The sequence below is a fragment of the Amycolatopsis anabasis genome, assembly GCF_009765355.1.
Lineage (GTDB): Bacteria > Actinomycetota > Actinomycetes > Mycobacteriales > Pseudonocardiaceae > Amycolatopsis > Amycolatopsis anabasis.
This window is the reverse complement of the sequence record NZ_VTHK01000019.1, coordinates 55,748-167,279: the sequence shown is the minus strand read 5'-3', so window position 1 is coordinate 167,279 and position 111,532 is coordinate 55,748. Positions and strand designations below refer to the sequence as shown.

Here is a 111,532-nt window from a genome sequence, read left to right as displayed (position 1 = left end):
TTCGTGATCGGGTAGTTCTTCTTGTCCGCCAGAACCTGTTTCTGGTGCTGGGCGATCGAACCCGTCCAGGACGCGTCGTCGCACACGATGCCCCACAGGGTCGCGACCGACGCCTGGCCCGGGTCGACTTCGGCGGACGCCGCGCGTCCGTACTCGGCGGCCGCGGCGCCGTCACCGCGTTTGATCGACTGCATCAGCTGTGCCAGCGGGGTGAAGTTCTTGTCCCCGTACAACGCGCCCCGGACCTGGCCGCGGAAGACGTTGCCGGTCAGCCCGTCGAGCGTTTTGGTGTCCAAAGTGGACGCGAGTGACAGGTAGGTCGCCCGCACCGCCTGCGGGGTGGAGCCCAGTTCGAAGGACGGATCGCGCTGGGCCGCCCATTTGGCGAAGTCCTCGAAACGTTCCTCGGTGGACGCGCCCCAGTGCCGCCACACGCTGCGCCACACGTTCCGCGGATCGACGACGCTGTCCAGGATGATCCGGTCGGAGCGTTCCGGGAACAGCGTGGTGAACACCCCGCCGAGGTAGGAACCGTAGGAGACCCCGAAGTACGAGATCTTCTGCTCGCCGAGCGCGGCCCGGATCCGGTCCATGTCCCGGGCGGTGTTGGCGGTCGTGATGTGCGGCAGCACCGATCCCGAGTGCTGCGCGCACTGCGCGGCGATCTGGCGCGCGAACGCGACGTTCTCGGTGATGTCCCCGTTCGGCGCCGGGTAGGGGATGACCTTGCCCGGATCCTGTTGCTGCGGGGTGAGTTCGCAGGTGACCGGCGAGCTGTGCCCGGTGCCGCGCGGATCGAACCCGATGAGGTCGTAGCTGTCGGTCACGCTGCGCGGCATGAGTTCGCCGAACCGCAGCGGCAGGTTGAGCCCCGGTCCGCCGGGGCCACCCGGGTTGAGCAGCAGGACGCCGCGCCGGGTCTTCGGATTGGTCGCCTTCAGCCGGGACACCGCGACTTCGAGCTTCGCGCCGTCCGGGTCGCGGTAGTCCAGCGGAACGGCGAGCTTCGTGCATTCCAGTGGAGCGGGCAGATTGTCCGGACACCCCTGCCACTGCGGCGCCGCCGCGGCCGGCTCCGCGGTGGCGAGCGTGGGCACGCTCGCCGCCGCGGCCGCGGTCAGCGCGCACAGGGTCAGGGACATCCCCGACCTCAGGCGTGCACGGGTGATTCTCAATCGCATATGCGCCTCCCCAGGCAGATCGTCGGCGATCGCCGCGAACCTCGCCGAGGCTAGGGGGCCGGAGCGGGCCGCGCATCGGCCTGGGGGACGATATGTCCCTGAGGGGTTCAGCTCAGGAGACTGGACTCTTCGCGGGTTTCCGCTTTGGCCTGTTCGGCCGCTTTGGCGCGCTTGCGCTTGACCAGGAAGAACACCAGCGCGGCGACGATGATCACGCCGAACAGGATCCAGCTGCCCTTGCCCACCAGGTCCTCGACCTTCTTGGCGGCCTCGCCGGCCGCCGCGCCGATGCCGATGTGCAGGGCGCACCACCCGGCCGCGCCGACGGTCACCGCGGGCAGGAACTTCCGGTAGGGCAACGAAGAAGTCCCTGCCGCGGCAGGGACCAGCGTGCGCAGCACCGGGACGAAGATCGCGATGAGCACCGCCCACGCACCCCGCCTGCGCAGCACGTCGGTGGCCTTGTCCCAGCCGTCGGCACCGTGCTTGCGCACCAGTTTCGTCTGCCGGAGCTTCGGTCCGAACTTCTTGCCGATGAGGTAGCCGATCGAATCGCCCGCGACCGCGCAGATCGTGGTGACCAGCCACATGAGCAGGAACTTCGGGACGCTGTTGGCCGTGGTGCCGAGGATGAACAGACCGGTTTCCCCGGGCGCGATGAAACCCAGACCCAGCGTGCATTCGCCGAGGACGAGCAGTCCGGCACCGGCGGTCACCCCCGCCGGGGGAAGGCTTTGCAGCCAGTCCAGGATGTCGGTCACCAAAGCCACGAGGAGCCCCCTGTCAGCCGATCGGCGGTATGTCCTTTTTCAACCTATCCGGACAGTAGCGATCGCGCCGTCGACTTTCGTCAGGGAGTTACCCGGACTTTGGTGTTCAGGGTCACTTCCGGGCCAGGAGTGCGCTGGCTTCCTGGGCGGCGGGCCCGGCTTCGGCCAGGTGCGCCAGGTTTTCCGGCAACTCCTCGCCCCGGTGCCGCTTGGTCTGCGCGTACAGCCGACCGGCGCGGTAGGACGAGCGCACGAGTGGTCCGGCCATGACCCCGGCGAAGCCCATCGCTTCGGCGGCCTTCGAATGCTCGACGAACTCCTCGGGTTTGACCCACCGGTCCACCGGGTGGTGCCGCGGTGAGGGCCGCAGGTACTGGGTGATCGTCAAGATCTCACAGCCCGCGTCCACCAGATCCCGCATCGCCGGAGCCACCTCGTCCGGGGTCTCGCCCATCCCCAGGATCAGGTTCGACTTCGTCACCAGCCCCGCCTCCCGCGCGGCGGTAATCACTTGCAGGGAGCGGGCGTAGCGGAACCCGGGGCGGATGCGCTTGAAGATCCTGGGCACGGTCTCCACATTGTGCGCCAGCACCTCCGGCCGCGATCCGAAAACCTCGGCCAACTGGCCGGGGTCGGCGTTGAAATCCGGGATCAACAACTCGACACCCGTGCCGGGGTTCAACGCGTGGATCTGCCGCACGGTCTCGGCGTAGAGCCAGGCACCACCGTCGTCGAGATCGTCGCGGGCGACCCCGGTCACCGTGGAGTAGCGCAGGCCCATCGCCCGCACGCTCTCGGCCACCTTCCGCGGCTCCTCGCGATCCAGGGCGGCGGGGCGGCCGGTGTCGATCTGGCAGAAGTCACAGCGGCGGGTGCACTGATCCCCGCCGATCAGGAAGGTCGCTTCGCGGTCTTCCCAGCACTCGTAGATGTTGGGACAGCCCGCCTCCTCGCACACCGTGTGCAGACCCTCCCGGCGCACCAAACCCTTCAGCTCGGTGAACTCCGGACCCATCCGCGCCCGCGTCCTGATCCACGACGGCTTCTTCTCGATCGGCGTCTGACTGTTGCGAACCTCAAGCCGCAACAACTTCCGACCCTCCGGGACAACACTCACGCCCCCAACCCTACGCCCGGATCACCGGGACGCAGGGTCACGCGGGGTCGGGGGTGACCCCGGTCAACTTCGCGGTGAGTTCCCACAGGCCGGAACCGGTTTCGTGGTCGAGCGCGCGGCCCAGCGGCCGGACGACCGCGGGGTGCCCGCGCAGGCCGCCCACACCGCCCGGTCCGATGTAGTCGCCGCCGTTGGCGCGGGGCGAGGTCGCCGCGTAGAGCTGCGGCAGGGCGCCCATCCGGACGTTCTGGGCGAGCAGCACCTCACCCGCCCGGTTGCCGAGTGCGATCACCTTGCTCAGCACCGGATTCGAGTAGGACCGGGCCATCGCCGAGCCCAGCCCGGTGGCGGTGTACCCCGGATGCGCGGCGACGCTGCGCACCGGCACGTTCGCCGCGCGCAGTCGCCGGTCCAGTTCGAGCGCGAACACCTGGTTCGCCAGCTTCGACTGCCCGTAGGCCGCGGCCGGGTTGTACCGGCGGCGCTCGAAGTTCGGATCGGCGAGGTCGAGCTGCGCGCCGCTCGCCGCCACGCTCGACACCGTCACCACGCGGGCGTCCGCGCCGCCGCGCAGCGCGGGCATGAGCAGCCAGGTCAGCGCGGCGTGCCCGAGGTGGTTGGTACCGAACTGCAGCTCGAAGCCGTCCTTGGTGACGCCCCGCGGGCTGGCCATCAGACCGGCGTTGTTGACCAGCACGTCCAGCGCGTTCCCGGTCAGTTCGCGCACCGAACCGGCCGCCTGGCGGACCGATTCGAGATCGGCCAGGTCCAGGCGGACCAGTTCGGGCTGGTGGTCCTTCGCGACCGCGGCGACCGAGCGCAACGCCTGCTCGCCGCGTTCCGCGGACCGGCAGCCGAGCAGGATCTTCGCGCCCTTACTGGCCAGCACCTGCGCGGTGCGCAGGCCCAGCCCGGAATTCGCGCCGGTGATCAGGACCGTGCGGCCGGTCTGGTCACCGATGTCGTCCTCGGTCCATTTCCCCGTCTGCGCAGCCATGCGCTCAGCTAACTACACCCGGACTGAGAGCGCTATCAGTCGCGTTACGCGCTCGGCGCGAGCATCCGCAGCAGGCTGCCGACCGGGCTGCGCCGCCGGGCCGGGCGCGCCGGGCCGTTGCGCAGCAGCGCGTCGAACGCGGCGCCGACCTTGGTGATCTCCTCGACCGGCTCGTGCGGTTCGGCGAGCCCCGCGGTGATCGCGAGCATGCGCTGCTCGGCCTCGCGCATCGAGCGCAGCGACGCGTACCGGTCCAGGTTCGCGTCCAGCACGGCGCGCAGCGTGTCGTGGTCCGCCGCGGCGGCGTGGCAGGCGCGGGTCACCGCGTCCACGTGGTCCTCGTTGTCTCCGGGAACGCCCTCGGCGTCCTCCGGGCCCGCCACTTCGGCGCGCAGGTAACCGCTGAGCAACTGGGTCCAGCGGTAGTGCAGCGCGAGCAGCAGGTCCTCTTCGCATGCAAAGGCCTGGGCGGCGCCGGGGACGTCGGCGAACGGCAGTTCGCCCCCGGGGTTCCGTGCCGCTTGGCGCAGGACGGCATCCATGACGTCTCGCCGTCGGTAGAAGTCGTTCCAGCTCATGGCCTGATTTCCCCTCCCGTGAGCCGGGCCATACCGCTGGTTTGCGGCATACTCCCGGTACGGACCTGACACGGCCAACATACCACGAGTATGGGGGAGCCTAAGTCGGCTAAGCTTGTGAGGGTGGTGACAATGAGGTCCAGGCGAGTCGACTATTCCGAGTCCACGCGTTCGGCGCTGGTGGACAGTGCGGTCGAACTGTTCACGAAGCGTGGTTATGCGGGTACTTCACTCGATGAGGTCGCCAAGCGGGCCCGGGTTACCAAAGGTGCGCTGTATCACCACTTCAGCGGGAAGCAGGCCCTGTTCGAGGCCGCTTTCGACGCGGTGGAAACCCAGGTATTCGACCGGCTCACGAAAATAATGGGTGGTCCGGGGACGCCGTGGGAGCGCGCGCTCACCGGTTTACGTACATTTATCAAAAGCTGCCTCGACCCCGCTTATCAGCGCATCGCGATTCACGAGGCGCCGGTGGTGATGGGCTGGGAACGCTGGCGAGAAGCCGAAGACCATTTCAGTTTCGGCTTGATCCGATCCAGCCTCGAGGCGTTGATCGAAGCCGGTGAGGTGGACGACGTCCCGGTCGAGATCACCTCCCGGATGCTCTACGGCGCGCTGTCCAGCGCGGCCGCCGCGATCGCGAGTTCGGCCGATCCGAAGAAGGTCGGTGCCGAGGTCGAGGCCGTGATCATCCAGCTGCTCAACCGCATCCGGTGCGCGGCGAGCTGATCTTCCGGCGACTAGGGTTGTCGGCGTGGACTTGAGGATCTTTACCGAGCCCCAGCAGGGGGCGAGCTACGACGACCTGCTCCGCGTGGCGAAGGCGACCGAGGATCTCGGCTACGACGCCTTCTTCCGCTCCGACCACTACCTGAAGATGGGGGACGGGTCCGGGCTGCCGGGCCCGACCGACGCGTGGATCACGCTCGCCGGGCTGGCCCGGGAGACCTCCCGGATCCGGCTCGGCACCCTGGTCACCGCCGCGACCTTCCGGCACCCGTCGGTGCTCGCGATCTCGGTGGCGCAGGTGGACCAGATGTCCGGCGGGCGGGTCGAGTTCGGCCTCGGCTCCGGCTGGTTCGACGGCGAGCACACCGCCTACGGCATCCCGCTGCCCGAGATCAAGGAACGGTTCGACCTCTACTCCGAGCAGCTGGAGGTCATCACCGGACTGTGGGAGACCCCGGAAGGGGAGACGTACTCGTTCAACGGCAAGCACTACCAGCTGGCGGACGCTCCCGCGTTGCCCAAACCCGCACAGCGCCCGCGGCCGCCGGTGATCATCGGCGGTGGCGGCAAGAAGCGCACCCCCGCGCTGGCCGCCCGGTTCGCGAACGAGTTCAACCTGCCGTTCGTGGACATCGCCACCGCCAAGGCCCAGTTCGACCGGGTGGACGCCGCGGCGCGCGAAGCGGGCCGGGACCCGGAGGAGATCACCAAGTCGAGTGCGCTGGTGGTCGCCGTCGGCCGGGATGACGCCGAGGTGGCTCGCCGGGCCGCGGCCATCGGCCGCGAGGTGCCGGAACTGCGGCAGAACGGGCTCGCCGGTTCCCCCGCCGAGGTGGTCGACACCATCGGCCGGTGGCGGGCGGAGACCGGGATCGGCCGCCTCTACCTCCAGGTGCTCGACCTCTCCGACCTCGACCACATCGAACTGATCGCCACCGAGGTCGCCCGCCAGCTCTGACCCCGCCGTGTCATGAGGGGACCCCTCCAGACAAAAAGTGTCTGGAGGGGTCCCCTCATGACACCGGGCTACCGGGCGCCGCGCGGGAGGGCGGTGCGCACCTCGTCGGGGGCCAGGGGGCGCAGGACCAGCGAGTAGTCGTAGTCCGCGTCGGCCCGGACCTGGTAACGCTGGCGCACCGGGTTCGGGGTGTCGCCGACCCCGGTGACGGCGTGATCGGCGTGCAGGGTCACCCAGCCGTCGTTCCGCTGCCGCTGGAACGGGTACGCCGCGCGGTCCAGGTCGTCGTACGGCGTGACGCTGACGTCCGCGGCGCCGGACACCAGGAGCCCGCCGGAGCGGCCGTCGGTCAGCAGGGCCCACCGGGTGTCGGTGTGGTTGCCGTAGTCCTGCGGCCGGTAGTAGTCGGCGTACTGCTCGTCGACCGTGCTCGACCAGACGCCGAGCGGGGTCGCGTCCTTGCGGTCGTTGTAGCTCTCCTGCGGGCCGCGGCCGTACCAGGCGAACCGGGAGAAGCTGTCCGGCAGCGCGAGGGAGACCCCGACGCGCGGCAGGTAGGGCAGCGAGCGAACGTCCCCCTTCGGGCGCACCTGGTGGCCGAGGCGGATCGTGCCCGCGGCGTCGATCCGGTAGGTCATCACCTGGTCGAACGCGGCGTTCGGCTTGTCCGGCGCGGCGACCGTGCTGGTCACCGTGACGGTCACCGCGCCCGGCCCGGCCGGTTCGGCGCGCACGTCGTGGACCGTGGTGGCCAGCCGGTCCAGGCCCGCCTTGCGCCAGTCCTCGCCCTCGGCGCGACCCCAGTCGTAGGTTTCGTTGCTGTTCGGCGCGCGCCACGCGGCCAGCTTCGGGCCGCCCTTGAGCAGTTCGGCGCCGCGGACGCGGAGCGAACTCAGCGTGCCGGACTTCTTGTCCAGGGTGTAGGTGAAGTCCTTGCCGGACAAGGTGATCGCGCCCGCGTCCTGCCGCAGGCCGAGGCGGGCGCCGCCGGGATCGGGCAGCGCGCCGCCGGGGACCCGGGTGCCGCCGAGCGGGAACTGGTCGCGCGCCAGCACGTGCCCGGCGGGCAGGTCCGGCGTTCCGGCCACGGTGACGGCCTCGACGGTCAGCCAGCGTTCCGCGTTGCCGGGATTGGCCGGGATGCGGGGCCGGAAGGTGCCGGTCGCGCCCGGGGCGACGGCGAGCGGTTGCCCGCCTTCGGACACGGTGCGGGCGCCTTGCACGACCTGCCAGCGCAGCCGGAGGTTGTCGGTGCCCGCGAACTGGCGCTCGTTGAACACGGTGAGCCCGCCGCCCGCGTAGCCGAACCGCAGCGGCTGGTGCGCCCAGGCCAGCTGCGCGGTTTCCGGTTGCAGGTACCGATCCGCGCCGATCAGACCGTCCACACCGGACAGACTCTCGCCGTAGGAGAGGTGGTCGCCGCGGTCGTCGATCCGGTCGAAGTCCAGGGCCAGCAGCGATTCCTGCTTCGGATCGGCGGCGAGCCGGTCCGGGGTGAGCGCGTGGTCGTAGATCCGCACGTCGTCGACGGCGCCGTGCGCCATGCGCCCGGTGTACTGGTCCTGCATGGTCTCCGGGTTGCGGCCCACGTTGACCGGGTACGAGGAGGCGTCGATCGGTCCGCTGAACGGGGTGCTGCCCACCTCCTCGCCGTCGAGGTACAGCCGCAGCGCCGAGCCGTCGTAGGTGCCGCTGACCCGGTGCCACTTCTCGTAGAAGTCCGCGGGCACCTGCGCCCGCACGGTCCGCCACGTTCCACTGTGGACGAAGAACTCCAGGGTGTTCTCGGTCTTCATCTTCAGCGCGTACTGGTGGTCGCCCTTGGCGATGACGGTGAAGTCACCGGTCCACGGCTTCGCCGGTTTGACCCACGCGTCCAGGGTCAGCCCGCGACCGGTCAGATCGAGCTTGCGGTCCCGGTACACCTCGACGAAGTCGTCCAGGCCGGAGAAGGACAGCGCCTTGCCGCGGTGCCCGTCGACGACCGCGGGCGCGCCGGTGAGATGCGCCTGGATGCCGTTCGGTGAGGCGTCCGGCGTGGTGCGCAGGCGCTGGCGGATGTTCTGCTCGGCCCAGTCCCAGATGAACCCGCCCTGCAGCACCGGATTGGCGCGGATGGTGTCCCAGAACTCGCGGAAGTTGCCGAGGCTGTTGCCCATCGCGTGCGCGTACTCGCCGAGGATCACCGGTTTCGCGGTGCTCTTCGCCTGTTGCGCGAGTTTCTCCGGGGACGGGTAGCGCGGGCCCCAGACGTCGGCGTAGGGCGCGTCCCCGTCGGGGGAGTTGGACTGGTGGTATACCGGGCGGGTCGTGTCGCGTTTCTTCACCCAGTCGGCCATCGCGTGGTGCGCGGCGCCCAGCCCGGCCTCGTTCCCGGTGTCCCACAGGAAAACGCTCGGGTGGTTCTTGTCCCGTTCGACCATCGCGACGAACCGCTCGAGGAAGGCGTCCCGCCATTCCGGCCGGTCGGCGAGGCAGTCCGCCGGGCAGGTCTCGTGGTTGTGCGTCTCGATGTCGACCTCGTCGTCGATCCACAGGCCGTGGGTGTCGGCGAGGTCGTAGAAGTACGGATCGGACGGGTAGTGCGAGGTGCGCACGGCGTTGACGTTGAGCCGTTTCATCAGCGCCACGTCCTGGTCCTGGCGCTGCCGCGGCACATGCCGGCCGTGGTCGGGATCGGTTTCGGCGCGGTTGACGCCCTTGAAGAGCACGCGCTTGCCGTTGACCAGGAGTTGCTTGTTCGCGATGGAGATCTCGCGGAAGCCGACCGCCTCGCTGGTGACGTGCGTGACCCGGCCGTCGGGTCCGGACAGGGACAGCACGAGCGTGTAGAGGTTCGGGGTCTCGTCGGTCCATTTCGCGGGGTTGCGCACCGGCGCGGTCAGGGCCAGTTCGCCGCCGCTGCCGCCGAGTTCGGTCGCGCCGCTGGTCTTCGCCACCTCGCGTCCGGCGGCGTCGCGCAGGCTGGCCGTCACCGTGTGCTTCCCGGCCGGGCCGTTTTCCTTGCGTGCCAAGGAAACGCGGGCGTTGAGCGCGGCGTCGGTGTAGGTGGCGTCCAGATCGGTGGTGACCGTGACGTCGCGCAGGTAGGTGTTCGGGGTCGAGTACAGCCACACCGAGCGGAAGATCCCCGCGTAGCGCCACTGGTCGTAGTCCTCGAGGTAGGAACCGGATCCCCAGCGGTGCACCTGGACGGCGATGCGGTTCTTGCCGGGGTGCAGCGCGGGGGAGATGTCGAATTCGGCGGGGGTGTAGCCGCCCTGGTCGTAGCCGGCGTACTTCCCGTTGACCCAGACGAAGTAGCCCGAGGTGACGCCTTCGAAGCGCAGGAAGGTGGCGCGCTGCTGCCAGTCGGCGGGCAGGTCGAAGGTGCGGACGTACGCGCCGGTCGGGTTGACGTCGCGCGGGGCCTTCGGCGGGTTGTCCGGCCAGACCTCGCTCGGGATGTTGCGGAACATCGGGTGGTCCAGGCCCGCGGTCTGCCAGGTGTGCGGTACGGACGTGCTGCGCCACCCGCTGACGTCGTAGTCCTCGCCGTAGAAGCCCGCGGGGACGTCCTGCGGGCGGTCCGCCATGGCGATCTTCCAGTCGCCGTCCAGGCCGAGCGTGTACGGAGTGCGCTCGCCGCGCTGGGCCGCCGCGGTTTCGTCGGCGTAGGGACGCAACTCGGCGTGCGGCGGCTGCTGGCCCTCGCCGGTCATCCGCGGGTTGTCCAGGTACGCGTATGCGTCGGGAGCCGCGGGATCCGCGGCGGCGACCGGTACGCCGAGCATCGCGGCAATCAACACTACGGGTGCGAGAACCTGCAACCAACGCATCACGAACCTCCACGTTCGCACAAAGTCGAACAACATCAGACAGCAGAGGACGTGAATTGGTCAATACGCCATTGGCTGTATCGTCACGGGGGGCCGAGCCCCCGGACCCCCACGGTGCGAGCTCCTCGTCCTGACGAGCGCTGGGCGCCGAAAGTGGCCGCACTTTCGGGCGTCCGGGGTCAGTTCTGCAGGGCGAAGGTGACACCGGGGGCGGCCGGGGCCTGCGGACGGGGCAGCCAGCGGCCGTCGCTCACCGGCAGGTCGCCTTCGAGCGCGGCGAGGACCGCGTCCCGCGCCGGCGGCAACGCCTCCTCGACGGTGACCTCCCGGCCCAGTTCGAAGGACAGCGAGGTGACGCCCGCGTCCCGGATCCCGCACGGCACGATCTTGTCGAACGCCGCGAGATCGGCGTTGCAGTTGAGTTCGAACCCGTGCATGGTCACCCCGCGCTGCACCCGGATGCCGATCGCCGCGATCTTGCGTTCCGGTCCGCGGTCGTCGGCCGGGATCCACACGCCGCTGCGCCCCTCGACGCGTCCGGTGTGCACGCCGAACCGGTCGCACACCGAGATCAGCGCCTCCTCGAGGCGGCGGACGTAGTGCACCACGTCGATCGGATCGGCCAGTTTGACGATCGGGTACCCGACCAGCTGGCCCGGCCCGTGCCAGGTGATCTTCCCGCCGCGGTCGACGTCGATCACCGGCGTGCCGTCGACCGGCCGGTCGCCCGGTTCGGTGCGCTTGCCCGCAGTGTACACCGAGGGGTGCTCCAGCAGCAGCATGGTGTCCGGGCCCGCGCCGTCGGCGCGTGCGGTCACGTGCTGCCGCTGCAGTTCCCAGGCTTCGAGGTAGTCGATCGTGCCGATTTCCCGGACGTCGACCGGATCGGTGGCGGCACGGCAGGAACGGGCGGATGCACTCACGAATGCGAGGCTACGCCGCCGCGCCGGTCGCCGACACCGGTGGGCAGCAGGCGGGTCAGCACCGCCGTGAGCAGGCCCACACCGGCGACCGCGAGCACCGCGCCGACCGTGTCGGTGAGCCAGTGGACGCCGAGCACCAGCCGGCTGGCCGCGCACAGCACGACGGCCACCGCGGCGATCGCGATCGCGCGGCGAACCAGCCGGGCCGCCAGGTAGGCGCACAGCAGGACCGCGGCGAAACCGGTGCTCGCGACGGACACCACATGCCCGCTCGGGTAGGCGAGGTCCGGGTATTCGCGGGGCCGGTCGCGCAGGAAGACCGGTTTGAACGCGATGCTGGTCGCCCGGCACAGCGCCAGCACCAGTGCCACCCGCAGGAACACCCCGGCGCCGGTCCGGTCACCCCGGTAGAACGACAGGCCCGCGGCGACCAGCAGCGCCACGCCGAAGACGATCGGCAGCACGGGGCCGAGCACGTCGCTCACCACCGCCGCGATGTCGCCGGGCGGGTGCCGCCACTGGCCCCGCAGCGACTCGGCGATCGTCAGGTCCACGCCGAGCGGATGGCTCCGGACCAGGAGGCCGAGCACGACGAACGCGGCGGTCAGGGCGACCCCGGCTGCGGCCCAGCGCAGGCTCGCAGCGTTCACAGCACCGCCGCGAGCGCGGAGTCGAGGTCCCGGTGCTCGAACTCGAATCCCGCCGCCTCCAGCGCGTTGGGCACCGCGCGCTGACCGAACAGCGCCATCTCCTCGGCCGCCTGCCCGAGCACGGTCTTCAGCGCGATCCCGGGCACCCACCACGGCGCCGGGCGGTGCAGGGCCCGGCCGAGGGCCGCGGTGAACTCGGCGTTCGGCACCGGCTGCGGTCCGGCCAGGTTCACCGGGCCGGAGACGGCGTCCCGCTCCAGCGCGAACCGGATCGCGGACACCTCGTCGGTGATGCTGATCCACGGCATGAACTGGCGGCCGTCGCCGAGCCGGCCGCCGAGGGCGAGCTGGAACAGCGGTTTGAGGGTGCCGAGCAGCCCGCCCGCGCCGGAGAGCACGAGCCCGGTGCGCAGGCAGACGACCCGGGCCCCGGCGTCGCGCGCGGGTGCGGTCGCGCGTTCCCACGCCTCGCACAGCCCGGCCAGGAAACCGGCGCCCCGGGGCGCCGATTCGTCGACGCGGCGGTCGCCGGTGTCGCCGTAGTAGCCCACGGCCGAGGCGTTGAGCAGAACGGGAATCCCGCGTTCGGCGACCTCCTCGGCGAGCACCTCGGTGGGTTCGACGCGGCTGTCGGTCAGCACCTGCTTGCGGGCGGCGCTCCACCGGGCCGGGAACAGCGGCGCCCCGCACAGGTTGACCACCGCGTCCACGCCGTCGAAGGCGCCCTCGCCGATGCGGCCCGCCGGCGGGTCCCAGCGGTGTTCGTCGGGTTTCCGGGTTTCGCGGCGGACGAGCCTGCGCACCTCGTGCCCCGCGTCGCGCAGCCGTGCCGTCAGGGCGCCGCCGATCAGCCCGCTCGCGCCCGCCATGAGAACCCGCATGCGTCGATCGTCGCCTACCCGGGTTCCGCCCGCACGCCCGACCCACCCGCCGGATTCCGAAAAAGCAAGGGACCTTCGCTGCCCCAGAACGTGAGCGAGGGACCTTTACTACCGTTGAACCGTAGTAAAGGTCCCTCGCTCCGGGTTCAGACCCGGAAACTCAGAGGCCGAGCTCGTCCTCGAAGTTGCCCTCTTCCAGCCGCTGCTTGATCGTGGTGACGAACCGGCCGGCGTCGGCGCCGTCGATCAGGCGGTGGTCGTAGGTCAGCGGCAGGAACGCCATCGACCGGACCGCGATGGTGTCGTTGCCGTCGGCGTCCGTGATCACCACCGGGCGCTTGACGACCGCGCCGGTGCCGAGCATCCCGGACTGCGGCTGCACGATGATCGGCGTGTCGAACAGCGCGCCGTTGCTGCCGATGTTGGTGATCGTGAAGGTGCCGCCGGTCAGCTCGTCCGGCTTGATCTGGCTGCTGCGCGCCCGCGCCGCGAGGTCGGCGATCCGGTGCGCCAGTCCGGCCAGGCTCAGCTCACCCGCGTCGTGGATGACCACGGAGAGCAGGCCCTTCTCGGTGTCCACCGCGATCCCGAGGTGCACGGCGCCGTGATAGGTGATCTCCTTGGTTTCCTCGTTGTACGAGGCGTTGACGTTCGGGTGCTGCTTGAGCGCCTCCACGGTCGCCTTCGCGAAGAACGGCAGGAACGTGAGGTTCACGCCCTCCCGCTCCTTGAAGGCGGCCTTCGCCCGCTGCCGCAGCCGCGCGACCTTGGTGACGTCGACCTCGTGCACCTGCGTCAGCTGCGCCGAGACCTGCAGCGACTCCTTGGTCTTCTGCGCGGTGATCTGGCGGATCCGGTTGGCCTTCTGCACGGTCCCGCGCAGGGCCGCGATGTCCGGGGACACGGCGGCGCGCGCCGGGGCCGCGGCCGGAGCACTCGGCTGGGCGGCGGCCGGAGCGGGCGCGGCGGGCGCCTGCTTCTGCTTGGCCTCCACCGCGGCGAGCACGTCCTGCTTGCGGATCCGCCCGCCGACCCCGCTGCCGTTGAGGGTGGCGAGGTCGATGTCGTGCTCCTGGGCCAGCTTGCGCACCAGCGGGGTCACGTACGGCGCGCCGTTCGCGGAGTCCGAAGTGGACGGAGCAGCCGCCGCGGGCGCGGGCTGGGGTTCCGGCTTCGGTTCGGGCCGCGGCTCGGGCTTGGGCTCCGGCTTCGGTTCCGGCGCCTGCTGCACCGGCTCGGGCTTCGGCTCCGGCTTCGGCTCGGGCTTCGGCTGCGCGGGAGCGGCGGAACCGGAGCCGACGATCGCCAGCGTGCCGCCGACCTCGACGGTCTCGTCCTCCTGCGCCCGGATCTCCAGCACGGTGCCGGCCACCGGCGACGGGACCTCGGTGTCCACCTTGTCGGTCGAGATCTCCAGCAGCGGCTCGTCCACCTCGACGCTGTCGCCGACCTGCTTGAGCCAGCGGGTCACGGTGCCCTCGGTGACGCTCTCGCCGAGCTCCGGCAGCGTCACCGGGGTGCCCTCGGCCGAACCGCCCGACGGGGCAGCGGCCTGCGCCGGTTCCGGCTCGGGCTGGGACTCGGGCTCCGGCTGCGCGGCGGGCTGTTCCGGAGCGGGCTGTTCCTGCGCGGCGGGCTGCTGCTCCTGCGCGGGCGCGGCCGCCTCGCCGCCGCCCGAACCGTCGTCGATCAGGGCGAGCGTGCCGCCGACCTCGACGGTCTCGTCCTCCTGCGCCACGATCTTCTGGACCGTGCCGGCTACCGGCGACGGGACCTCGGTGTCCACCTTGTCCGTGGAGATCTCCAGTAGCGGCTCATCCACCGCGACACTGTCACCCTCCTGCTTCAACCATCGGGTGACGGTGCCCTCCGTGACGCTCTCACCGAGCTCCGGCAATGTGACGGAGTAGGCCATCGTTCGCTGACTCCCTAAGTGTGTCTGGTGTGGTCTGGTTCAGCCGGTGTCGTCAGCTGTGCACGTGCAGTGGCTTGCCGGCGAGGGCAAGGTGTGCTTCGCCGAGGGCCTCGGTCTGGGTCGGGTGCGCGTGGATGAGCGGGGCCACATCCTCCGGGAACGCTTCCCAGTTGTAGATCAACTGTGCTTCGCCGATCAACTCGCCGACTCGGTCGCCGACCAGGTGCAGGCCGACCACCGGGCCGTCCGGCGCCTTGATCAGCTTGACCGCACCGGAAGTCTTGAGAATCTGGCTCTTGCCGTTGCCGCCGAGGTCGTAGGTGAACGTCGTGACGTCCGAACCGTACTTCTCCTTGGCCGCCGCTTCGGTGAGCCCGACGGAGGCGACCTCCGGGTGCGAGTAGGTGACGCGCGGGATCCCGGCCTCGTCGATCGCGCGCGGGCTGAGCCCGGCGATCTCCTCGGCGACGAAGATGCCCTGCGCGAAGCCGCGGTGCGCGAGCTGCAGCCCGGGCACGATGTCGCCGACCGCGTACACGTTCGGCAGGTTGGTGCGCAGCCGGTCGTCGGTGAGCACGAAACCGCGCTCCATGTTCACCCCGGCCTCCTCGTAGCCGTGGCCCGCGGAGTTCGGTCCGCGCCCGACGGCCACCAGCAGCAGATCGGCCTCGAGCGTCTCGCCGGACTCCAGGGAGACGGTCACGCCGTTGTCGTCCTGCTTGGCGCCGGTGAACTTCACCCCGGTCTTGAAGGCGATCTTGCGGCGGCGGAACGCGCGCTCGAGCTGTTTGGACGCGAACTCGTCCTCGTTGGGCACCAGTCGCGGCAGCGCCTCGACGATGGTGACCTCGGCGCCGAAGGAGGCCCAGACGCTGGCGAACTCCACCCCGATCACGCCGCCGCCGAGGACGACGACCTTCTCCGGGATGTAGTCCAGCGACAGCGCCTGCTCGCTGGCGATGATCCGCCCGCCGAGCTCCAGGCCGGGCAGCGTCTTCGAGTACGAGCCGGTGGCCAGCAGCACGTTCTTGCCGGTGTACTTGGTGCCCTCGACGTCCACCGTGGTCCCGCCGGCGAACGTGCCGGTGCCCTCGACCAGGTTGACCTTGTGGGCCTTGGCCAGGCCCTGCAGTCCCTTGTAGAGCCGGGCGATGATCGAGTCCTTGTACTTGTTCACTCCGGCGATGTCGACCCCGTCGAACGTGGTCTTGACCCCGAACTGCTCGCTGTCGCGAGCCGAGTCGGCGACCTCCGCCGCGTGCAGCAGTGCCTTGGTCGGGATGCAGCCTCGGTGCAGGCAGGTCCCGCCCAACTTGTCCTTCTCGATCAGGGTGACGGAAAGGCCCAGCTCGGCCGCGCGGAACGCCGCGGCATAGCCGCCCGATCCGCCACCAAGGATCACAAGGTCGGCGGAGGTGTCGGTCACTTCAATAACTCCTCGGCAGGCAACATTGGTGGTGCTCGTGGGCCCGCGCGGCGCTGTTGCGCGCGCGGAACACACCTCATCTTGTCACTACGTCTGATGAGCTTGCGACTTAGCCGGGTGTGCGGCTACGCACGTGGGTCGCGCCCGGGATAATGATCGGGCGAAGCCAGCCAGAAGTGAGGTGGTCGAGGTGGGTCTCTTCGACTCGTTCCGCAGGAAGCACAAGGGGGGTGGCCGGCCCGGCACGCTGCGAAAAGCCTCCGACGAGGACACCAGGCATCTCGAGGAGTGGGCGGCCGCGCGACACGGGGTCGAGGCCTACGTCGAGCCGCGCACTACCGTCACCGAGACCACGGTGGTGCTCATCGCGCACGACGGCGAATGGACCCGCCGCCGGATCGCCAGCCTGGAGGCCGCGCAGCAGTTCGGCCGCAAGCGGTCGATTCCGGTCTACGAGGTGGCCAAGGTCGGTTACCCGAAGCGGATGCGCGAGTACACCGAGCGACTGAAACGCGGTAAGCAGGGCGGGTGACGCCCGGCGGAATGTGGGGGAGCGCGTGAGCCCGGCGACGGCGACGATCGACTTCGGCAGTTCGCACACGGTCGCCGTGGTTTCCGCACCCGGCACCCCGGCACGACTGGTCACCCTGGACGGTGAGCCGTGGATGCCGTCCGCGGTCTTCCTGGACCGGGACGGGCGCCTGGTGGCCGGGCGGGACGCGCTGCGGCTGGCCGAAGCCGAGCCCGCGCGGCTGGAGAGCCGCCCCAAGGCGCGCATCGACGAGCAGGAGGTGCTGCTCGGTGACACCGTGGTGCCGGTCGTCGCGTTGATCCGCGCGGTGCTGGCCGCCGCGGTCGAGGCCGCCCGGCAGCTGGTCGGCCCGGTGCAGCAGCTGGTCCTCACGCATCCGGCGGACTGGGGTTCGGCCCGGCTGGGCACGCTGCTCGCCGCCGCGCAGGGGCTCGCGCCCCGGACCAGCACGGTCGCGGAACCGGTCGGCGCCGCCGCCTGGTTCTCCGCACGTTCCCCGCTGGCGCCGGGGCAGCCCCTGGGTGTGCTGGACTTCGGCGGCGGGACCTGCGACGCGGCGGTGGTGCGGCGGGCCGAGAGCGGCGGCCTGGAGGTGCTGGCCACCGGCGGCCTTCCCGATCTCGGCGGGCAGGATCTCGATCAGCGACTGGTCGACCACCTGCGGGCCGCGGTGCCGGGGCTGTCCGAGTACCTGGGCGGCGGCGGGATTCCCGGCCGCGGCGGCGCGTCGCTGCGCGAACTCACCGCCTTCCGGACCGATGTGCGCCAGGCCAAGGAACTGCTGTCCCGGCATCCGCAGGCGGAGATCGTGCTGCCCGGTGAGCTGCCGGACGCGCTGGTCACCCGCGCCGAGTTCGACGGGCTCATCCGGCCCGATGTCCTGCGGGCCGCGGAACTGATCCGGGACGTGATCGGCTCGGCCGGAGCGGCCCCCGGCGCGATCCAGCTCGCGGGCGGGTCGGCGCGGATCCCGTTGCTCGCGCGGGCGGTCGGGGAGGTCACCGGGATCGCGGTCCGCCTGGACGACCAGCCGGAGGCGGTTGTCGCACTGGGCGCGCACCGCGTGGTGACCGAACCCGAACGCCGTCCCGCGCCACCTCCTTCGGCACCCCAGCCGGTCGCCGTCCGGCAACCCGCCTCGGGTCCGCAGCCGGTCGCGCGCCCGGCGCCGGTCTCCGGCCCGCAACCGATCCTCGCCACGGAGCCCCCGCCGCCCGGACGCCGCCGCGCGGCGGTCGCCACGCTGGCCGTCGGTGCGGTGGCCCTGGTCGCCGCAGTGGTCGCCGGGCTGGTGCTGTGGCCGGTCACCGTCGGCGGGCAGGCCGGGCCCACCAGCGAACGGCTCGCGCTGCCGCCCGCCGCCCCGGGCAACGAGCTGGTGACCCAGGGCCGCCCCACCGACGGCCTGGTGCCCGCGCAGGTCGGCGTGCCGACCGAGGTCGTCTACGGCGGTTTCGACGTCGACTTCGTGGTCAACGCGGTCACCGATCCGGCGACCGACAAGCTGAACTCGGTGGGCGCCAACTCCACCGGCGAGGACGGCCGCTGGGTCCTGCTGGACACCACGATCAAGGCCCGTTCCCCGGCGAAACCCCCGTACTTCACCAAGGACATCTTCCTCGTCGACGACCGCGGGCTGTTCATCCGGCCGCTCATCGACGCCAGCCTCCCGTCCGACTGTCCACTGCAGACACCCGCGACCCTGGAAGCCGGGCAGGAGGCGCGGCAGTGCTACGCGTTCCTGCTGTCCGCGGTCACCCCGGTCACCGCGGTCGCCATCGCGGGCAGCACGCAGGGGCATCCGGGCATGCGACAGCACGGGATCCTGGTCCCGGTCACCGGCGCGCGGGTCACCGGCGAACCGAAACCGGCGCCGACCCGGATCCCGCTGGGCACCGTGCGGATGGTCACCGTGGACGGGGTGCCGGTGCGCGTCGCCGTGGTCGACACGGTCCGGACGCCCAGCGCCTATTTCGACTACGAGCCGATCTCGTTGCCCGGCAGCACCGGCGTGCTGCTGCGCATGGTCGCCGAAACCGACGAGCCGGTGGATCTGACGCGCCTGCTCGGCGGCGTGCTGCTGCGCGACGACCGGCGGCAGTACCTCGCCGGGTCGCACTACTCGTCGGCGAACGGCTGCACGGCGGTGAAGGACGGCAATGGCCAGCCGGTGAAGAACAAGGGGCGGCTCACCCTGTGCCTGCTGTTCGCCCTGCCGACCGGGATGCCGCTGGGTTCGGTGCTCTGGTCGGGCACCGGGGACGGGAATCCCCACGTGTGGGGCCTGTAGGTGGCCATCCGCCTGGCCGTCGACTTCGGCACCACCAGCACGGTCGCGTTGTTCGCGTCGCCGGGCGTTGAACCGCGCCTGGTGACCGTGGACGGATCGCCGCGGCTGCCCTCGGCGGTCTTCGCGGGCGACCGGCTGGTCGTCGGGGCGGATGCCGTGCGGATGGGACGTGCCGATCCCGCCCGGCTGGTGCGCGCCCCAAAATCGCTCGCGGAGGAGGAGATCCGGCTCGGCGCGTTCTCGCTGCCGGTGACCGAGCTGGTCCGGGCCGTGCTGCGGCGGGTGGTGGACGAGGCCGCGCGCCAGGCCGGGGAGCCGGTGGCGGAACTGGTCCTGACTCATCCGGCGGACTGGGAACCGGTGCGGATCGGCCGGTTGCTGCGGGCCGCCGAAGGGTTGGCGCCCCGGGTGAGCACGGCCGTCGAACCAGTCGCCGCCGCGGCGAGTGCCGCGTTGCCGCCGGGGGAGAACCTGCTCGTGGTGGACTTCGGCGGCGGCACCTGCGATGTCGCGGTCGTGCGCGCGGCCCCCGGTGGCCTGACCGTCCTCGGCGCGGGCGGGTTGCCCCGCGGCGGTGACGATCTCGATCGCCGCCTCGCGGACTTCGCGCACCGCGGGGAACTGCCGCCCCGCGACCGCGCCGCCCTGCTCGACGCCGCCCGCTCGGCGAAGGAGTTGTTGTCCCGCTACGAAAAGGCGGAGATCGCGGTGCCCGGCGGCGAAACCGTGCCGGTCAGCCGCGCCGAATTCGAGCACCTGATCGCCGGGGAGAGCGAGGAAATCCTCGCCCTCGCCGATCGCGTCACCGCGGGCGTCCCGGTGCACCGGGCGCTCGTGGTCGGCGGTTCCAGCCGGATCCCGCTGCTGTCTCGCCGACTCGCCGAACGCGGCCGGGTGACCGCCGACCCGGAACCGGAAACCGCCGTCGCCCGCGGCGCCCTGCTGCTCGCGGCCGCTTCCCATGTGTCCACTGTGGATACACCTGGAGAGCCTCCCCGGCACCGGGCAGCGGTGGTCGCCGCGGCGGCGCTGCTGGCGGTCGTGCTGCTCGCGGTCGTGGCGCTGGTGGTGGTCCGGCCGGCGCGCCCGGTCGCCGGAGTGGCGTCGCCCGTGATCGCCCAGCTCGCGCCGACCAGTCGGGCCGACGAGGTTTCCCTGCCACCCAAGCTCCCGGGCGAACGGCAAGCCAATCCGAGCCCGTTGAACGTCCTCAGTGGACAGTTCGGCCAGACCGTGCGTTACGAGTACGGCCGCGACGGGATCACGCTCGAGGTGACGATGAAGCGCGCCGAGGTCACCACCACCCCGCCCGGACCGTACGGACCCGCCCCGGCCGGTTTCCGCTGGGTGCTCGCCGAAGCGGACCTGCACCACGTCGCGGGCCCGGCGCTGGAGGCCCCGCCGAAGTTCTTGTTCCGCCTCGCCGACGACCGCGGCCAGCTCTTCGACGCGTGGTCCTGCGGCCCGTCCCCGGAATGCGGCCAGGCGGAAGCCCCGGTGGACCGGATCGACCCGGGCGCACGCCTCCCCGGACGCGCGGTTTTCCTTGTCCCGCAAGCCACTCCGGTCACCGCGGTCCTCTTCGGCGGCATCGGTTCCCGCCCCGGCGCCAAACCGCCGGTGTCCGTCCCGGTCACCCTCCCCGCCACCGGTACGACCCCCGCGCCGCTGCGTCCGGTCGGCACCCTCGGCGGCCCCGCCGCGGACGCCCACGTCGGCACGGCGGCGACCGGAACCGCGGTACGCGCCCGCTTCGACCTGATCGAGCAAACCTCGGCATACCTGCCCGAAGGCGCCCCACCCCCGGGCACGCGCTACGTGATCCTGCGCGCCGCGATCACCGCGATCGGCTCGGGTTCGTTGCCCGCCACCGCCTTCAGCCACCTTTACCTGCGCGACGACCGCGGCCTCCCGATCACCGAGGCGAGCGGCTACGGCAAGGTGATCGACTGCCCGCCGCTGACCGAGGAAGCCGCGCCGGGCAAACCGATCTACGGCTGCGCGATCTTCGCGATCACCACGGCGGCCCAGGTCCGCGGCGCCACCTTCGGCTCCCTGGACACCCTGGACCTCACCACCTGGCCCACCTGGACCACAAACTGATTATGCCAACTCGCGAATAACTCTCTGTGCACCTTGTATGTACCCACTGTGCCCGCTAGCGTGGCGGACATGGAACTGAAACTGACAAGACTCGCGGGTGAATGCGAAGACCGACATTGTCCGACGGTTCATCTGTCGGACCGAGGAACCCTGGTCTTCCAAGGCTACGCTGTGCATTCCGCTGTCGGGCTGACACTGACACCGGGAGAGCGGGCAGTGGAGTTGCCGGTCTCCCTCGTGAAGGAGGCGTTGCGTGCTCTTGGATGATGATGAGTGGAACGCGTGTTTCGACGACTTCAAACGTTCCGCGTTTCGTATGGAACTCCAGCAGACTTACACAATCCCTCGGCATCAACCCGACTTCGATCGTTTCCGCAGGGGGGAGCCAAAGCCTGACAACCACAACTCAAAATGGCAAGAAGAAGTACGTGCTTGGGCTGCTGAGGGAAAGAGGCTGCAGCGAGCCAAGGTTGTACGCAGGCCCTTTGGTGAATACATGCGGTACCTGCTTTCCTGGGCAGTTCCGGGAAATGTCGAGGCAGGTGAAGATTACCGCATCATCGACGACACTGACAAAAGTCTGGAGGTGCCTGATCAGGACTTTTGGATGTTCGATGAAGAGAAGGTTGTTCACCTCAACTTCAGGCCGGATGGAACGCTTATCAGTCATGAGCTGATTGAGAACCCGGATATCGAGCGGTATTTGCAGTGGCGTGATATCGCGCTGGCGAAGGGGGTGCCGTTCCAAGACTGGGATGCTGGAGCCTGATCGGCAGGGTGACCGGCGCAAGGACCTGGCCCAGGCATTGCGAGAACTTCGCCGAACCGCTGGCCTCTCCGGTGAGAGGCTGGCAGTTCGTTGTGCCATGAGTCAGGGAAAGATCAGCCGCATCGAGACCGGCAAGGTGCTGCCGTCAGTCGTTGACGTCGAGCGAATACTCAAAGCGCTCGACGTCCCGCCAGGCGTAGCCGATGAACTAGTAGATCTGGCTAGGCGGGCAAACGTTGACTATCGGTCAGTGCGCGCGCTGGCGCGTGTCGGAGTGTGGCGTGGGCAGGACGAACTTCGGGCGCTCGATGAATCCTCCCGAACGGTCCGTCATTTCACCCCGGCTATACCAGCGGGATTGCTGCAGATACGCGACTACGCGCGACAGGTGTTTACGCCGACCATCAAGGGACGTCCGGCGCGAGATGTTGAGCGAGCGGTCGATGCCCGAATCGCTCGGCAGGAGATACTTGAAGATACATCTCGACGTTTCCTCTTTCTGCTGACCGAGCAAGCCGTGCGGTGGCGACGGGCCGCTTCCGATGTCATGGCGCGACAGATAGCTCATTTGGCGCAGGTTTCTGAGAAGCCGAGTGTGGAAGTCGCGGTAGTTCCGCAGTCGGTTGAGGTGCATGCTTCGCCCTTGAACTCGTTCGTTATCTTCGACGAGCGGCTTGTGGAAGTGGAGATGTTCTCGGGTTCTGTGGCGCTGCGCGATCCGCGGGATGTTTCGTATCATCTGAATATTTTTCATTATTTTCTGGATTCCGCTTTGACGGGTGCTCAAGCGGGCGAATTTCTTCGTTCAATTGCAGTGGAGTTCTCCGCGTAGTCGAGTTTATGTGCACTCGAGTCTGAGGCTCGATTCTGGCGGTTCGGCGACGCTAGATTTCGGTGTTATGAACGATATTACGAGTACTTGTGGCGACTGCAAAGGTAAGGGTTGTTCGAAATGTGATGGGACCGGCACGATCACTATTGTGGAGGATTGATCGGTGGAGCCGGTAATCGTGCCGGGCGGGATGCGGGAGACGTTTGTCGACTGCAAGGGGCGCGAGCATGTTGTCTTTCGGGTGCCGTATCCGAGCGAGGGGCCGGTTCTGGTCGCCGCGCGGAGTGGTGAGCGGGCGCTGGTCTACATGTACGCGCACTTCGTGTTCACCTGGGTCGAGGGGATGACCCAGGTGAACATCGCGCACGGCACCATCCAGGGCAACCGGATGCGGCTCTGGGACGGCATTCCGATCCGCGGCCGGTGGGATTCGGAGACGCTCGCGGGGTTCGGGCAGCGGTGGGTCCGCGAGCATCTCGCGAAGTTCGGTTAGCCGGTGACCAGGGCCAGGGTGAAACCGTCGTAACCCTTGACGCCGACGGTTTGCAGGGCGGTGGCGTCGACACGGGGTTCGGTGGCGATCAGGTCGTGGACTTCGCGCACGCCTCGGATCGCGGCGCTGGTGTTCGACGGATCGGCGACCGCGCCCGCGCGGACGACGTTGTCCACGACGATCACGCTGCCCGGCCGGGAATACTCGAGCGCCCAGCGGAAGTAGCCCGGGTTGTTCGGCTTGTCGGCGTCGATGAACGTGAGGTCGAACGGGCCGGACAGCCCGGGGAGAGTGTCCAGCGCCTGGCCCACCCGGATGTCCACGCGTTCGGAAACCCCCGCCTTTTCGAGGTTCTTCCGGGCGACTTCGGCGTGCTTCGGTTCGGCCTCCAAGGTCACCAGGCGGCCGTCGGCGGGCAGCGCGCGGGCGAGCCAGATCGTGCTGTACCCGCCGAGCGTGCCGATCTCCAGGATCGACTTCGCACCGACCATCCGCGCGAGGAGGTTGAGCAGCTTCCCCTGCGCCGGACTGACCGAGATCTCCGGCAGGCCCGCCTCGGTGCTGGCCGTGAGCACGCCCTCCAGGTCCGGCGCCTCGGGCAGCAGTCTGGTGGTGAAGTAGTCATCGACGGCGGTCCACCGCTGCCGGTCCGCGGTCCAGCGTTCGTTCATGAAGCCGAAGGTACTCGATCAACGGCGCCGGGATCAGGCGCTCTTCCGGACCGCTTTCGGGATGACCAGCGGGGTGCCGGTCTCCGGATCCGGCATCACCCGGCAGGGGAGTTCGAAGATCCGCTCGACGTTCTCGGCGGTGACCACTTCCTCCGGCGGCCCGCTGGCCACGATCTCGCCGCCCCGCATGGCGATCATGTGCGTGGCGTAGCGCGCCGCGTGGTTGAGGTCGTGCAGCACGGCGACCAGCGTCCGGCCCTCGGTCGCGTGCAGTTCGGCGCACAGGTCGAGAATGTCGATCTGGTGCGCGATGTCCAGATAGGTGGTCGGCTCGTCGAGCAGCAGGAGATCGGTCTCCTGCGCGAGTGCCATCGCCATCCACACCCGCTGCCGCTGGCCGCCGGACAGCTCGTCGACCAGGCGCTCGGCGAGATCCGCCACCCCGGTGGCGGCCATGGAACGTTCGACCACCGCCGCGTCCTCGCGGGACCACTGGCGCAGCAGCCGCTGGTGCGGGTACCGGCCGCGCGCGACGAGATCGGCGACCGTGATGCCGTCCGGCGCGATCGAGCTCTGCGGCAGCAGGCCCAGCCGCCGGGCCACCTGTTTCGCCGGCATCGAGGTGATCACCTCGCCGTCCAGGTACACCATGCCCTTGCGCGGTTTGAGCATGCGGGCCAGTGCGCGCAGCAGCGTGGTCTTCCCGCAGGCGTTCGGACCGACGATCACGGTGAACGACCGGTCCGGGATGGCCACCGCGAGGTCCTCGGCGACCGTCCGGCCGTCGTAGGCGAGGGTGAGCGCATCGGCGTGCAGACGGGTGGTGCTCGTTGCGGGCTCGGCGATCGTTTGTTCCACGCAGGTTAGGCTAACCTAGCGACCCTCGATCGGGTCCATTCGGCCGATAACGGATTCGCTGGCTTGCGTTCAGCCCTGCTCGCATCTTCCGGTCATGTCTGGGGCTGTGAGTCGATTCGACGGTATCGAGTTCGGTTTGGCGGCCTGCTCTCCCTGGATCTCGCCTGCCGGAGCACGACTGGCGCAATCAAGTGGGCCGCATCTCTTTTCAACATACATTACTGCCGGTATGTTGCTTGCAGATGGCAGAACGAGCAAGGGAGCACTCCGCCGTGGGTAACAAGACGTATGTCATCGGTGTGGGGATGACGAAGTTCGAGAAGCCGGGCAGCAAAGAGGACTGGGACTACCCGGCGATGGCCAAGGAATCCGGGACCAAGGCCCTGGCGGACGCCGGGATCTCCTACGACCAGGTGGAGCAGGCGTACGTCGGCTACGTCTACGGCGAGTCGACCTCTGGTCAGCGCGCGGTCTACGAGCTCGGGATGACCGGGATCCCGGTGGTCAACGTCAACAACAACTGCTCCACCGGGTCCACCGCGCTCTACCTCGCCACCCAGGCGGTCCGCAGCGGCACGGCCGACTGCGCGCTCGCGCTCGGTTTCGAGAAGATGCAGAAGGGTTCGCTCGGCTCCACCTACGAGGACCGCGAGCAGCCGATGATGCGGCACATCCTGGCCGAGGCGGAGCTCTTCGAGTTCACCGGCGCCCCGCCGGCGCCCTGGATGTTCGGCGCGGCGGGCCGCGAGCACATGCAGAAGTACGGCACCACCGCCGAGCAGTTCGCCAAGATCGGCGAGAAGAACCACCGGCACTCGGTGAACAACCCGTACGCGCAGTTCCAGGACGAGTACACCCTGCAGGACATCCTGGACTCCAAGGAGATCTACGCGCCGCTGACCAAGTTGCAGTGCTCGCCGACCTCGGACGGATCGGGTGCGGCGATCATCGCGAGCGAGCGGTTCGTGGAGCAGCACGGGCTGGCCGCGCAGGCGGTGGAGATCGTCGGCCAGGCCATGGTCACCGACTTCGCGAACACCTTCACCGACAACAGCGCGATCACCCTGGTCGGCGCGAAGATGAGCAAGGCCGCGGCGGAGAAGGTCTACCAGCAGGCCGAGCTGTCTCCGTCCGATGTGGACGTCATCGAACTGCACGACTGCTTCTCCACCAACGAACTCATCACCTACGAGGCGCTGGGCCTGTGCGCCGAGGGGGAGGGCGGCAAGCTGGTCGACGCCGGGGACACCACCTACGGCGGGCGCTGGGTGGTCAACCCGTCCGGCGGGCTGATCTCCAAGGGGCACCCGCTCGGCGCGACCGGGCTCGCGCAGTGCTCGGAACTGACCTGGCAGCTGCGCGGCCAGGCGGACAAGCGGCAGGTCGCGAACGCGAAGGTCGCGCTGCAGCACAACATCGGCCTCGGCGGCGCGGTCGTGATCACCGCCTACCGCCCGGCCGAACGCTGATTTCCATATCCGCAACGGCATTACCGAAAACAGGAGGACATCCAGATGGGTCAGATCAGCGCTTCGGTGGAACTCCCCGCCTCGCCCGAGAAGGTGTGGGCCGAGTTCTCCAACCCGAACAACTTCGAGAAGTGGCTGACCATCCACACCAAGTGGTCCGGCGAGGTGCCGTCGGAATTCGCCGTGGGCAGCAAGGTGACCGAGGTCGTCACCCTGATGGGCATGGCGAACAAGATCGAGTGGACGGTCGACAAGTACGACGCACCGAACAGCCTGTCCATCTCCGGCACCGGCATGGCCGGGGTGAAGGTCAAGTTCGACCTGTCGGTGCAGCCCTCGGACGCCGGTTCCACGGCCACCATCGACGCCGAGTTCACCGGCCAGATGATCGTCGGCGCGCTGGGCAAGGCCGTGGAGAAGGACGGCAAGAAGAACCTCGACCAGTCCCTGGCGAAGTTCGCCGAGCTGCTCGGCTGAGAGGGAGCGTTTACCCATGGCAGACTCCGACGGCCCGAAGTTCGACCCCAGCGGCGTCGACCAGTGGGCCGACGAAGGCACCTTTGAGGTCACCCGGGAACGGATCGTCGAGTACGCGAAGGCGACGAACGACCCGATCGAGCGGCACCTCGCCGGGGACATCGCGCCGCCGGTGTTCGCCATCGTGCCGGTGTTCGACTCGATGATCCCGGCGGCGCTGTCGGTGGCCCCGGTCGAGCTGATCCCCAAGCTGGTGCACGGCGAGCAGGACTTCCGGTTTCACCGGCCGATCCGGCCCGGCGACAAGCTGGTGTCGAAGTCGAAGCCGATCGGCTACGAGGGCCTGCCCAACGGCACCCGGGGCACGGTCTACATCGAATGCCGCGCCGAGGACGGCGAGCTGGTCAACGAGCAGTACGTGACCTTCTTCTTCCGCAAGTTCGACGCGGGGGAGAAGGTCGGCAAGCTCGGCCCCGGGCACGCGTTCGACGAATCGCTGCGGGCCAACGCCCCGGCGGCGAAGGTCGTGCAGCACGTGGACGACGACCAGACCTACCGGTACTCGCCGGCGGCCGGCGACCCGATGCCGATCCACCTCGACGAGGAGATGGCCAAGATGTCCGGCCTGCCCGGCATCATCGCGCACGGCCTGTGCACGATGGCCTTCACCTCGTGGGCGGTGCTGACCGAACTGGGCGATTCGCGGACCGAGCGGCTCAAGCGGCTCGCGGTGCGGTTCGCTAATCCGGTGCTGCCGGGACAGGACATCACCACGCGGATCTGGCGGGCGAACCAGGACGGTGGCGAGACGACCTACGCGTACGAGACGACCGTGGGCGAGGACGTGGTCGTCAAGGACGGCCTCGCGGTACTCGCGGACTAGGAAGGCGGAAGTAATGGGAGCTTTGGACGGGCGCGTCGCCATCATCACCGGCGCGGGCCGGGGGATCGGCCGGGAGCACGCGCTGTTGTTCGCCCGCGAGGGAGCCAGCGTGGTGGTCAACGACCTGGGCGGCGGCAACGACGGCAGCGGTTCGGACGCCGGGCCCGCGCAGGAGGTCGTCGACGAGATCAAGGCCGCGGGTGGCAAGGCCGTCGCCAACACGAGCAACGTCGCGGACTGGCAGGGCGCTTCGGAACTGGTGGACCAGGCCGTGTCCGAGTTCGGCGGGCTGGACGTGCTGGTGAACAACGCCGGGATCCTGCGGGACGGCTTCATCGCCGGGCTGGAGGAGCACCAGTGGGACGCGGTGATCGCGGTGCACCTCAAGGGGCACATGGCGCCGCTGCGGCACGCGGCCGCCTACTGGAAGGCCAAGGCCAAGGCCGGTGAGCAGGTCGCCGGTGCGGTGATCAACACCGCCTCGGCCTCGGGCACCTTCATGCCGAACGCGGGCCAGGTGAACTACGGCGCCGCCAAGGCCGGGATCGCCGCGATGACCCTGGTGGCCGCGCAGGAGCTCGAGCGCTACGGCGTGCGCGCCAACGCGATCGCCCCGATCGCCCGCACCCGGCTCACCCTGGCCACGCCCGGGATGGGCGCGATCTTCGCGCAGGAGGTCGCCGAGGGCGAGTTCGACGCCTTCAGCCCGGCCAACATTTCCCCGCTGGTCGCCTACCTGGCCACCGAGAAGTGCCCGCACACCGGCAAGCTGTTCTCGGTCCAGGGCGGCGCGATCTCGTTGCTCGAGGGCTGGCACGAGGTGAAGACCACGGAGACCGACGGCCCGTGGACGGTCGACAACATCAACGAGCGTCTCGGCGAATGGGCCTAGTGCCATGATCGAGTGGTCCGAGACCGATCTGCTGATCAGGGACGCCATCCGGGAGTTCATCGACAAGGAGATCCGGCCGAACGTCGATGCGCTGGAGAGCGGCGAACTGCCGCCCTACGACATCATCCGGAAGCTGTTCGCCTCCTTCGGGGTCGACGCGATGGCCCGCGAAGCCATCAAGGGCCTGCTGGAAAAGCAGAAGGAGAAGGCGGCGGCCAAGGCCGCGGGCGAGGAGCCCGCGAAAGGCAAGAAGTCCAAGGGCGGCGGTCTCGGCATCGAGCTCGGCGGCCAGGAGGGGATGGCGCTGATCGCCATCAGCGAGCTCGCCGGGGTCAGCCTGGGGATCGTCGCGTCGATCGGGGTCAGCATCGGCCTGACCGCCTCGACGATCCTCACCCGCGGCACGCTCGCGCAGAAGGAGCGCTGGCTGCCCGAACTGGTGACGTTCGAGAAGGTGGGCGCGTGGGCCATCACCGAGCCCGATTCGGGTTCGGACGCGTTCGGCGGGATGAAGACCTACGTCCGCCGCGACGGGGACGAGTATGTCCTCAATGGACAGAAGACGTTCATCACCAACGGGCCGTACGCGGACACGATGGTGGTGTACGCCAAGCTCGACGAGGGCGACGGCACCCCGCACCGGGACCGCAAGGTGCTCACCTTCGTGCTCGACAAGGGCATGGCGGGGCTGACCCAGTCCAAGCCGTTCAAGAAGATGGGCATGAACTCGTCCCCGACGGGGGAGTTGTTCTTCGACAACGTCCGGGTCGGCAAGGACCGCCTGCTCGGTGAGTCCGAGGAGACCAAGGGCGGCGACGGCAAGGACAGCGCGCGGGAGAGCTTCTCGTTCGAGCGGATGGGTGTCGCGGCGCTGTCGCTCGGCATCATCAACGAGTGCCACCGCCTGTGCGTGGAGTACGCCAAGAGCCGCAAACTCTGGGGCCAGGAGATCGGCCGGTTCCAGCTCGTGCAGCTCAAACTGGCCGAGATGGAGATCGCCCGGATCAACGTGCAGAACATGGTGTTCCAGACCATCGAGTCGCTGCGCGCGGGCAAACTGCCCAGCCTCGCCGAAGCGTCGGCGATGAAGCTGTACTCCTCGCGCGCGGCGACCGAGGTCGCGATGGAGGCGGTGCAGTTGTTCGGCGGCAACGGTTACATGGCCGAGTACCGGGTCGAACAGCTGGCCCGGGACGCGAAGTCGCTGATGATCTACGCGGGGTCGAACGAGATCCAGGTGACCCACATCGCCAAGGGACTGCTCGGGACGAGCCGGTGAATCGCCCGGTCCGGGGCCGGGTCGTCGTGATCACCGGTGGCGCGAGGGGTATCGGCGCCGCGACGGCCACCGCGCTGGCGAACGCGGGCGCCCAGGTCGCCATCGGTGATCTCGACCTGGAACTGGCCGAGCAGACGGCGGCCCGGCTGCCGGGCGGAGCGATCGCGCGCCGCTTGGACGTGCGTGATCGCGCCGGGTTCACCGCGTTCCTGGACGAGGTGGAGGCCGCGCTCGGCCCGCTCGACGTGCTGGTCAACAACGCCGGGATCATGCCGCTGGCCGAACTCGAGGAGGAGACCGACGAGACCGTCGGCCGCCAGCTCGAGATCAATGTGCGGGCGGTGATCCACGGGACCAAGGAGGCCGTGCGCCGGATGCGCCCCCGGGGCGGGCACATCGTGAACATCGCGTCCTTCGCGGGGAAGATCCCGGTGCCCGGCGGGGCGACGTACGCGGCCACCAAGCACGCGGTGGTCGGGTTCTCCGAGTCGACGCGGCTAGAACTGCGGGGGAGCGGGATCGAGGTGTCCTGCGTGCTGCCCGGTGTGGTGCGCACCGAGTTGACCGCGGGCCTCGCGGACGTGGCCATCCTGCGTTCGGTCGGACCGGAGGACGTGGCCGCCGCGATCGTGGCCGCGTTGCGCAAACCGCGGTTCGACGTGTACGTGCCGCGCCGGTTGGGCGCGCTCGAACGGTCCGCCCGGCTCGCGCCGCGCCCGGTCGCCGAATGGTTCATGCGCAAACTCGGCGGGGACACCCTGATGCTCGACGCCGCCCACGCGCCTGAACGGACGGCGTACGAGAAACGAGCCGCGAGGACGGACTGATGGTCCTGCTGCACCCGGTGCGGGGCCTGCCCGCGAGCATCACCCCGGAACTCGTCGCCGGACTCTGCGACCGGGTGGTATCGTCCACATCGGACACTTCGACCACGATCGCGGTGTTCACCGGCGAGCCCTACGCCGATCTGCCGCGGTCCACACCGGACGATGTGGTGCGGGCCGTCGAGCATGCGCGCAAGGCCCAGTCCGCGTGGGCGGCCACGGACATCGGCGAGCGGCTGGCCGTGCTGCGGCGGTTCCACCGGCTCGTGCTGCGGCGCCAGGACCTGGTGCTGGACCTGATCCAGGCGGAGACCGGCAAGGCGCGCCGCCACGCGTTCGAGGAATCGCTGGAACCGGCGCTGACCGCCGGTTACTACCTCCGCAAGGGCACGCGGACGTTGCGGCCCCGCCGCCGCGAGGGCATGGTGCCGGGTTTCGTGCGGACCGTGGAACTGCGCCAGCCCAAGGGCGTGGTCGGGATCATCTCGCCCTGGAACTACCCGTTCGCCCTGGGGATTTCGGACACCCTGCCCGCGTTGCTGGCCGGGAACGCGGTGGTGTTCAAACCCGACACCCAGACCGCGTTGAGCCCGCTCTACGGCGTCGAGCTGCTGTACGAGGCGGGGCTGCCCGAAGGCGTGCTGCAGCCGGTGCTCGGCGAGGGGCCGGTGGTGGGGACCGCGGTGGTGGAGAACGTGGATTACGTGGGCTTCACCGGTTCCACCCGCACCGGCCGCGACGTCGCCCGCCGGGCCGGGGCCCGCCTGGTGGGGTGCTCGCTCGAGCTTGGCGGCAAGAATCCGATGATCGTGCTGGAGGACGCCGATCTGGACCGCGCCGCCGAACTCGCCGTGCCCGCCGCGTTCGCCAACTCCGGCCAGGTCTGCATGTGCACCGAGCGGCTCTACGTGCATGCGGCGGTGTACGAGCGCTTCCTCTCCCGGTTCCTCGAGCGGGTCGCCGCGCTCCGGCAGGCCAACCGGTACGACTTCGCCGCGGATGTCGGCTCCCTGACCTCCGCCCGCCAGCTCGAAGCGGTCAGCCGGCACGTGGCGGACGCCAAGGCCAAGGGCGCGACCGTGCTCGCCGGTGGCCGGGCACGCCCGGACCTCGGGCCCTTCTGCTACGAGCCCACGGTGCTCGCCGACGTCACCGAGGACATGCTGTGCGCCGCGGACGAGACGTTCGGCCCGGTGGTTTCGGTGTACCCGGTGTCGGGCGAGGAGGAGGCCATCACCCTCGCCAACACCGGTGACTACGGCCTGAACGCCAGCGTGTTCACCGGGGACACCGCCCGCGGGCGCCGGGTGGCGGCCAGGCTGCGGGTCGGCATGGTCAGCGTGAACGACGCCTTCATCGCCGGCTACGGGAGCATGGATTCCCCGATGGGCGGAATGGGCCAATCCGGCCTGGGCCGCCGTCACGGCGCCGAGGGACTCCTGAAGTACACCGAGGCGCAGACGGTCGCGGTGCAGCGTCTCGCCCTGTTCCCGCCGCCGAGCTGGGTGCCCTACCGACCCTTCGGCAAGCTCATGAAGGGCCTGATCGGCGTGCTGCGGAGGGCCCGCGTTCGCTGATAGCTTGCCAAGGTGATCGACGTCAGGCAGTTGACCCAGGTTGGCCCGGTACTCGATTCCCGTGCCGTCACCTTCGAGAACCCGACCGGCGCCCGCAGTGCCGGTGGCCAGGCCGCCGGGGGCCGCAAGGGAGCGCCGAGCAAGGACCTCCAGCCCGGTGAGCGGGTCGTGCTGGCCGATCTGGAAGGTCCCGGCACTATCCGCCACATCTGGATGACCTTTCCGCCCGGACCGCCCGAGCGGACCCGTTCGCTGTATCTCGAGGTCTACTACGACGATCTCGACGAGCCGAGCGTTTCCGTGCCGTGCGCGGATTTCTTCGGCGCGGCGCACGGCAGGCCGAGGGCGTATTCGAGTGCCTTGACCAGTATTCAGCAGAATCGCGGGTTCAACAGTTTCATTCCCATGGCGTTCGGCGACCGGATCCGGATCGAGCTGGTCAACGGCTGGACGCGCCCGATGGGGCTGTACTACCAGATCGACTACACCCTGGAGGATGATCCCGGCGACGGCCGGTTGCACGCGGCCTTCCGCCGCGAGAACCCCACCGCGCTCCGCCGCGATTTCGTGATCGCGGAAGGACTGCGCGGCCCGGGCCGGTTCCTGGGCTGTGTGGTCGGCGTCCGCCCGCTGGAACCCGGCACCTGGTACGGCGAGGGCGAGGTCAAGGTGTACCGCGACGGGGACACCGATTTCCCCACCATCTGCGGCACCGGCCTGGAGGACTACGTCGGCACCGCGTACGGCATGAACACGCATTTCGCGCATTACGCGGGTTCGCCGCTCACGGTCCTCCCACCGGACTCCGACCTGGGCACCATTCCGGATTTCGTCGGTTTCTACCGGTGGCACGTCCTCGACCCGATCATGTTCACCGAGGACCTCAAGGTCACCATCCAGCAGATCGGCGCCGACCACTTCCGCCACGGGGAGGAGGAACGCCTCGCGCAGGTCGAAGCCGCCGGCCGGGTCGCCGGCAACGGCATTCGCCGCTTCCCACCCGAGGCGCCGCTCATCGCCGGCGGCATCTTCGAGCGCATCGACGACTACTGCGCCACCGCGTTCACGATCTGCGAGACACCGCAACCGGTGCCGAGGCTCGACCTGGCCGCCGCCACGGCCGACCTCACCCGCCGCCCCTACGAGAAACCGGACGAGCTGGAGTTCCTGTTTCCCTGAGGGGGCGCCGGATGCCCTCAGCCCACCGTCAGCCCCATCGCCACCGCGAGCTGCACGGCCTGCTCCGGCGTGATCATCGCCCCGGTCAGCTCGGCGTGGTGGGGATCGAGTGCGCTCAGATCGCTGCCGGTGAACTTGCAGCCGTGCAGTTGCGCGCCGGAGAGATCGACCTCGCCGAACAGGGCGTCCGCGCAGTTCGCCCCGGTGAGGTCGGCCTCGCGCAACCGCACCCGCTGGAAGGACGTCCGCCGCAGATCGGCCCCGGACAGGCCCACGAACGACCAGTCACCGCCGAGCACACGCATCGGCCGCACCGCCGACTCCGCGAAGGTGCTCCCGATCAGTTTGCAGTTTTCAAGCTCCGCATCGAAGAAGTTGCACCGGTTGAAGGTGCAGCTGGTGAACGCGCAGTCCGCGTGCCGCGAGGCGTTGAACCGCACGTTGCCGAAGTGGCATTCGTTGAACACGCACCCCCTGTTCGTCGCTTCGGTGAGATCGACCTCCAGGAACGTGCAGTTCTGGTACGTGCGGCCGATGAGCTCCTCGGCGTACCAGTCTGCCTTCCGGAAGGTCTCTCCCTCGGTGGTTTCGCTCACGAGGTGAGGCTAGCGGTGGGGTCCGACAGTTTCGGGCGGCGTCGACGTCGACCTGGGCATGGGTCGTTCGTGTAGTGGGGAGAAGCCCGAGTTCGAGGAGGTCCCGATGCCGCTTCTGCCACTGGGGCACGGACGAAGTCATCGCGGTCGACGTCGACGGCAACAGCGAAGTCGTCGCGCACGAGCCGGAGATCGGCCCGCATTCCATCGACTGGTTGCCCGACGGGCGCCAGCTCATCCTGCCGAAGAAGGAGGAGCGCCAAGGGTTGTTGCTGCGCCGGGAGCCCGACGGATCGGTGGTCGCCCACGCCGATCTGCGCGATCTCGCCGCCGGGTTCAACGAGATCGTGGTGGACGGTCGCGGCAATATCTATGTCAACGGCAGCGATTTCGATTTCCTGGGTTTCCTGGAGGGAAAGGCGGAGTTCGTCCCCGGGATCATCGCGCTGATCACGCCCGACGGCTCGGTTCGCCAGGTGGCGGACGGCATCGAGTTTCCCAACGGCATGGTCGTCACGCCCGACAATTCCACCCTGATCGTCAGCGAATCCTTCGCCGGACGGCTCACGGCCTTCGACATCGCCGCGGACGGGACCCTGTCGAACCGCCGGGTCTGGGCGGACGGCCTCGGCCCGGACGGAATCTGCATGGACGCCGAGGGCGCCATCTGGACTTCTCGTACGGATAAGGACTGCGTGCGGGTCCGGGAAGGCGGTGAGGTGCTGCAGCGGATCGAACTCGACCGGAACCCGTTCGCGTGCATGCTGGGCGGGCCGGACGGGAAGACGTTGTTCATCCTGGCGGCGGTGTGGAATCCGGAGAATCCGTTCGGCGGTCCGCGGACCGGGCAGGTGCAGACCGTTCCCGCGCCCGCGCCAGGGGTCGGCTGGCCGTAGCCTCGCATCGGCGGCAATGCCTGGATACGCGTGGTTCGGCGTGTCGGGGTGAGCCGCATAGTTCGGGGCCGGACAGGTTGCGACCGCTAAGTGCGTGTTTCTAAAGCTCGAATGCCTTGTACGCCAGCGGTTTCCGGTTACTTGAGGCGGTTATGCCGAGGTCAGGCGCGGCGTGATGCTGGCCGGACCACGCGCGCGGTGGACGTGGTGTCGCTCGGCGATGTTGCCCGCGGTCGCCCTGGTGGACGTCGTGGCTTTCAGCTGGACGGTTCTACGGTGGGTTGGTGGTTCGGCTGCGGGCGGCGAAGCGCCGGTCGACGAGCCCGGCCGGGGAGGCTGCCGGGCGGGGCCGGGTCGGCGCTGAGCAGCGGCGTTGTCTCTGTTGCGGGCGTGTGTTGCCGGCGAAGACGCGTCGCCATGCCCGGTTCTGCGGTGATCGTTGTCGTGTCCAGCACTGGCGGTGGGTTCGGTCGGCACGGGTGCGGGTGGCAGCGCTGCGGGACGAGTCGCCGGAAGGCCGGCGGCGGTGTCCGGAGTGCGGGACGGAGTGGGTGCCGGGTGTCGAGCGCCGGGTGAGCGCCGTTTACTGCTCGAGCCGGTGCCGGACTCGCGGGTGGCGGCGCCGCAAAACCGTTCCGGATACCGTCACCGGGACGGTAAGTCGTACGGTTTCCGCGACCCCGAAAGATCGGCTCTGACCTGCGGAAACAAGCACCCGAATGGAGCCTTCTGATGTTGCGGCGGACGGCGGATTCTGGCCGCTGCCGACCGTCGGGGTTCGTTGTCGGCGACACGCGCCGCGCCCTGGCGGGGAGGGGTGATCCTCGTGTCGACGAAGATCGGGAACGTCACCAAGCGCCGCTACAACCAGCTCGTGCGGGAAGGCCGCCAGCTTGTCGAGCAGCAATCCCGGGCCCAGTGGAAGCTTGGGGACGCGGCGCTGGAGATCGAACCGATCAGAGACCGGGATGGTGAGCACGCAATCGCGGACGAAGAGCTCTACAGCGTGTCCGAGGCGCTGGAGCTGTTTGCCGAGGACATAGGGGCTGCGGCGACCACCATCAAGAAGTACCGGTACACCTCGGCCCGGTGGCCGGAAGATCAGCGCCGGTCCGGGGTGTCGCACACGATCCACCAGGTGCTGGGGAAGCTGGACGAGCGGTTCGAGGTGATCGACGACCCGCCGATGCACGAGCGCAGCGGGGAACGCCGATGGACCGTCGACGCCGCCCGGCGGGTCGTCGGCTGGCGGGTGCGGGATCCGGAGTCGACGCAGGAGAAGATCGACAAGATTCATGATCTGGCCGCCGATGACGCGGTGGCCGGGGTGGTGGCCACGGATTTTCTGCGCCGGCCGAATGTCGCTTCGAAGGCGATGCGGGACGCGACCGCCCGGGGCCGGGTGAACTGGGCCCAGGTCGAGCATTCCCGGCAGGCCGGGGAGATCGTGCGGCAGCGGACCCCGGCGCTGGAGCAGATCGAACGGAGTGAGCAGTTCGTCGAGCTGGTCGGGGCGTGTTCGGCGTTCGTGGCGTCGGTCGGCCGGACGCTGCCCACCTTGCGCGGGCACAAGTTCAGCACGCCCGAGCGGGAGACCGTGCACCGCAACGTGGCCCGCGTTCGCACGACCGCCGATTGGATTGAGACTGCGGTCGATACCGGGGAAGTCAGTCTCGACGAAGGGCTGGCGCGGCTGCTGCGGGGCGAGTGAACCGATGCGACGCGCGCTCCCGCCGCACGTGTGCGGGGAACAGGTCCGCGTCGCGCTGCTCGAGGCCCGCCCCGCCACGCTGTCCACCAAGCACCTCGTCGCCGCCACGAACAACCTGAGCGTCTACCAGGTGAAACGCGGCTTGATCTACGTGCGCGAGCATCTCGCCGCGCAGTACGGAACCCCGCTGATCTACGTTCCGGGCCAGGGATTCCTCATCACCGAGGATCCGGCCGACGTGGTGCCGTTCGCGCAGCGGCAGTTCAAGACCGAGTACACCCGGTTCAAGCGGCTGCTGACCGGCACGATCGATCCGTTCTTCGCCTGCCACCCCACCGACGACTGGGGCCGCCGCGTCCGGGACATGCTCGCCGGCAGCAAGACCACCATGGAGAACCTGTCCGACCTCGAACCCTGAAACCCCTTGGCACGCAACGAAAACACGAACCCACCGTGGAAGGCCTCGATCCGCCATGGCATCGCCCGTGACCGCGCGCGGGCGCCGCTACCCCTCGGACACGACCCGGGCCGAGTGGCGCCTGCTCCAGCCCCTGTTGCCGACCCCGGCCGCTCAGACCAGCCGCGGCGGCCGCCCCGAGGTCCACGACCGCCGGGCAATCGTCGACGCCCTGCGCTACGTGGTCGACAACGGAGCGAAATGGCGCGCTCTGCCAGCGGATTTCCCTCCCTGGCGCACGGTCTACGGATTCTTCGAACGCTGGACCCGCGCCGGGATCATCGGCCGGATCCTCGACCAGCTGCGCCAGCGGATCCGAACCCGCCGCGGCTACAGCCCGCAGGCGGTCGCGGTGATCGTCGACTCCCAGTCGGTCAAGGCGTCCGAGACCGTCGGCCGCCACAGCCGCGGGTTCGACGCCGGGAAACGCATCAACGGGAGGAAGAGAGCGCTGGCGGTGGACCTCGGCGGGCTCCCGCTGCTGATCCTGGTCACCTCCGCCGACCGGCAGGACCGCGACCTCGCCCGCGATCTGCTCTGGCGACTGCGGATCACCTTCCCCGCGGTGAGCATCGTCTGGGCCGACAGCGCCTTCGGCGGCGGCCTGGTCGAGTGGGCCAAGCGGTTCCTGAACCTGACCATCAAGGTGGTGCCCCGGCCGAAGGAGTCTGGATTCGTCGTTCTGCCACGCCGTTGGGTCGTGGAGAGGACGATCAGCTGGCTGCTCCGGGCGCGCAGGAACATCCGTGATCACGAGCGCTTGCCCCAGAACAGCGAATCGGTCCTGAATATCGCGGCGATCACGCTCATGACCCGGCGGCTGACCCGCCGCCGTGGTGTTCCCCGGCCGACGGCGGCCTGAACCGGGAGGAGAGGCGATGCCGCCGAAGAACCAGATGGACAGCAGGGTCGCGGCGCTGGAAGCCCGGCTGGCCGCGCTCGAACACGACCGGACCGTGCTGGACCAGGTGCACCGCCGCGCGGTGACGATCGACCTCAACCTCACCCGACTGCTGCGGCACTTCAAACTCCTGGGCGCCTCGGACAAGGCGGTTGACCAGGCGCTCAGCGGTGATCGGCGGCCTCGTTCGGCGCCGCGGTCACCCAGGCGAGCCGCAAAACGAGATTGATCACGGAACGTGTCCTAGGCTCACCGCTCGTGAATGAGGGGAACTTCCAGGAGCTGCTGGCGGCGGGCATCACCGCGGCCGAGCACGCGGCCGACCACTGGCAGGCCGAGGGCGACCGCTGGGCCACCTACGACTTCGCGGCCGCGCTGCCCGAACTGCCGAATCTCGCCGAGGGCCGGGCTCGCGGCGCGGCCGCCCGCCCGGTCACCGACGCCGACCTCACCGCGCTGCAGGCCGACCTGCGCTCGGCGGCGAACCGGGCCTATGCGATCGCCGGGCACTACCGGCGCAACCTGGCCGAGATGGCCAAGCTGGCACGGGAGTACTTCGGGCCCGGCTGGCCAACCGCGCTCGGGATCGAGCTGAAACCCGCCACGGGCGACTGAGCACCCACTTCCCGGCGTCGGCGCCACCAGCACCGAATACCGCTCGGTCATGCCGCTCGCACAGCAGCCGAACCCGATGCGAAATCAGGGTCCTACTTCGCGATCACCCGGCCCTTATACGGGCTATGACGCGGCTGGGGCTTGACCTGGCCGGTCGGCGCCTCATCCTCGGCAGCAGTACGCGCGGTTTCCCCGGCGGTCCCAGCAGCCTCGTCAGGCGCTTCCGCCGCGAGGGCAAACGAGTCCCGCGGCTGGGGCTTCACTTCTGTCGGGTCCGCTTGTTCGGCCTGCACATCCGGGTTGACGTCGGCCCCGGTAGCAGTGAGCTTGCTTCTCCACGTCCCCTTGGTCTCGTGCTCATGTCCCACCATCGTCAGCTCCTCTCGCTCGACTCCCCAATCCAGTCTTGAGACACAACGCAGGCGGTGAACAGGGCCGGAAACCGCATTCCGCCGACACGAGGGACACCCGATCCGGGCATACCAAAACTGGCGTCGAGCCCTCGCCAAGCCCTTCAACCGGTCCCCTTAGGACTCCCAAACCGGGGTTCGCAAACAGGTTCTAAGAGATCAGTTCGGTATGAGTTTGCGAAGGCAGATGACTGAGCAGGTGAGGCTGAGGATGGCTTGTTGGGAGATCGGCACAGCGTTCGGCGCGGATGTGGAGTCGTTTTGAAGCCTCGTAACCAGGCGAAGGTGCGCTTCACGGGCCAGCGTATGGTGCTCAGCCCGGACCCGTGCTCGGCGCTGCGGCGGCGCGATCATCAGGTAATGCCGACGTCATCGTGGTGCCCGCCGGTGAGGGTGATGGCCAGTGGGATGCCGGTGCCATCGGTGATCAGGTGGTACTTGGAACCGGGTTTGCGCCGGTCGACTGGGCTGGGGCCGGTGTGCGCTCCGCTTTGAGCGCGCGCAGGTGGGCCGAGTCCACGATCGCGTGGGCCGACTCTAGTCGTCCGGCCGCGCGCAGTTCGGTAAGAAGGCGCTCTATAGCGGAACCGTCGCTGCCGAACCGGAATCAGCGGTGCAAGCCTGGAACATCGTGCGGCATCAGCAAAACTGACACGCCGACTCATTCCGAACTGACCTCCTAAGCGCGGGGTTCGTGGAGGGGTTCGGGTTTGCTGGTGTAGGTGCCGCCGGTGGGGGTGGTGATGGTAATGCTGCCGTCGGGCTCGGCCTCGAATCGCCAGCCCGGCTCGTCTTTGAGGTAGTGGTGGCGTTCGCACCAGCCGCCAAGGTTGGTTTTGTCGGTGGTGCCGCCTTTGGCCCAGTCTTGGGTGTGGTCGATATCGCCTGCCTGCGCCGGTCGGTTACAACCCGGTGCTCGGCATTCGCGGTCGCGTAGCCGGATGTAGCGGTCGAGGGCTGCGGGTGGGCGGTAGCGGGTGCGGCCGATGTCGGCCGGGAGCCCGGTGATGGGGTCGGTGACGATTCGGCGCCAGGTGGAGTCTTTGCTGTGGGCGATGTCGCGGGCGATGGTGGCGGGGATGGGGCCGTATCCGGCGAGTTGGGCGGGGTCGTTGTTGAGTCCGGCCAGGGTTTGCAGGTCGACGTAGACGTAGATGTCGGCTTTGGGGTCGCTGTGGGTGGTGCCGAGGCAGCGTTCGATCAGGATGTCGCTGCGTAACTGGTCCAGGGTGCGCGGTTCGTCTTTGGTTTTGCGTTTGCGGGCTTCGCGGTCGATGCTGTGGTAGGCGGCGCCGCCCTTTTCGGCCGGAACATCGGCGATCAGGGTGCTCATGCCGTGGTCTTGGTGGATCAACTGCAGTTGCCGGTCGGCGCGCTTGGCTTTGCACCGTGCCTCATATCCCGCCTTGTCGACTTTGGCGATCCAGTAGTTCGCCATCTTGCGCAGCGAAGAGGGGTTCTTGTCCTTCAAGCGTTCCGCCATGATGGCATCGACTTCGCGGGCTTTCTCGTCGCTCAAGTACGCTGTGGGATCGGCGATCTTGGCGGCTTTCTCCTCGTCGATCACCCCGCCCTCCATGGCCTTCAAGGTCTCGGGCAGCCGTGTGGTGAGCGTCCGCGCGAGCGCCACCTTCTTCGCCGACTTGTGTTCTGTCAGATTCAGTATCCAGGCGACTTCGACGGGCACACCACGGGATCTTCCTTGCAGGTTGTCCAATTCTGCAATGGCTCTCAACTGCCGGGCCTGTGCCTTCGCGATCACCTCCCCTTCCGATTGAATAATGTCTTTCAGGTCTGCGAGTCTGGTATTTGTTTCCACATCTTTCATTTTATCGAAAATGGAAGGTCAACGCCATCTCGAATGGGTGGATCGGGTACGCCGAAGGCGTGCTACGTTCGTGTTCGACCCGGTAACACGAACACGAAACGGATCCTCACCCAGCAATGAACTGGACCACCCGCACCGAAACCAGTGCCGACATCCCCGCCATCCGCGAAATCGTCCTGGCGGCCTTCGAGACCTCGGAGGAGGCCGACCTCGTCGACGCCCTGCGCGCCGACGAGGCCTGGATCGACGGCCTGTCAATCGTCGCCACGAACCAGGAAGGCACACCCGTCGGGCACGCGCTGCTGACTCGTTGCCATATCGGCGAAACGCCGGCACTGTGCCTTGCTCCCTGCGCCGTCCTCCCGGAATACCAGAAGACCGGCGCCGGTTCCGCGGCCATCCGCGCGGCACTCCGGGCGGCCAAGGACAAGGGCGGATTCTTCGTCACCGTGCTCGGGCACCCGACCTATTACCCGAGGTTCGGATTCACTCGCGCCTCCGAACACGGCATCGGGCTGACCATCGACGTCCCGGATGAGGCCATGATGGCCCTCACCCTGGACTCCGGCCACCCGCTGCCCAGCGGCACCGTTCGCTACGCCGCGCCATTCGGCATCTAGCCGCGGAAACTAGTTCGCCGGATCGACGCGTTCGAGCAGCAGGCGGGCCGCGTTGACCACCAACCGGCACACGGTGTCCGGGTCGGCGCTCGCCAGCGGCTCCTTCTCGGCGATGTCCCGGATCAGGCCGATCCCCAGGACCCAGGCCAGAACCAGGTCCGCGCGCAGGTCCGCGTCCACGGAATCGGTCAGCCCGGCGAGCGCCTTCGTGTACTCCTCGCCGACCTGCCGCCGGATCGCCGCGGCGGCGCTGTCGTTGCCGGTGGAGCGCAGCAACGTCTCGAGCGCGTGGGATCGCCGTTCCGCGGTGAGCATGCCGCGCAGGGTGTCCTCGAGGAGCCGTTCCGGGGCGGACTGCGCGAGCCGTTCCCGCCCGCGGCGAGCCATCACCTCTTCGAACAACGCTTCCTTGGAGCCGAAATAGCGGAACAGCAGCGCCTGGTTGACCTCCGCGCGCCGGGCGATCTCACGCACGGTCGTCCGGTCGAAACCCCGCTCGGCGAACAGGGTCGAGGCGGCGTCGAGCAACGCCTGCCTGGTCGCGGCCGAGTCGCGTCGGCGTGGCTGCTGTTCTTCGCTCACCGGATACCTCCAACGCGCACACGGTATCCCTTTCGACCGAAAGGGTGCTTTCGGTGACGGGATTGACGCCGGACGTGACCGGTTCTACGTTGTAAGCAGGTGCTTACAAACGACAAGGGGGTCGCTCGGCGATGACCACCACGCACACCGAACCCGTCGCGTATCCGTTCAACGAGGCCGAAGGTCTCGATCTCGACCAGGCATACGCCGCGGCCCGCGCAGCCGACGGGATGATCCGGGTCAAGCTGCCCTACGGGGAACCGGCCTGGCTCGCCACCCGGTACGCCGACGCCCGCCTGGTCCTCGGCGACCGGCGCTTCAGCCGCGCGCTGGCGAACGAGCACGACGCGCCGCGCTCTTCCGCGGCCCAGCGCACCAGCGGCATCCTGGCGATGGACCCGCCCGACCACACCCGGCTCCGCACCTTGGTGGCGAAGGCGTTCACCATGCACCGCGTCGAGCGGCTGCGGCCGCGCGTCCGGGAACTGGCCCAGGGGCTGCTCGACGAGATGGCCGCCGCCGGCCCGCCGGTGGACCTGGTGGAGAACTACGCGCTGCCGATCCCGGTCGCGGTGATCTGCGAGCTGCTCGGCGTGCCGACCGAGGACCGGGCCCAGTTCCGGGTGTGGAGCGACGCGGCCCTGTCCACCAGCGGGCTGACCGTCGAGGAGTTCGAGCGGAACCAGGAAGAACTGCGCGCCTACATGGCCGGGCTCATCGCGCAGCACCGCGAACAACCCGCGGACGACCTGATGACCGCGCTGATCGAGGCACGCGACGTGCACGACCGGTTGTCCGAACTCGAACTCGTGGACCTGTGCGTGGGAATCCTGGTGGCCGGGCACGAAACCACCGCCACCCAGATCCCCAACTTCGTGTACGTGCTGCTCGAGCACCCCGATCAGCTCGCCCGGTTGCGCGCGGACCCCGCCCTGGTCGCGAGCGCGGTCGAGGAACTGCTCCGGTTCGTGCCGCTCGGCGCCGGTGCGTCCTTCCCGCGTTACGCGACCGAGGACATCGAGGTCGGCGGCGTGCTGGTCCGGGCGGGGGAACCCGTGCTGGTCGCGGTCGGCGCGGCGAACCGGGACGCGCTGCGCTTCGGCGAGGCGGACGAACTGCGCATCGACCGCGACGGGAACCAGCACCTCGGCTTCGGGCACGGAGTGCACCACTGCCTCGGCGCGCCGCTGGCCCGGCTGGAACTGCAGGAGGCGCTCGGCGCGTTGCTGGCACGCTTCCCCGACCTGCGGCTCGCCGGAGACATCGTCTGGAAGAAGCAATTGCTCGTCCGTGGCCCGCGGACGATGCCGGTAGGATGGTAGGCATGACCTGGCGAATCGAGGTCGACGAGAACACGTGCATCGCCTCGGGCATGTGCGCGGCGCTCGCCCCCGAGTTCTTCGAACTGGAAGGCGACCACGCCCGCCCGCTTTCCGGCGAGGTCGAGCCGGACGAGATCGTGCTCGATGCCGCGGACTCCTGCCCCGCCATGGCGATCACCGTGCGCGAGGGCGAAGAGGTGCTCGGTCCGCGGCCCTGATCGGTCCGGATTGGACGGTCCTGCCGATAATCGGCGGATGGACGTCCGCGAGCTGACCTGGTTCACCACGCTGGCCGAGACCGAGCACGTGACCGAGGCGGCGGCCGCGCTGAACATCGCGCAGCCCACCCTGTCCCGGGCCATCGCCCGGCTGGAGCGGCGCCTGGGCACCCCGCTGTTCGACCGCACCGGTCACCGGTTGCGGCTCAACTCCTACGGCCAGGTGTTCCAGGCGCACGCGTTGCGCGCACTGGACGAGCTGTCGGCCGCCGAACACCGGATCGCCACGCTGATCGATCCCGAACAGGGGACGGTGGCGCTGGCGTTCCTGCACTCGTTCGGCACCTGGCTCATCCCGGACCTGATCCGCGGTTACCGCGAACGCGTGCCCAAGGCGCATTTCCTGCTGCGCGGCGACGCGGCGGACGTGATCCTCGCGGATCTGCGCCGCGGCCACGTCGATCTGATCGTCACCAGCCCGGAGCCCGGTGGCGAGGACGTGCTGTGGACGCCGATCGAAGTGGAGCAGCTCTGCGTCGCGGTGCCGTCCGGGCACCCGCTGGCCCGCCGCAAACGCGTGTCGCTGGCCGAACTCGCCGACGCCGACTTCATCGCGCTGCGCTCGGAGTTCGGGCTGCGGCAGACCGCCGACCAGCTCTGCCGCCGAGCCGGGTTCACGCCGCGCATCACCTTCGAGAGCACCGAACTGGCGACCGTGCAGGGACTGGTCTCGGCCGGGCTGGGGGTCGCGATCATGCCTCCGCCGCGCAGCGCTTCGGTGCCCGGCGGGCCGGTCTACCTGCGCCTGTCCGATCCCGAGGCGCACCGCACCGTGGGCGTGGCCACACTCGCCGCGCGGCACCAGGCGCCCGCGGTCGAGCGGTTCCACGAATTCGTGAGGTCGTGGCCGGGGTAGCGCCCAGTTCATGCACGTGGCGCATGAACGCAGGTAAGACTGGTCATTTTACGTATGACCGCGGCGAGGGCAGGGTGAGCGGTAGAGATCATCGAGGAGGACGACATGGGCTGGCAGGGCAGGTACTTCGAGGACTTCGTGGTCGGGGACGTGTACCGCCATCCGCTCGGGCGCACGGTGACCGAGACCGACAACTCCTGGCTCACTCTGCTCACGCAGAACACCGCGCCGCTGCACTTCGACCGGCACTACGCGGGGCAGACCGAATGGGGCAAACCGCTGGTCGACTCCACGTTCACGCTGGCCCTGGTGACCGGGCAGAGCGTCACCGACATCTCCCAGCACGTGATGGCCAACCTCGGCTGGGACCGGGTCCGGCTGCCGAATCCGGTCTTCGAAGGCGACACCATCTACTCGCAGTCCGAGGTGCTCAGCGCGCGGGAGTCGAAGTCCCGGCCCGAGGTCGGCGTGGTCGAGGTGCGGACCATCGGCTTCAACCAGCGCGGCACGATCGTGATCACCTTCGAGCGCACGCTGCTGGTGTACCGGCGCGGGCACGGCCCGGAGTTCGCGAGCGTGGAACCGGTGTGGGACGAGCGGTCCCGGCGGGCCGCGGGCCTCGACGAAGGCGAGGGGAAGTGAAGCCCGAGGCCGCGCGGTCGCTGCTGTTCGTCCCCGGGAACCGCGCGGACCGGTTCGGCAAGGCCGCGGCCAGCGGCGCCGATCTGGTGCTGTGCGATCTGGAGGACGCGGTCGCGCCGCCGGACAAGGAAAGCGCCCGCGCCGAGGTCGCCGCCTGGGCCGCCGGACACCCGGCGGCCGTGCGGATCAACGCGGCGGACACCCCGTGGTACGACGACGATCTGGCCGTGCTGGCCGAGGCTCCCGGGCTGGCGGCCGTGGTGCTGCCCAAGGCGGACAGCATTCCCGCGCTGCGCGCCACGATCGCCCGGCTGCCGGACGGCGTGGCCCTGTTCGCCCTGCTGGAAAGCGCGCGGGGCGTGCGGGACGCCGACCAGATCGCCGAACTGCCCGGCGTGACCCGGCTGGTGTTCGGCAACGTCGACTTCGGACTCGACACCGGCGTCACGGTGACCGACGCGGCCGAACGGGAGTTGCTGTACGCCCGGTCCCGGCTGGTGGTCGCCTCCCGCGCGGCGGGACTGGCCGCACCGGTCGACGGGGTGACCACCGACCTGTATGACGTCGCCCTCACCCGGGACGCGGCTCGCGCTGCGCGCAACCTGGGCTTCGGCGGCAAACTGTGCTTGCACCCCAAGCAGGTCGACGCGGTCAACGCGGCGTTCAGCCCGGACGAGGAGGAACTGCGCTGGGCCCGGCGCGTGCTGGAGGCCGCCGAGGAGTCCGGTGGCGCCGCGGTGCGGGTGGACGGCGAGATGATCGACAAACCGCGCGTGGAACTCGCGCGCAGGCTGCTCGGAGGCTTCGGTGGCGAATAGCGTTTCCCTGGATCACCCGAACGAACCCGCCGACGTGCTCGAGCACATCCCGCCCGGCGCGGACGTGATCGTGCCGATCCAGCTCGGCGAGCCGGTGACCCTGCTGGACACCCTCGAAGCGCATGCGGAATCACTCGAAGGTGTGCACATCCACCGCATGGACCCGTACCTGCGCCGCCGGTACATCGACGGCGAGTTCCCGGGACGCCTGGAGCACGTCGACTACTTTCTCGGCGCGGGTTCGCGCGAGGCGTTCTGGGCCGGTCACTGCGATCTGGTGCCCAACCACTTCAGCGAGATGCCGCTGCTGCTGCGGAGTTCGACGAAGTGCACGATCGCGCTCGCCGCGGCCAGCCCGCCCGACGAGCACGGCTACTTCAGCCTCGGCACGAACGCCGACTACACCGCGGCCTTCATCGGGGAGATCCCGTTCTTCCTCGAGGTCAACGAGCACATGCCGCGGACGTTCGGCCACAACCAGCTGCACATCAGCCAGATCGCGGGCTGGTGCCGGGCCGACCGGCCGCTGCACGAGGTACCGCCCGCGAAACCCGACGATCGCGATCACCGGATCGCGGCGTCCATCGCCGAGCGGATTCCCGATGGCGCCTGCCTGCAGATCGGGGTCGGGCGCGTCCCGAACGCGCTGCTGGCTTCGCTGCGCGATCACCGGCACCTGGGCCTGCACACCGAGGCGATCTCCGACGGGGTGCTGGACCTGGTGACGAGCGGCGCGCTGACCGGCACCCGGAAGCGGCAGCAGCGCAACAAGCACGTGGCCACCTTCGCGGTGGGCACGAAACGGTTGTTCGACTGGCTCGACGACAACACCGCGGTGACCATGGAGCCCGTGGACTGGGTGAACGATCCGCGCGTGGTCGCGAACGAACCGAACTTCGTGTCGATCAACGCCACCAGCGAGGTCGACCTGATGGGGCAGGCGGCCAGCGAGACGATCGGCGGCCGGTACTGGTCGTCCTCGGGCGGGCAGGCCGATTTCGCGCGCGGGGCGATGTACTCGCCGGGCGGGCAGGCGTTCCTGGTGCTGCACTCGGCGACCAGCGACGGCCGCAGCCGGATCAACCCGCGGCTCACCCCGGGCAGCGTGGTGACCACGTTGAAGAACACCGTGGACCACGTCGTCACCGAATACGGGGTGGCCGAACTGCGGGGGAGAAGCCTCGCGAAACGGGCGGAGTCGCTGATCGCGATCGCCCACCCGGAACACCGGGACCGGCTGACCGCCGAGGCCCGGAAGGCCGGACTGCTGCACTGAGCGGTCCGAGAAAGGAATTTCTATGACAACCGTCGCCGACCAGCTCATCGAGGTGCTCATCCAGGCGGGGGTGCGCCGGATCTACGGCGTGGTGGGGGACAGCCTCAACCCGGTCGTGGACGCGATCCGCCGCAGCGGGGGCTCGGCCAAGGGCGGGATCGACTGGGTCCACGTGCGCAACGAGGAGGCCGGGGCGTTCGCGGCCGCGGCCGAGGCGCAGCTGACCGGGCGGCTCGCGGTGTGCGCGGGGAGTTGCGGGCCGGGCAACCTGCACCTGCTGCAGGGGTTGTACGACGCGCACCGCTCCGGCGCGCCGGTGCTGGCGATCGCGTCGCACATCCCGGCCGCGCAGATCGGCACCGGCTTCTTCCAGGAGACGCACCCCGAGCGGCTGTTCGCCGAATGCTCGCACTACTGCGAACTGGTCAGCCAGCCCGAGCAGATGCCGCGGATCGCGCGGATCGCGGTGCAGAACGCGGTCGGCCGCCGGGGCGGCGCGGTGATCGTGCTGCCCGGCGATGTCGCGCACGAGAACGCGGTCCGGCCCACCGGGACCAGCGGCATCCTCGGCACCCCGCCCGCGATCCTGCCCGCCGACTCGGACGTCGAGGCCCTGGTGGAGCGCATCGAGCGGGCCGAGAAGGTCATGATCATGGCCGGTGCGGGCTGCCGCGACGCGCACGACGAGGTCATCCAGCTCGCCGAACTGATCGGCGCACCGGTCGGGCATTCCTTGCGGGGCAAGGAGTTCATCCAGTACGACAATCCGTTCGACGTCGGCATGAGCGGGCTGCTCGGCTACGGCGCCTGCTACGACGCGATGCACGCCGCCGATCTGGTGCTGCTGCTCGGCACCGACTTCCCGTACGACAACTTCCTGCCGCAGGCCCACACCGTGCAGGTGGACGTCGATCCGGCGCGGATGGGGCGGCGGACCGCGCTGGAGTTCGGCGTGCTCGGCGATGTCGGCGCGACCATCCGCGCGGTGCTCCCGCGCCTGCGCCGCAAGGAGAATCGCGCCTTCCTGCACGAGATGCTGCACAAGCACGAACGCAGCCTGCAGCGCGTGGTCGACGCCTACACGAACAACGTCGAGCGGCACGTGCCGATCCACCCGGAGTACGCGGCGGACATCCTGGACGAGGAGGCGGCCGCGGACGCGGTGTTCACCGTGGACACCGGGATGTGCAACGTGTGGTCGGCGCGGTACGTCACGCCGAACGGCCGCCGCCGGTTGCTGGGTTCGTTCGTGCACGGGAGCATGGCCAACGCGTTGCCGCACGCGATCGGCGCGCAGGCGGCCGACCGGGATCGCCAGGTGATCGCGATGGCGGGCGACGGCGGCCTGGCCATGCTGATGGGCGAGCTGCTCACGTTGAAGACCCACGCGCTGCCGGTGAAGGTGGTGGTGTTCAACAACTCCTCGCTCGGCATGGTGAAGCTGGAGATGCTCGTCGACGGTCTCCCGGAGTACGGGACCGACCACGACAAGGTCGATTTCGCCGCGATCGCCCGCGGGGCCGGTATTCATGCGCGGCGGGTGGAGAATCCCGGTGACGTGCGGGACGCGGTCAAGGAACTGCTCGCGCACGACGGCCCGGCGCTGCTCGACGTCGTCACCGATCCGAACGCGCTGTCGATCCCGCCGAACATCACCGCGGCCCAGGTGAAGGGTTTCGCGCTCGCGGTCAGCCGGACCGTGCTGAGCGGCGGGGTGGGCAAGATGCTCCAGCTCGCGAAGTCCAACCTGCGCAACGTGCCGCGCCTCTAGTGCCGAGCCGTGTCATGAGGGGACCCCTCCTGACGAAATTTGTCCGGAGGGGTCCCCTCAGGAAAGCACCCCGCGTTCGGTGACCACGGCGGTGATCAGTTCCGCCGGGGTCACGTCGAACGCGGGGTTGAACACCGGTGCGCCTTCCGGGGCGATCGGCTCGCCGGAGATGTGGGTGACCTCGTCGGCGGGGCGCTCCTCGAGCACGATCGACGACCCGTCCGGCAGCGAGGTGTCCACTGTGGACCACGGGGCGACCACGACGAACGGGATCCTGTGCCGGGCGGCCGCGATCGCCAGCCCGTACGTGCCGATTTTGTTCGCCACGTCCCCGTTGGTGGCGATCCGGTCCGCGCCGACGAGCACGCAGTCCACCATCCCGCGCGCCATCGCCAGCGCGGCGGCGGAATCGGGCAGGATCCGGTACGGGACGCCCGCTTCGGCGAGTTCCCAGGCGGTGAGGCGGGCGCCCTGGAGCAGCGGCCGGGTCTCGTCGGCGAGGACGTAGTCGACGTGGCCGGCGGTGTGCAGGTGCCAGACCACCCCGAGGGCGGTGCCCCAGGCCACGGTCGCCAGGCGGCCGGCGTTGCAGTGGGTGAGCAGGCGCAGCGGCCGCCGCGGGCAGCGCTCGAGCACCAGTTCGGCGGCGTGGCCGGAGGCGAGCCGGTTCACGTTCTCGTCCTCGTCCAGGATCGCCTGGGCCTCGGCGAGGACGGCCTCGGCGCTCTCGGGCAGTGCGGACAGGGCCCGGCTGACGCCCCAGCTCAGGTTGACCGCGGTCGGGCGCGCGCGGGCCACCCGTTCGGCCTGCGCGCGCACCTTGGTCAGATCCGGCCAGTGGTGGCGGGCGGCGAGCGCGGTGCCGAGTGCCCCGGCGGCGCCGAGCGCGGGCGCGCCCCGCACGGCGAGCCGCTGGATCGCGTCGACGAGTTCGTCGACCGTGCCGAGTCGCAGGGTTCGGTAGGCGCCGGGCAGCGCGACCTGATCCACGATCACGATGGCGCCGTCGTCCCAGTCAATAGTCCGTCGCACGATTCCAGCCTAGGTCGCATGATGGCCAGGTGACGATCAAGCGACACAATCCCGCGGAACTGCACACCACACCCGGCTACCACCACGTGACCACCGTCGAGGCCCAGCGGCTGGTCTTCCTCGCCGGGCAATGCCCCCTCGCGGCCGACGGTTCGGTGGTCGCCGGTGACCTGGCGGCCCAGGTCGACCAGGTGGTCGCCAACACCGCTGCCGCCCTGCGCTCGGCCGGGGCGACCCCGGACGACGTGGTCCGCACGGTCATCTACGTGGCCAGCGCGGACCAGGCCGAGCTGGCCGCGGTCTGGACCAGGCTGACCGAGTCGCCGATCGGCGCCGCGTTCTCCACCGCGAGCACCCTGCTCGGTGTGGCCCAGCTCGGCTACCCGGACCAGCGCGTCGAACTCGACGTGACCGCCGCCCTGCCCTGACCCCGGGCACCCGTTCCCGAAAGTGCGCGCACTTTCGGGAACGGGGGCGCTCACAACCCGGCGAGCAGGTCCGTTTCGGTGATGCCGGGGCCCTGGCCCTCGCGGATGAACCATTCGATGCCGAAGGCGCCCCGGAACGCCTCGTCCGGCATGGCGAGGAAGAACGACTGCTCGCTGATCTGGCTGGCGTGCGCCCGCATCGCGTTGCGCTTGTGCTCGAGATACCCGGTCACGTCCACCGCGGCGGTGATCATCGACTCGGGTTTGCCGAACTGCTCGACATCGGGCAGTTCGTAGTCGGCTTCGCCCTCCCGTTCGGCGTACTCCTGCTGACCCCGCCGCATCTGGTCGCGGTTCATCGTGTTCTGGTAGACGCGCGGGGTCCCGGCCAGTTCGGCCGCGCGCACGCCCACCCGGTGCACCTGGATGTGGTCGGGATGCCCGTAGCCCCCGTTGTCGTCGTAGATGGTCAGCACGTCCGCCTGCTCCTCGCGCAGGATCGCGGCGAGCCGCTCCGCCGCCTCCTCGACCGGCGCGGTCCAGAACGAACCCGGCAGGTCGTTGGTCGGCTCGCCCATCATCCCGGAATCGGTGTACCCCAGGAATTCCACTCGCTTCGCGCCGAGGATCTCCGCGGAGGCATGCGTTTCGGCGACGCGCCGCTGCCAGAGTTCCTCCCCGTCGGACAGGAAACCGTCGGGCACCTCGCCGTGTTCGCCGCGGGTCGCCACCACGAGCACGACGCGGTGACCCTCCTCGAACGCCTTGCGCATGACGCCCCCGCAGCCGATGCACTCGTCGTCGGGGTGCGCGTGAAAAGACACCAATGTGGCCATGCCCTGACATTACGCGAAAAAACCGCTCAATCGCGTTCGCCGAGTTGGCGCCGCAGCTCGGCGACCTGGGCGGTGAGCCGGTCCACGGCGTGCTCGAGGCGGGCCACCCGGGCCTCGGTGTGCGGTTCGAACCGGACCCGCTCGCCGGGCAGCGGCGGGGACACCCCGTCGAGCGCCTCCTCGTGCAGCCGTTCGCGGTCGATCTCCGATTCGGTGAGGATCCGCGCCGCGATCCCCTCGTCCTGCATGGCGATCGCGGCCAGGATGTGCCCGTCGGCGATGAAGCCGTGCTGGGCCCGCAGCGCCTCCCGCAGCGACAGCTCGAGCAGCTTCTTCGCCTCCGCGGTGAACGGCATGTGGCTCGGCGACTCGTGTTCCCCGGGCGGGGCGAGCCGCCGGATCCGGTCCAGGACCTCCGCCGGCGCCAACCCGCTCGGCTGCGGGCGGCCGGCCTGCTCACGCTGGGTGAGCACCCCGAGCAGGAGGTGTTCTGCCCCGATGTAACCGTGCCCGAGGGCACGCGCCTGCTCCTGCGCCAGCACCACCACCCGGCGCGCGGTATCGGTGAACCGCTCGAACATCGGCTCAGGATGACAGCCGGCGTACCGGAAACCGACCGCTGAACGGGCAGTGCTCAGCGCCCGAGCGCACGGCTGAGCACATCGGCGACCAGGGCGGCCTGGCTGCCGTCCGGGTCGAGATCCGGATCGAACACGGTCAGCTCGAGTCCGGCCGCACCGGGTATCGCGAGCACCCCGCGCAGCAACGAGACCAGCGTGTCCGGGTCGAGGCCGCCGGGATCGGGACTGTCCACTGCGGAAACGAACGACGGATCGAGCACGTCGATGTCGACGTGCACCCAGAAGCCGTCGAGTTCCTCCCGGCCGAGCACTTCGCTGGCCACGGCCAGCGCGGCCGCGGGACCGGTCGCCATGATCGACTGGCTGGTGACCGTGCGGATCCCGGCTTCGGCGGTCTGGAACGACTCCTCCTCGCGCACGCCGAGCAGCACGACGTCCGCGTCCCGGACATAGGGTGCGCGCCCCGCCAAGGCGACCAGATCGACCGCGCCGCGCCCGGTGAGCAGCGCGAGGCATTCGCCCGCCGCGGCGCCGACGTGCGGGGAATTGCCGAGGTGCCGGAAGTCGTCGTGACCATCCAGATACGCCACCCCGTACCGGCCGCGGCGGCGCAGGGCGAGCCCGGCGCCCAGCACGATCGCGCAGTCCCCGCCGAGCACCACCGGAAAGCCGCCGCTCGCGTGGATCCGGTCGAGGCGTTCGGCGAGCCGCACGGTGTACTCGGCGAGGGCCGCCGCGTTGCGCACGCCGTCCCCCGGCGACCAGGTGGCCAGGTAGCGCGGCGGGGTCACCACACCGGCGTCGGTCGCGCCGAGCCGGGCGAGCAGTCCGGTGTCGCGCAACGCGCCCGGCGCCTTGTAACAGCCCGGCACCGCGTCCTCGGCGGGCGGGCGCAGGCCCAGATTGGACGGTGCGTCGAGGAGGACGAGTTCGCGTGCCGGTGACCCCATGCCGCGCAGCGTATCCGTTCCCACTGGCCTGGCGGGGAGATCGGTTCTCAACGCCTGTCTTGACCCCGAGAGCAGGCCACCGCGTGTTCTCGGTCCCCTCGGCCGCCGAGCCAGGACCACAGGGACCGACCAGGTAATTTGGTTGCCCTGACGTTCGGAGGTGTCCATGTCCGGCCGTACCAAGTACATCCTCGACGAGTCCGAACTCGCGGCGCGGTGGCACAACCTCGTGCCGGACCTGCCGGAGCCCTCTCCGCCGCCGCTGTACCGCGCACATCGGCTGGAGAAGGCACCGGGCACCCCGGCTCGGAATCACTCCGAATACGAGCGCGTCTCGCCGGCCGGTCTGCGCGGCTGATGCGCGCGTGGCGGGTCGAGCGGCCGGGGCCCATCGGCTCCGGGCCGCTCCGGATGTCCGAGGAACGGGTACTGGCGCCGGGGCCGGGTGACCTGCTGATCAGGGTGCTCGCGTGCGGGGTGTGCCGGACCGATCTGCACGTGACCGAGGGTGATCTGCCGGTGCACCTGGCCGGGGTGGTGCCGGGGCACGAGGTGGTCGGCGAGGTGGCGGTCGAGGCGGCCGGGTTCGCCGTCGGCGAGCGGGTGGGCATCGCCTGGCTGCGGCACACCTGCGGCCGGTGCCGGTACTGCGAGCGCGGCGCGGAGAACCTGTGCCCGCACTCGCGGTACACCGGCTGGGACGACGACGGCGGATACGCCGACTACGCCGTGGTTCCGGCGGCCTACGCCTACCGGCTGCCCGGCGGCTACTCCGAGGTCGAACTGGCGCCACTGCTGTGCGCGGGGATCATCGGCTACCGTGCGTTGCGCCGGGCGCGGCTGCCCCGCGGCGGGCGGCTGGGGATCTTCGGTTTCGGCGGGAGCGCGCACCTGACCGCGCAGATCGCGATCGCGGAGGGGGCCGAGGTGCACGTGTTCACCCGGAGCACGATGGCCCAGGAACTCGCCTTGGAGCTGGGTGCCGCATCCGCGCGGAGCGCCGCGGAAATCGAGCCGGGCGGCCTGGATTCGGCGATCCTGTTCGCCCCGGTCGGTGAACTGGTGCCCGCGGTGCTGGAATCGCTCGACCGGGGCGGCACGTGCGCGGTGGCCGGGATTCATCTGTCCGACATCCCGATCCTGAATTACCAGCGGCATTTGTTCCAGGAACGGGAGATCCGCAGCGTCACCGCGAACACCCGCGACGACGGCCGCGCATTTCTCGACTTCGCCGCCGGGCACCGGCTGCGGGTGAGCACAATGCCTTATCCGCTTTCGCACGCGGACAAGGCATTGGCCGATCTCGCGGCGGATCGGGTCAACGGCGCCGCGGTGCTCATTCCGTGAGCGCGCCGACCCGATCGACGGCTCACCTTTCTTCGACGTGGTAACTGGAGACTTCGGCGGGAGTGAGCAGTTCGCCGTCGCATTTCGCGTAGGAGGGGCCGAAGCCGTACGGAACCCACGCGCCCGGCTGGGACCAGTGCCAGCCGCCCGCCGCGCAGTGCGCGACCACGCGGTAGGAATAGGGCGGATACATCGGGTAGGCGCAGTACACCGCTATCCCCTGGCCGCCGATAAAATACGAGTGGTTCGCGCTGCAGCCGAGCGGCGGGAGCCGCTGCTCCGCCGAGGCCGGAGTGGTGATCAAGAAAAGCAGGGAAAGAAAACCGACCGCTACACCCGTTATTCGTCTTCGCATGACACTCTCCGAAGGATGGGTTATGGCGATCGTCAGCGTAGAAAACCACAAGAATTAATGGCAATTCATCGGCCAAGTGACGATCAATCGCTCGCCGTCACCTGCGCTGCTCCGTTTGAGGGAGCCCGGACACATCCAGGGTGAAGACGTTTCATGATCGCTACCGTCGGGTGTCTTGGTCCCGGAACAGCCGCCGCGCGATGATCTCGCGTTGCACCTCGGAGGCGCCCTCGTAGATGCGCGGCGCCCGGACCTCCCGGTACAGGTGCTCCAGGATGTGGCCCTGCTCCAGCGCCCGTGCGCCGTGCACCTGGATCGCCACGTCCACCACCCGCTGCGCGGTCTCGGTGGCGAACAGCTTCGCCATGGCCGCCGCGGACGCCACGTCCGGCGCGCCCGAGTCGTAGGCGGTCGCGGCCTGGTGCACCAGCAGCCGGGCCGCCTGCAACTGGGTCGCCACGTCGGCGAGCTGGTGCGAAACGCCCTGGAACTCCCGCAGCGGTTTCCCGAACGCCTTCCGGGTCGACACGTGCGTGACGGCGGCGTCCAGCGCGGCCTGGCCCATCCCCACCGCGAACGCGCCGACGCTCGGCCGGAACCGGTTCAGCGTGGTCATCGCGACCCGCATCCCGCCGTCGACCTCGCCGAGCACGTTCTCCCGGGGCACGAACACGCCGTCGAACCGCAACCGGCCGATCGGATGCGGGGCGAGCAGGGAAAGGCGAGAACCGGACAAACCCCGCGCCGACCGGGGCACGCAGAACGCGGTGATGCCCCGGGCGCCCGCGTCCTCGGTGGTGCGGGCGAACACCGAGTACACGTCGGCGTCCGGGGCGTTGGAGATGTAGACCTTCTCGCCGTCGAGCCGGTAACCGTCGCCGTCCGGGGTGGCCGACAGCGCGAGCGAGGCCACGTCCGAGCCCGCTTCCGGTTCGGTGAGGGCGAATCCGGCCACCGCGACCCCGGCGGCCACCTGCGGAATCCACTCCGCCACCACGGAAGCGTGCCCGGCGGTGAGGATCGGGTACGCGCCCAGGCCCTGCAGGGCGAGCGCGGTCTCCGCCTCGGTGCAGTGCCGCGCCAGGCCCTCCCGCAGCAGGCACAGGTCCAGCGCCGAGCCGGGCCGGTAGCCGTCCTCGGCGTTGCCGCCGAACAGTTCGGCGAGCAGCCCGCATTCGGCCAGCCCGGCCAGCAGCGGCCGGTTCACCCGGCCTTCCTGCACCGCCTTGGCCAGCGGGACCAGCTTGACCGCGATCTCTTCGATCTCGGGCAGTTTCACGTCGGCACCACCGCCGTCCCCAACAGCTCGATCTTCGCCTCGACGTCGAACAGCTCGGCCACCCCGAACAGCGCGATCGCCGGGTAGTGGCGGCCGAAATGCTTACGGTACAACGGACCCAGCTCGCGCAGCGCCGACCGGTAGGCGGGTACATCGGTGACGTAGACGAGCAGCGACACCAGGTGTTCCGGGCTTCCCCCGGCGGCCTTCAGCGCCGCCACCACGTTCCCCGCGGCCACGTCGAACTGCTCGAGGATCGTCGACCCGCGGATCGCGCCGTCCGGCCCCTGCGCGGTCTGCCCGCCCAGGTACACGGTCCGGCCCGGCGCCGCGACCACCGCGTGCGCGAAGCCCACCGGTTCGGCCAGTTCCGGCGCCACCACCACGCGGTGCGGGGTGCTCACTTCCCGGTCCACCGCGGACGCCGCCCTTCCGACCACGCCGCGTAGAACTCCTGGTGGTCCTTGCTGGTCATCAGCAGTGCCTGGGTCATCGCTTCCAGTTCGATCGAGCCGCCCAGGTCGAGGTCCTGTTCGCGGGTCAGCAGGACCTTGGTGGTGGAGTAGGCGAACGCGGGGCCGTCGGCGAGGCGGCGGGCCAGCTCGTTCGTGGCGGCGGGGAGGTCGTCGACGACCTTGCTGGCCAGCCCGATGCGTTCCGCGCGCTCGGCGTCGACCTTGTCGCCGAGGATCAGCAGTTCGGTCGCCCGGCCGAGCCCGATCAGCCGGGGCAGCAGGTACGCCGAACCCATGTCCGCGCCGGCCAGGCCGACCTTGGTGAACAGGAACGCGAAACTCGCGGAACGGGCCAGCAGCCGGAAATCGCTCGCCAGCGCGATCACCGAACCCGCGCCCGCGGCGATCCCGTTGACCGCGGCGATCACCGGCAGCGGGCATTCGCGCAGCGCCTTGACCACCGCGCCGGTCATCCGGGTGAACTCCAGCAGCTCGGCCGTTTCCATCCGCTGGAGTTCGCCGATGATCTCCTCGACGTCGCCACCCGAGCAGAAGCCGCGGCCCTCTCCGGTGATCACCAGGACCTTCGCGTCACCCCGGTGCGGTAGCTCGCCGAGCAGGTCGCGCAGGTCCGCGTAGACGTCGAAGGTGAGCGCGTTCAGCTTCTCCGGCCGGTTCAGCGTCACCGTGGCCACGCCGTCGGCGACCGCGAAGTCGAAGTGCTTCCACCGGCCGGTGAACTCGGGTGACCCGCGAAACGGGCTCATAACTGTATTCCCCCTCCGTCGAGGACGATCGTCTGTCCGTTGATCGCGGTGGCTTCCGGATCGGCGAGGAACGCCACCGCGAAGGCCACCTCGTCCGGTTCGAGCAACCGGCCGAGCGGGGCGGCACGGGCCAGGGCCGCCTCGGCTTCGGCTTCGTCGCGCCCGGTGTTCTCCGCGATCCGGCGCACCGACCGCTCGGTCATCGCGGTGCGCACGAACGCCGGGCACACCGCGTTCGCGGTCACCCCGGTGCCGGTGACCTCCGCCGCGACCGCGCGCATCAGGCCGACCGCCGCGTGCTTCGACGCCGTGTAGCCCGCGGTGTACCGGTAGCCGACGTGGCTCGCGGTCGAGGCCACGGTGACGATCCGGCCGGAGTCCCGCTCCCGCATCCCGGGCAGCACCGCCCGGGTGCACAGGTACGCGCCGGTCGCGTTGACCGCCCACTGGTTCCGCCAGTCGGCCAGCGTGCTGCGGGCCAGCGGCGCGCTGGTGGATATCCCGGCGTTGTTCACCAGCACGTCCACCGGGCCGATCCCGGTGAAGTACGCGGTCACCGCGGCCTCGTCGGTGACATCGCAGGTCTCGCGGCCGGGTGCGAGGACGCGGTCGCCCGCCGCCTCGAACCGGGCGGCGATCGCGGCGCCGATGCCCTTGGTGCCGCCGGTGACCACGACCGTCCTGCTCACGAGGCTTCCTCTCGCAGCGCGCGCCGGTCGAGTTTCCCGTTGGCGGTGCGCGGCAACGCGTCGACGAACCGGATGTCCCGGGGGCACTTGTGCCCGGCCAGCCGTTCCCGGGCGAACTCGACGAGTTCTTCCGCGGTCACCCGGGCGCCCGCCCGGGGCACGACGAACGCCCGGGCCCGGGCCAGGCCCTCGGCTTCGTAGCCGAGGACCGCGCAGTCGACGACGTCCGGATGCCCGATCAGGCAGTGCTCGATCTCGCTCGGCGCGACGAAGATCCCGCCGATCTTCAACAGGTCGTCCGCGCGGCCGCGGTGGTGGAAGAAGCCTTCCGCGTCCCGGCTGAACAGGTCGCCGGAGAGCAGCGTGTCGCCCCGGAACGTGCGCGCGCTCTTCCCAGGATCGCCCCAGTACTCGCGGGCGATGGTCGGGCCGGTGACCTCCAGCGGGCCGATTTCGCCGTCCGGCAACGGATTGCCGGATTCGTCGACGACCCGGGCGGAGTAACCGGGCACCGCCTGGCCGAGGCTGCCCCGGCGCGCTTCGCCGGGGCGGTTGGAGACGTAGATGTGGTAGGCCTCCGAGGAACCGATCCCGTCGACCACGTCGACGCCGAACGTCTCGTCCCATTTCCGGTGCAGTTCGGCCGGGAGCGCCTCGCCCGCGGAGGTGCACAGGCGCAGCGAGCCGAGATCCGCTTCCGCCGCGCGCGGGTGGGCGACCATCGCGCTCATCATGGTGGGCACGTTCACCAGGATCGTCGGGCGGTGGCGTTCGATCAGGTCGAAGATGCGGTCGGCCGTGCTACGTTCGCCGAACACCACGCCGGAGCCGCCGACGCCGAACGGGAACAGCGCGACCAGGTCCCGCGCGTAGCCGAAGAACAGCTTCGGCACGGCGAGCACCCGGTCGTCCGGCCGGATGCCGAGCACCCCGCGGGCGTAGTGCTCGAAGCTGGCCAGCGGGCTGCGCGCGGGATGCACGCAGGCTTTGGGGGAGCCGGTGCTGCCGGTGGTGAACTTCCAGATCGCGACGTCGTCCTCGGTCACCGGCGCGGGCTCCAACTCGTCCGAGGCGCGCTCCACGAGTGTCCGGAATGGACGTTCGTGGTCGCGCAGTTCGGCGTCCGGGACGCCGGTGACCAGGAGTTCGCGGGCCCCGGCGGTGCGCAGCGCGTCGAGCGTCACCGCGTCCGCGACGACCAGCGCGGGCTCGGTGTAGGTGAGGTAGTACGCGTAGTCCTTGGGCTGCAGGAAGGTGTAGACCTCGGCGGTCACCGCGCCGATCTTCTGCGCCGCGTACCAGGTGGCCACGAATTCGACGCTGTCGCTCAGCGCGAGCAGCACCCGCTGTCCACTTCGGACACCGAGGTCGCGCAGCACGTTGCCGATCCGGTTGGTGAGCGCGGCCAGTTCGGCGTAGCTGACGGAGCGCTGCGCACAGACGAGAGCGGTGCTCTCGCCCCGGCCCTCGGCGAGGTTCCGGTCGACGAAGAAGGACGCGAGGTTCACCGCAACTCCCGGATGGTTTCCACGAGCAGGTCGGTCAGCACGTCGAAGGTGGCGCGGCCCTCGTCCGCGGTCGATTCGGCGGGGGAACCGCAGTAGGCCTCGGTCATGCCCATCGCGAGGAAATCGGTGCGCCCTTCCCGCATCGCGCGCGGCAGGTCGACCGGCACCCGCGGCAACGCGCGCATCGCCTCGGTGTCCACCAGCCCGGGGGCGTCGGCGAGCACGAGCGAGGTCTCGTACCGCCCGGCATGGCATTCGCCGGTGCGGAACTCCTCGGTCAGGCGCTCGGCGTTGCGCCGCCGCACCAGATCGAGGTAACCGAGTTTCGTGCCGTGCCGCTCGAAGACCGCGGTCACCACGCGCCGCAGGGTCGTCACGTGCTCGGGTTCGAAGTGGTTGTTCACCAGCACGATCCGGTCGAGCCCCTGGCCGATCAGCGCGGCGCAGACATCGGTGAGCAGGGCGTGCAGGGTCTCCTCGCCGACGTGCACCCCGCCCGGGAACGCCGACGCGTACCGGGTCACCCCGTACGGCACCGCGGGCAGGATCAGCACCCGCACCTCCGGATCGTCCGCGAGCCGGGCCGCCGCGCGTTCGCACATCCCCGCCGAGATCAGCGGATCGGTGCCGAGCGGGGCGTGCGGGCCGTGCGGTTCGATCGCCCCCACCGGGAGCAGCAGGACCGGCACCCGCCCGTCCTCGCCGAGCGCGGCGACCTCCGGTGACCTGAGAGCGGCGAAGTAGGTCACGACGCCTCCAGGGCATGGCTCGCCAGATCGAGCACGCACAGGTCGGCGCGTCCCGCGGCGAGGACCGTGTTCACCTCGTTCGTCGTGGTCAGGTGCCCGCCGACCAGGGTCGGCACCCGCGCCTCGCTGCGCACCCGGTCGCTGATCGCGGTGAGGAATCCCCGCCGGTACACCGGCCGGGTCTCGGCGACGGTCTGCCCCGCCTCGACGTGGATCAGCGCCACCCCGGCGGACGCGAACGCCCGGGCCAGCCGCACGCCTTCGTCCAGGGCGAGGCCGCCGGGCGCCCAGTCGGTCACGGTCAGCCGCGCCGTGAGGGGCCGGTCCCCGGGCCACGCGTCCCGCACCGCGCGCACCACCTCGAGCGGGAACCGGAGCCGGTTCTCGGTCGTGCCGCCGTAATCGTCCTCGCGCCGGTTGGCCAGCGGGGACAGGAAACTCGCCAGCAACCCGCCGTGCGCGCAGTCCAGTTCCAGCAGATCGAACCCGAGTTCGGCCGCTCTCCGCGCACCACGCGCGAACTCCTCGCGCACGCGCTCGAAGTCCTCGGCGTCCATCGCCCGGGGCACCTGGGTGAAGGGCCCGTACGCGCACGCCGACGCCGACAGCAGCGGCCACGCCTGATCGGCGGACAGCGGAACGTCCACCCCGAACCGCGCGGGCCGGGTCGCGCCCCGCCGCCCGGCGTGCCCGAGCCGGATCCCGGCCAGCGCGCCACCCGCGTGCACTTCGTCCACTGTGGACTCATCGAGGTCGTCGATCACCGGGCACTCCGGGGTGTCGCGCCCGCTCGCGCTCACCGCGACCAGCCCACTGATCGCCAGCCCGGCGCCATCCACCCCGCCGAGCCCTCGCCGCACCACGCGGTTCGGCAGCTCGACCCCGCACAGCCGCAACGGGGTGAGCATCGGCGGCGGACCGAATCGCCGCTCGGCCACCCCGGCGAACCGGGCGTCCACCACCCGCACGAAATCCGGATCCCGCACCGCGAGCCCGGCGTGATCGATCCGCCCGCTGCGCGTCAGCAGGTTGAACGCGAACTGCACCGGCTCCAGATGCGCGTGGTGCTCGACGCGCGTGAAGTAGTCCGCGCTGTCGGCCGCCGCCTCCTGGAACCGCTCCACGACCGGCCGCCGGGCCAGCTCGTACTCGGCCAGCGCGGCGTCGACCTCCCCCTCGTGCCGGACGAAGGCGTTCGCCAGCGCGATGGCGTCCTCCATGGCGAGCTTGGTCCCGGAACCGATGGTGAAATGCGCGGTGTGCGCGGCGTCCCCGAGCAGCACCACGTTCCCGTCCCGCCAGCTCCGGTTGCGCACCCGGGGAAAACTCAGCCACATCGACCGGTTCGACAGCAACCTGTGGTCACCCAGTTCGTCCGCGAACAGCTTCTCGCAGAACGCGATGCTCTCGGCCTCGGTCATCCGGTCGAGCCCGGCGCGCCGCCAGGTCGCTTCCGGGCACTCCACGATGAACGTGCTGAGGTTCTCGTCGAACGGGTACCCGTGCACCTGGAACATCCCGTGCTCGGTGCGCGCGAAGATGAACCGGAAGGCGTCGAACACCAGATCCGTGCCGAACCAGATGTACTTGCACCCCTGCGGTCGCACCGAACTGCCGAACGCCTCGGCGCGGCTCTTCCGGACCAGGCTGTTCACCCCGTCCGCGGCCACCAGCAGATCCGCATCCCGCGCGGTGAACTCCTCGGCGGTCACCTCGTGCCCGAACCGCAGCTCCACACCCAGCTCACGGCACCTGCGCTGCAGGATGTTCAGCAACTGCTTGCGCGCGATCGCGGAGAACGCGTGCCCCCGCGACCGCACCAGCTTGCCGCCGAAGGAGATGTCGATCGCGTCCCAGCGGGCGAAGGTGTCGGTGATCTCCAGGTAGGTCGCGTAATCGGCGTCCCGGAGCGCGCCGAGGGTCTCCTCGGAGAACACCACACCCCAGCCGAAGGTGGCGTCCGCCGCGTTCCGCTCGACGATCTCGATCTCATGCCGGGGATCCTGCTTCTTCAGCAATATCCCCAGATACAACCCCGACGGCCCCGCCCCGAGAATCCGCACCCTCACCTACCCACCCCCTCCCGGCACCCAAGTCCCCCAATGTGGCTTTCGGTACCTTCAACGCCCCGAAAGCCGCATTGGGTACCTTCAACGCCCCCAATGCCACATTGGGGGAAAAGGCGGGGGATCACGGGAGGACCTCGGCGAGGCGGTCGACCTCGTGGATGTCGGAGACCGTGGGCAGCAGGATCAGCTCGTCGCAGCCTTCGGCTTCGTAGCCCCGCACCAGATCCCGGATCGCCCGCGCGCTGGTCAGGTTCGCCGCGGCGATGTTCTCGGCGAACGGGCCGGTGAACGCGTAGTAGTCGCGCAGGTAGGCGGTCCCGCGATCGGGGTCGCCGAGCGCGAAGTACGCCTGGCCCCAGAGCCGGGGACGGCCGGGGCGGCCCAGATCGCGCCAGGCCGCCAGCGCTTTCGTCGCCGCGGACGCGAAGGCCCGGGGCGGGCCGCCGCCGTGCGCGTAACCGTCGGCGTACCGGGCCATCCGCGCGAACGCGGGGCCACTGCTGCCGCCGACGAGCAACTCGATCGGGTGGTCCTGGGCGCGCAGGAAGGCGAGCTGTTCGGACAGCTTCTTCCCGCGTGTCCGGTGTTCCGCGCCCGCGGCCGCGTAGTCGTCGCGGCGGGCGCCCACGCCCAGACCCAGCGTGAACCGGCCGCCGGACAGGGTGTGCACCGCTTCGGCTTGTTTGGCGAGCATCGCGGTGCCGCGCAGCGGGCCGATCGCGATCATCGTCGCCAGACGCACCCGTTCGGTTAGGGCTGCGGCGGCGCTCAGCGCGGCGAACGGATCGATGCTGTCGTACACGAGACGATCCAGGACGCCGAGTGCGGCGAACGGCCCGGCCTCGGCCCGGCGGGACCACTCGGCGAGCAGGGCGCCATCGGCGCCCGGGGTGGTGTTCGGGAGACCGATGCCAATTCGCACGCCGGTTAGGCTACATGCGACCCGGGTCAAGTGTATAGAGTTGGACGGGTGCCAGACCGATTCGAGCCGTCGCCGCAGGAACTCGTGCTCACCCTGCTCGGGATCTACGTCCATCCCCGGGAGAACCGGCGGGTGTGGTCCGGCGGGCTCGTCGAACTGCTCGCGGAGCAGGGGTTCTCCGACGGGGCGGCCCGGATCGCGCTGGCCCGCCTGGTGCGCCGGGACCTGCTCGCCCGCGACAAGCAGGGGCGGCTGGTGCACTACACGCTCACCCGGCGCGCGATGGCCGTGCTGGAGGAAGGCGACCGGCGGATCTACTCGTTCGGCCGCGAGCAGCGGTCGGCGGGGGAGTGGACCGTGTTGTGGCACAGCATTCCCGAGGATCGCCGGGTCGCCCGGGAGCGGCTGGTGCGGCGGTTGCGCTTCCTCGGGTTCGGTTCGGTGCAGGACGGCACCTGGCTCGCCCCGCACGACCGCGAGGCCCAGGTGACCGCGCTGCTCGCCGAACTGGGCGTCACCGAGCACGCCTGGCTGATGCTCGGCCGCCCCGCGAAATCCCTCGACGTGCGCACCTTCGCGGGCCGTGCCTGGGATCTGGACGCCCTGGCCGCCCGGTACGCCGCGTTCGTCGACGAGTTCCGGGACTACACCTCGGCACGGCGGCCGCGGACCGACGCGGACGCGTTCTCCGCGCTGACCCGGGTCGTGCACACCTACCGGAAGTTCCCCACGCTCGATCCGGAACTGCCCGAGGACCTCGTTCCGGCGCCGCGCCAGCGTTCCCGCGCGGTGACGCTCTTCCACGACCTGCACGCAGCGCTGGTGCCCGCGGCCCAGCGCCACTTCGACGAGGTGACCCAGTGACGAACACCGATCAGCAGGCTTCCCTGACCTACACCTCCTACCTCGCGCTGGACGAGGTGCTCGCCGCGCAGCGCCCGCGTTCCGACGAGCACGACGAACTGCTGTTCATCGTCATCCACCAGGTGTACGAGCTGTGGTTCAAGCAGCTGCTGCACGAACTGCGGCACCTGCAGCGGCGGCTCGCGGCCGGCGACACCGCGCACGCGATCCGCGCGCTGCGCCGGGCGCTGACCATTCTCAAGGTGGTGGTCGCGCAGATCGACGTGCTGGAGACCATGACGCCCAGCCAGTTCACCAGTTTCCGCGCCCGGCTGGACGCGGCCAGCGGGTTCCAGTCGGCGCAGTTCCGCGAACTGGAGGCGCTTTTCGGCCGCCGGGACGAAGGCATGTACGCGCACTACCCGGAAGGCGGCCCGGAACGCGAGCGGATCGCCGTGGCGATGGCGAGCCCGTCGCTGTACGACTCGTTCGTCGAGTACCTCGGGGTTCGCGGTTACGCCGTGCCGACCGGGCGGGACGTGCGCGAACAGGCCAAGCCCTCGCCCGAGTTGCAACGCGTGCTGTTGCGGGTGTACGCCGATGACAGCGGCGAGGCGGTGGTCGCCGAGCACCTGGTCGACCTGGACGAGGGCATGCAGGAATGGCGGTACCGGCACGTGAAGATGGTGGAACGCACGATCGGCGACAAATCCGGAACCGGCGGTTCCTCGGGGGCGCACTACCTGCGGGAGACCCTGTTCGCCCCGGCGTTTCCGGACCTGTGGGCCGTGCGGAGCGAGCTGTGACCGCGCTGGACGCGTTGCGGCGCAGCCCCAACGCGCTCGCGGCGGACTACTCGCGGTTCCGGGTCGGCGAGCGGCTGCTGCTCACCGGGCATTCGCATCAGGCGTGGCCGGACGTCGCGGCCGAGGGGCAGCTCGACGCGTTCGTCGACGCGGCGCGGCACGTGGACGGGAAGTGGGAAGCCGCGTTCGCCAAGGCCGAGGAGTTGCGGGCCGGGGTCCGGGACCTGCTCGGCGATCCGCGCGGGGAGATCGCGCTGGGCGGGAGCACGCACGATCTGCTGATCCGCCTGCTGTCCGCGGTGGACCTGCGCGGGCGGCCGCGGCTGGTGACCACGGACGGCGAGTTCCACTCCGCGCGCCGCCAGTTCGACCGGCTCGCCGAGGAGGGCGTCGAGGTGGTCCGGGTGCCCGCCGAACCGGTCGCGAGCCTCGCCGAACGGCTGGCCGCGGCGGCCGACGACCGCACGGCCGCGGTGCTCGTGTCGCGGGTGCTGTTCGAAACCGCGCGGATCGTCGACGGGCTCGGTGACCTGGCGCTCGCCTGCGCGCGGCGCGGGGTGGAACTCGTGGTGGACGCCTACCACGCACTCGGGGTGGTGGAGACGTCGTTGCCCGAGCTGGGGCTGGACGGCGCGTGGGTGCTCGGCGGCGGTTACAAGTACCTGCAACTGGGCGAGGGCAACTGCTTCCTGCGCCTGCCGCCGCACGCCGGGCGGCTGCGGCCGATCGTCACCGGCTGGTTCGCCGAATTCGAGGAACTCGCCGACGGGCGGCCGGTCCGCGTCGGCTACGCGCCCGGCGGCGACCGGTTCGCCGGGGCGACCTACGACCCGACCAGCCACTACCGGGCGTCCCGGGTGCTGCGGTTCTTCGCGCAGCGGCGGCTCACCCCGGCGTTCCTGCGGGAAGTCTCCTTGCACCAGAACGGTTTGCTCGCGCGGCTCTTCGACGACCTGGACCTTCCCGAGCAGGTGGCCACCCGGGACCGGGAGACCCCGCGCACCGCGTTCGGCGGGTTCCTCGCGGTGCGCTGCGGTGACGCGGCGGGGTTGCGACGGGCGCTCGCGGACCGCGGGGTGCGGACCGACAGCCGGGGCGGGTACCTGCGGTTCGGCCCGGCGCCCTACCTGTCCGACGCGCAACTCGAAACCGCGATGACCGCCCTGGGCGAAGCCGCGCGGGCGGCCGGTTCGGGTTGAACCGGCCGCCTTTCGAAGGCCGTCAGGCGCAGGCCGGGGCGACCGGGTCGTTGGAACCCGTGTCGACGAAGCCGTCGCTGATCCAGGAGCCGGTGTCGAGGCGGTTCCACAGATCGGTGCGGCCCCAGACGCCGTCCACGGCCTCACCGCGCGTGGTGCACGCGATGAAGACGATCGAGCCGTTGTCCACGGTGCCCACCACGTCGTGGCTCAGGCCCGGCCCGGAGCGCAGGTTCACGCTGGCGTTCGAGCCGCCGTTGACCGTGCCGCTCGGCAGGTTCGGGTTGTTGTCGCCGCCGTAGTTGGTGATCCGGCCGCCGACGCCGACCCGCACCCCGGCCCGCTCGGCGTATCCCGCGTAGGCCCGCGCGCCCTCGTGGAACACCCAGCCGCCGATCGACTGGTTGTTCACGCTGATGTGCGAATCGCCGCGCAGCAGCGAGAAGTGCACGTGATCGCCGCTCGCGCTGCCGCCGCACGGCAGTTCGACGCCGATGTGGCCGAGGTAGGTACCGGCCTGCACGGCACTTCCGTCGGCCAGCGTGGTGAGGTTGTACATGTGGTAGTAGGTCGTGCTGTAACCGTTGGGGTGCACGACCTTCACCAGCGCGCTGCGCCCGCGGACGCAGCTCTTGTACACCTTGCCCGGCCCGGCCGAGAGCACCCGGCCGTCGCCGCCGTTGAAGTCGATCGAGCTGAACGGGCGGCTGTTCCCGCTGTTGCCGTGCGGACCGCCGCCCATCCACCAGGCCACGCCCTTGGGCCACGGCAGGCCGAGCCCGGTGGCGGCCAGCGGTGCGCGGGCCGCGGCGAAGTTGTCCGCGAACAGCCGTTTCTCGTCCGCGCCGACGACCTGGGCCGGGGCCTGTCCGGTGAGTTCGACGAAACCGGCCGTGCCGTCCAGCGCGACGCGCCAGCCGCGGGCGTCGTGCCGCGCCACGAACAGCGCGGTTTCCGGGGCCGCGTGCGCCGTGGCGGGGGCCGGGATGGTCGTGGTGCCGAAGGCCCAGTCGCCGGCGGAGCGGGTGGGTTCCACGAGCGGTTCGGGAAGGGCACTGATCTCGAAGCTCTGCCGGGCGGCCGCACCGCGTTCGGCGAGCATGGTGTCACGCACCGAGGTGGCGAGGTCCGGGGTGGCCTGCGCCGGGGGTGCCAGCAGGAATCCGGATCCGGCCAGCAGGCCGGCCGCGATCGCGAGCAGGCGCGATCGCATGGGGGACAGGGACATCAGTCCTCCAGAGGGGATGGAGAAAACGAGCAGGGAGCCCTGAAGAAATACCGCGGCCGGGGTATTCGTCAAGGTCTCCGACCACAGTCCCTTGCGCTCTTTGAACGAATCGTCGAATACTGTTAATCGTCACTTCGGTGGCTGCCCGTGCGTCACCTGCGGGGCACGAATTCGTTAACCGTCATGTGTGTGGACGACAAGTCGAAAACTGTGTTCTTTCACAGTTTTACCGGTCAGGCTGGAGGCTGAGGTGTCCGGTGCGAATGCGCCCGGAGTCGACGTTCTGTTGCGCACCGGGCCGTTCCACAGCGCGCTGCGGGCGTCGATCGAGCACAGCGGGCTCACCCTCGAAGGGTTGCGGCACCGCCTGGAACAGCGCGGGATCCGCGTCAGCATGGCCAGCCTCAGCTACTGGCAGCGCGGCCGCAGCCGGCCGGAGCGCGCGGACTCATTGCGCGCGGTGCGGGCGATCGAAAGCATTGTCGGGTTGCCGCCGCATTCGCTCGCCGCGCTGCTCGGCCCGCCCCGGCCGCGAGGGCGGTGGACCGCCAAGAGTGCGGCGATGAGCCGCAGGTACGACGGAATTCTCGAACCCGCGCTCGCTTTGGCCCAAGTGGTCGAACCGGTATTGGGCCCTTCGGACCACAAATTGCGGGTGTTGTTCTCCGAGGACATGGTGACGGTCGGCCTGGATCGGGCGATCCGTTCGGTGCGCACGCGAATGGTGGTCCAGGCGGTGGAGGACGATCCGGATCGGCACCTGGCCGTCTACTCGGCCGAACCCGGGAGTGACGCCCGCGAGATTCTTCCGCTGGCCCACGAGAATTGCCGGCTCGGGCGGATCAGCCGCCATTCCCAGGCGGCCGTGATCGCGATCGAGTTGCTGTTCGACCGCCGGTTGCGGGCCGGGGAGACGCACCTGTTCGACTACGAGTTCGGGATCCGGTCGCCGGCCGCCAGCTTCGATTATCGCCGGGGTTTCCGGTATCCGGCGGACACCTATGTGCTGGGGGTCCGGTTCGCGGAGTCGGCGTTGCCGGTGCGTTGTTTCGAGCTCACGCAGTTCGGCGCGCAGGGCGGTCCGTGCGCGCCCGACGGCGAACTCACCCTGACCGGCGGCCGCTGGGTGCACCGCCTCGACCGCCAGGTCCAGCCGGGCGTGCTCGGTATCGCCTGGGAATGGGACTAGGCGTGCGCCGCGGCCGGTGCGTGCAGCCGCCGGAGCAGGGGCGCGAGCGCGGCCGGGGATTCGACGTGCGCGTTGTGGCCCAGCGCCGGGAGGATGACCGGGTCGACGCGCAGGGAACGCAGGTGCTCGGCGGGGCACATGGGGTCGTTCTCCCCGGCGGCGAGCAGCACCTCGGCGCGCGCGGCGGCCAGCAGTCCCGGCAGATCGGGTGCGCCGACGCCGAAAGCGCGCTGATCCACCGTCACCCGCCAGCCGCCGCCGGTCTCCGCGATCCCGGCGTCGACGACCTCCGGCGTCCACAGCCCGGCGAGCCCGGACATCCGGAGCCAGCGCTCGGCGGCTTCGTCCCGGGTGGGGAGCACCTTCGCCGGGCGGGCGGCGACCGCGGCCGCCTTCGACAGGTCGTCGGCGGTCCAGCGGACCTTGATGCCCAGGCCGCAGGCCCCGACGACCGCGACGCCGAACCAGCCGCTCGCGAGGGTCAGCGCGAGCACCCCGCCCAGGGAATGGCCGAGGACGGCGACCGGGCGGCCGGGCGGGACGAGACCGGCGAGTTCGGCGGCGAGGGTGCCGAAGGAGTACTCGCGCGCCGGGGCGGATCGGCCGTGGCCCGGGAGATCGGGGACCAGCCAGCTGCCCGGCCACAGTTCGGGCAGCCGCGCCTCGAGGCCTCGCCAGACTTCGCCGGTCGCGCCGAGTCCGTGCAGGAGCAGGAGGATCGGATCGCCTTCGCCGCCGTGGCGGACGGACAACTCGGTGGCCATGGCGCTCAGCCTGTCATCGGTCGGCCGGACCCGCCAGACGCTGCGCGGCTCGCCGCCGAGTCGCGGGTTCGGCGGGGATCACACCAGTGATCGAAGTTGTAATGGGCGAGCGCGAGACCGGACCGGCCGGGAGACGGTAGGTTTTCCCTGGCGGCCCCTGCGCGAAGACGACCTTTTCCGTGGTGACCGTGGAGAATTGACAACAGGATCAACCGGCTCGCGCCACGAACCGCGAGCCGGCGGAGACAAAGGAGTCACCACCGTGACCGAAGGTGTGTTCGGCCGCGAAAGCGGTCATGAACAGGTCGTGTTCTGCCATGACGCGGCGACCGGCCTGAAGGCGATCATCGCCATCTACTCGACCGCGCTCGGCCCCGCCCTCGGCGGCACGCGGTTCTATCCGTATGCCAGCGAAAGCGACGCACTCGACGACGTGCTCGCGCTGTCCAAGGGGATGGCCTACAAGAACGCACTCGCCGGGCTCGACCTCGGTGGTGGCAAGGCCGTCATCATCGGCGACCCCGCCACCGACAAGTCCGAGGCGCTGCTGCGGGCCTACGGCCGGTTCGTGCAGTCGCTCGGTGGCCGCTACATCACCGCCTGTGACGTCGGCACCTATGTCGCCGATATGGACCAGGTGGCGCGCGAGTCGCGGTTCGTGACCGGTCGGTCACCCGAGGACGGCGGTGCGGGTGACTCCTCGGTGCTCACCGCCTTCGGTGTCTTCCAAGGCATGCGGGCCTCCGCCGACCACCTCTGGGGGACTCCGGACCTGGCCGGGCGCCGGGTCGGGGTGTCCGGGGTCGGCAAGGTCGGCCACATTCTCGTCGAGCACCTGGTCGAGGCCGGGGCGCAGGTCGTGATCGCGGACGTCTCCGCACCGGCGATCGAGCGCGTCCGGGCCACGCACCCGGGCGTCGAGGTCGCCGAGCACCCGGACACGCTGCTCGCCGCCGAACTGGACGTGTTCGCACCCTGCGCGCTCGGTGGCGTGCTCGACGACGAAACCGTTCCCCGGCTGCGGGCGAAGGTCGTCTGCGGGGCGGCGAACAACCAGCTCGCCCACCCCGGGATCGAGAAGCAGCTGGAGGAGCGCGACATCCTGTTCGCGCCGGACTACCTGGTCAACGCGGGCGGGGTGATCCAGGTCAGCGACGAGCTGCACGGGTTCGACTTCGCCCGCGCGAAGCGGAAGGCGACCGCGCTGTTCGACACCACCAAGGCGGTGTTCGCGCTGGCCGAAGCCGAGGGCGTGCCCCCGGTGACGGCGGCCGACCGGCTCGCCGAGCGGCGCATGTCGGAAGTCTCCCGGCTGCGGTCCATCCTGACCGTGTGACGATCTCTTCGGTGTTCGATGCCGCGGGCGTGCGGGGTTTCCTGCACGCCCGTTGCGTCGGCTGCGACCACGGCGCCGGGCTCCGCGCGGACGAACCGGTCGTCCTGTCCTCGGTGGTGAAGGTCCCGCTCGTGCTGGAGTTCGCCCGGCAGGTGGCGGCCGGGCAACTCGATCCGGCCGATCGCGTGCGCGTCCGCGCCGCGGATCGGCTGGGCGGCACCGGCACCGCCGGATGCGCGGACGACGTGGAGTTCAGCCTGCGCGACGCCGCGCTGTTCGCGTTGTCGTTGAGCGACAACACCGCGGCCGACTTGCTCTTCGACCGGGTGGGCCTGGCCAACGTGCGCTCGCTCGTCCGCGAGCTGGGCCTGGCGAACACCCGGATCTACGGCTCGCCGCGCGACATCCTGCGGGCCATGATCGAGGACCTCGGCGCACGGGACGCGGCGGAATTCGCCGAACGGTACGCGGCGCTGACGCCCGCCCAGGTGGGCACCATGCGGGCCCTGGATCCGCGGCATGCCACGGCGAGCACTCCGCGCGAACTGACCAGGCTGCTCCAGCTCGTCTGGCGGGACGAGGCCGGTCCGGCCGAAGCCTGCGCCCAGGTGCGTGCGCTGATGCGGCAGCAGATCAACTGGTACCGGCTGACCGCCGGATTCCCGCCCGAGGTCCGGGTCGCCGGGAAGACCGGCACCCTGCCCGGGATGCGCGCCGAGATCGGGGTGGCGGAGTACCCGGACGGCGGCCGCTACGCGGTGGCGGTGTTCACCCGCGCCGACACCCTGGAACAGCGGCTGCCGCACGTCGACCGCGCCATCGGCGAAGCCGCGCTCGCCGCGGTCACCGAAATCACCCGCCATCCTTGCCCCGCCCGGTGTGTGCGAGGCGAGTCCTCGCCCGCCGGACCGGCCTCCCGGCAGCCGCGATAGCAAGGGACCTTTACTCACGTATTTCTGTAGTAAAGGTCCCACGCTCCCGAAATACCGGAGCGAAGGTCCCTTCCTCCCGACGGCCGGGAGATGTGGGGTGGCGGGATCTCTTGGTGACTGAGAGATCGCACCTCGTCGCCGAATCGCGGGTCCGGTGGTCAGCGGTGGCCGTAGACGACGGTCCACGGGCGGGTCGCCGCCTCGTCCGCGGTCGGCGTGCGCGTGGAGACGCCGTCGCCCTGCAGGACCCCGGCCGCCACCTCGGCGAGCCGGGCGGCCTGCGGATGCGGGCTCGCCGACGGCCAGGCGAGGAACATCCGCCAGCTCAGCGATCCCTCGGTCAGCGGCCGCCACACCGCCCGCGGATCCCGGCGGGCGGCGATCGCCGGTTCGAACGCGACGCCGTGCCCGGCCAGCACCAGGCCGAGCACGAACTCCGGGTTCCGCGCGTGCCGCACGTTCGCCGGCCGGAAACCCCGTTCCCAGCAGGTGCGCAGGGTGCGGTCGTAGAGCCCGGGGGAGGCGGCGCGCGGAAAGATCACCAGCCCCTCCCCGGCCAGGTCGGCGAGGTCGAGTTCGGTGCGGGCCTCCAGCGGCGAATCGCGCGGCAGCAGGACGCCGAGCGGGGTGTCGACCGCGGGGCCGGTGTCCAGGCCGACCACGTCGACCGGATGCTGCAGCAGCCCGGCGTCCAGTTCCCGGTCGGCGAGCAGCCGCACCTGTTCGGCGGTGGTGAGCTCCTGCAGATCCAACCGCACGTCCGGGCAGGCACGGCCGAATTCGGTGAGGATCGCGGCGAGCACCCGCCCGGGCAGATCGGGCGGCACCCCGGCGCGCAGCGCGTCGATCTCGCCGCGGTGGGCCTTGCCGACCAGGGTCGTCGCGCGCTCCCAGCGGGCCAGCAGATCGCGGGCCTCGGCCAGCAGGATCTGCCCGGCCTCGGTGAGCTGGACCTGACGACCGCGGTCGAACAGCCGGGCGTCCAGATCGCGTTCGAGCCTGCGGATGCTCTGGCTCAGCGGCGGCTGCGCGATGCCGAGCCGGTCCGCGGCGCGGCCGAAGTGAAGTTCCTCGGCGACCACGACGAAGTAGCGGAGCTGCCGCAAGGGGTCCACGCTGCGACGATATCGTCCGCGATATCGATCCGCGGCCCGGCTGGTCTTGGACAGCGCGCCCGCGGCCGTGTTGTCTGGCCGCCGTGACGAATGATCGACAACGGTTCAGCAGGCGGGGGATTCTCGGTGCGGGGGCGGCCGCGGTGCTCGCGGGCGCCGGAACCGCCGCGGCGGCACCCATACCGAAACCGTCCGATGTGGAGCTTCGCTGGTGGGGCAACAACGGCTGGGAGATCCGCATGCCCGCCGCGGACGGCAAGCGCGTGAAAACCGTCCTCATCGACCCTTGGCTGACCCGGTTCAAAACCGGTACCTACACCAAGGAAGGCGCGGACCCGAACACACCGATCTCGGTCAACCGCGCGCTGATCGACCGCTACGTGGACAGCGGGGAACTGCGCGCCGACCACATCCTGGTGACCCACGGACACTACGACCACCTGACCGATGTTCCTTATCTGGCAAGGAAAACCGGCGCCACGGTAGTCGGCACCGAAACGCATCTCAACCTGATGGCCGCGCTCGGCGCGCCGGAGGACCAGCTCGCGGTCGCCAGCGGCGGCGAGTACCTGAACTTCGACGGGTACTCGATCCGCGTGCTGCGATCGCTGCATTCGGCGGTGGGCCCGCGGGCCGAGGTGCCGTTCCCCGGGACCCGCCCGGGGCTGAACCTGGGCGACCCCGATCCCGAGCACCCGGTGCTGCCGCGGCTGCCGGAGCCGAAGACGATCCGGGAACTGGTCGAGGGCGGCACGCTCGCCTACCAGGTGACCAGTGCCGGGGGCACGAGCGTGCTCGATTTCGGCGGCTCGAACTTCGTCGAGGCGGAACTGGCCGGGCTGCGGCCGGACGTGCTGCTGATGCCGGTCGGCGGCGGCAACGTGGTGGCCTACGCGGAACGGCTGCTGCGCGCGGTCGGGTACCCGCGATACGTGCTGCCGACCCACTGGGACGACTTCGACTACCCGCTCGACGAGCCCGCCAAGGACTTCGGCGGCGTGGAACCGCTACGCCGCGCGGTGGCGAAGGCGAGCCCGTCGAGCCGGTTCGTGGTGATCGATCACCTGAAGACGTTCAAGCCGTAACCGGCGCTAGCCGCTCTTCCGGCGGAACTGCCGGCGGTTCGAGGCCGGGCCGTGCGCGCTGTGGATCTTGGAACCACGGTCCTCGTGCGCGTCCCGGGCCTTGGCCTGGGCCTGCTTGCGCTCGAGGGCCTCGCGGAACTTGCGCTTGACGTCGTCCTCCTGGTCACCGTTCGTCGACGGCGCGTTGTCAGACATCTCTACCTCCGGGTGACGACGTGTACCGGAGTCCCAGCCTGGCACTTGATCGACACCTTGGCGAGCCGTTTTCGACCCGCGTCACGCTTCCGACTGGCCGCACTATAGGTAGCCGTGCTATATGTAGTTTACCTACTTATCCAAACCTCTGGGGAGGATCCGATGCACGCACGACGCAGCACCTGGCGGACCGCTCTGGCCGGAACGCTCGTGGTGGCGGGGCTGGCCACGGGCGGCGCCGCCGCGGTGGCGGCGGAACCACCGGCCGCGGACACGGCACAACACCGGGACGACCGGAAGCTGATCGAGGACCAGTTCCGGCAGATGGAGACCGGCTGGTGGAACGAGCGCGGTCCCGAGTTCGCCGCCGCCTTCACCGAGGATGCCGACCTGGTCACCTTCAACGGCGACTACCTGCGCACCCGCCCGGTCATCGCCGAACGCATGCAGTACTACTTCGACACCTACATCGAGAAGTCACACATCAAACGGCTCGACGAGCACCTCCGGTTCGTCGAACCGGACCTGGCGATCGTCGTCCGCACCACCTGCCTGGTGCCCGCCGGGCAGACCGGCTGCCGCGCGGGGTCGGATTCCCGCAACACCAACGTCCTGCTCAAACGCCACGGGAAGTGGCTGCAGACGTCGTTCCAGAACACCCGAATCGACCCGCTGCCCTAGCGGCGGTCCCCCAATGTGGCTTTCGGGGCACTCAACGCCCCGAAAGCCACATTGGGAACCTTGAACGCCCCCAATGCCGCATTGGGGGATTCGGGGTGCGCGAGGAGAAGGCGGCGGAGGGCGGCGGTGAGGGCGAAGGCGACGAGCGCGGTACCGGCGAGGAGGAACGCGGCGCGCGCCGAATCGGGGGTGAACGCGAGTTCGCCGCCGCGGCCAAGCACGAAACCGGCGTGCAGGCCCCACGCCATCGCCGCGGTGCCGAGCGCCGCACCCACCGTGGTCACCGCGGCGATTCCGGCCACCACGGCGACGAGCACGCCGAGCGCGAGCGCGGGATGCCGCGTCGCCCCGGCGGCCACCGCGCCGAGGGTGGCCGCGATCGTGGCGACGAATCCCAGCGGGAAGCCGAATCCACCGTCGATCGGCCGTCCTGGCCAAGCCGTGTCACGCACATCACCATCTCAGCGCGGCAGCCCCACGACTGGAGGCTTGCGGACGATTTCCCTACGCGCGGGGCCGAGGTCTTGACGTCTTCTTGACCCCGGCCGCCACGATTCGCTCTTAGCGTGATTTCCGTGCATACCAAGGAAACTGACGAGCGGCACCGCCTCACCGCGCTCACCGGCACGGTCGGGCTCGGCCTCGACGCGCTCGCCTCGGTCGCCTACGGGCCGGAAGCCATCGTGCTCGTGCTGGCCGCCGCCGGGGCCGCCGGGCTGGGCGCCACGCTGCCGGTGACCGGCGTGATCGTGCTCCTGCTGCTCGTGCTGGTGGCCTGCTACCGCCAGGTCATCGCCGCGTATCCGGACGGCGGCGGCGCGTACTCCGTCGCGAGCCGGAACCTGGGGACCCGGGCCGGGCTGATCGCCGCGGCTTCGCTGGTCGTGGACTACGTGCTCAACGTGGCCGTCTCGGTCGCCGCCGGGGTCGCGGCGCTCACCTCGGCCTTTCCCGCGCTGCTGCCCTGGACCGTCGAGCTGTGCCTCGGCGCGCTCGTGCTCATCACCTGCGTGAACCTGCGCGGCGTGGTCACCAGCGCGCGGCTGTTCGTGCTGCCCGCCGCGATCTTCGTGCTCGCGGTCGGCACGGTCGTGGTGGTCGGCCTGATCCGGGGCGTGCCGCTGAACCCGTTGCCCGCCAGTGACCAGCCGGTGACCGTGGGCTCGGTGGGCGTGCTGCTGGTGCTCGCCGCGTTCGCGAACGGATGCTCGGCGCTGACCGGGGTCGAGGCCATCGCCAACGCCACGCCGTCGTTCCGGTCGCCGCGCTCGGCCCGGGCCCGGCGCGCCGAGGCGGGCCTGGGCGCGGTGCTCGGCCTGCTCCTGATCGGGGTCGCCGTGCTGATCGACCGGTTCGACGCCCGCCCGGTCGAGGGCCGCACGCTGCTTTCCCTGATCACCGAAGGCGCGCTGGGCACCGGTCCCGGTTACGTCGTCGTGCAACTGGCCACCGTCGTGCTGCTCGCGCTGGCCGCGAACACCTCCTTCGGCGGGTTGCCGGTCCTCGCCGCCCGGCTGTCCGCGGACGGCTACCTGCCGCACCTGTTCGGCCTGCGCGCCGACCGGCTGGTGCACCGCTACGGCGTGCTGGTGCTCGCCGCGCTCGCGGCCGGGCTGCTGCTGTTCAGCGGTGGCAAGGTGGACGTCCTGGTGCCGATGTTCGCGGTGGGTGTGTTCATCGGGTTCTTCCTGTGCCAGCTCGGCATGGTGCGGCACTGGCGGCGGGTCCGCTGCGCGCGCTGGCGGTCGAAGGCCGCGGTCAACGGGCTCGGCGTGGTGCTCACCGCGACGGCGGCGATCGTCGTGACGGTCACCAAGTTCACCCACGGCGCCTGGCTGATCGTGCTGGTGGTGCCGGCGCTCGCGGTGTTGTTCACCCGCGTGCGCGCGGCCTACGACCGGATCGGGACGCAACTCGGCGTGGGCGGCCTGCCGGACCGGCCGCGCGAACGGGAAACCGTTGTCGTGGTGCCGGTCGTGGCGATCACGCGGCTCGCTTCGGAACTGCTGTCCACCGCGTTGGGCATGGGGCACAAGGTGATCGCGGTGCATGTGTCCTTTCCGGACGAACGTGCCGAGGCGGCCGCGATGCAGGAACGGTGGTTGCAGTGGCGACCGGAAGTTCCGTTGGTACTGCTGGAATCCCGGCAACGCGAACTGGGTCCGCCGCTGGCCCGCTATGTGCGGAGCCTGTCCGCGGAACGGGTAATCGTGCTCGTCGGCGAGGTGCAGCCCGCGCGGTTGTGGGAACGCATGCTGAAGAACCGGCGGGGCACCGTGGTCGCCCGCCATCTCAGCCGCGCGACCTCGGCGGTGGTCTGCCGGTTGCGCATGCCGCTGGCCACCGGGCAGCGGGACCGGGCCGTGGCACGGGAGCGGCCGCTGGCCCTCACCTCGTGATGGTGGAGAACAAGTGACAGGTCGATATCCGAACCTGGCACATTGGCAACAATCGGGCGGAAACCACTACTGTTCCCGGCATGGCGATGTCCGCGTCGGTGCCCGGTCGTCCGCGGTCGCGGCATGCGGCAGGTCTGCCCGCGGTCACGCCGGAACGGATCGTCGACGCCGCATTGCGGCTGACCGCGGAACACGGTTTGGAGAACTGGACGCTGCGCCAGCTCGCAGCCGCGGTGGACGCCTATCCGGCGGTCGTCTACCACCACGTCGGTGATCGCGAGGCGGTAGTGGCCGCGGTCATCGACCGGGCCCTGCTGATGTTCCCGCTCCCGGCCGAAGAACTGCCGTGGCGGGAGTGGTTTTCCGTGCTGCTGGCCGAACTGCGCGAGGTGCTGCGCTGCTATCCCGGGGTGGCGCGCCGGTTGTCGATCCACGGCCCGTCGCTGACCGCGGCGGGCCCGACGATCGACCGCGGCGTGCGCATCCTGCAACGCGCGGGGTTCGGGGCGGAAAGCCCGCGGGTGTACACCCTGCTGCTCAGCGTCGCCTGCCAGCACGTGGCGGTGGAGGACGACCGCGCGGCGCGGGACGAGAAGGTCACCCAGCGCACCGTGGAAGCCTGGATCGCGCACCGGGACAACACGGAGCTGCCGGGCCTGGCCCTGATGGGCGCCCGGGTCTACGAACTGGTCAACGACCCCGACCAGCGGGCGAACTACGGCGCCGACGTCTACGACTACGCGGTGCAGCGGTGCCTGGACGGGGTGGCGGCGCGCCTGGAAACGCTGAACCGTCCGTAAGCGTTCGCCGCAAAGAATCGCATGTCACCGGCGCGGAATCGCCGTCTTGAGGTGACAGCGAGGTGACAGTTGCACTCCGTAGCCTGACGCGAGCCGGCACTCCCCCCCTCAGCCGGCACCGCCCCCGGCGTTTACCTCCCCTACTGTAGACGCCGGGGGTCTTATCTTTCGCGGCTGAAGAAGGTGCGCTTCCGGAAACCCCGCCCGCTACGGGCAGGTGATTTTGGGCTGGGGGTTGTACTTGACGGTCCGGGTGTCGCGGCGGACCTCCCGGCCGGTGGCGACGTCGCGCAGGACCCGGGTGTCGGTGGCGGTGAAGCCCGGCGCGCCGTTCGACGCGTGGCAGTTCTCCGCGGGGCCCGGTTTCGTCTGCGGTTCGCTCGGGTTCGACCGCGCGCCCGGCACGGATTCGACGTTGTACCGCTTGGTTCCCCACAGCTTCACGGTGATCGACGACGGCGACCAGACGGTCTGGATGGCCACCCCGGTCGGCCCGTCGTTGGTGAACTTCAGATCGATCACGCTGGCGCCGCTCGGGCTCTGGAACACGGTCGCCTCGCGCGCCGCGGGATAGCGGCTGATGTAGTAGCTGTGTTCCTTGTGGCCGGCGTCCTTCATCCCGGCGAAGTAGGAGGCGTTGTACAGGGTCGTCGCGAACTGGGAGATGCCGCCGCCGACCTCGCGCGCCGGGGCGCCGTTCTCGATCACGCCCGCCTCGACGTAGCCCTGGGCGGTGCCGCGCGGACCGGTGAACCCGTTGAGGCTGAACGTTTCCCCCGGTTTGACGATCGCGCCGTCGACCTTCTGCGCGACCACGTGGATATTGGTGCCGGAGTCGGGGGCGAATCCGCCGGTGGTGAACTCGCCGATCACTTCCTTGATGCCGAGCTGGTTGGCCTGGTCGGTGGTGACCTTGGCCGGTTTCACCGCGTACTGCGCCTTGAGTTCCCGGGCGTCGGAGCGCTTGAGCACCTCCAGCATCGGCGCGAGGCTCGGTTCCCAGTTGATCGCCTTGCCGTCCTCGGACGGTTCGACGGTCGGTTTCCCGCCGGTGAAGACGATTTCCGCGTCCTTGCCCTCCTTCTCGGTGGACTTCAGCTGCGGACCGGCGGCCTCGACGACCTTGCCCTGGTCGATCCGCGGCGCGAGCGCGCCCCCGTCGGCCGGATCGAAGAACAGCGCGGCGCCGATGTGCTTGGGCTCCAGGGTCGCGTCCTTGCCCTCGCCGCGGATGAGCACCGGCGCCGACACCGCGGGCTTGGCGATCTGTTCCAGGGCGGTGTGCACGGCCTCCGGGGACGTCCGCACCGGGGTGACGGCCACCGGCAGTTCCACGGGTTTGCCGGAGGCCCAGTCGGCCAGCACGGCCTTGGCCGCGCCCTCGGTGTCCAGTTTCTGGCCCTGCTTGGGTTCCACCGGGAGCGGGGTCCCGTTTTCGAACCGGATATTTCCCTCGATCGGGTCACGGTCGATCTGCGGGCGCAGGGCCGCGATGGCCGCGCCGAGCTTCCCGCTGTCGCCGTGGGTGACCACGCCGACCTCCCGGCTGGCGAAGAACGAGGCGATCCGGGTGAACGGGTTGAGCGGCTGGCTGCCCGCCTGGTCCAGCGTCGAGGGCCAGTCCAGTGCCAGCCCGGCGTTCGCGGGGGCCAGCGTCGCCTGCACGTCACCGGCGTTGACCTGCACCGGCTGGGTCAGCCGCGGTTCGATCTCCCGGCGCAACCGCTGCTCGGCGGCGGACCGTTCGGTCCCGCCCACGTCGACCCCGGCCACGGTCACCCCGCGCGGCACGTCACCCTGGCTGACCAGCAGATCGATGCCGTAGAGCACGGCGAAGACACCGAGGACCGAACCGCCGATGATGCCCGCCCGCCGCAGGTTGCGGCGCCGCGCCGGGGGCTCCGGGGCGGGTTCGGGCGGCCGCATCGTGACGACGGGCAGCACGTCGGTCTGTTCGGAATGCGATTCGGGCCAGGCGGGTCCCTGCGGCAAAACTCAACCCTCCACGTCACAACGGACGATTCGCACTTACCGGCTCAAGATACGGGCGACCTATCGGGCGTCCGGCTCCGGGTTGGTTCCCGCGCGGGCCAGGAAGTCGAAGTCGCACCCCGCGTCGGCCTGGGTGACGTGTTCGGTGTACAACGCGCCGTAGCCGCGCTCGAACCTCGGCGCCGGCGGCCGCCACCCGGCGCGGCGCCGGTCGAGTTCGGCGCCGTCGACCTCCAGCCGCAACGCGCGGCCCGGTACGTCGAGGGTGATCAGGTCGCCGTCGCGGACCAGCGCGAGCGGCCCGCCGACGTGGGACTCCGGCGCCACGTGCAGCACGCAGGCGCCGAACGAGGTACCGCTCATCCGGGCGTCCGAGATCCGCACCAGATCCCGAACTCCCTTGGCCAGCAGGTGATCCGGGATCGGCAGCATGCCGTACTCGGGCATGCCCGGGCCGCCGAGCGGACCGGATCCGCGCAGCACCAGCACCGAGTCCCCGGTGATGCTCAGCGCGGGATCGTTGATCCGGTGCCTGAGGTCGCCGTAGTCCTCGAACACCACGGCGGGCCCGGTGTGCCACAGCAGTTTCGGCTCGGCCGCGAGGTGTTTGATCACCGCGCCGCCCGGGGCCAGGTTGCCGCGCAGCACGGCGATCCCGCCCTCGGCGGCGACCGGGTTGTCGCGGGTCCGGATGACGTCGTCGTCGTGCACCCGCGCGGTGGCCAGGGTTTCGCCGAAGGTCTGGCCGGACACGGTGATCCGATCGGTGTGCAGCAGATCGGTCAGCCGCGAGAGCAGGCCGCGCAGCCCGCCCGCGTAGTAGAAGTCCTCCATCAGGTACGCCCCGCCGGGCCGGATGTTCGCCAGCACCGGAACCTGCCGGGCGGCCGCGTCGAAATCGTCCAGGGACAGCGGGATCCGGCTCCGCCCGGCCATCGCGATGAGGTGGATGAGCGCGTTCGTCGAACCGCCGAGCGCGAGGACCGCGGTGATCGCGTCGGCGAAGGCGCGCCCGTCGAGCACCCGGGAGATGGTCAGCTCCGCCCACACCATCTTCACGATCCGGGCTCCGCTGGCCGCCGCCATCCGGTGGTGCGCCGAATCGACGGCCGGGATGGACGCGGCACCGGGCAGGGTGAGCCCGAGCGCCTCGGCCACCGAGGTCATGGTGGACGCGGTGCCCATGGTCATGCAGTGGCCGGGGGAGCGGGCCAGACCGCATTCCAGTTCGGCCAGTTCCGCGTCGCCGATCAGCCCGGCCCGCCGGTCGTCCCAGTACTTCCACATATCGGTGCCGCTGCCGAGCGGCTCGCCCCGCCAGTGCCCCCGCAGCATCGGCCCGGCCGGTACGAAGATCACCGGGAGGTCCGCGCTCGCCGCGCCCATCAGCAGCGCGGGCGTGGTCTTGTCGCAGCCGCCCATCAGCACCGCGCCGTCGAGCGGGTAGGAGCGCAGGATCTCCTCTGTTTCCATCGACAGGAGGTTCCGGTACAGCATCGGCGTCGGCTTCTGGAACGTCTCGGACAGCGTGGCCACCGGGAACTCCACCGGGTACCCGCCCGCCTGCCACACCCCGCGCTTGACCTGTTCGGCGCGTTCCCGCAGGTGCATATGGCACGGGTTGATCTCGCCCCAGGTGTTCAGGATGCCGATCACCGGTTTGCCGAGGTGCTCCTCGGGATTGAGCCCGAGCTGGCGGCTGCGCGTGCGGTGGCTGAAGTTCCGCAACTCCTCGCCGCCGTACCAGCGGTGGCTGCGCAGCTCTTCCGGTCGCATCATCGGCACGTCCTCACGGCAGGTCGGCGGGGATCGAGGATAGGGCATCTGATATATGATATTTCAACAACCGGCGCTCGGTACCGTTCGTGAACACGGAACGTGTAGATTCCTCCTACGATCCGTGCACGGCCGCCGATCCGGAGAAGACGATGTCACCGACATTCAGCCTGCCCGCCTCTCGCACCGAGGTGGTGCTGGAGGAGATCCGTCGCCGCATCCTGGCCAAGGAACTCCACCCCGGTCAACCGCTGGTCGAGGCGGAGCTCGCGCAGCTGCTCGGGGTGTCGAAGACCCCGGTGCGCGAGGCGCTCAAGGTGCTGTCGAACTCGGGGCTGGTCACCTTCAGCCCGTACAAGGGCGCCTCGGTGTGCGTGGTGGACGCCGAGCTGGCCCGGGCCGTCTACGACGTGCGGCTCGTGCTGGAGCCGGAGGCCGTGCGCCGGTCGGTCGCGGCGAAGGATCCGGCACTGCTCGACGAGGCGGCCGAGGTCCTGAAGGACGCCTCCGCGGCGATCACCGCCCGCGACCGGGCCGAGTTGAGCCTGCTGAACCGGCGGTTCCACCGCGCGCTCTACCGCGGCTGCGGAAATCCTTTGCTGATCAGCATCCTGGACGATCTGAAGGACCGGGCGGCGCTGATCAGCGTGGTCGGCTGGGAGTCCAATCCGAGCTGGCGCAAGGAGTGGAACGAGCACAAGGCGGTGCTGGCCGCGGCCAGGAAGGGCGACGCCGACGGCGCGGCGGACCTGCTGCGCGCGCACATCGACGACTTCCTGCGGCGGATCCTCGGTGCCATAGGCTCGTAACCATGCGCTTGTTGCTGATCGCGGACACGCATCTGCCCAAGCGGGCCCGCGCACTGCCCGGCGAGGTCTGGGACCAGGCCGAGGCCGCCGACGTCGTGGTGCACGCGGGTGACTGGGTCGAGGTCGCGCTGCTCGACGAACTCGAAGCCCGGTCCCGGCGGGTGATCGGGGTGTACGGCAACAACGACGGCCCGGACCTGCGTGCCCGGCTGCCCGAGGTGGCCACCGCCGAACTCGACGGCGTCCGGCTGGCCGTGGTGCACGAGACCGGCGCCGCGAAGGGCCGGGAACAGCGCTGCGACCGCGCTTTCCCGGACACCGACGTGCTGGTCTTCGGGCACAGCCACATCCCCTGGGACACCGTGACGCCGAACGGGCTCCGGCTGCTCAACCCCGGTTCGCCGACCGACCGCCGCCGCCAGCCGGACCACACGTACCTCACCGCGCGGATCGAGGCGGGAAAACTGACCGGCGTCGAGTTGCACGCCCTGCCACACCGCGAAAGATGAGCCGTATGGACCCGGCACGAGCGTTGCGCCAGATCGCCTTCCGGCTGGAACGGGCGGGCGAGCCCACCTACCGCGTGCGGGCGTTCCGGCGGGCCGCGTCGGTGGTGGACGCGCTGCCCGAGGGGGAACTGGCCGAACGCGCCCGCGCGGGCACGCTGACCGCGCTGAGCGGGATCGGCAAGGCCACCGCGGCGGTCATCGACGACGTGCTCGCCGGGCGGGAACCGGAATACCTGAAGAAACTCGTCGACCGCGGCAGCCCCGAACTGCCCGACGGCGGCGCGTTGCGGGCCGCGCTGCGCGGTGACTGCCACACGCATTCGGATTGGTCCGACGGCGGCAGCCCGATCGCCGAAATGGCCGAGGCGGCCCGGGAACTCGGGCACGAATGGATGGTGCTCACCGACCATTCGCCGCGGCTGACCGTCGCGAACGGGTTGTCCGCCGAGCGACTGCGGCGCCAGCTCGAGGTGGTGGCCGGGCTCAACGCCGAACTCGCGCCGTTCCGCGTCCTCACCGGGATCGAGGTGGACATCCTCGACGACGGCGCCCTGGACCAGGACGACGATCTGCTGGCGGAACTGGATTTCGTGGTGGCGAGCGTGCATTCCAAGCTGCGCATGCCCGCCGCGGAGATGACCGCGCGCATGCTCGCGGCGGTGGCCAATCCGCGGGTGGACGTGCTCGGGCACTGCACCGGCCGGTTGGTGACCGGCAAGGGGCGTCCCGAATCGGAGTTCGACGCCGAACGGGTTTTCACCGCCTGCCGGGACAACGGGGTGGCCGTGGAGATCAACTCGCGGCCGGAGCGGCTCGACCCGCCGCGCCGCCTGCTGCGCCTGGCCGCGGAACTCGGCTGCGAGTTCGCGATCGACTCCGACGCGCACGCGCCGGGCCAGCTCGCCTGGCAGCCCTATGGTTGTGCGCGCGCCACCGAATGCGGTATCGAAGCCGAGCGGGTGATCAACACGCTGACCGCCGAGGACCTGTTAGGGAGACATCGATGACCGACCCCGGGACGTTCCCCGGCGAACTGGCCGCCGCCGCGCGCACCGACGGCGACCGCCCGTTCCTGCGCCTGACCCCGGAAAGTGCGTGCACTTTCGGGGAAATGGAGCGCCTGAGCGCCCGGGTGGCGTCCGGTCTGCTGGGGCTCGGGCTCCGGCCGGGGGACCGGATCGCGGTTTCCGCGCCGAACCAGCCGGAATGGCTCGCGCTGTTCTTCGGCGCCACCCGGATCGGCCTCGTCGTGGTCACCCTGAACCCGCGTTACCGGGAGACCGAGCTGGAATACATGCTCAACCAGTCCGGGGCGCGGGCCGTGGTCACCGTCCCGGCCTTGCCGGACTTCGACTTCGCCGCCTTCTACGCGGGTTTCCGCGACCGCGTCCCCTCGGTCGAGCACGTCATCACCCTGGGCGCGGAGTTCGACGAACTCGCCAAGTCGCCGGTGGACGCCGAAGCCCTGCGCGCGGCCGAATCCGGCGTCGGCCCGGACACCCCGGCGGTCATCCTCTACACCTCCGGCACCACCGGGCGGCCGAAGGGCGCGGTGCTCACCCACGGCAGCATGCTCGCCGCCGCGCGCGGTCAGGCCGAACGGCTGGACATGGGGCCGGACGAGGTGTTCATCGGGGCCATGCCGCTCAACCACGTCGGCGGGATCACCTGCACGATCGCCGCTTCCCTGGTGGCCCGCGGTTCGGTGGTGCTGCTGCCCGCGTTCGTTCCGGCGGAGGCGGTGCGGACGATCGCCGAGCACCGGGTGACCGTTTTCGGCGGGGTGCCGACGATGTTCACGCTCGCCTTCGCGCGGCCGGAATTCGCCGGGACGGACGTGAGTTCGGTGCGGATCGCGCTGGTCGGCGGCTCGAACGCCGATCCCGCGCTGTGCGTGCAGATGGCGGAGCGGTTCCCCGGGGCGCGGTTGTCGAACCTGTACGGCCTGTCCGAGGTTTCCGGCGGCTGCGTGCTCAGCGCGCCCGGCGACGATCTGGCCACCGTTTCGCGCACGCTCGGCACCCCGGTCGCCGGGGTCGAAGTGCGGGTCGTCGACCTCGAGGGGCGCGAGGTCACCGCCGGGGGAGAGGGCGAACTGCACGTCCGCGGCCCCGGGGTCGCCCGGGGTTACTGGGATCTTCCCGAGGAGAGCGCCGAGACCTTCCTGCCCGGCGGCTGGCTGGCCACCGGCGACATGGTCGCGCTCGAACCGGACGGGCACCTCGTGCTGCGCGGGCGGAAGAAGGAGATGTTCCTGCAGGGCGGGTACAACGTGTACCCGGTGGAGGTCGAGAACGTGCTGACCGCGCATCCCGCGGTCGCGATGGCCGCCGGGATCGGCGTGCCGGACCCGGTGCTCGGCGAGATCGGGCGGTACTACGTGGTGCTGAAACCCGGCGAGACCGCGGACCCCGAGGAGCTGATCGACTTCTGCCGGGCCCGCCTCGCCGACTACAAGGCGCCCAAGCAACTGGAGATCGCGACCGAGTTGCCGCTCACCCCGGCGGGCAAGATCGCCAAAGCCGCCCTCCGCGCCGCCGCCTCGGCCTGACCCGGAAGCGCGCGCACTTCCGGGTCAGTTCCGGGTCGGGCGGGCGAAGAGGCGGATGACGTCCGGGAGGACGTTGACCGGGATGCTCGGGTCGATGGCCCGCTGCACGCCGAGGCCGATGCCGAGGCTGAGCAGCGCGGTCGCCAGGTCCTGCGGGGACATCGGGAGCTCGAGGGAGAACTGCTCGGCGTAGGAGGTCACCAGCCCGGCGATCAGGTCCCGGATCGCCTTGTCCCGGGTGGCCAGCTCGTGCCGGACGTGCGGATCGTGCCGGGCGTTGGTGGCGAACTCGACCTCCAGCGCGGTCCACGCCTCGTCGCCGATGCTGCGTTCCGCCCAGGACTGGAAGGCGGCCAGCAGCCCGTCCATCCCCTCGGCGCCGGTGAGCGATTCGGCCATCATCGCCGCCTGCTCGTCGTGGATGCGGTCGAGCACGGCCAGGCACAGCTCGTCCTTGTTGCGGAAGTTGGAGTAAACCGCGCCCTTGGAGTACCCGGCCTCGTCGGCCACCTTCTCCAGGGACGTCACGGAGTAGCCGTCGCGCAGGAACAGTTCCTTGGCCGTCGCGACGAGTTGCTCGCGGGTGCGGGCCTGGCTTTCGGCACGGGTGAGTCTGGCCATGGCGACCACTCTATGCGGACGGCGCCTCCGGTATCGGGATACCGCCGGTCTTTCTGGTGCTACGTTACACCTACCGTCGGTACTGAGATACTGCTAGTCTTCGAAACATGGCTACCGAACACTTCGCGGTCCTCGTCATCGGGGCGGGCGCCTCCGGCATCGGCGCCGCGATCCGCCTGCGCCAGGCCGGGATCACCGACTTCGCCGTGCTGGAGAAGGCCGCCGAACCGGGCGGCACCTGGCGCGACAACTCGTATCCCGGCTGCGCCTGCGACGTGCCGTCGGCGCTGTACTCGTACTCGTTCGCGCCGAACCCGGAATGGACCCGCGCGTTCGCGAAGCAGCCGGAGATCCGCGCCTACCTGCGCGCGACCGCGGAACGCCACGGGGTCACCCCGCATCTGCGGTTCGGCGCCGAGGTCACCCGCGCGCAGTGGAACGACCGCCGGAAACTGTGGGAACTCCGCACCACCCGGGGCGAGTTCACCGCGCGGATCGTGATCGCCGGGACCGGGCCGTGGCACGAACCGAAGATTCCCGACCTGCCCGGGCTCGCCGAGTTCCCCGGCGAGGTGTTCCACTCCTCCCGCTGGAACCACGACTACGACCTCACCGGCAAACGCGTGGCCGTGGTCGGCACCGGCGCCTCGGCCGTGCAGTTCGTGCCGGAGATCCAGCCCGCCGTCGGCCGGCTGCACCTGTTCCAGCGCACCGCGCAGTGGGTGCTGCCCAAACCCGACCACTACGTCCCGCGCGCCGAACGCTGGCTGCTGCGGCGGTTCCCCGCCGCGCAACGCGCCCTGCGCGCCGCCGAATACGCCGGGATGGAGGCGCTCGGCGTCGGCTTCCGGCACCCGTGGATCCTGCGCCAGGTGCAGCGGATCGGCCTGGCCCACCTCCGGCTGACCGTGCGCGATCCGGACCTGCGCCGCGCGCTGACCCCGGACTACACCCTCGGCTGCAAGCGCCTGCTGATGTCGAACACCTACTACCGCTCGCTCACGAAGTCCAATGTGGACGTACACACGACGGCCGTGCGCGAGATCCGGGGCAGCCGGGTGGTCGGCGCCGACGGGCGGGAGTCCGAAGTGGACGCGATCATCTTCGGCACCGGTTTCCACATCCTCGACATGCCGGTGGCGAGCAAGGTCTTCGACGCGGCCGGGCGCAGCCTCGACGACCACTGGCAGGGGAGCCCGCAGGCGTACCTGGGCACCACGGTCACCGGCTTCCCGAACGCCTTCCTGCTGCTCGGCCCGAGCCTGGGCACCGGGCACTCCTCGGCGTTCATGATCCTGGAGGCCCAGCTCGCCTACACGATCGACGCGGTGCGCCAGATCCTGGCGCGCGGCTGGGCAGCGGTCGAAGTCCGCCCCGAGGTGCAGCGCGCCTTCAACGACGAGGTGCAGCGCGCGCTGCCGCGAACCGTGTACAACTCCGGCGGTTGCTCGAGTTACTACCTGGATGCCAACGGCCGCAACAGTTTCAGCTGGCCCTGGTCGACCGGCCGGATGCGCGCGAGGATCAGCGCGTTCGATCCCGCCGACTACACCGTGCACGCGCACGCGGAACTCGAAAGGACGGCGTCGTAATGGCACTCTTCCGCGGCAGGTACCCGGCCATCGAACTGGACGGCGCGGTCGTGGCGGTGACCGGGGGCGGCCGGGGCATCGGGCGCGCCACCGCCGAGGCCTTCGCCGCCCGCGGCGCGACCGTCGCCCTCGGCGACCTGGACGTGGCGGTGGCCGAGGAGGCGGCGAAGTCCATCGGCACCGCGGCGCGGGCGTATCCGCTGGACGTGCGGGACCGCGAGTCGTTCGGAGGGTTCGCCGACGCGGTGCTCGGGGAGTTCGGCCGGATCGACGTGCTGGTGAACAACGCGGGCGTGATGCCGCTGGGCGGGTTCCTGGAGGAGCCGGACGCGCTGAGCGCCACCACGCTGGACGTCAACGTCTGGGGCCTGATCCACGGCCTGCGGCTGGTGCTGCCGGGCATGATCGCGCGCGGGCGCGGGCACGTCGTGAACATCGCCTCGATGGCCGGGAAGATCCCGATTCCCGGGATGGCCGTGTACAACGCGAGCAAGTTCGCCGCGGTCGGGCTGACCGCCGCGGTGCGCCGCGAGTACGCGGGCACCGGGGTGAGCGTGAGCGCGGTGCTGCCCAGTGCCGTGCGCACCGGGCTGGCGTCCGGGGTGCCGCTCGGCAAGGGCATGCCCACGGTCGATCCGGAGGACATCGCGGCGGCGGTGGTGCGCAGCTGCCGGACGCGCCGGGCGGAGATCCCGGTGCCGGGTTTCCTGGCGGGCTGGGACCTGCTGGCCGCGATCGTTCCCGAGCCGGTGATGAGCCTGGGCCGCAACCTGATCGGGGACAACCGCGCGCTCACCTCGGTCGATCCCGCCGGGCGCGCGGACTACGAGCGCCGGGTCGCCGATCAGGCTCGGAAAGAGCCCTAGCTACCTTCTTGCGCAAGGGAGCCGGGTGCTGGGGGGCGTGAGCGTTTGGGCCGGTTAGAGCGGGCTCTCATTTGGTCGCCTACTGGTGACTTGGCGTTTCCGTTCGATGAGCCGCACTTGGCCGACAAAGTGCGACACCGCGCCGGTGGTGGTGCTCGGAGGTTGCCCAATGCGACATTCGGTACCTTCAACGCCCCGAAAGCCACAGTGGTGTCCTCCGGGTACCGGAACGGGGAACTCGGGCTACCGGAACGGGGAACACGCGCGACCGGAACGAGGGACTCGCCGCGGGCGGGGTTCCCGCTGGCGCCTGCACGCCCAGACCGGTCACCGTCTCTTGTATGGGAACCAAGTCTGGGGGTCGTGAGTGGTCAGGCCGGTTAGAACCGGTCGGAACCCTCACGACCCCAGGGGGAAGGTCTCCTATTGCCGATCAGCGCACCAGGCGGAACACGATGCCCGCGTCGACCAGCCGGGCGAGCAGCGCGTCGCCCATCGCCGCGGCGGGGGTGACCTGCCCCGAGGTCGCGGGCACGTCGTCGAAGGCGAGGCACAACGCGGATTCGCCGAGCATCTTCGCGGTCTCGCCGTACCCCGGATCGCCCCCGGCGACCTCGGTGACCACGCGCTTCCCGCCGCCCTCGCCGAGGAACCGGACCTTGAACCAGGACTTCGCCCGCCGTTCCTCGCTGGGCCCGTCGCCCGGTTTCCGGATCTTCGACAGCGCGTCGCGGACCGGCGGGATCTGCGCGAGCACGGCGACCAGGCCCAGCCCGGCCGCACCGGCCGCGATGGTCGCCAGGCGTTTGACCGCGGCGTAGTGGGTGTAGGTGAAGTCCGGCCCGTAGGCATCGATCGCCGCGGCCGAGCGGCCCACGACCTGCGGGTCGATCGTCGGCAGCGGGACGAGCCAGTGCCCGGTGTCCGGGTCGCGGTGCGGTTTGCCGAGCGGGACGTGGACCTTCCGGCCCGCCGGACGCGGCTCGGTTCGGGAGCGTTCCTTCGCGGCCCGCACCATGGCCACCGGGCGGGCCGCGGCGGCCAGCGCGGAGGAGAACGTGCCGCCGGAGAACTGGCCCGCCACCCGCACCTGGCCCCGGACCCGCAGCGGCACGTCCTTGGGCAGCTGCTTGACCGTGTAGAACACGCCGAGGTCGTAGGGAATCGAGTCGAAGCCGCAGGCGTGCACGAGCCGCGCGCCGCTCTCCCGCGCCCGGGCGTTGTGGCGCAGGTACATCCGGTCCACGAACTCTGGTTCGCCGCACAGGTCGAGATAGGCGGCGCCGGTCTCCGCGCACGCGGCCACCAGCGGTTCGCCGTAGAGGCTGTACGGGCCGACGGTGGTGACCACGACCTTCGCCGCACCGGCGACCTCGCGCAGCGAACCGGGATCGGTGACGTCGGCGTGCAGCAGCGGCAGCTCGGCGAGGTTCGGATTGATCCCGGCCAGCCGGGTGCGCAGCGCCTCCAGCTTGGCCCGGTTGCGGCCCGCCAGCGCCCACCGGCAGGTCGAGGGCGCGTTGCGGGCGAGGTATTCGGCGGTCAGCGCGCCGGTGAACCCGGTGGCGCCGAAGAGCACGAGGTCGTGATCGGATGCCATGAGCGCTCCTTCTCCCGGTTGACACCGCGGTGTCCTGGGCCGGATAGTACTGACAGGTAACAGATACCACTGGTATCTCATATTGGCGAGAGGTGCGGGTATGCAGAACTTCGCGGGCAAGGTCGCCGTGATCACCGGGGCCGGATCGGGCATCGGCCGGGCCCTCGCGCTGGACCTGGCCGCCCGGGGAGCCCGGCTCGCGCTGTCCGATGTGGACGCCGCCCGCGCCGCCGACACCGCCGCCCACGCGGAGAAGGCCGGAGCGGAGGCCAAGTCCTACCAGCTCGACGTCGCCGATCGAGGTGCCGTGCTGGCGCACGCCGACGAGGTCGCCGAGCACTTCGGCGGGGTCAACCTGGTGGTCAACAACGCCGGGGTGGCGATGACCGGCACGGTCGAGCGGCTGGACTTCGAACAGCTCGAATGGATCTTCGGCATCAACTTCTGGGGTGTGGTGCACGGGACCAAGGCGTTCCTGCCGCACCTGATCTCCTCGGGCGACGGGTACCTGGTCAACATTTCGAGCGTTTTCGGGTTCATCTCGGTGCCGACCCAGGGCGCCTACAACGCCACGAAGTTCGCGGTCCGCGGCTTCACCGAGGCGCTGCGCCAGGAGATGATCATCGCCAAGCACCCGGTCGGCGTCAGTTGCGTGCACCCCGGCGGGATCCGGACCAACATCGCCCGGGACAGCCGGGCGACCTCCGGCTACGACGTCAAGGATCTCGCCCGCAGCTTCGACCGGATCGCGCGTACCTCCCCGGAGACGGCGGCCAAGGTCATCCTGCGCGGGGTGGCCCGCCGCCGCCCGAAGATCCTGATCGGCGCGGACGCGTACGTGGTCGACGCACTGCCCCGGATCCTCGGCCCCGCCTACCAGCGCGTGGTGATGCTCGCCGCCAAACGCGGCCTGGTCTGAGCTACCGGAGGCCGGCGCGACCGGACTTCGTGGATTCGAGCAAGCCCCGCCACGCCGCCGAAGCGAACGAAAGCGTTCCTCCTGGGCGGTCCTTCGTGTCGCGTACCTCGACCGCGGTGGCGATGAACCGCACTTCCACACAACTGTCGTTCTTGGTGGTGCTGTGTGTGCTCTTGAACCAACCAGCTTCCACTCACTGCTCCTTGGCGATGTGCTCGATCAGGTTCCGGGTTTCCTCCCGGCTCAGGGACAGTTCCCAGATTCGGTGGAACGCGCGCAGCATCTGGGCGACTTCGTTCACGTCGTCGAAGTACGTCGAGGGGCCGAACGAATTCGTCGCCAGGCCGATTGGCCTCCCCCGGCTGCCGAAGTCGAAGACCTGGAAACCGCCTCCTCGGATCGGGTTGCCGTAGGTATCCGTCCGGAGTATCCGGACCGTCAACATTGGACGTTCGTTCAGCAGGGACAGTATGTGCTCCATCTGTTCGCGCATGACGCCGGGGCCCATGTTCGCGCGCACGGCGTCCTCGCTGATCACGAACCGCATGATCGGCTGGTTCGGGGCGTCCCAGATGCGGTTCTGCCGGTTGAGGCGGAACTCCAGTCGCTCGGCCGCTTCCTTGGCGCCGTGTTCCCAAAGCACCCCTTCGGCCTCGGCGAACAGGGCGCGCACGTAGCTCGGTGACTGGAGCAAGCCCGGGATGATGCCCGGTTCCGCGCTGTTGATCTCGGAGGCGCTGGCCTCCAGATCGGCGAATCGCTGATATGCGTCCGGAAGCAGGTCGTGGTGTGGTCCGCGCCGTTGACGTTTCCGTGTCTGCACGCCGAAGTCGAGCACGGTCTGACGTTCGGCTTCGTCGGTCACGCGATAGAAGTCGAGGAGTTTGGTCAGATCGCCCTGACTGGCGGTAGCCGTACCCTCCTCCAGTTGGACCACCCGCGAGCGCACCTTCCCGATCGCGTTGGCCGCGGCCTGCTGGGTTTTTCCGGCGCGTTCGCGCAGGCGGCGCAGGGTGAGACCGAGTTGCCGACGTTCGAACGTCTGGCGAGCCTGTGCCATCGTCCCGACCTCTCGTTACGGACCGCCGTCACCCGATGGACGGTAGCTTAAGGCCGACTGTCGCCGTAACCTCATTTTACTGGCGACGGTCGGGCTTTCGCGACCCGACCTTATCCAGGCTTCGCGAGAGGGGACAGTCATGTCGTTGTATGCGCAGACTGGTGTGTCGGTGGAAACCTGGGTGGAGCTGGGCGGCGAGGTCGCCAAGCGGTTCGAGGTCGATCGGGAGAACAACTGCGTGACCCTCTACTTCGGGGAACCCGGCGACTTCATCCTGCACGTGGACCGCGAGAACCTGGAGGCCATCGTGGAGCTGGGGCTGGGTGCGCTGCTCGCCCTGCGCACCGGATAAATCGCTGGACGCGGTCGGTGATGATGTTTCCGTGCGAACTCCGACCATCGCCCCGCTGCCGATCGACCACGCCGACGCCCGCGCGGTGCTGCGGGACTACTTCGACGACGTGGCCAGCCGGTACTACGGGCGGCCGGCGACCGAGCGGGAGATCGACACGGCCCTGGCCGAGGATCCCAGCGACGACCTCGTGCCGCCGACCGGGGTCTTCCTGGCGGCCCGGCACGCGGGCCGGATCGTCGGCTGCGTCGGCCTGCGGCTGGTCGCTCCGGAACTCGCCGAGCTGACCCGGATGTTCGTCCGCGCCGACGCGCGCGGGCGCGGCGGCGGTTCGCGGCTCCTCGACGCCGCCGAGGCGGCCGCGCGGGAACTGGGGGTCGCCAGGATCCGGCTGGACACCCGCGACGATCTCGTCGAGGCGCGCGCCCTCTACGCCAAGCACGGGTATGCCGAGGTCGAGCCGTTCAACGACGACAAGTACGCGGAGCACTGGTTCCAGAAAGAACTGATCTGACCAATTTGGGCGTTGTGGGGTTACGACTCGACCAAGGCCCCTAGATTCCTCACGTCAGGTGCGCTATACATCGGATGTCTGCTCCGACCTGGCGGGAGGAATCTCCGTGCACCTGCTGCGTCTCGGTGAACCGGGAAGCGAACGTCCCTTCGTCCGTGCCGATGGCGGCACGCTCCACGACCTGAGTCCGCTCACCGCCGATCTCGACGGCGCGTTCCTCGCGGCGGACGGCGTGGCGCGGGTCCGGGAGGCGCTGCGGCGCGGGGAACTGGACGAGGTCCCCGGTGAACCCGGCGACGGCAGCCGGTCCCGCGTCGGCCCGCCGCTGGCGCGGCCGGGGAAGATCGTCTGCATCGGGCTGAACTACCGCGGGCACGCGGCGGAGACCGGCGCCCCGCTTCCGGACGAACCGGTCGTGTTTCTGAAGGCGCCGGACGTCGTCGTCGGTCCGTACGACACCGTGCTCGTCCCGCGCGGCTCGACCAGCACCGACTGGGAGGTCGAACTCGGCGTGGTCATCGGCCGCACCGCGCGGTACCTGTCCGGACCGGAGGAGGCGCTGGCCTGCGTCGCCGGGTACGTGCTCTCGCACGACGTGTCCGAACGCGAGTTCCAGCTCGAGCGGGGCGGCACCTGGGACAAGGGCAAGTCCTGCGAGACCTTCAACCCCCTGGGACCCTGGCTGGTGCCCGCGGACGAGGTCGCCGATCCGCAGGAGCTCGGGCTCCGGCTGTGGGTCAACGGAAAGCCCTGGCAGGGTTCGTCCACAAAGGACATGATCTTCACGGTCGCCGAGATCGTGCGCTATCTCAGCCAGTTCATGGTCCTGCGTCCCGGTGACCTGATCAACACCGGCACCCCGCAGGGCGTCGCGCTCGGGCAGCCGGAACCGAAGCCGTACCTGCGCGACGGCGACGTCGTGGAGCTGGAGATCGACGGCCTCGGCCGCCAGCGCCAGCGCATCGGGCGGGCCTGACATGGCGAGGATCACCGGGATGGAGGTCCTGGACGTCCGGTTCCCGACCTCCCGCGAGCTGGACGGGTCGGACGCGATGAACCCGGACCCGGACTACTCGGCCGCCTACGTCGTACTGCACACCGACGGCGGTCCGGACGGCTACGGCCTGGCCTTCACCATCGGCCGCGGCAACGACGTGCAGGCCGCCGCGATCGGGGCGTTGCGGGAGCACCTGGTCGGCCGGGCGGTGCCCGAGGACGCCGCCGCGCTCGCCGAGCTGTCGGCCACGCTGGTCGGGGACAGCCAGTTGCGCTGGCTCGGCCCGGAGAAGGGCGTCGCGCACATGGCGATCGGCGCGGTGGTCAACGCCGCCTGGGACCTCGCGGCCCGGCGCGCGGATCGTCCACTGTGGAGGTTCCTGGCGGAGATGAGCCCGGAGCAGGTAGCCGGGCTGGTCGATTTCCGCTACCTCACCGACGCGCTCACCGAGCAGGACGCGCTGGACATCCTGCGCGCCGCCGAACCGGGACGCGCGGAGCGGACCGCGCGGATGCTCGCCGAGGGCTACCGCGCCTACACCACCTCGCCCGGCTGGCTCGGCTACGCCGACGCCAAACTGGTCCGGCTCGCCAAGCAGGCGGTCGCCGACGGCTTCGACATGATCAAGCTGAAGGTGGGCGGCGATCTCGACGACGACGTGCGCCGGATGAAGCTGGCCCGGGAAACCGTCGGCAAGGGCGTGCGGATCGCGGTGGACGCCAACCAGCGCTGGGACGTCGGCACCGCGATCGAGTGGATGCGGGCGCTCGCGCCGTACGAACCGTACTGGATCGAGGAACCGACCTCGCCGGACGACGTGCTCGGGCACCGGGTGATCGCCGAGGCGCTCGGGGAGATCCGGGTCGCCACCGGGGAGCACGTGCAGAACCGGGTGATCTTCAAGCAGCTCCTGCAGGCGAAGGCGATCTCGGTGCTGCAACTGGACGCGTGCCGGGTCGGCGGGATCAACGAGAACGTGGCGATCCTGTTGCTGGCGGCCAAATTCGGCGTCCCGGTCTGCCCGCACGCGGGCGGGGTCGGACTGTGCGAGATGGTCCGGCACCTGTCGATGTTCGACTTCGTCGCGGTCTCCGGCACCGACGCCGACCGGACCATCGAATGGGTCGACCACCTGCACGAGCATTTCACCGATCCGGCCGTGGTGCGCGACGGCCGGTATCTCGCCCCGACCGCCCCCGGGTTCTCCGCGCGGATGCACGACGCGACGCTGCGCCGCTTCCGGTACCCGGACGGTCCAGAGTGGACGGAGGAAGCGCGATGACCGACTTCGCGGGTCTGGTCGCCGTGGTCACCGGGGGCGCCTCCGGGATCGGCCGCGCGGCGGCGGAAACCCTGAGCGCGCGCGGCGCCTCGGTGGCGGTGCTCGACCGGGAGCCCGAGGTGGCCGAGCCGCTCACCGGGTTCCGCTGCGACGTCACGAACGACGACGAGGTCACCGCCGCGATCGACGCGGTGGCCGAACGGTTCGGCGGGATCGACGTCCTGGTCAACAACGCGGGCATCGGCGCGCAGGGCGACGTGGCCGCGAACTCCGGCGAGGAGTGGCACCGGGTGCTCGACGTGAACGTGGTCGGCATGGCCCGGGTGAGCGCCGCCGCCTTGCCGCACCTGCGCCGGTCGGAGCACGCGGCCGTGGTGAACACGTGCTCGATCGCGGCCTGGGCCGGGCTGCCGAACCGCGCCCTGTACTCGGCCAGCAAGGGCGCCGTGCTGTCGCTGACCCTGGCCATGGCCACCGATCACCTGCCGGACCGGATCCGGGTGAACTGCGTGTGCCCCGGAACGGTCGACACGCCCTGGATCGGCCGCCTGCTCGACGCCGCGGCCGATCCGGCGGCCGAACGCGCCGCGCTCCAGGCGCGCCAGCCGATCGGCCGCCTGGTCACCGCGGAAGAAGTGGCGAACGCGATCGCCTACCTGGCGAGCCCGCTGTCCGGTTCGACGACCGGCACGACCCTGGCCGTCGACGGCGGCATGTACGGCCTGCGACCCCGCGGGCCGGCCCGGAACTGACACGCCCGAGGCATCAAGGAGGATGCGGTGCGGAAGAAGGTGCTGCAGGCCGTCACGGCGGCCGCGGTGCTCGCCCTCGCGGTGAGCGGATGTGGGTCCACAAAGGACAAGTCGGCCGCGGACAATGGTGGCCAGGGCGGCAAGGTCGGCGCGACCGTGCCGCTGCTGACCTCGCCGTTCTGGCAGTCCTACAACAACTACGTGCCCAAGATGGCCCAGCAGCAGGGTGTCGAGGCGCTGCCCACGGTCAACGCCAACAGCGATCCGACCAAGCTCATCACCGATCTGAACAACCTGCTCAACCAGGGCGTCAAGGGGCTGGTGGTGACCCCGCTGGACTCGGCGGCCGTGGTGGCCGGGCTCGCCCAGGCCGAACGCAAGGGCGTGCCGGTGGTGGCGGTGGACGTGGCGCCGGAGGGCGGCAAGGTGGCCATCGTCGTGCGCGCGGACAACAAGGCGTACGGCACCAAGGCGTGCGACGCGATCGGGGAGAAGGTCAACCAGGGCAAGGTCGTGCAGGTCATGGGCGACCTCGCCTCGGTCAACGGCCGGGAGCGCTCGGAGGCGTTCCGCGAATGCATGAAGGCGAAGTACCCCGGGGTGACCGTGCTCGAGGTGCCCGCCGAGTGGAAGGCGGAGAAGGCGGCGTCGGGCCTGGAGGGCCTGCTGACCTCGAACCCGGACATCAAGGCGGTGTACCTGCAGGCGGGCGGGGTGTACCTCGCGCCGACCCTGCAGGCGTTGCAGCGCAAGAACCTGATGTTCCCGGTCGGCGACCCCAGGCACGTGGTGCTGGTCAGCAACGACGGCATCCCGCAGGAGCTGGACGCGATCCGCAAGGGCGAACTCGACGCCACGGTGTCCCAGCCCGCCGACGACTACGCGAAGTACGGGATGTACTGGATCAAGAAGGCGATGGCGGGGGAGACCTTCAAACCCGGCCCCACCGATCACGGCAGCACGATCGTGGAAACCCGCCCCGGCATCCTGGAGGACCAGCTCCCCGCCCCGGTCGTCACCAAGGCCAACGTCGACGACAAGGCCCTCTGGGGAAACAACCTATGACCACGGCGGTACCGGTCGTCGAGGCGAGCGGGGTGGGGCGGCGGTTCGGGCCGACGGTGGCGTTGCGGGACGTGAGCCTGACCGTGCGGACGGGGGAGTCGCACGCGCTGGTCGGGCGGAACGGGGCCGGGAAGTCGACCCTGGTGTCCATCCTCACCGGACTGTCCAAACCGGACAACGGGACGGTGGCGTTCGGCGGGGAGGTGGCGCCGCCGCTGGCCGACCGGGAGGCGTGGCGGCGCCGGGTCGCCTGCGTCTACCAGCATTCCACGGTGATCCCGCAGCTGACCGTCGCGGAGAACCTCTTCCTCAACCGGCAGCCCGCCCGCCGGTTCGTGATCAGCTGGTCGAAGTTGCGCCGCCAGGCGGAGGAACTGCTCGGGGAATGGGGCGTCGCGGTCGATCCGGACGTGCCCGCCGGCGAGCTTTCCGTGGAGGACCGCCAGCTGGTGGAGATCGCCCGCGCCCTGTCCTACGGCGCCCGGTTCATCGTGCTGGACGAACCGACCGCGCAACTGGACAGCCAGGCGATCGAGCGGCTGTTCGGGCGCATGCGCGAACTGCAGGCCGCCGGGGTGACCTTCCTGTTCATCTCGCACCACCTGCAGGAGGTGTACGAGGTGTGCCAGGCGGTCACCGTGCTCCGCGACGCGCGGCACGTGCTGACCGCGCCGGTGGCCGAGCTGTCCCGCGCCGAACTGGTCGACGCGATGACCGGCGAGCGGGGCGGCCTGACCGTGCGGGACGCCGCGGACCGCGAACCCCTGACCGCGACCGAGGAGGCGCTCGCCGTGCGGGACCTGTCCGGGGACGCGTTCTCGCGCGTGTCCTTCGTTCTGCGCCGGGGCGAGGTGCTCGGGCTGGCCGGGAGCAACGCGAGCGGTAAGCACCAGCTCGCGGAAACCCTGTACGGCCTGCGCAGGCCCCGGTCCGGATCGATCGTCGTGGCCGGGAAGCCGCTGCGCCCGGGGGACGTCGGCGCCGCGCTGCGCGCCGGGATCGGCTGCGTGCCCCGGGACCGCCACCAGCAGGGCCTGGTCCTCGGTCTGTCCATCGCGGACAACGCCACTATGTCCATTTTGGACAGGATGGGCCCGGCGGGCACCGCGTCCCCCGGTGCGCGGCACGCGAAGGCGAGCCGGGCGCTGACCGACTACGACATCGTCGCCGCGAGCCCGGACCAGCCGGTGTCCGATCTGTCCGGCGGCAACCAGCAGAAGGTCGTGCTGGCCCGGGCGCTGGCCCGCGACCCGGACGTGCTGGTGCTGATCAACCCGACCGCCGGGGTCGACGTGAAGTCCAAGGAGGCCCTGCTCGCGGTCGTCGAGCGGGTGCGCACCGAAGGCAAGGCCGTGCTGATCGTCAGCGACGAACTGGACGATCTGCGGCCCAGCGACCGGGTGCTCGTGCTGCGCTCCGGGCGCCTGGCCGCCGAACACCAGGCGGGCTGGACCGACGGTGATCTGGTGGCCGACATCGAAGGAGTGGACCGTGACTAACTCCGTCCTGTCCGCGGAAACCACCGCGGACGCCCCGAGCCCGGCCCCCGCGCGGCGCCTGCCCCGGCTCCGGGAACTCGCCCTGCTGCCCGCGCTCGCCGCGCTGATCGTCATCGGCGGGCTGGTCAACGACACGTTCCTGACGCCGGACAACCTGATCAGCATCCTCGGCGCTTCGGCGGCGCTCGCGCTCGTCGTGCTCGGCGAATCCCTGGTGCTGATCTCCGGGAAGTTCGACCTGTCCCTGGAGTCGACGGTCGGGATCGCGCCCGCGCTCGGCGCGCTGCTGGTCATCCCGGCCGGGTTCGGCACCGAATTCCCGGCCGGGGCCGGCATCCTGGCGATCCTGGTGATCGGCGCGCTGATCGGCGCGCTCAACGGGTTCCTGATCGTCAAGCTCCAGCTCAACGCGTTCATCGTGACCCTGGCGATGCTGATCGTGCTGCGCGGGCTGCTGGTGGGCGCGACCGAGGGCAAGACCCTGTTCGACCTGCCGGAAGCGTTCTTCGCGCTGGCCACCACGACGTTCCTCGGGCTGCCCGCCTCGGTGTGGCTGGCCGCCGCGGCCTACGCGCTCACCGGGTTCGTGCTGCGGTACCACCGGGCCGGGCGGGCGCTGTACGCGATCGGCGGGAACCGGGAGGCGGCCCGCGCGGCCGGGATCCGGGTGGACCGGGTGGCATGGCTGGTGTTCGTCGTCGCCGGGGTGTTCGCGGCGCTGGGCGGGCTGGTCCTGACCGGATACGTGGGCGCGATCAACGCCAACCAGGGCGATCAGATGATCTTCACCGTCTTCGCGGCGGCGGTGATCGGCGGGATCTCGCTGGACGGCGGGCGCGGCACCATGTTCGGCGCGCTCACCGGTGTGCTGTTGCTGCAGTCGGTGGAGAACCTGCTGACCCTGGCCCAGGTGCCGTCGTTCTGGATCAAGGCGGTGGACGGCGGGATCATCCTGGTCGCGCTGATGATCGCCCGCTTCACCGGCGGCAAACCCCAAACCTGAGGTGATCCCCCCCATGCACCCCCCTTCCCCCAATGTGGCTTTGGGGACGTTCAGCGCCCCGAACGCCACGTTGAGTGCATCGCGAGTGGGAGCCGAGTGCGGGGGTCGTGCGTGTTCCGGCCGGTTAGAACCGGTCCAGACACTCACGACCCGCAGGAAAACCCGCAGCCCCAATGCGGCGGGCGGGGAGGAGCGGTGGCTGTGATGTGCCTACGAGTCGTCGGCGGTGCCGAGCGCGTTGCGGAGCCATTGTTCGACCCCGGCGACGTGCACGGTCGCCCACGACCGCGCGAGTTCCGGTTCGCGCGCCGCGATCGCCTCGTAGATGGCGAGGTGCTGTTCGCGGGTCTTGGCGACCGCGCCCTCCTGGGTGAGGCCGCGCCAGATCCGCGCGCGAGTGGTCGGCCCGGACAGGCTGTCCAGCAGCGAGCAGAGCACCGGGTTGCCGGAGCCGTCCGCGATCCGGCGGTGGAACGCGAGATCGTTGGCCACCAGCGCCTCCACGGTCGGCGATTCCTCGAGTTCGTCGAGCAGGCGGCGCAGTTCGGCGAGATCGTCGTCGCTCATGTGCTGCGCGGCCATCGCGGTGGCCGCGGGCTCCAGGATCCGGCGCACCGCGAGGAAGTCCAGCACGGTGTCGTCGCGGTGGAAGTCGACCACGAACGTCATCGCGTCCAGCAGCAGGTGCGGCTCCAGGCTGGTGACGTAGGTGCCGTCGCCCTGGCGCACGTCCAGCACGCGGATCAGGCAGAGGGCCTTCACCGCCTCGCGCAGGGAACTGCGGGAGAGCCCGAGCCGCTGCGCGAGTTCGGCCTCCTTGGGCAGCCGGTCGCCCGGCGCCAGCTCGCCCGAGATGATCATGCCCTTGATCTTGTCGATCGCGACGTCGGTGACCGGCACGCCGGCTCTCCCTCCGGATAAGACCTCCGATGTTTCCCCAGGTTAGATTGCCATGGAGTGTGCACAATGCAGCGTGTGGCCCTGCATACCCGGTTGAAACCCGGGCAGGAGGCGGAGTACGAACGCGTGCACGCCGTGATTCCGCCGGAACTGGACGCCGCCCTGCGCGCCGCGGGCGTGCGCGCGTGGCGGATCTGGCGGGACGGGCTCGATCTGTTCCACGTCGTCGAGGTCGAGGACTACCGGGCCATGCGGCGCGCGCTGGCCGCGCATCCGGCGAATGTCGCCTGGCAGGCGCGGATGGCGGAACTGCTCGACGTCGAGGACGACTATTCGGGCGACGATTCCGGGCTCGGGCTGGTGTGGGAGCTGCCGTGAAGGTCACGCCGCAGGGGCTCGGCTGCGCGCAGCTGGGCAACCTCTACCACGCGATGTCGGACGAGAACGCCACCGCGACGGTCGATCGGGCCTGGGCCGAGGGCATCCGGTACTTCGACACCGCGCCGCACTACGGGCTCGGGCTGTCCGAACGCAGGCTGGGCCGGGCGCTCGCGGGCCGGCCGCGGGCGGAGTTCGTGGTGTCCACCAAGGTCGGCCGCCTGCTCGAACCGGATCCGGCGGGGGCGAGCCGGCGGGACGACGCCGGTTTCGACGTCCCGGCCGCCTACCGGAGGCGGTTCGACTTCAGCCGGGACGGGGTGCTGCGCTCGCTGGAGGAGAGCCTCGGCCGGCTCGGCCTCGACCGGGTGGACCTGGTCTACGTCCACGACCCGGACGAGCACTGGGCGGCCGCGCTGGACGAGGCGCTGCCCGCGCTGTTCGAACTGCGCGCGCAGGGCGTGATCGAGGCGGTCGGGGTCGGCATGAACCAGTGCCCGATGCTCGCCGAGTTCGTCCGCCGGACCGAGCTGGACGCGCTCATGGTCGCCGGGCGGTACACCCTGCTCGATCAGCCCGCGCTCGACGAACTGCTGCCGCTGTGCGCCGAGCGCGGGGTCGCGGTGCTGGCGGCCGGGGTGTTCAACGGCGGCATCCTGGCCACCCCGAGCCCCGGCACGATGTACGACTACCTCCCCGCGGCGCCGGACCTGGTGGCCAGGGCCGAGCGGATCGCCGCGGTCTGCGCCCGCCACGGCGTCGAGCTCCCGCAGGCCGCGCTCGCGCTGCCCGCCGCGCATCCCGCGGTCGCGAGCGTGGTGGTCGGGGCGCATTCGCCGGAGCAGGTCACCGACAACGCGCGACGGGCCCGCGAACCGGTGCCCGCCGCGCTCTGGCAGGAACTGATCGCCGCGGGCCTGCTGCGCGCGGACACCGTCGTCGAGGCAGGGATGACCGCATGATCGACGCGCACCACCACCTCTGGGACCCGACCCGCCGCGCCTACCCGTGGCTGGCCGGCGACGCGCTGGCCCCGATCCGTCGTCCGTACACAGTGGACGATCTGCGCGCGGTGACCCGGGCCGCCGGGGTGCGCGCCACGGTCCTGGTGCAGACCGTCTCGTCGGACGAGGAGACCGCGGAGTTCCTCGACCTCGCCGCGCGGGAGCCGCTGATCTCCGGCGTGGTGGGCTGGGCCGACCTGACCGCACCGGACCTCGCCGACCGGCTGGCGGAACTGCGCGCCCGCGGTCCGCTGGCCGGTCTCCGGCACCAGGCGGAGGACGAGCCGGACCCGGATTGGCTGGCCCGCCCGGACGTGCTCCGCGGGCTCGCCGCGGTCGCCGCCGCGGGCCTGACCTACGACCTGCTGGTGCGGCCACCGCAGTTGCCCGCCGCCCGGAAGGCGGTTGACGCGGTACCGGAATTACGGTTCGTGCTCGACCACGCCGGTAAACCGCCGATCGCGCGGGGGCCGTGGCAGCCGTGGGCGGGCGAACTGGCCGCGCTCGCCGAGCGGCCGAACGTGTACTGCAAGTTCTCCGGCCTGGTCACCGAGGCCGACTGGGCGGAATGGCGGGTCGGGCACCTGCGCCGCCACGCCGAGCACGTCCTGGAGTCCTTCGGCGCCGACCGGGTGCTGTTCGGTTCGGACTGGCCGGTCTGCGAGCTGGCCGCTTCCTACCAGGCCGTGGTGGACGCGGCGCTCTCGCTCACCGGCCCGCTGTCCGACGCCGAACGGGCCGAGGTGTTCGAGCACACAGTGGTGCGCGCGTACCACTTGCCGATTTCGCAGGTGTAGAGCCCGGCGACCCTGGGTAGCCCACCGCCACGAGAGGACATCGTGGAGGTGAGAGTCATGACGGATACATCCAGGTTGCCGACTCCCGTCGCGGAGATCTGGGATTGGCAGCGGTTCGGCAACTGCCGCAACCTCGACAGCGCGGTGTTCTTTCACCCCGATGGCGAGCGGGGTTTCGCCCGGGCGGATCGGGTGGCGCGGGCCAAGCGCATCTGCCAGTCGTGCCCGGTGATCGTGGAGTGCCGCCACCACGCGCTGACCGCCGAGGAGCCGTTCGGCGTCTGGGGTGGCCTGGACGAGTCCGAGCGCCGGGACGCGATCCAGCGGCGCCGGAAGCTCGCGGTGAGCTGAGGGGGACTTGATGCGTTTCGGGTACACGTTGATGACCGAGCAGGCCGGTCCCCGCGAACTGGTCCGGCATTCCCGGGAGGCCGAACGGGCCGGATTCGACTTCGAGGTGATGAGCGACCACTTCTCGCCCTGGCTCGCCGAACAGGGCCACTCGCCCTACGCGTGGAGCGTGCTCGGCGCGGTGAGCGAGGTGACCGAGCGGGCCGAGCTGATGAGCTTCGTGACGTGTCCGACCATGCGGTACCACCCGGCCGTGGTCGCGCAGCGGGCGGCCACGGTTTCCCTGTTGTCCGGCAACAGGTTCACCCTCGGACTCGGCGCCGGGGAGAACCTCAACGAGCACGTGGTGGGCCGGGGCTGGCCGCCCGCGAACGTGCGGCACGAGATGTTGTCCGAAGCGGTGCAGATCATCGGCGACCTGTTCGACGGCGGCTACGTCAACCACGTCGGCACGCACTACCGGGTGGACTCCGCGAAGCTGTGGGACCTGCCCGAGCGCCGGACCCCGGTGGCGGTCGCGGTGTCCGGCCGCCAGTCGGTCGCGCGGTTCGCCCCGGTCGCCGACGCGTTGATCGCCGTCGAACCGGATGACGAACTCTGCCGGGCCTGGGACGCCGAACGGGCCGAGCTCGGGCAGGAGGCCTCGCGCAAGATCGCTCAGCTGCCGGTCTGCTGGGATCCCGACCGCGACGCCGCGATCCGGCGGGCGCACGAGCAGTTCCGCTGGTTCGGCGGCGGCTGGAAGGTGAACGCCGAACTCCCCGGCCCGACCGGGTTCGACGCCGCCACGAAGTTCGTCACCGAAGCCGAAGTCGCGGACAACATCCCGTGCGGTCCCGATCCCGGGCCGATCGTGGAAAGCGCGAAAGCGTTCGCCGCGGCGGGGTTCACCGATCTCGCGTTCGTGCAGATCGGCGGCGAGCACCAGGACGGGTTCTTCGAGTTCGCCGAGCGGACCCTCTTGCCCGCGTTGCGGGAAGCGGCCTGAGTTCAGCCCATCGCGGGCTCGTAGTCGATCAGCGCGCGGAGCCGCCCGATCGCGCGGTGCTGGGTCACCCGTACATTGACGGCCGACATTCCCAGCGCCTTGGCGGTTTCCTTGGAAGACAATCCCATTGCGACGCGTAACGCCAGAATGTCCTGGTGCACGTGCGGAAGCGTGCTCATCAGGCGGTGCAACCGAACGGCCAGATCGGAGCGCAGCGCCTGGAGTTCCGGTTCGTTCTCGGTGGCGGTGATTTCCGGGAGCTCGGCCACCGGCACCGAGCGGTCCCGGGAAGCCTGCCGAAACGCGTCGGCGATTTTGTTCGTGGCGATCGCCCGTACCAGATAGAGAAACGAGCCGCCGCGGTCTTCGTAGGCCGGAAGCGCGTGCAGCAGCGCGATGCAGACCTCCTGCGTGATGTCCGCGGCGGACAGGTACGACACGTCCCGGCCGCCGATGCGGGACAGGCAGAAACGTTCGATCTTCGGCGCCAGCTGGGTGAGCAGATCATGTTTGGCCTGCTCGTCACCACCCGCCGCGGCGCGCGCCAGCGGATCCCATTCCGATTCCGTCGGCCGGAAGTTCTTGCGCGGCGCGGAAGCCAGCACGGCGAGCCGGACCTGGGACGTGGTGGTGGGTGACGGGGCCACCCCGACATTCATGATTGTCTCCCGGAGTCCACTGGTGGGTTCACCGTCGGGGTCCGGGACGGCGCGAAGTTCGGGGTCGTGCCGGGGGGATAACGTTCGGCACGCTACGCGTTATGACCGGATGTGATGTTAGACCGCACGGTACGGGGTTTCCAGAAACCCTCGAAAGACTGCCCGTTCGCACGAACAGCCGTGTGCGCTAGGTGACGCCGTTTGGGTGTCGACGGAACCGGGTAACGATTAAATATGGTGTATCCGTGGGAAGACATCAGGTTACCGAGCCCCCGGCGAGCTCCCCCGCGGCAATACGTGCCGAGTTGCACCGGGCGGCGGTACCGGTGGATGTGCAACGACACATCGCGCACGCCTTCGTCGAACTCGCCGACACCCTGGATGCCGAGTTCGAGGTGAGCGGGTTCCTGCGGCTGCTGGCTCGGCACTGCCAGGAACTGCTGGGCATCGACGCGGCCGCGGTGTTCCTCGCCGAGCCGGAGGGAGGCCTCCGCCTCGCGGTTTCCACCGGCATCGACACCCGCCTGACCGAATTCCTCGCGGCCACTCCCGGGCCCGCGGCCGACTGCGCGGGCGAGTATCTGGCCAACCTCGGCGCGCGCGAATCCGCGGCGCGCTGGCCGGACTACGCCGTCCAGGTGCGTGCCGCGGGTTTCGAGCTGAGCCACGCGCTGCCCATGCGGCGGCGCGACGCGGTGATCGGCGCTTTGCTGCTGCTGAAACACGGCACCGAGCGGTTCGCCGAGAGCGACGTCGTGCTCGCGCAGGCGATGACCGAGACCGCGACGATCGGGCTGATGCAGCACCTCCGGTTGCATGAACGCGAAGAGTTGGCGGCCCAGTTGCAGACCGCGCTGCGCAGCCGGGTGATCATCGAACAGGCGAAGGGCGTCCTGGCCGAACGGCAGCAGATCGGATTGGACGAGGCGTTCACCCTGCTGCGCGGCCACGCGCGCCAGCACCGCCGCCGGCTGGCCGAGCTGGCGGCCGCCGTGGTGGACGGGCTTCCCTTGGGGCGTCAGGAAAAGCGCTAGAAGTCCCGGGTGACCAGCGCACGCAGCCGGGTGATCGCCCGGTGCTGGGTGACGCGGACGTTCCCGGGCGAGATGCCCAGCGCTTCGGCGGTCTCGGTGGCGGACAGCCCGACCGCGATCCGCAGTGCGAGAATTTCTTGCTGCAGTTGGGGAAGCGTGCTCAGCAGGCGGTTGAGGCGCGCGCCGAGATCGGCGTCCAGCGCGTGCTTTTCCGGTTCGTTCTCGCCGAGCGGGAACTCCGGGAGTTCGGGCACCGGGTCCGACCGGTCGCGGGAGACCAGGCGGTAGGCGTCGGCGACCTTGTTCGCGGCGATCGCGTGCACCAGGTACAGGAAGGAGCCGCCGCGGTCCTGGTAGGTGGGCAGTGCCTTGAGCACCGCGAGGCAGATCTCCTGGGCGACGTCGTCGGCGGACAGGTAGGACAGGTCGCGGCCGCCCATCCGGGCGCGGCAGTACCGCGCCGCGACCGGGCGCAGCATCTCCAGCAGGGCTTGGATCGCGCCGGGATTCCCCTCGGCCGCGTCCTTGACCAACGGGTCGAGCTCTTCCTTGGTCAACCGCTGCCCGGCACGCGGATAGGACTTCGGTGTGGTGAAACCGGGCACCGGCGTGGCGACGCCGTCGCTCGTGGCCGGTGGGACACGCACACTCATGATCGGCTCCCCTGCACCTCGCGACGACCTGACGTCGAAGGCATACGCTGCGTCACTGTTTGTCAACGACTGGCCCGAAAATCCGAACGAAACTCAGTAGCTTTGCGACTCAGCGTAATCATAAGTCGGCTCCGGGCATTGGTCGACAATTCAACTAGATAAGCCCCGTTCGCACGAACGGGATGTTCGCCGGTGCGCGAAACCCTCGTGCAACGAACACGGGTGAACGAATCAGTGCAGAAGTGACAGTGCGGACGCGGATGTCGCGGCCACCAGCACCGTGGCCGCGGCGATCATCGGCGCGCTCGGCGCCGTCGGCCGGGCTTGTTCGCGGAACACCCGATCGCGTACCGATCCGGTCACCGCCAGGAGCGCGGTGGTCACCGCGGCGAGCACGCCCGGCACCACGGCGAGGCCCCAGCCCTGCCGGGCCGCGGAGTTCAGCAGGAGCAGGGTGCAGCCGGCGCATGCCAGCGCGGTCCGGCGCCAGGCCAGTCCGGTGCGCTGGGGCTGTGCCCCGTCCGGGTTCACGAGAGCACCACGAGTACCGCGCACGCCAGGGCGAGCAGCAGGATGCCGGTGGCGAGCACCAGGACCAGCCCGTTGCGCGGAAGTGGTTCACCTCGCCGCATCGCCTGCTGCACCTTCCGCCAGCGCGGGTAGCTGGTCGCGGCGAGCACGGCCGACAAGCCGACGAACACCAGGGCCAGCACGGTCCGCGTGCTCGGCACCGCGAACCGGGGCACGAGCTGGTGCACGGCCACCCCCGCGGCGAGCAGCCCGAGCGCGGTCCGCAGCCAGGCGAGGAAGGTGCGTTCGTTGGCCAGGGTGAACCGGTAGTCCGGTTCCGTGCCGTCCTCTCCGGACGTGCGTTCTGCCATGTGGGCAGGGTAATCAGTGGCGCCGGGCGAACACCCACCAGCGCAGCAGCGCGAACCGGGCGATGCCGCCGAGCGCGCTGGCCGTCGCCAGCACGGTCGCCTCGAGCGTGGCCGAAGGCGCGGTCGCGACGGCGTCCAGGGCGAGCAGGACGGCCGATCCGTAACCGGCGTAGAACAGGAAGGTCAGCACCGACTGCAGGTGCCGCCGGGCGGGCGCGCTCGGGGCGCCGGCGAAGGTCACCTTGCGGTGGAACTCGGTGTTGAGAATCGTGGTGATGGCGACGGAGAGCAGGTTCGCCGCGGTCGAACCGGTCATCGGCCGGAACGCGAGGAAGAGCGCCGCCTGCAGGCCGGTGGTCACCGCTCCGGCGAGGACGTACCAAGCGACGTGGTGGCCGAGCTGCGATGCGGGGCGCAGGGTTTCGCCGGGCATCCACCGTGCGGTGGTCATAATCCAGAATCTACAGATGATTCACAAACTTGTGAATCGAATAAAAGGTGATCTCGCTCTCGGTACCGCTCGTTTCGCCGCGGGGCCGCCCGGGTATGTCGAGCCCGTGGTTCGAAAGCCCGGGAAGGGAGGACCCGATGACCGAGCGGACACCCGACGCGGTCGAGCGTGATCCGGCCGAGATGGCGGAGCACGATCCCGCGTCGTTGAGCAGCAGCGAAGACCTCGACGAGGACCGCCTCCGGGTCGACCCGCTGGAAGAAGGCGTCGAACCACCGGAGCACTGGACCGCCGCGGACCGGTTCGGCACCACGGCCAACGAGCAGCGCGCGGGCGAGAGCCTGGAGCAGAAGCTGCACGAGGAAGAGGCGGACGTGCAGCCGGAGGACGTCCCCGATCGGCCGATCGCCGCGACCCCGGCCGACGAACTCGACGGCACGATCGACGACGCGCCGCCGGACGTCGAGCCGGTGGCGCCGGACGAGCGGCTGGACGGACCGCACTCGTCGGCCGTCGAACGGGGACAGAACGCGGACGAGGCCGGTGGCTCGGTGGCCGAGGCGATCCGCACCCCGCAGGACGCGGACTAGCCTTCTTGTAGCGCGGCCCACATGAGTTCGGCGGCGCGGCGGGCCTCGTTTCCGGGCGCGGTGGGCTCGCCCAGTTCGTCGGCCAGTTCCGGTGGCGGGCCCTCGGCGGGGGCGGCGCCGATCAGTTCGACCGTGGCCACCGCGAGATCGCGCAGTTTGACGTTGAAGTGCTGGCTGGACAGGACGAGCGTGCGGAACGCGACCCCGGCGTCGCAGCCGCGCGCGGTCATGATCATGCCCTTGGCCTGTTCGATGATCCTGCGGTGCTCGACCATCTTGAGCAGCTGATCACCGCGGAGCACCTCGTCCGCGCAGTACTCGACGAGCGCGGCCGACATCGCGAGCACCGGTTCGATCTCCTCGACCACGCGCAGGTCGTCGGCGGTGGCCTCGTGGTCGAGGTAGAGGGACAGCACGATCGGGCCCTCGTCGTCCCAGCTCCCGGCCACCGCGATCACCGCGAGCGGGACGGGCACGTCGGAGAGCGCGGAGATCCGCGCCGCCAGTTCGGGCCAGCGTTCGTCCCGGGCGAGATCGGGGGCCGTGATCGCCTCGTGCGCCGTGGCGGTGTGGACGACCGGTCCGGTGCCCAGTTCCCATTGCAGCGCATCGAGTTTCTCGGCGAGCCCGGAGGAGGTGATCGGTCCTTCGCTGCGGGAGGAGGCGTGCAGGCCGACCCCGACGCAGCCGGTGACCTTGCCGTGCACGAACTCCAGCAGCCGTTCCAGGAGTTCGGGGCCCAGGGTGGCCCGCGCGGCCCGCTCGCCGCCGTTCCGGATCGTCACTTCTCCGCCTTCCGCTCGGCCCGCCGCGAGCATAGCCACGGACCGGGGTTGTGACCCAGAACACTCCGGCGCTGACCTGCGCGGAAGTGGGGCCGGACGGCCGGGGGAGTGACGCCGTCCGGCGGGTGAACGCCCTCGCCCCTACGGTGGAAGGTCACAGTGCAAAGACCAGAGGGAAGGCCGAATCCATGCTTGCCATGACCGACGCCGCTGCCGAGGCGATCAGTGCACTGACCGCCCAGCAGGGGCAACAGGAATCGGGTGGTCTGCGGTTCGCCGTGCAGACCGCCCAGGACCAGGGGGCGCAGCTCGCGCTGTCCGTGACGCCGGGTCCGGAAGACGGCGACCAGGTGCTCGGCGCGGACGGCGGCGCCAAGGTGTTCCTCGAACCGCAGGCGGCCCAGTTCCTCGACGACAAGCTGCTCGACGTGCAGCAGGACGAGCAGGGCCAGCTGAACTTCGCGGTGCTCCAGCAGCCGGAGGCCCCGGGCGGCGCACCCAGCCCCGCCTGACCCCCGACGCCCTTTCATGAGGGGACCCCTCCGGACCAAATTCGTCCGGAGGGGACCCCTCATGACACTTCCTGGGTTCAGGTCGGCAGGACCGGGGTGATCGGGTCGGCGCCGGACAGGACGGCGGCCACGTTGCGGGCGGCGAGCAGCGCCATCTCGGTGCGGGTTTCCACGGTCGCCGACCCCAGGTGCGGCGACAGCGCCACGTTGTCCAGGTCCAGCAGGCGCGGTTCGACTTCCGGTTCCCGTTCGAACACGTCGAGCGCGGCCCCGGCGATGGTCCCCGCGCGCAGCGCGTCGGCGAGCGCGGACTCGTCCACCACCGGCCCCCGGGTCGTGTTCACCAGGAACGCGCCCGGCTTCATGGCGGCCAGCGCCTCGGCGTCGATCAGGTGCCGGGTGTCCGGGGTGAGCGGGCAGTGCAGGGACACCACGTCCGCGGTCCGCAGCAACTCCCGCAGGGGCAAGCGCTCCGCCGCCAGCGCCGATTCCACCGCTGCCGCGGCCCGTGACCGTCCACTGTAGACAATCTCCATCCCGAACGCCCGCGCCCGCCGGGCGACGGCCTGGCCGATCTGGCCCAGCCCCACGATGCCGAGCGTCTTCCCCTGCAGGCCGGTGCCGAGCAGGAAGCCGAGGTGGAACGACCACGGGCGCCGCGCGCGCAGCAGGCGTTCCCCCTCGCCGAGGCGCCGGGTCGCCGCGAGCAGCAAGCCGAACGCGAGGTCGGCGGTCGCCTCGGTGAGCACGCCCGGGGTGTTCGTCACCGCGACACCCCGTTCGGCGAGCGCGGGCACGTCGACGTTGTCGTAGCCGACCGCCACATTCGCCACCACGCGCAAGCAGGGCCCCGCGGCGTCGGCGAGCGCGCCGTCCACGCGGTCGTGCAGCATGCTGACCACGGCCGCGGCGCCGGACACGGCGTCTCGCAGCTCCTCCGGCGTCAGCGCCCGGTCCGCTTCGGACACCCATACCTCGCCTGCCTCACGCAGGAGCTTCACCGCCTCTTCCGGAATCCACCGGCTGACCACGATCCGAGGACGTTCACTCATAAGGGCACCTTCTCTTGCGGTCCATCGCGTCCACAACTATGTTCATATGTAGAACTTGTGTGCGTCATGCGAACGCAAGGGAATCCAAAGGAGGGTGATGGCGGAGATCGTCTTCCTGGCCGACGGGATCGCCGGGCTGGTGCGCGACGGCGACACGGTCGCGCTCGAGGGGTTCACGCACCTGATCCCGGTCGCCGCCGGGCACGAGATCATCCGCCAGCGGCGCACCGATCTCACCCTGGTGCGGATGACCCCGGACATCGTGTACGACCAGCTCATCGGCGCGGGCTGCGCGCGCAAGCTGATCTTCTCCTGGGGCGGCAACCCCGGAGTCGGCTCGCTGCACCGGTTCCGCGACGCGGTGCAGCACGGCTGGCCGGTGCCGCTGGAAATCGAGGAACACAGCCACGCCGGGATGGCGAACCGGTACGTGGCGGGCGCGTCCGGCCTGCCGTTCGCCGTGCTGCGCGGGTACACCGGCACCGATCTGCCCAGGCAGACCGCGACCATCAAGCCGATCACCTGCCCGTTCACCGGCGAACAGCTCACCGCGGTGCCCGCGCTCAACCCGGACGTCACGATCGTGCACGCCCAGCGCGCCGACCGGGCCGGGAACGTGCAGCTGTGGGGCATCACCGGCGTCCAGAAGGAGGCCGTGCTGGCGGCGAAGCGGTCGCTGGTCACCGTCGAGGAGATCGTCGACGAACTCGAACCGCGGCCCGGGGCGACCGTGCTCCCCGCCTGGGCGGTCACCGCGGTCGCCGAGGTGCCGTTCGGCGCGAAACCCTCGTACGCGGCCGGGTACTACGACCGGGACAATGCGGCCTACCAGGCCTGGGACGCGATCAGCCGCGACCGCGAGAAGTTCGCGCGCTGGGTCGAGGAGAGCGTGCGGGTGCCGGCATGAACGACTACACCGCCGACGAGATGATGAGCGTGGCCGCCGCGCGGGCGCTGCGCGACGGATCGTCCTGCTTCGTGGGCATCGGCCTGCCGAGCACCGCGGCCAACCTGGCCCGCCGCACGCACGCGCCGAACCTGACGCTGGTCTACGAATCCGGTTGCCTCGGCGCGAAACCTTCCCGGCTGCCGCTGTCCATCGGGGACGGCGAACTCGCCGACACCGCCGACGCCGTGGTGAGCGTGCCGGAGGTCTTCAACTACTGGCTGCAGCCCGGCCGGATCGACGTGGGTTTCCTCGGCGCCGCGCAACTGGACCGCTTCGGCAACATCAACACGACGGTGATCGGCACGAACTACGCCGATCCGAAGGTCCGGCTGCCCGGTGCGGGCGGGGCGCCGGAAATCGCCGCGTCCTGCGGCGAGGTGTTCATCGTGCTGCGGCAGAGCCCGCGCGCGTTCGTCGAACGGGTCGACTTCATCACCTCGTTCGGGCACGGCTCCGGCCGGGGTGACCGGGAACGGCTCGGCCTGCCCGGGGCGGGTCCCACGCTGGTCGTCACCGATCTCGGCCTGCTCCGGCCGGACCCGGAGACCAGCGAGCTGACGCTGACCGAACTGCACCCCGGCGTCGAACTCGACCAGGTGC

115 protein-coding genes and 2 pseudogenes (2 of these 117 cut by a window edge) are annotated in these 111,532 nt (G+C 70.2%); 68 read left to right on the top strand and 49 right to left on the bottom strand.

The features are described from left to right. The 5 genes from FXO23_RS25030 to FXO23_RS25010 form a co-directional block, all read right to left on the bottom strand. A protein-coding gene (locus tag FXO23_RS25030) for an alpha/beta hydrolase (protein WP_158887861.1) crosses the window boundary here: on the bottom strand, positions 1-1,142 show its 5' portion. The gene continues 424 nt to the left of window position 1, outside the view; the window shows 1,142 of its 1,566 coding nt (coding positions 1-1,142); the start codon lies at positions 1,140-1,142; its stop codon lies off the left edge, out of view. 146 nt (positions 1,143-1,288) lie between these two features. Then, positions 1,289-1,951 (bottom strand): DedA family protein, encoded by a 663-nt coding sequence (locus FXO23_RS25025; protein WP_158887860.1) that lies wholly within the window; start codon positions 1,949-1,951, stop codon positions 1,289-1,291. A 112-nt stretch (positions 1,952-2,063) separates the two neighbouring features. After that, on the bottom strand, positions 2,064-3,068 hold the full coding sequence (gene lipA / locus FXO23_RS25020; protein WP_158887859.1) for a lipoyl synthase: 1,005 nt from the start codon (positions 3,066-3,068) through the stop codon (positions 2,064-2,066). Positions 3,069-3,105: 37 nt separating this feature from the next. Then, a complete protein-coding gene (locus FXO23_RS25015; RefSeq protein WP_158887858.1) occupies positions 3,106-4,065 on the bottom strand; it encodes an oxidoreductase in 960 nt (319 codons plus the stop codon). Positions 4,066-4,109: 44 nt separating this feature from the next. Further along, a complete protein-coding gene (locus FXO23_RS25010; RefSeq protein WP_158887857.1) occupies positions 4,110-4,643 on the bottom strand; it encodes a hypothetical protein in 534 nt (177 codons plus the stop codon). Between the two features lie 132 nt (positions 4,644-4,775). On the opposite strand from FXO23_RS25010, the gene FXO23_RS25005 reads away from it, so the two are divergent. Further along, the gene (locus FXO23_RS25005; RefSeq protein ID WP_158887888.1) at positions 4,776-5,372 is read left to right on the top strand and encodes a TetR/AcrR family transcriptional regulator; all 597 of its coding nucleotides are present in this window, start codon (positions 4,776-4,778) and stop codon (positions 5,370-5,372) included. A gap of 25 nt (positions 5,373-5,397) precedes the next feature. Next, positions 5,398-6,330: an LLM class F420-dependent oxidoreductase gene (locus tag FXO23_RS25000; protein ID WP_158887856.1), complete on the top strand. Its 933-nt coding sequence runs from the start codon at positions 5,398-5,400 to the stop codon at positions 6,328-6,330. A gap of 68 nt (positions 6,331-6,398) precedes the next feature. Here FXO23_RS25000 and FXO23_RS24995 read toward each other — a convergent pair whose 3' ends face one another. The 6 genes from FXO23_RS24995 to lpdA all read right to left on the bottom strand — a co-directional run bounded on the left by FXO23_RS24995 (position 6,399) and on the right by lpdA (position 15,943). Then, positions 6,399-10,103, bottom strand: coding sequence for a glycoside hydrolase family 2 TIM barrel-domain containing protein (locus tag FXO23_RS24995; RefSeq protein ID WP_246257763.1), 3,705 nt, complete (start codon positions 10,101-10,103; stop codon positions 6,399-6,401). A 224-nt stretch (positions 10,104-10,327) separates the two neighbouring features. After that, complete coding sequence (lipB, locus tag FXO23_RS24990) at positions 10,328-11,071, bottom strand: lipoyl(octanoyl) transferase LipB (RefSeq protein WP_158887854.1); 744 nt, start codon at positions 11,069-11,071, stop codon at positions 10,328-10,330. Beyond that, positions 11,068-11,721 carry a phosphatase PAP2 family protein gene (locus tag FXO23_RS24985; RefSeq protein ID WP_158887853.1) on the bottom strand — a complete coding sequence of 218 codons (654 nt, stop codon included), beginning with the start codon at positions 11,719-11,721 and terminating at the stop codon, positions 11,068-11,070. The genes lipB and FXO23_RS24985 overlap by 4 nt, the downstream gene beginning before the upstream one ends. Then, a complete protein-coding gene (locus FXO23_RS24980; RefSeq protein WP_158887852.1) occupies positions 11,718-12,602 on the bottom strand; it encodes a TIGR01777 family oxidoreductase in 885 nt (294 codons plus the stop codon). The genes FXO23_RS24985 and FXO23_RS24980 overlap by 4 nt, the downstream gene beginning before the upstream one ends. Positions 12,603-12,762: 160 nt before the next feature. Continuing rightward, a complete protein-coding gene (gene sucB / locus FXO23_RS24975) occupies positions 12,763-14,517 on the bottom strand; it encodes a 2-oxoglutarate dehydrogenase, E2 component, dihydrolipoamide succinyltransferase (protein WP_158887851.1) in 1,755 nt (584 codons plus the stop codon). A gap of 52 nt (positions 14,518-14,569) precedes the next feature. Next, positions 14,570-15,943 (bottom strand): dihydrolipoyl dehydrogenase, encoded by a 1,374-nt coding sequence (gene lpdA, locus FXO23_RS24970; protein WP_158887850.1) that lies wholly within the window; start codon positions 15,941-15,943, stop codon positions 14,570-14,572. Between the two features lie 181 nt (positions 15,944-16,124). Here lpdA and FXO23_RS24965 point away from each other — a divergent pair, with 181 nt between their 5' ends. The 6 genes from FXO23_RS24965 (at position 16,125) to FXO23_RS51695 (ending at position 22,962) form a co-directional block, all read left to right on the top strand. Further along, on the top strand, positions 16,125-16,475 hold the full coding sequence (locus FXO23_RS24965; RefSeq protein ID WP_158887849.1) for an oxidoreductase: 351 nt from the start codon (positions 16,125-16,127) through the stop codon (positions 16,473-16,475). 25 nt (positions 16,476-16,500) lie between these two features. Further along, positions 16,501-18,765 (top strand): Hsp70 family protein, encoded by a 2,265-nt coding sequence (locus tag FXO23_RS24960; RefSeq protein WP_158887848.1) that lies wholly within the window; start codon positions 16,501-16,503, stop codon positions 18,763-18,765. Further along, entirely contained in the window at positions 18,766-20,868 is a 2,103-nt protein-coding gene (locus FXO23_RS24955) for an Hsp70 family protein (protein ID WP_158887847.1), read from the top strand. A gap of 253 nt (positions 20,869-21,121) precedes the next feature. After that, entirely contained in the window at positions 21,122-21,637 is a 516-nt protein-coding gene (locus FXO23_RS24950) for a DUF6879 family protein (RefSeq protein WP_158887846.1), read from the top strand. After that, on the top strand, positions 21,624-22,469 hold the full coding sequence (locus FXO23_RS24945; RefSeq protein WP_158887845.1) for a helix-turn-helix domain-containing protein: 846 nt from the start codon (positions 21,624-21,626) through the stop codon (positions 22,467-22,469). Before FXO23_RS24950 ends, FXO23_RS24945 begins: the two co-directional genes overlap by 14 nt. A 163-nt stretch (positions 22,470-22,632) precedes the next feature. Beyond that, the gene (locus FXO23_RS51695) at positions 22,633-22,962 is read left to right on the top strand and encodes a hypothetical protein (RefSeq protein WP_246257761.1); all 330 of its coding nucleotides are present in this window, start codon (positions 22,633-22,635) and stop codon (positions 22,960-22,962) included. Here FXO23_RS51695 and FXO23_RS24935 read toward each other — a convergent pair. Together FXO23_RS24935 and FXO23_RS24930 are read right to left on the bottom strand one after the other, a co-directional pair. Further along, positions 22,959-23,633, bottom strand: coding sequence for an O-methyltransferase (locus FXO23_RS24935; RefSeq protein WP_158887844.1), 675 nt, complete (start codon positions 23,631-23,633; stop codon positions 22,959-22,961). The two genes, FXO23_RS51695 and FXO23_RS24935, sit on opposite strands and share 4 nt — an antisense overlap. A gap of 33 nt (positions 23,634-23,666) precedes the next feature. After that, on the bottom strand, positions 23,667-24,491 hold the full coding sequence (locus tag FXO23_RS24930; RefSeq protein WP_158887843.1) for an ABC transporter ATP-binding protein: 825 nt from the start codon (positions 24,489-24,491) through the stop codon (positions 23,667-23,669). A 191-nt stretch (positions 24,492-24,682) separates the two neighbouring features. Here FXO23_RS24930 and FXO23_RS24925 point away from each other — a divergent pair, with 191 nt between their 5' ends. The 8 genes from FXO23_RS24925 to FXO23_RS24890 are packed head-to-tail and all read left to right on the top strand — an operon-like array spanning position 24,683 to position 33,071. Continuing rightward, positions 24,683-25,960 (top strand): lipid-transfer protein, encoded by a 1,278-nt coding sequence (locus tag FXO23_RS24925; RefSeq protein ID WP_281356591.1) that lies wholly within the window; start codon positions 24,683-24,685, stop codon positions 25,958-25,960. 45 nt (positions 25,961-26,005) lie between these two features. Next, the gene (locus FXO23_RS24920) at positions 26,006-26,437 is read left to right on the top strand and encodes a type II toxin-antitoxin system Rv0910 family toxin (protein WP_158887842.1); all 432 of its coding nucleotides are present in this window, start codon (positions 26,006-26,008) and stop codon (positions 26,435-26,437) included. A 16-nt stretch (positions 26,438-26,453) separates the two neighbouring features. Next, positions 26,454-27,320: a MaoC/PaaZ C-terminal domain-containing protein gene (locus tag FXO23_RS24915; protein WP_158887841.1), complete on the top strand. Its 867-nt coding sequence runs from the start codon at positions 26,454-26,456 to the stop codon at positions 27,318-27,320. 13 nt (positions 27,321-27,333) lie between these two features. Continuing rightward, positions 27,334-28,212, top strand: a complete 879-nt coding sequence (locus FXO23_RS24910; protein WP_158887840.1) for an SDR family oxidoreductase — start codon at positions 27,334-27,336, stop codon at positions 28,210-28,212. 4 nt (positions 28,213-28,216) lie between these two features. Continuing rightward, complete coding sequence (locus FXO23_RS24905) at positions 28,217-29,491, top strand: acyl-CoA dehydrogenase family protein (protein ID WP_158887839.1); 1,275 nt, start codon at positions 28,217-28,219, stop codon at positions 29,489-29,491. Further along, complete coding sequence (locus FXO23_RS24900; protein WP_158887838.1) at positions 29,488-30,318, top strand: SDR family oxidoreductase; 831 nt, start codon at positions 29,488-29,490, stop codon at positions 30,316-30,318. The genes FXO23_RS24905 and FXO23_RS24900 overlap by 4 nt, the downstream gene beginning before the upstream one ends. Continuing rightward, complete coding sequence (locus FXO23_RS24895) at positions 30,318-31,892, top strand: succinic semialdehyde dehydrogenase (protein ID WP_158887837.1); 1,575 nt, start codon at positions 30,318-30,320, stop codon at positions 31,890-31,892. Before FXO23_RS24900 ends, FXO23_RS24895 begins: the two co-directional genes overlap by 1 nt. Before the next feature lie 12 nt (positions 31,893-31,904). Continuing rightward, entirely contained in the window at positions 31,905-33,071 is a 1,167-nt protein-coding gene (locus tag FXO23_RS24890) for a glycoside hydrolase family 172 protein (protein ID WP_158887836.1), read from the top strand. A 17-nt stretch (positions 33,072-33,088) separates the two neighbouring features. Here FXO23_RS24890 and FXO23_RS24885 read toward each other — a convergent pair whose 3' ends face one another. Continuing rightward, entirely contained in the window at positions 33,089-33,667 is a 579-nt protein-coding gene (locus FXO23_RS24885; RefSeq protein WP_158887835.1) for a pentapeptide repeat-containing protein, read from the bottom strand. A gap of 74 nt (positions 33,668-33,741) precedes the next feature. Between FXO23_RS24885 and FXO23_RS24880 the strand changes: the two genes are divergently transcribed. From FXO23_RS24880 to FXO23_RS24855, 6 genes and pseudogenes are all read left to right on the top strand, one after another. Further along, positions 33,742-34,563: an SMP-30/gluconolactonase/LRE family protein gene (locus tag FXO23_RS24880; RefSeq protein WP_158887834.1), complete on the top strand. Its 822-nt coding sequence runs from the start codon at positions 33,742-33,744 to the stop codon at positions 34,561-34,563. A gap of 826 nt (positions 34,564-35,389) precedes the next feature. Beyond that, a complete protein-coding gene (locus tag FXO23_RS24875; protein ID WP_218952138.1) occupies positions 35,390-36,274 on the top strand; it encodes a DUF6192 family protein in 885 nt (294 codons plus the stop codon). A 4-nt stretch (positions 36,275-36,278) separates the two neighbouring features. Continuing rightward, on the top strand, positions 36,279-36,692 hold the full coding sequence (locus tag FXO23_RS24870; RefSeq protein ID WP_158887832.1) for a hypothetical protein: 414 nt from the start codon (positions 36,279-36,281) through the stop codon (positions 36,690-36,692). 55 nt (positions 36,693-36,747) lie between these two features. Then, positions 36,748-37,560 (top strand): annotated as a pseudogene (locus tag FXO23_RS24865) (IS5 family transposase); the annotation flags it as partial. A 49-nt stretch (positions 37,561-37,609) separates the two neighbouring features. Continuing rightward, positions 37,610-37,861 (top strand): hypothetical protein, encoded by a 252-nt coding sequence (locus FXO23_RS24860; RefSeq protein ID WP_158887830.1) that lies wholly within the window; start codon positions 37,610-37,612, stop codon positions 37,859-37,861. Positions 37,862-37,890: 29 nt separating this feature from the next. Then, the gene (locus FXO23_RS24855; RefSeq protein WP_158887829.1) at positions 37,891-38,247 is read left to right on the top strand and encodes a hypothetical protein; all 357 of its coding nucleotides are present in this window, start codon (positions 37,891-37,893) and stop codon (positions 38,245-38,247) included. 92 nt (positions 38,248-38,339) lie between these two features. Here FXO23_RS24855 and FXO23_RS24850 read toward each other — a convergent pair whose 3' ends face one another. After that, positions 38,340-38,618: a hypothetical protein gene (locus tag FXO23_RS24850; RefSeq protein ID WP_158887828.1), complete on the bottom strand. Its 279-nt coding sequence runs from the start codon at positions 38,616-38,618 to the stop codon at positions 38,340-38,342. Positions 38,619-39,336: 718 nt separating this feature from the next. Then, on the bottom strand, positions 39,337-40,485 hold the full coding sequence (locus FXO23_RS24845; protein WP_158887827.1) for an HNH endonuclease: 1,149 nt from the start codon (positions 40,483-40,485) through the stop codon (positions 39,337-39,339). Positions 40,486-40,601: 116 nt separating this feature from the next. Here FXO23_RS24845 and FXO23_RS24840 point away from each other — a divergent pair, with 116 nt between their 5' ends. After that, complete coding sequence (locus tag FXO23_RS24840) at positions 40,602-41,105, top strand: GNAT family N-acetyltransferase (RefSeq protein WP_158887826.1); 504 nt, start codon at positions 40,602-40,604, stop codon at positions 41,103-41,105. 9 nt (positions 41,106-41,114) lie between these two features. Here FXO23_RS24840 and FXO23_RS24835 read toward each other — a convergent pair whose 3' ends face one another. Beyond that, a complete protein-coding gene (locus FXO23_RS24835) occupies positions 41,115-41,687 on the bottom strand; it encodes a TetR/AcrR family transcriptional regulator (RefSeq protein WP_158887825.1) in 573 nt (190 codons plus the stop codon). Between the two features lie 131 nt (positions 41,688-41,818). Here FXO23_RS24835 and FXO23_RS24830 point away from each other — a divergent pair, with 131 nt between their 5' ends. The 7 genes from FXO23_RS24830 to FXO23_RS24800 all read left to right on the top strand — a co-directional run bounded on the left by FXO23_RS24830 (position 41,819) and on the right by FXO23_RS24800 (position 48,650). Continuing rightward, complete coding sequence (locus FXO23_RS24830; RefSeq protein ID WP_158887824.1) at positions 41,819-43,009, top strand: cytochrome P450; 1,191 nt, start codon at positions 41,819-41,821, stop codon at positions 43,007-43,009. A gap of 2 nt (positions 43,010-43,011) precedes the next feature. After that, positions 43,012-43,227: a ferredoxin gene (locus FXO23_RS24825; RefSeq protein WP_179956867.1), complete on the top strand. Its 216-nt coding sequence runs from the start codon at positions 43,012-43,014 to the stop codon at positions 43,225-43,227. Between the two features lie 37 nt (positions 43,228-43,264). Continuing rightward, complete coding sequence (locus tag FXO23_RS24820; RefSeq protein WP_158887822.1) at positions 43,265-44,143, top strand: LysR family transcriptional regulator; 879 nt, start codon at positions 43,265-43,267, stop codon at positions 44,141-44,143. Positions 44,144-44,248: 105 nt separating this feature from the next. After that, positions 44,249-44,785, top strand: coding sequence for a MaoC family dehydratase (locus FXO23_RS24815; protein WP_218952137.1), 537 nt, complete (start codon positions 44,249-44,251; stop codon positions 44,783-44,785). Next, complete coding sequence (locus tag FXO23_RS24810; protein ID WP_218952136.1) at positions 44,782-45,603, top strand: HpcH/HpaI aldolase/citrate lyase family protein; 822 nt, start codon at positions 44,782-44,784, stop codon at positions 45,601-45,603. Before FXO23_RS24815 ends, FXO23_RS24810 begins: the two co-directional genes overlap by 4 nt. Further along, positions 45,593-46,879: an acetyl-CoA hydrolase/transferase family protein gene (locus FXO23_RS24805; RefSeq protein ID WP_158887821.1), complete on the top strand. Its 1,287-nt coding sequence runs from the start codon at positions 45,593-45,595 to the stop codon at positions 46,877-46,879. The genes FXO23_RS24810 and FXO23_RS24805 overlap by 11 nt, the downstream gene beginning before the upstream one ends. Positions 46,880-46,901: 22 nt before the next feature. Then, positions 46,902-48,650, top strand: a complete 1,749-nt coding sequence (locus FXO23_RS24800) for a pyruvate dehydrogenase (RefSeq protein ID WP_158887820.1) — start codon at positions 46,902-46,904, stop codon at positions 48,648-48,650. Positions 48,651-48,707: 57 nt separating this feature from the next. On the opposite strand, the gene mtnA is transcribed toward FXO23_RS24800, so the two are convergent. Continuing rightward, positions 48,708-49,682 carry an S-methyl-5-thioribose-1-phosphate isomerase gene (gene mtnA, locus FXO23_RS24795; protein ID WP_158887819.1) on the bottom strand — a complete coding sequence of 325 codons (975 nt, stop codon included), beginning with the start codon at positions 49,680-49,682 and terminating at the stop codon, positions 48,708-48,710. Positions 49,683-49,711: 29 nt separating this feature from the next. Here mtnA and FXO23_RS24790 point away from each other — a divergent pair, with 29 nt between their 5' ends. Beyond that, the gene (locus FXO23_RS24790; protein WP_158887818.1) at positions 49,712-50,110 is read left to right on the top strand and encodes a RidA family protein; all 399 of its coding nucleotides are present in this window, start codon (positions 49,712-49,714) and stop codon (positions 50,108-50,110) included. Positions 50,111-50,160: 50 nt separating this feature from the next. On the opposite strand, the gene FXO23_RS24785 is transcribed toward FXO23_RS24790, so the two are convergent. From FXO23_RS24785 to FXO23_RS24775, 3 genes are read right to left on the bottom strand one after another with little or no spacing between them, the layout of a single operon-like run. Further along, complete coding sequence (locus FXO23_RS24785) at positions 50,161-50,946, bottom strand: PIG-L family deacetylase (protein ID WP_158887817.1); 786 nt, start codon at positions 50,944-50,946, stop codon at positions 50,161-50,163. Positions 50,947-50,972: 26 nt separating this feature from the next. Continuing rightward, the gene (locus tag FXO23_RS24780; protein WP_158887816.1) at positions 50,973-51,527 is read right to left on the bottom strand and encodes a Clp protease N-terminal domain-containing protein; all 555 of its coding nucleotides are present in this window, start codon (positions 51,525-51,527) and stop codon (positions 50,973-50,975) included. Between the two features lie 53 nt (positions 51,528-51,580). Then, on the bottom strand, positions 51,581-52,477 hold the full coding sequence (locus FXO23_RS24775; RefSeq protein ID WP_158887815.1) for an arginase family protein: 897 nt from the start codon (positions 52,475-52,477) through the stop codon (positions 51,581-51,583). A gap of 166 nt (positions 52,478-52,643) precedes the next feature. Here FXO23_RS24775 and FXO23_RS24770 point away from each other — a divergent pair. Together FXO23_RS24770 and FXO23_RS24765 are read left to right on the top strand one after the other, a co-directional pair. After that, positions 52,644-52,823 (top strand): annotated as a pseudogene (locus FXO23_RS24770) (TrpB-like pyridoxal phosphate-dependent enzyme); the annotation flags it as partial. Between the two features lie 11 nt (positions 52,824-52,834). Next, a complete protein-coding gene (locus FXO23_RS24765; protein WP_158887814.1) occupies positions 52,835-53,824 on the top strand; it encodes a zinc-binding alcohol dehydrogenase family protein in 990 nt (329 codons plus the stop codon). Positions 53,825-53,846: 22 nt separating this feature from the next. Here the strand turns inward: FXO23_RS24765 and FXO23_RS24760 are convergent, their stop codons facing one another. The 9 genes from FXO23_RS24760 to FXO23_RS24725 all read right to left on the bottom strand — a co-directional run bounded on the left by FXO23_RS24760 (position 53,847) and on the right by FXO23_RS24725 (position 62,617). Next, on the bottom strand, positions 53,847-54,128 hold the full coding sequence (locus FXO23_RS24760) for a hypothetical protein (RefSeq protein WP_158887813.1): 282 nt from the start codon (positions 54,126-54,128) through the stop codon (positions 53,847-53,849). Positions 54,129-54,339: 211 nt separating this feature from the next. Next, positions 54,340-55,452 carry an acyl-CoA dehydrogenase family protein gene (locus tag FXO23_RS24755; RefSeq protein ID WP_246257772.1) on the bottom strand — a complete coding sequence of 371 codons (1,113 nt, stop codon included), beginning with the start codon at positions 55,450-55,452 and terminating at the stop codon, positions 54,340-54,342. A 2-nt stretch (positions 55,453-55,454) separates the two neighbouring features. Beyond that, a complete protein-coding gene (locus FXO23_RS24750; protein ID WP_246257757.1) occupies positions 55,455-55,862 on the bottom strand; it encodes a RidA family protein in 408 nt (135 codons plus the stop codon). After that, entirely contained in the window at positions 55,859-56,680 is an 822-nt protein-coding gene (locus tag FXO23_RS24745; RefSeq protein WP_158887811.1) for an enoyl-CoA hydratase family protein, read from the bottom strand. The genes FXO23_RS24750 and FXO23_RS24745 overlap by 4 nt, the downstream gene beginning before the upstream one ends. Beyond that, entirely contained in the window at positions 56,677-57,369 is a 693-nt protein-coding gene (locus FXO23_RS24740; protein WP_158887810.1) for an SDR family NAD(P)-dependent oxidoreductase, read from the bottom strand. The genes FXO23_RS24745 and FXO23_RS24740 overlap by 4 nt, the downstream gene beginning before the upstream one ends. Beyond that, positions 57,366-58,877: a benzoate-CoA ligase family protein gene (locus tag FXO23_RS24735; protein WP_246257756.1), complete on the bottom strand. Its 1,512-nt coding sequence runs from the start codon at positions 58,875-58,877 to the stop codon at positions 57,366-57,368. Before FXO23_RS24735 ends, FXO23_RS24740 begins: the two co-directional genes overlap by 4 nt. Then, on the bottom strand, positions 58,874-59,626 hold the full coding sequence (locus tag FXO23_RS51690; protein WP_246257754.1) for a creatininase family protein: 753 nt from the start codon (positions 59,624-59,626) through the stop codon (positions 58,874-58,876). Before FXO23_RS51690 ends, FXO23_RS24735 begins: the two co-directional genes overlap by 4 nt. Then, entirely contained in the window at positions 59,623-61,695 is a 2,073-nt protein-coding gene (locus tag FXO23_RS24730) for an oxidoreductase (protein WP_158887808.1), read from the bottom strand. Before FXO23_RS24730 ends, FXO23_RS51690 begins: the two co-directional genes overlap by 4 nt. Positions 61,696-61,816: 121 nt before the next feature. After that, positions 61,817-62,617, bottom strand: a complete 801-nt coding sequence (locus FXO23_RS24725; RefSeq protein ID WP_158887807.1) for an LLM class flavin-dependent oxidoreductase — start codon at positions 62,615-62,617, stop codon at positions 61,817-61,819. Between the two features lie 48 nt (positions 62,618-62,665). Here FXO23_RS24725 and FXO23_RS24720 point away from each other — a divergent pair, with 48 nt between their 5' ends. The 3 genes from FXO23_RS24720 to FXO23_RS24710 are packed head-to-tail and all read left to right on the top strand — an operon-like array spanning position 62,666 to position 65,465. After that, positions 62,666-63,481 (top strand): PaaX family transcriptional regulator, encoded by an 816-nt coding sequence (locus FXO23_RS24720; protein ID WP_158887806.1) that lies wholly within the window; start codon positions 62,666-62,668, stop codon positions 63,479-63,481. Then, positions 63,478-64,266 (top strand): tryptophan 2,3-dioxygenase, encoded by a 789-nt coding sequence (locus FXO23_RS24715; RefSeq protein WP_158887805.1) that lies wholly within the window; start codon positions 63,478-63,480, stop codon positions 64,264-64,266. The genes FXO23_RS24720 and FXO23_RS24715 overlap by 4 nt, the downstream gene beginning before the upstream one ends. After that, entirely contained in the window at positions 64,263-65,465 is a 1,203-nt protein-coding gene (locus FXO23_RS24710; RefSeq protein WP_158887804.1) for a kynureninase, read from the top strand. Before FXO23_RS24715 ends, FXO23_RS24710 begins: the two co-directional genes overlap by 4 nt. A gap of 22 nt (positions 65,466-65,487) precedes the next feature. Here the strand turns inward: FXO23_RS24710 and FXO23_RS24705 are convergent, their stop codons facing one another. Continuing rightward, the gene (locus tag FXO23_RS24705) at positions 65,488-66,693 is read right to left on the bottom strand and encodes a M23 family metallopeptidase (protein WP_179956865.1); all 1,206 of its coding nucleotides are present in this window, start codon (positions 66,691-66,693) and stop codon (positions 65,488-65,490) included. Positions 66,694-66,943: 250 nt separating this feature from the next. On the opposite strand from FXO23_RS24705, the gene FXO23_RS24700 reads away from it, so the two are divergent. Continuing rightward, positions 66,944-67,882 (top strand): hypothetical protein, encoded by a 939-nt coding sequence (locus FXO23_RS24700; RefSeq protein ID WP_218952135.1) that lies wholly within the window; start codon positions 66,944-66,946, stop codon positions 67,880-67,882. Here the strand turns inward: FXO23_RS24700 and FXO23_RS24695 are convergent. After that, positions 67,879-68,646: an alpha/beta fold hydrolase gene (locus FXO23_RS24695; protein WP_158887803.1), complete on the bottom strand. Its 768-nt coding sequence runs from the start codon at positions 68,644-68,646 to the stop codon at positions 67,879-67,881. The genes FXO23_RS24700 and FXO23_RS24695 overlap by 4 nt on opposite strands. Before the next feature lie 262 nt (positions 68,647-68,908). On the opposite strand from FXO23_RS24695, the gene FXO23_RS24690 reads away from it, so the two are divergent. After that, the gene (locus FXO23_RS24690; protein WP_158887802.1) at positions 68,909-69,982 is read left to right on the top strand and encodes a Glu/Leu/Phe/Val dehydrogenase dimerization domain-containing protein; all 1,074 of its coding nucleotides are present in this window, start codon (positions 68,909-68,911) and stop codon (positions 69,980-69,982) included. Then, positions 69,979-70,914, top strand: a complete 936-nt coding sequence (locus FXO23_RS24685; RefSeq protein ID WP_158887801.1) for a serine hydrolase — start codon at positions 69,979-69,981, stop codon at positions 70,912-70,914. The genes FXO23_RS24690 and FXO23_RS24685 overlap by 4 nt, the downstream gene beginning before the upstream one ends. 158 nt (positions 70,915-71,072) lie before the next feature. Here FXO23_RS24685 and FXO23_RS24680 read toward each other — a convergent pair whose 3' ends face one another. Continuing rightward, the gene (locus tag FXO23_RS24680; protein WP_158887800.1) at positions 71,073-72,029 is read right to left on the bottom strand and encodes a LysR family transcriptional regulator; all 957 of its coding nucleotides are present in this window, start codon (positions 72,027-72,029) and stop codon (positions 71,073-71,075) included. A gap of 83 nt (positions 72,030-72,112) precedes the next feature. On the opposite strand from FXO23_RS24680, the gene FXO23_RS24675 reads away from it, so the two are divergent. After that, the gene (locus FXO23_RS24675; RefSeq protein ID WP_246257752.1) at positions 72,113-73,114 is read left to right on the top strand and encodes an MBL fold metallo-hydrolase; all 1,002 of its coding nucleotides are present in this window, start codon (positions 72,113-72,115) and stop codon (positions 73,112-73,114) included. Positions 73,115-73,120: 6 nt separating this feature from the next. Here the strand turns inward: FXO23_RS24675 and FXO23_RS24670 are convergent, their stop codons facing one another. Then, complete coding sequence (locus FXO23_RS24670; protein ID WP_158887799.1) at positions 73,121-73,309, bottom strand: DUF5302 domain-containing protein; 189 nt, start codon at positions 73,307-73,309, stop codon at positions 73,121-73,123. Positions 73,310-73,471: 162 nt separating this feature from the next. Between FXO23_RS24670 and FXO23_RS24665 the strand changes: the two genes are divergently transcribed. Beyond that, positions 73,472-73,990 carry an SgcJ/EcaC family oxidoreductase gene (locus FXO23_RS24665; protein WP_158887798.1) on the top strand — a complete coding sequence of 173 codons (519 nt, stop codon included), beginning with the start codon at positions 73,472-73,474 and terminating at the stop codon, positions 73,988-73,990. Here FXO23_RS24665 and FXO23_RS24660 read toward each other — a convergent pair. Continuing rightward, positions 73,987-74,442 (bottom strand): hypothetical protein, encoded by a 456-nt coding sequence (locus FXO23_RS24660; RefSeq protein ID WP_158887797.1) that lies wholly within the window; start codon positions 74,440-74,442, stop codon positions 73,987-73,989. The genes FXO23_RS24665 and FXO23_RS24660 overlap by 4 nt on opposite strands. 123 nt (positions 74,443-74,565) lie before the next feature. On the opposite strand from FXO23_RS24660, the gene FXO23_RS24655 reads away from it, so the two are divergent. Both FXO23_RS24655 and FXO23_RS24650 read left to right on the top strand, forming a co-directional pair. Then, complete coding sequence (locus FXO23_RS24655; protein WP_246257750.1) at positions 74,566-76,389, top strand: APC family permease; 1,824 nt, start codon at positions 74,566-74,568, stop codon at positions 76,387-76,389. Between the two features lie 80 nt (positions 76,390-76,469). Then, positions 76,470-77,189: a TetR/AcrR family transcriptional regulator gene (locus FXO23_RS24650; RefSeq protein WP_158887795.1), complete on the top strand. Its 720-nt coding sequence runs from the start codon at positions 76,470-76,472 to the stop codon at positions 77,187-77,189. 207 nt (positions 77,190-77,396) lie between these two features. Here the strand turns inward: FXO23_RS24650 and FXO23_RS24645 are convergent, their stop codons facing one another. Together FXO23_RS24645 and araD are read right to left on the bottom strand one after the other, a co-directional pair. Next, positions 77,397-79,181: a VanW family protein gene (locus FXO23_RS24645; protein ID WP_158887794.1), complete on the bottom strand. Its 1,785-nt coding sequence runs from the start codon at positions 79,179-79,181 to the stop codon at positions 77,397-77,399. Positions 79,182-79,241: 60 nt separating this feature from the next. Continuing rightward, complete coding sequence (araD, locus tag FXO23_RS24640; protein WP_158887879.1) at positions 79,242-80,960, bottom strand: L-arabinonate dehydratase; 1,719 nt, start codon at positions 80,958-80,960, stop codon at positions 79,242-79,244. 149 nt (positions 80,961-81,109) lie between these two features. On the opposite strand from araD, the gene FXO23_RS24635 reads away from it, so the two are divergent. Genes FXO23_RS24635 through FXO23_RS24620 form a run of 4 tightly spaced genes read left to right on the top strand, consistent with a single transcriptional unit; the run spans position 81,110 to position 84,826 of the window. Continuing rightward, entirely contained in the window at positions 81,110-81,766 is a 657-nt protein-coding gene (locus tag FXO23_RS24635; RefSeq protein WP_158887793.1) for a GntR family transcriptional regulator, read from the top strand. A 2-nt stretch (positions 81,767-81,768) separates the two neighbouring features. Further along, on the top strand, positions 81,769-82,275 hold the full coding sequence (locus tag FXO23_RS24630; RefSeq protein WP_158887792.1) for a metallophosphoesterase family protein: 507 nt from the start codon (positions 81,769-81,771) through the stop codon (positions 82,273-82,275). A 5-nt stretch (positions 82,276-82,280) separates the two neighbouring features. Then, the gene (locus FXO23_RS24625) at positions 82,281-83,282 is read left to right on the top strand and encodes a PHP domain-containing protein (protein ID WP_158887791.1); all 1,002 of its coding nucleotides are present in this window, start codon (positions 82,281-82,283) and stop codon (positions 83,280-83,282) included. Beyond that, positions 83,279-84,826, top strand: a complete 1,548-nt coding sequence (locus FXO23_RS24620; RefSeq protein ID WP_158887790.1) for a class I adenylate-forming enzyme family protein — start codon at positions 83,279-83,281, stop codon at positions 84,824-84,826. The genes FXO23_RS24625 and FXO23_RS24620 overlap by 4 nt, the downstream gene beginning before the upstream one ends. Positions 84,827-84,850: 24 nt before the next feature. Here FXO23_RS24620 and FXO23_RS24615 read toward each other — a convergent pair whose 3' ends face one another. Next, positions 84,851-85,447, bottom strand: coding sequence for a TetR/AcrR family transcriptional regulator (locus FXO23_RS24615; protein ID WP_158887789.1), 597 nt, complete (start codon positions 85,445-85,447; stop codon positions 84,851-84,853). 107 nt (positions 85,448-85,554) lie between these two features. Here FXO23_RS24615 and FXO23_RS24610 point away from each other — a divergent pair, with 107 nt between their 5' ends. Further along, positions 85,555-87,039, top strand: a complete 1,485-nt coding sequence (locus tag FXO23_RS24610) for a flavin-containing monooxygenase (RefSeq protein ID WP_158887788.1) — start codon at positions 85,555-85,557, stop codon at positions 87,037-87,039. Then, positions 87,039-87,905, top strand: coding sequence for an SDR family oxidoreductase (locus FXO23_RS24605; RefSeq protein WP_158887787.1), 867 nt, complete (start codon positions 87,039-87,041; stop codon positions 87,903-87,905). Before FXO23_RS24610 ends, FXO23_RS24605 begins: the two co-directional genes overlap by 1 nt. Before the next feature lie 433 nt (positions 87,906-88,338). Here FXO23_RS24605 and FXO23_RS24600 read toward each other — a convergent pair whose 3' ends face one another. Beyond that, positions 88,339-89,505 (bottom strand): saccharopine dehydrogenase family protein, encoded by a 1,167-nt coding sequence (locus FXO23_RS24600; protein WP_158887786.1) that lies wholly within the window; start codon positions 89,503-89,505, stop codon positions 88,339-88,341. A 100-nt stretch (positions 89,506-89,605) separates the two neighbouring features. On the opposite strand from FXO23_RS24600, the gene FXO23_RS24595 reads away from it, so the two are divergent. After that, positions 89,606-90,424 carry an SDR family NAD(P)-dependent oxidoreductase gene (locus FXO23_RS24595; protein ID WP_158887785.1) on the top strand — a complete coding sequence of 273 codons (819 nt, stop codon included), beginning with the start codon at positions 89,606-89,608 and terminating at the stop codon, positions 90,422-90,424. A 1-nt stretch (position 90,425) separates the two neighbouring features. Here the strand turns inward: FXO23_RS24595 and FXO23_RS24590 are convergent, their stop codons facing one another. Beyond that, on the bottom strand, positions 90,426-90,617 hold the full coding sequence (locus tag FXO23_RS24590; RefSeq protein WP_158887784.1) for a DUF397 domain-containing protein: 192 nt from the start codon (positions 90,615-90,617) through the stop codon (positions 90,426-90,428). Continuing rightward, positions 90,618-91,484, bottom strand: a complete 867-nt coding sequence (locus FXO23_RS24585; RefSeq protein ID WP_158887783.1) for a helix-turn-helix domain-containing protein — start codon at positions 91,482-91,484, stop codon at positions 90,618-90,620. Positions 91,485-91,623: 139 nt separating this feature from the next. Between FXO23_RS24585 and FXO23_RS24580 the strand changes: the two genes are divergently transcribed. The 8 genes from FXO23_RS24580 (at position 91,624) to FXO23_RS24545 (ending at position 98,948) form a co-directional block, all read left to right on the top strand. Further along, entirely contained in the window at positions 91,624-91,836 is a 213-nt protein-coding gene (locus tag FXO23_RS24580; protein ID WP_158887782.1) for a hypothetical protein, read from the top strand. A gap of 31 nt (positions 91,837-91,867) precedes the next feature. Further along, entirely contained in the window at positions 91,868-92,350 is a 483-nt protein-coding gene (locus FXO23_RS24575) for a GNAT family N-acetyltransferase (RefSeq protein ID WP_158887781.1), read from the top strand. 106 nt (positions 92,351-92,456) lie between these two features. Beyond that, complete coding sequence (locus FXO23_RS24570) at positions 92,457-93,326, top strand: fumarylacetoacetate hydrolase family protein (protein WP_158887780.1); 870 nt, start codon at positions 92,457-92,459, stop codon at positions 93,324-93,326. Between the two features lies 1 nt (position 93,327). Then, on the top strand, positions 93,328-94,629 hold the full coding sequence (locus FXO23_RS24565; protein ID WP_158887779.1) for an enolase C-terminal domain-like protein: 1,302 nt from the start codon (positions 93,328-93,330) through the stop codon (positions 94,627-94,629). Beyond that, positions 94,626-95,381: an SDR family NAD(P)-dependent oxidoreductase gene (locus FXO23_RS24560; protein WP_158887778.1), complete on the top strand. Its 756-nt coding sequence runs from the start codon at positions 94,626-94,628 to the stop codon at positions 95,379-95,381. The genes FXO23_RS24565 and FXO23_RS24560 overlap by 4 nt, the downstream gene beginning before the upstream one ends. Positions 95,382-95,408: 27 nt before the next feature. Next, on the top strand, positions 95,409-96,446 hold the full coding sequence (locus FXO23_RS24555) for a sugar ABC transporter substrate-binding protein (protein WP_158887777.1): 1,038 nt from the start codon (positions 95,409-95,411) through the stop codon (positions 96,444-96,446). After that, positions 96,443-97,945, top strand: coding sequence for a sugar ABC transporter ATP-binding protein (locus FXO23_RS24550; protein ID WP_158887776.1), 1,503 nt, complete (start codon positions 96,443-96,445; stop codon positions 97,943-97,945). Before FXO23_RS24555 ends, FXO23_RS24550 begins: the two co-directional genes overlap by 4 nt. A gap of 7 nt (positions 97,946-97,952) precedes the next feature. After that, entirely contained in the window at positions 97,953-98,948 is a 996-nt protein-coding gene (locus tag FXO23_RS24545; RefSeq protein ID WP_425484904.1) for an ABC transporter permease, read from the top strand. Between the two features lie 210 nt (positions 98,949-99,158). Here the strand turns inward: FXO23_RS24545 and FXO23_RS24540 are convergent, their stop codons facing one another. Beyond that, the gene (locus FXO23_RS24540) at positions 99,159-99,848 is read right to left on the bottom strand and encodes a FadR/GntR family transcriptional regulator (protein WP_158887774.1); all 690 of its coding nucleotides are present in this window, start codon (positions 99,846-99,848) and stop codon (positions 99,159-99,161) included. 66 nt (positions 99,849-99,914) lie between these two features. Between FXO23_RS24540 and FXO23_RS24535 the strand changes: the two genes are divergently transcribed. The 5 genes from FXO23_RS24535 to FXO23_RS24515 are packed head-to-tail and all read left to right on the top strand — an operon-like array spanning position 99,915 to position 103,366. Continuing rightward, positions 99,915-100,226: an L-rhamnose mutarotase gene (locus FXO23_RS24535; RefSeq protein ID WP_158887773.1), complete on the top strand. Its 312-nt coding sequence runs from the start codon at positions 99,915-99,917 to the stop codon at positions 100,224-100,226. After that, complete coding sequence (locus FXO23_RS24530) at positions 100,223-101,188, top strand: aldo/keto reductase (protein WP_158887772.1); 966 nt, start codon at positions 100,223-100,225, stop codon at positions 101,186-101,188. Before FXO23_RS24535 ends, FXO23_RS24530 begins: the two co-directional genes overlap by 4 nt. Further along, positions 101,185-102,027: an amidohydrolase family protein gene (locus tag FXO23_RS24525; RefSeq protein WP_158887771.1), complete on the top strand. Its 843-nt coding sequence runs from the start codon at positions 101,185-101,187 to the stop codon at positions 102,025-102,027. The genes FXO23_RS24530 and FXO23_RS24525 overlap by 4 nt, the downstream gene beginning before the upstream one ends. Positions 102,028-102,084: 57 nt before the next feature. Beyond that, positions 102,085-102,378, top strand: a complete 294-nt coding sequence (locus FXO23_RS24520) for a WhiB family transcriptional regulator (protein ID WP_158887770.1) — start codon at positions 102,085-102,087, stop codon at positions 102,376-102,378. A gap of 10 nt (positions 102,379-102,388) precedes the next feature. Next, positions 102,389-103,366, top strand: coding sequence for a TIGR03557 family F420-dependent LLM class oxidoreductase (locus FXO23_RS24515; protein ID WP_158887769.1), 978 nt, complete (start codon positions 102,389-102,391; stop codon positions 103,364-103,366). Positions 103,367-103,368: 2 nt separating this feature from the next. Here the strand turns inward: FXO23_RS24515 and FXO23_RS24510 are convergent, their stop codons facing one another. Further along, the gene (locus tag FXO23_RS24510; protein WP_158887768.1) at positions 103,369-104,025 is read right to left on the bottom strand and encodes a sigma-70 family RNA polymerase sigma factor; all 657 of its coding nucleotides are present in this window, start codon (positions 104,023-104,025) and stop codon (positions 103,369-103,371) included. 326 nt (positions 104,026-104,351) lie between these two features. Here FXO23_RS24510 and FXO23_RS24505 point away from each other — a divergent pair, with 326 nt between their 5' ends. After that, positions 104,352-105,059, top strand: a complete 708-nt coding sequence (locus tag FXO23_RS24505) for a GAF and ANTAR domain-containing protein (protein ID WP_158887767.1) — start codon at positions 104,352-104,354, stop codon at positions 105,057-105,059. On the opposite strand, the gene shbA is transcribed toward FXO23_RS24505, so the two are convergent. From shbA to FXO23_RS24485, 4 genes are all read right to left on the bottom strand, one after another. Continuing rightward, positions 105,056-105,712, bottom strand: coding sequence for an RNA polymerase sigma factor ShbA (shbA, locus tag FXO23_RS24500; protein WP_158887766.1), 657 nt, complete (start codon positions 105,710-105,712; stop codon positions 105,056-105,058). The genes FXO23_RS24505 and shbA overlap by 4 nt on opposite strands. Positions 105,713-105,943: 231 nt before the next feature. Continuing rightward, positions 105,944-106,243 carry a DUF202 domain-containing protein gene (locus FXO23_RS24495; RefSeq protein ID WP_158887765.1) on the bottom strand — a complete coding sequence of 100 codons (300 nt, stop codon included), beginning with the start codon at positions 106,241-106,243 and terminating at the stop codon, positions 105,944-105,946. Next, the gene (locus tag FXO23_RS24490) at positions 106,240-106,593 is read right to left on the bottom strand and encodes a YidH family protein (protein ID WP_158887764.1); all 354 of its coding nucleotides are present in this window, start codon (positions 106,591-106,593) and stop codon (positions 106,240-106,242) included. The genes FXO23_RS24495 and FXO23_RS24490 overlap by 4 nt, the downstream gene beginning before the upstream one ends. A gap of 13 nt (positions 106,594-106,606) precedes the next feature. Continuing rightward, positions 106,607-107,044 (bottom strand): GtrA family protein, encoded by a 438-nt coding sequence (locus tag FXO23_RS24485; RefSeq protein WP_158887763.1) that lies wholly within the window; start codon positions 107,042-107,044, stop codon positions 106,607-106,609. Positions 107,045-107,181: 137 nt separating this feature from the next. On the opposite strand from FXO23_RS24485, the gene FXO23_RS24480 reads away from it, so the two are divergent. After that, entirely contained in the window at positions 107,182-107,634 is a 453-nt protein-coding gene (locus tag FXO23_RS24480) for a hypothetical protein (RefSeq protein WP_246257749.1), read from the top strand. Here the strand turns inward: FXO23_RS24480 and FXO23_RS24475 are convergent. Further along, complete coding sequence (locus tag FXO23_RS24475; protein ID WP_158887762.1) at positions 107,631-108,419, bottom strand: ANTAR domain-containing protein; 789 nt, start codon at positions 108,417-108,419, stop codon at positions 107,631-107,633. The genes FXO23_RS24480 and FXO23_RS24475 overlap by 4 nt on opposite strands. Before the next feature lie 188 nt (positions 108,420-108,607). Here FXO23_RS24475 and FXO23_RS24470 point away from each other — a divergent pair, with 188 nt between their 5' ends. After that, complete coding sequence (locus FXO23_RS24470; protein WP_158887761.1) at positions 108,608-108,931, top strand: iron-sulfur cluster biosynthesis family protein; 324 nt, start codon at positions 108,608-108,610, stop codon at positions 108,929-108,931. 77 nt (positions 108,932-109,008) lie between these two features. Here FXO23_RS24470 and FXO23_RS24465 read toward each other — a convergent pair whose 3' ends face one another. Further along, a complete protein-coding gene (locus FXO23_RS24465; protein WP_158887760.1) occupies positions 109,009-109,983 on the bottom strand; it encodes a 2-hydroxyacid dehydrogenase in 975 nt (324 codons plus the stop codon). Between the two features lie 97 nt (positions 109,984-110,080). Here FXO23_RS24465 and FXO23_RS24460 point away from each other — a divergent pair, with 97 nt between their 5' ends. Beyond that, positions 110,081-110,890, top strand: a complete 810-nt coding sequence (locus tag FXO23_RS24460) for a CoA transferase subunit A (protein ID WP_158887759.1) — start codon at positions 110,081-110,083, stop codon at positions 110,888-110,890. Further along, positions 110,887-111,532, top strand: the 5' portion of a protein-coding gene (locus tag FXO23_RS24455; protein ID WP_158887758.1) for a CoA-transferase subunit beta. It continues 113 nt past the right edge of the window; only the first 646 of its 759 coding nucleotides appear in the window; it begins with the start codon at positions 110,887-110,889; its stop codon lies beyond the right edge, outside the window. The genes FXO23_RS24460 and FXO23_RS24455 overlap by 4 nt, the downstream gene beginning before the upstream one ends.

Bases quoted from the DNA above. Each gene is read 5' to 3' on its own strand.
- FXO23_RS24870 (WP_158887832.1), top strand. From the start codon at position 36,279: ATGCGACGCGCGCTCCCGCCGCACGTGTGCGGGGAACAGGTCCGCGTC.
- FXO23_RS24595 (WP_158887785.1), top strand. From the start codon at position 89,606: ATGCAGAACTTCGCGGGCAAGGTCGCCGTGATCACCGGGGCCGGATCG.
- FXO23_RS24665 (WP_158887798.1), top strand. From the start codon at position 73,472: ATGCACGCACGACGCAGCACCTGGCGGACCGCTCTGGCCGGAACGCTC.
- FXO23_RS25010 (WP_158887857.1), bottom strand. From the start codon at position 4,643: ATGAGCTGGAACGACTTCTACCGACGGCGAGACGTCATGGATGCCGTC.
- FXO23_RS24935 (WP_158887844.1), bottom strand. From the start codon at position 23,633: ATGAACGAACGCTGGACCGCGGACCGGCAGCGGTGGACCGCCGTCGAT.
- FXO23_RS25005 (WP_158887888.1), top strand. From the start codon at position 4,776: ATGAGGTCCAGGCGAGTCGACTATTCCGAGTCCACGCGTTCGGCGCTG.
- araD (WP_158887879.1), bottom strand. From the start codon at position 80,960: ATGATGCGACCGGAAGAGCTGCGCAGCCACCGCTGGTACGGCGGCGAG.
- shbA (WP_158887766.1), bottom strand. From the start codon at position 105,712: ATGAGTGTGCGTGTCCCACCGGCCACGAGCGACGGCGTCGCCACGCCG.
- FXO23_RS24785 (WP_158887817.1), bottom strand. From the start codon at position 50,946: ATGGCCACATTGGTGTCTTTTCACGCGCACCCCGACGACGAGTGCATC.
- FXO23_RS24825 (WP_179956867.1), top strand. From the start codon at position 43,012: ATGACCTGGCGAATCGAGGTCGACGAGAACACGTGCATCGCCTCGGGC.
- FXO23_RS24525 (WP_158887771.1), top strand. From the start codon at position 101,185: ATGATCGACGCGCACCACCACCTCTGGGACCCGACCCGCCGCGCCTAC.
- FXO23_RS24610 (WP_158887788.1), top strand. From the start codon at position 85,555: ATGGCTACCGAACACTTCGCGGTCCTCGTCATCGGGGCGGGCGCCTCC.
- FXO23_RS24460 (WP_158887759.1), top strand. From the start codon at position 110,081: ATGGCGGAGATCGTCTTCCTGGCCGACGGGATCGCCGGGCTGGTGCGC.
- FXO23_RS24895 (WP_158887837.1), top strand. From the start codon at position 30,318: ATGGTCCTGCTGCACCCGGTGCGGGGCCTGCCCGCGAGCATCACCCCG.
- FXO23_RS24850 (WP_158887828.1), bottom strand. From the start codon at position 38,618: ATGGTGGGACATGAGCACGAGACCAAGGGGACGTGGAGAAGCAAGCTC.
- FXO23_RS24845 (WP_158887827.1), bottom strand. From the start codon at position 40,485: ATGAAAGATGTGGAAACAAATACCAGACTCGCAGACCTGAAAGACATT.
- FXO23_RS24630 (WP_158887792.1), top strand. From the start codon at position 81,769: ATGCGCTTGTTGCTGATCGCGGACACGCATCTGCCCAAGCGGGCCCGC.
- FXO23_RS24615 (WP_158887789.1), bottom strand. From the start codon at position 85,447: ATGGCCAGACTCACCCGTGCCGAAAGCCAGGCCCGCACCCGCGAGCAA.
- FXO23_RS24695 (WP_158887803.1), bottom strand. From the start codon at position 68,646: ATGGCCACCGAGTTGTCCGTCCGCCACGGCGGCGAAGGCGATCCGATC.
- sucB (WP_158887851.1), bottom strand. From the start codon at position 14,517: ATGGCCTACTCCGTCACATTGCCGGAGCTCGGTGAGAGCGTCACGGAG.
- FXO23_RS25015 (WP_158887858.1), bottom strand. From the start codon at position 4,065: ATGGCTGCGCAGACGGGGAAATGGACCGAGGACGACATCGGTGACCAG.
- FXO23_RS24705 (WP_179956865.1), bottom strand. From the start codon at position 66,693: ATGTCCCTGTCCCCCATGCGATCGCGCCTGCTCGCGATCGCGGCCGGC.
- FXO23_RS24585 (WP_158887783.1), bottom strand. From the start codon at position 91,484: ATGGCACAGGCTCGCCAGACGTTCGAACGTCGGCAACTCGGTCTCACC.
- FXO23_RS24780 (WP_158887816.1), bottom strand. From the start codon at position 51,527: ATGTTCGAGCGGTTCACCGATACCGCGCGCCGGGTGGTGGTGCTGGCG.
- FXO23_RS24820 (WP_158887822.1), top strand. From the start codon at position 43,265: ATGGACGTCCGCGAGCTGACCTGGTTCACCACGCTGGCCGAGACCGAG.
- FXO23_RS24945 (WP_158887845.1), top strand. From the start codon at position 21,624: ATGCTGGAGCCTGATCGGCAGGGTGACCGGCGCAAGGACCTGGCCCAG.
- FXO23_RS24635 (WP_158887793.1), top strand. From the start codon at position 81,110: ATGTCACCGACATTCAGCCTGCCCGCCTCTCGCACCGAGGTGGTGCTG.
- FXO23_RS24625 (WP_158887791.1), top strand. From the start codon at position 82,281: ATGGACCCGGCACGAGCGTTGCGCCAGATCGCCTTCCGGCTGGAACGG.
- FXO23_RS24480 (WP_246257749.1), top strand. From the start codon at position 107,182: ATGACCGAGCGGACACCCGACGCGGTCGAGCGTGATCCGGCCGAGATG.
- FXO23_RS24605 (WP_158887787.1), top strand. From the start codon at position 87,039: ATGGCACTCTTCCGCGGCAGGTACCCGGCCATCGAACTGGACGGCGCG.
- FXO23_RS24860 (WP_158887830.1), top strand. From the start codon at position 37,610: ATGCCGCCGAAGAACCAGATGGACAGCAGGGTCGCGGCGCTGGAAGCC.
- FXO23_RS24560 (WP_158887778.1), top strand. From the start codon at position 94,626: ATGACCGACTTCGCGGGTCTGGTCGCCGTGGTCACCGGGGGCGCCTCC.
- FXO23_RS24650 (WP_158887795.1), top strand. From the start codon at position 76,470: ATGGCGATGTCCGCGTCGGTGCCCGGTCGTCCGCGGTCGCGGCATGCG.
- FXO23_RS24600 (WP_158887786.1), bottom strand. From the start codon at position 89,505: ATGGCATCCGATCACGACCTCGTGCTCTTCGGCGCCACCGGGTTCACC.
- FXO23_RS24520 (WP_158887770.1), top strand. From the start codon at position 102,085: ATGACGGATACATCCAGGTTGCCGACTCCCGTCGCGGAGATCTGGGAT.
- FXO23_RS24550 (WP_158887776.1), top strand. From the start codon at position 96,443: ATGACCACGGCGGTACCGGTCGTCGAGGCGAGCGGGGTGGGGCGGCGG.
- FXO23_RS24620 (WP_158887790.1), top strand. From the start codon at position 83,279: ATGACCGACCCCGGGACGTTCCCCGGCGAACTGGCCGCCGCCGCGCGC.
- FXO23_RS24510 (WP_158887768.1), bottom strand. From the start codon at position 104,025: ATGAATGTCGGGGTGGCCCCGTCACCCACCACCACGTCCCAGGTCCGG.
- FXO23_RS24580 (WP_158887782.1), top strand. From the start codon at position 91,624: ATGTCGTTGTATGCGCAGACTGGTGTGTCGGTGGAAACCTGGGTGGAG.
- FXO23_RS24980 (WP_158887852.1), bottom strand. From the start codon at position 12,602: ATGCGGGTTCTCATGGCGGGCGCGAGCGGGCTGATCGGCGGCGCCCTG.
- FXO23_RS24920 (WP_158887842.1), top strand. From the start codon at position 26,006: ATGGGTCAGATCAGCGCTTCGGTGGAACTCCCCGCCTCGCCCGAGAAG.
- FXO23_RS24515 (WP_158887769.1), top strand. From the start codon at position 102,389: ATGCGTTTCGGGTACACGTTGATGACCGAGCAGGCCGGTCCCCGCGAA.
- FXO23_RS24465 (WP_158887760.1), bottom strand. From the start codon at position 109,983: ATGAGTGAACGTCCTCGGATCGTGGTCAGCCGGTGGATTCCGGAAGAG.
- FXO23_RS24840 (WP_158887826.1), top strand. From the start codon at position 40,602: ATGAACTGGACCACCCGCACCGAAACCAGTGCCGACATCCCCGCCATC.
- FXO23_RS24490 (WP_158887764.1), bottom strand. From the start codon at position 106,593: ATGGCAGAACGCACGTCCGGAGAGGACGGCACGGAACCGGACTACCGG.
- FXO23_RS24915 (WP_158887841.1), top strand. From the start codon at position 26,454: ATGGCAGACTCCGACGGCCCGAAGTTCGACCCCAGCGGCGTCGACCAG.
- FXO23_RS24905 (WP_158887839.1), top strand. From the start codon at position 28,217: ATGATCGAGTGGTCCGAGACCGATCTGCTGATCAGGGACGCCATCCGG.
- FXO23_RS24470 (WP_158887761.1), top strand. From the start codon at position 108,608: ATGCTTGCCATGACCGACGCCGCTGCCGAGGCGATCAGTGCACTGACC.
- FXO23_RS24565 (WP_158887779.1), top strand. From the start codon at position 93,328: ATGGCGAGGATCACCGGGATGGAGGTCCTGGACGTCCGGTTCCCGACC.
- FXO23_RS24815 (WP_218952137.1), top strand. From the start codon at position 44,249: ATGGGCTGGCAGGGCAGGTACTTCGAGGACTTCGTGGTCGGGGACGTG.
- FXO23_RS24800 (WP_158887820.1), top strand. From the start codon at position 46,902: ATGACAACCGTCGCCGACCAGCTCATCGAGGTGCTCATCCAGGCGGGG.
- FXO23_RS24670 (WP_158887799.1), bottom strand. From the start codon at position 73,309: ATGTCTGACAACGCGCCGTCGACGAACGGTGACCAGGAGGACGACGTC.
- FXO23_RS24995 (WP_246257763.1), bottom strand. From the start codon at position 10,103: ATGCTCGGCGTACCGGTCGCCGCCGCGGATCCCGCGGCTCCCGACGCA.
- FXO23_RS24485 (WP_158887763.1), bottom strand. From the start codon at position 107,044: ATGACCACCGCACGGTGGATGCCCGGCGAAACCCTGCGCCCCGCATCG.
- FXO23_RS24830 (WP_158887824.1), top strand. From the start codon at position 41,819: ATGACCACCACGCACACCGAACCCGTCGCGTATCCGTTCAACGAGGCC.
- FXO23_RS24745 (WP_158887811.1), bottom strand. From the start codon at position 56,680: ATGAGCCCGTTTCGCGGGTCACCCGAGTTCACCGGCCGGTGGAAGCAC.
- FXO23_RS24775 (WP_158887815.1), bottom strand. From the start codon at position 52,477: ATGGGGTCACCGGCACGCGAACTCGTCCTCCTCGACGCACCGTCCAAT.
- FXO23_RS24535 (WP_158887773.1), top strand. From the start codon at position 99,915: ATGCAGCGTGTGGCCCTGCATACCCGGTTGAAACCCGGGCAGGAGGCG.
- FXO23_RS24765 (WP_158887814.1), top strand. From the start codon at position 52,835: ATGCGCGCGTGGCGGGTCGAGCGGCCGGGGCCCATCGGCTCCGGGCCG.
- FXO23_RS24910 (WP_158887840.1), top strand. From the start codon at position 27,334: ATGGGAGCTTTGGACGGGCGCGTCGCCATCATCACCGGCGCGGGCCGG.